This window comes from Marinomonas sp. ef1, from assembly GCF_002806845.1.
GTDB lineage: Bacteria > Pseudomonadota > Gammaproteobacteria > Pseudomonadales > Marinomonadaceae > Marinomonas > Marinomonas polaris.
On record NZ_NHTT01000002.1, the window covers coordinates 344,346 to 459,688 of the forward strand.

Annotated in this window: 106 protein-coding genes and 3 tRNA genes (2 of these 109 cut by a window edge); 73 read left to right on the forward strand and 36 right to left on the reverse strand. The window is 40.9% G+C overall.

Going from position 1 to position 115,343, the window contains the following annotated elements; all coding sequences use genetic code 11:
- The 3 genes from CCS02_RS04045 to CCS02_RS04055 all read left to right on the forward strand — a co-directional run.
- Positions 1-2,216 carry the 3' portion of a TonB-dependent receptor gene (locus tag CCS02_RS04045; RefSeq protein ID WP_100635877.1) on the forward strand. 52 nt of this gene lie to the left of the window's left edge, so only the last 2,216 of its 2,268 coding nucleotides appear in the window; the start codon falls outside the window, past its left edge; it ends in the stop codon at positions 2,214-2,216.
- An 81-nt stretch (positions 2,217-2,297) separates the two neighbouring features.
- Positions 2,298-2,981: a Fe2+-dependent dioxygenase gene (locus CCS02_RS04050; protein ID WP_100635878.1), complete on the forward strand. Its 684-nt coding sequence runs from the start codon at positions 2,298-2,300 to the stop codon at positions 2,979-2,981.
- Positions 2,982-4,076 carry an alpha-hydroxy acid oxidase gene (locus tag CCS02_RS04055; protein WP_100635879.1) on the forward strand — a complete coding sequence of 365 codons (1,095 nt, stop codon included), beginning with the start codon at positions 2,982-2,984 and terminating at the stop codon, positions 4,074-4,076.
- A gap of 94 nt (positions 4,077-4,170) precedes the next feature.
- On the opposite strand, the gene CCS02_RS04060 is transcribed toward CCS02_RS04055, so the two are convergent.
- The 3 genes from CCS02_RS04060 to ydiJ all read right to left on the reverse strand — a co-directional run bounded on the left by CCS02_RS04060 (position 4,171) and on the right by ydiJ (position 9,254).
- Positions 4,171-5,205 (reverse strand): extracellular solute-binding protein, encoded by a 1,035-nt coding sequence (locus CCS02_RS04060; RefSeq protein ID WP_100635880.1) that lies wholly within the window; start codon positions 5,203-5,205, stop codon positions 4,171-4,173.
- A 174-nt stretch (positions 5,206-5,379) separates the two neighbouring features.
- Positions 5,380-6,108 carry a spermidine synthase gene (locus CCS02_RS04065; RefSeq protein WP_100635881.1) on the reverse strand — a complete coding sequence of 243 codons (729 nt, stop codon included), beginning with the start codon at positions 6,106-6,108 and terminating at the stop codon, positions 5,380-5,382.
- Between the two features lie 71 nt (positions 6,109-6,179).
- Entirely contained in the window at positions 6,180-9,254 is a 3,075-nt protein-coding gene (gene ydiJ, locus CCS02_RS04070; protein WP_100635882.1) for a D-2-hydroxyglutarate dehydrogenase YdiJ, read from the reverse strand.
- 151 nt (positions 9,255-9,405) lie between these two features.
- Between ydiJ and CCS02_RS04075 the strand changes: the two genes are divergently transcribed.
- From CCS02_RS04075 to CCS02_RS04120, 10 genes are all read left to right on the forward strand, one after another.
- Entirely contained in the window at positions 9,406-10,344 is a 939-nt protein-coding gene (locus tag CCS02_RS04075) for a 1-aminocyclopropane-1-carboxylate deaminase/D-cysteine desulfhydrase (protein ID WP_100635883.1), read from the forward strand.
- Positions 10,345-10,477: 133 nt separating this feature from the next.
- Entirely contained in the window at positions 10,478-11,359 is an 882-nt protein-coding gene (locus CCS02_RS04080; RefSeq protein ID WP_012069864.1) for an NAD(+) kinase, read from the forward strand.
- A 60-nt stretch (positions 11,360-11,419) separates the two neighbouring features.
- Entirely contained in the window at positions 11,420-12,289 is an 870-nt protein-coding gene (locus CCS02_RS04085; RefSeq protein ID WP_100185796.1) for a rhomboid family intramembrane serine protease, read from the forward strand.
- A gap of 102 nt (positions 12,290-12,391) precedes the next feature.
- Complete coding sequence (locus CCS02_RS04090; protein ID WP_072839098.1) at positions 12,392-12,673, forward strand: YeaC family protein; 282 nt, start codon at positions 12,392-12,394, stop codon at positions 12,671-12,673.
- Positions 12,673-13,497, forward strand: coding sequence for a DUF2797 domain-containing protein (locus CCS02_RS04095; protein WP_100635884.1), 825 nt, complete (start codon positions 12,673-12,675; stop codon positions 13,495-13,497). Before CCS02_RS04090 ends, CCS02_RS04095 begins: the two co-directional genes overlap by 1 nt.
- Positions 13,498-13,507: 10 nt before the next feature.
- Positions 13,508-16,141: an aminopeptidase N gene (gene pepN / locus CCS02_RS04100; RefSeq protein ID WP_100635886.1), complete on the forward strand. Its 2,634-nt coding sequence runs from the start codon at positions 13,508-13,510 to the stop codon at positions 16,139-16,141.
- 180 nt (positions 16,142-16,321) lie between these two features.
- The gene (locus tag CCS02_RS04105) at positions 16,322-17,914 is read left to right on the forward strand and encodes a hypothetical protein (protein ID WP_100635887.1); all 1,593 of its coding nucleotides are present in this window, start codon (positions 16,322-16,324) and stop codon (positions 17,912-17,914) included.
- 161 nt (positions 17,915-18,075) lie between these two features.
- The gene (gene metH, locus CCS02_RS04110) at positions 18,076-21,813 is read left to right on the forward strand and encodes a methionine synthase (RefSeq protein ID WP_100635889.1); all 3,738 of its coding nucleotides are present in this window, start codon (positions 18,076-18,078) and stop codon (positions 21,811-21,813) included.
- Between the two features lie 89 nt (positions 21,814-21,902).
- The gene (cobO, locus tag CCS02_RS04115) at positions 21,903-22,511 is read left to right on the forward strand and encodes a cob(I)yrinic acid a,c-diamide adenosyltransferase (protein ID WP_100635891.1); all 609 of its coding nucleotides are present in this window, start codon (positions 21,903-21,905) and stop codon (positions 22,509-22,511) included.
- 109 nt (positions 22,512-22,620) lie between these two features.
- A complete protein-coding gene (locus tag CCS02_RS04120) occupies positions 22,621-22,974 on the forward strand; it encodes a RidA family protein (RefSeq protein ID WP_072839092.1) in 354 nt (117 codons plus the stop codon).
- A 71-nt stretch (positions 22,975-23,045) separates the two neighbouring features.
- Here CCS02_RS04120 and CCS02_RS04125 read toward each other — a convergent pair whose 3' ends face one another.
- Positions 23,046-23,540 (reverse strand): Crp/Fnr family transcriptional regulator, encoded by a 495-nt coding sequence (locus tag CCS02_RS04125; RefSeq protein ID WP_100635893.1) that lies wholly within the window; start codon positions 23,538-23,540, stop codon positions 23,046-23,048.
- Between the two features lie 300 nt (positions 23,541-23,840).
- Between CCS02_RS04125 and CCS02_RS04130 the strand changes: the two genes are divergently transcribed.
- Positions 23,841-25,427 (forward strand): ABC-F family ATPase, encoded by a 1,587-nt coding sequence (locus tag CCS02_RS04130; RefSeq protein WP_100185801.1) that lies wholly within the window; start codon positions 23,841-23,843, stop codon positions 25,425-25,427.
- Positions 25,428-25,515: 88 nt separating this feature from the next.
- Here CCS02_RS04130 and CCS02_RS04135 read toward each other — a convergent pair whose 3' ends face one another.
- From CCS02_RS04135 to CCS02_RS04150, 4 genes are all read right to left on the reverse strand, one after another.
- A complete protein-coding gene (locus CCS02_RS04135; protein ID WP_100635895.1) occupies positions 25,516-26,358 on the reverse strand; it encodes an MOSC domain-containing protein in 843 nt (280 codons plus the stop codon).
- A 142-nt stretch (positions 26,359-26,500) separates the two neighbouring features.
- Positions 26,501-27,667 (reverse strand): type III PLP-dependent enzyme, encoded by a 1,167-nt coding sequence (locus CCS02_RS04140; RefSeq protein ID WP_072839088.1) that lies wholly within the window; start codon positions 27,665-27,667, stop codon positions 26,501-26,503.
- Between the two features lie 266 nt (positions 27,668-27,933).
- The gene (locus CCS02_RS04145) at positions 27,934-28,353 is read right to left on the reverse strand and encodes a DUF6691 family protein (RefSeq protein ID WP_072839087.1); all 420 of its coding nucleotides are present in this window, start codon (positions 28,351-28,353) and stop codon (positions 27,934-27,936) included.
- 10 nt (positions 28,354-28,363) lie between these two features.
- A complete protein-coding gene (locus CCS02_RS04150; RefSeq protein WP_072839086.1) occupies positions 28,364-28,762 on the reverse strand; it encodes a YeeE/YedE family protein in 399 nt (132 codons plus the stop codon).
- 224 nt (positions 28,763-28,986) lie between these two features.
- Here CCS02_RS04150 and CCS02_RS04155 point away from each other — a divergent pair, with 224 nt between their 5' ends.
- Together CCS02_RS04155 and CCS02_RS04160 are read left to right on the forward strand one after the other, a co-directional pair.
- Positions 28,987-29,457 carry a DUF6942 family protein gene (locus CCS02_RS04155; RefSeq protein WP_100635897.1) on the forward strand — a complete coding sequence of 157 codons (471 nt, stop codon included), beginning with the start codon at positions 28,987-28,989 and terminating at the stop codon, positions 29,455-29,457.
- Positions 29,451-29,894: a tellurite resistance TerB family protein gene (locus CCS02_RS04160; RefSeq protein WP_100635898.1), complete on the forward strand. Its 444-nt coding sequence runs from the start codon at positions 29,451-29,453 to the stop codon at positions 29,892-29,894. Before CCS02_RS04155 ends, CCS02_RS04160 begins: the two co-directional genes overlap by 7 nt.
- 78 nt (positions 29,895-29,972) lie before the next feature.
- Here CCS02_RS04160 and CCS02_RS04165 read toward each other — a convergent pair whose 3' ends face one another.
- Positions 29,973-30,557 (reverse strand): Fe-Mn family superoxide dismutase, encoded by a 585-nt coding sequence (locus CCS02_RS04165; RefSeq protein ID WP_100635899.1) that lies wholly within the window; start codon positions 30,555-30,557, stop codon positions 29,973-29,975.
- A 158-nt stretch (positions 30,558-30,715) separates the two neighbouring features.
- On the opposite strand from CCS02_RS04165, the gene CCS02_RS04170 reads away from it, so the two are divergent.
- From CCS02_RS04170 to cysN, 3 genes are all read left to right on the forward strand, one after another.
- Positions 30,716-31,639 carry a hypothetical protein gene (locus tag CCS02_RS04170; protein WP_072839082.1) on the forward strand — a complete coding sequence of 308 codons (924 nt, stop codon included), beginning with the start codon at positions 30,716-30,718 and terminating at the stop codon, positions 31,637-31,639.
- Positions 31,640-31,863: 224 nt separating this feature from the next.
- Positions 31,864-32,769: a sulfate adenylyltransferase subunit CysD gene (gene cysD / locus CCS02_RS04175; protein ID WP_072839081.1), complete on the forward strand. Its 906-nt coding sequence runs from the start codon at positions 31,864-31,866 to the stop codon at positions 32,767-32,769.
- Between the two features lie 18 nt (positions 32,770-32,787).
- The gene (gene cysN, locus CCS02_RS04180; protein WP_100185805.1) at positions 32,788-34,401 is read left to right on the forward strand and encodes a sulfate adenylyltransferase subunit CysN; all 1,614 of its coding nucleotides are present in this window, start codon (positions 32,788-32,790) and stop codon (positions 34,399-34,401) included.
- Positions 34,402-34,464: 63 nt separating this feature from the next.
- On the opposite strand, the gene CCS02_RS04185 is transcribed toward cysN, so the two are convergent.
- On the reverse strand, positions 34,465-35,205 hold the full coding sequence (locus CCS02_RS04185) for a siderophore-interacting protein (RefSeq protein WP_100185806.1): 741 nt from the start codon (positions 35,203-35,205) through the stop codon (positions 34,465-34,467).
- A 10-nt stretch (positions 35,206-35,215) separates the two neighbouring features.
- Positions 35,216-35,662: a MarR family winged helix-turn-helix transcriptional regulator gene (locus CCS02_RS04190; protein ID WP_100185807.1), complete on the reverse strand. Its 447-nt coding sequence runs from the start codon at positions 35,660-35,662 to the stop codon at positions 35,216-35,218.
- Positions 35,663-35,872: 210 nt separating this feature from the next.
- Here CCS02_RS04190 and CCS02_RS04195 point away from each other — a divergent pair, with 210 nt between their 5' ends.
- The 14 genes from CCS02_RS04195 to nadA all read left to right on the forward strand — a co-directional run bounded on the left by CCS02_RS04195 (position 35,873) and on the right by nadA (position 46,703).
- Complete coding sequence (locus CCS02_RS04195) at positions 35,873-36,364, forward strand: transcription elongation factor GreAB (protein ID WP_100635900.1); 492 nt, start codon at positions 35,873-35,875, stop codon at positions 36,362-36,364.
- A gap of 189 nt (positions 36,365-36,553) precedes the next feature.
- Positions 36,554-38,326 carry an aspartate--tRNA ligase gene (gene aspS / locus CCS02_RS04200; protein ID WP_100185809.1) on the forward strand — a complete coding sequence of 591 codons (1,773 nt, stop codon included), beginning with the start codon at positions 36,554-36,556 and terminating at the stop codon, positions 38,324-38,326.
- A 160-nt stretch (positions 38,327-38,486) separates the two neighbouring features.
- Positions 38,487-39,044: a crossover junction endodeoxyribonuclease RuvC gene (ruvC, locus tag CCS02_RS04205; protein ID WP_072839075.1), complete on the forward strand. Its 558-nt coding sequence runs from the start codon at positions 38,487-38,489 to the stop codon at positions 39,042-39,044.
- Positions 39,041-39,643 (forward strand): Holliday junction branch migration protein RuvA, encoded by a 603-nt coding sequence (gene ruvA, locus CCS02_RS04210; RefSeq protein WP_072839074.1) that lies wholly within the window; start codon positions 39,041-39,043, stop codon positions 39,641-39,643. Before ruvC ends, ruvA begins: the two co-directional genes overlap by 4 nt.
- Positions 39,644-39,646: 3 nt before the next feature.
- Positions 39,647-40,660: a Holliday junction branch migration DNA helicase RuvB gene (gene ruvB, locus CCS02_RS04215; protein WP_072839073.1), complete on the forward strand. Its 1,014-nt coding sequence runs from the start codon at positions 39,647-39,649 to the stop codon at positions 40,658-40,660.
- Positions 40,661-40,669: 9 nt separating this feature from the next.
- Complete coding sequence (gene tolQ, locus CCS02_RS04220) at positions 40,670-41,350, forward strand: protein TolQ (RefSeq protein WP_012069892.1); 681 nt, start codon at positions 40,670-40,672, stop codon at positions 41,348-41,350.
- Positions 41,350-41,778 (forward strand): protein TolR, encoded by a 429-nt coding sequence (gene tolR, locus CCS02_RS04225; protein ID WP_100635901.1) that lies wholly within the window; start codon positions 41,350-41,352, stop codon positions 41,776-41,778. Before tolQ ends, tolR begins: the two co-directional genes overlap by 1 nt.
- The gene (gene tolA / locus CCS02_RS04230; RefSeq protein ID WP_100185810.1) at positions 41,778-42,719 is read left to right on the forward strand and encodes a cell envelope integrity protein TolA; all 942 of its coding nucleotides are present in this window, start codon (positions 41,778-41,780) and stop codon (positions 42,717-42,719) included. Before tolR ends, tolA begins: the two co-directional genes overlap by 1 nt.
- Entirely contained in the window at positions 42,719-44,017 is a 1,299-nt protein-coding gene (tolB, locus tag CCS02_RS04235) for a Tol-Pal system beta propeller repeat protein TolB (RefSeq protein ID WP_012069895.1), read from the forward strand. Before tolA ends, tolB begins: the two co-directional genes overlap by 1 nt.
- Positions 44,018-44,036: 19 nt before the next feature.
- Positions 44,037-44,606 (forward strand): peptidoglycan-associated lipoprotein Pal, encoded by a 570-nt coding sequence (pal, locus tag CCS02_RS04240; RefSeq protein WP_100185811.1) that lies wholly within the window; start codon positions 44,037-44,039, stop codon positions 44,604-44,606.
- Complete coding sequence (ybgF, locus tag CCS02_RS04245; RefSeq protein WP_072839069.1) at positions 44,606-45,394, forward strand: tol-pal system protein YbgF; 789 nt, start codon at positions 44,606-44,608, stop codon at positions 45,392-45,394. Before pal ends, ybgF begins: the two co-directional genes overlap by 1 nt.
- Positions 45,395-45,435: 41 nt before the next feature.
- Positions 45,436-45,511, forward strand: a tRNA-Lys gene (locus CCS02_RS04250).
- A 28-nt stretch (positions 45,512-45,539) separates the two neighbouring features.
- Positions 45,540-45,615 (forward strand) — tRNA-Lys (locus tag CCS02_RS04255).
- Positions 45,616-45,656: 41 nt separating this feature from the next.
- Positions 45,657-46,703, forward strand: coding sequence for a quinolinate synthase NadA (gene nadA / locus CCS02_RS04260; RefSeq protein WP_100185813.1), 1,047 nt, complete (start codon positions 45,657-45,659; stop codon positions 46,701-46,703).
- 24 nt (positions 46,704-46,727) lie between these two features.
- Here nadA and CCS02_RS04265 read toward each other — a convergent pair whose 3' ends face one another.
- Entirely contained in the window at positions 46,728-48,242 is a 1,515-nt protein-coding gene (locus CCS02_RS04265) for a hypothetical protein (RefSeq protein ID WP_100185814.1), read from the reverse strand.
- Between the two features lie 110 nt (positions 48,243-48,352).
- Between CCS02_RS04265 and CCS02_RS04270 the strand changes: the two genes are divergently transcribed.
- Both CCS02_RS04270 and CCS02_RS04275 read left to right on the forward strand, forming a co-directional pair.
- Positions 48,353-48,919 (forward strand): nitroreductase family protein, encoded by a 567-nt coding sequence (locus tag CCS02_RS04270; protein ID WP_100185815.1) that lies wholly within the window; start codon positions 48,353-48,355, stop codon positions 48,917-48,919.
- Between the two features lie 93 nt (positions 48,920-49,012).
- A tRNA-Ser gene (locus tag CCS02_RS04275) sits at positions 49,013-49,100 on the forward strand.
- A 75-nt stretch (positions 49,101-49,175) separates the two neighbouring features.
- Here the strand turns inward: CCS02_RS04275 and CCS02_RS04280 are convergent.
- Positions 49,176-50,225: a hypothetical protein gene (locus tag CCS02_RS04280; RefSeq protein ID WP_100635902.1), complete on the reverse strand. Its 1,050-nt coding sequence runs from the start codon at positions 50,223-50,225 to the stop codon at positions 49,176-49,178.
- Between the two features lie 262 nt (positions 50,226-50,487).
- Between CCS02_RS04280 and CCS02_RS04285 the strand changes: the two genes are divergently transcribed.
- Complete coding sequence (locus CCS02_RS04285; RefSeq protein WP_157807968.1) at positions 50,488-51,102, forward strand: inovirus Gp2 family protein; 615 nt, start codon at positions 50,488-50,490, stop codon at positions 51,100-51,102.
- A gap of 74 nt (positions 51,103-51,176) precedes the next feature.
- Here the strand turns inward: CCS02_RS04285 and radC are convergent, their stop codons facing one another.
- Positions 51,177-51,638 carry a RadC family protein gene (radC, locus tag CCS02_RS04290; protein WP_100635904.1) on the reverse strand — a complete coding sequence of 154 codons (462 nt, stop codon included), beginning with the start codon at positions 51,636-51,638 and terminating at the stop codon, positions 51,177-51,179.
- A gap of 128 nt (positions 51,639-51,766) precedes the next feature.
- Here radC and CCS02_RS04295 point away from each other — a divergent pair, with 128 nt between their 5' ends.
- The 10 genes from CCS02_RS04295 (at position 51,767) to CCS02_RS22225 (ending at position 65,600) form a co-directional block, all read left to right on the forward strand.
- Complete coding sequence (locus tag CCS02_RS04295) at positions 51,767-51,949, forward strand: AlpA family transcriptional regulator (protein ID WP_100635905.1); 183 nt, start codon at positions 51,767-51,769, stop codon at positions 51,947-51,949.
- Positions 51,950-52,051: 102 nt separating this feature from the next.
- Positions 52,052-52,348 carry a hypothetical protein gene (locus tag CCS02_RS04300; protein WP_100635906.1) on the forward strand — a complete coding sequence of 99 codons (297 nt, stop codon included), beginning with the start codon at positions 52,052-52,054 and terminating at the stop codon, positions 52,346-52,348.
- 91 nt (positions 52,349-52,439) lie between these two features.
- Positions 52,440-53,213 carry a hypothetical protein gene (locus CCS02_RS04305; protein WP_100635907.1) on the forward strand — a complete coding sequence of 258 codons (774 nt, stop codon included), beginning with the start codon at positions 52,440-52,442 and terminating at the stop codon, positions 53,211-53,213.
- A complete protein-coding gene (locus CCS02_RS04310; RefSeq protein ID WP_100635908.1) occupies positions 53,210-53,755 on the forward strand; it encodes a BREX protein BrxB domain-containing protein in 546 nt (181 codons plus the stop codon). The genes CCS02_RS04305 and CCS02_RS04310 overlap by 4 nt, the downstream gene beginning before the upstream one ends.
- Before the next feature lie 9 nt (positions 53,756-53,764).
- On the forward strand, positions 53,765-57,238 hold the full coding sequence (gene brxC, locus CCS02_RS04315) for a BREX system P-loop protein BrxC (RefSeq protein ID WP_100635909.1): 3,474 nt from the start codon (positions 53,765-53,767) through the stop codon (positions 57,236-57,238).
- Between the two features lie 54 nt (positions 57,239-57,292).
- Positions 57,293-60,790: an Eco57I restriction-modification methylase domain-containing protein gene (locus CCS02_RS04320; protein WP_100635910.1), complete on the forward strand. Its 3,498-nt coding sequence runs from the start codon at positions 57,293-57,295 to the stop codon at positions 60,788-60,790.
- A complete protein-coding gene (locus CCS02_RS04325; protein ID WP_100635911.1) occupies positions 60,787-62,610 on the forward strand; it encodes a DUF262 domain-containing protein in 1,824 nt (607 codons plus the stop codon). Before CCS02_RS04320 ends, CCS02_RS04325 begins: the two co-directional genes overlap by 4 nt.
- A gap of 54 nt (positions 62,611-62,664) precedes the next feature.
- Entirely contained in the window at positions 62,665-64,710 is a 2,046-nt protein-coding gene (gene pglZ / locus CCS02_RS04330) for a BREX-1 system phosphatase PglZ type B (protein ID WP_100635912.1), read from the forward strand.
- A gap of 5 nt (positions 64,711-64,715) precedes the next feature.
- Positions 64,716-65,426 (forward strand): zeta toxin family protein, encoded by a 711-nt coding sequence (locus CCS02_RS04335; protein ID WP_100635966.1) that lies wholly within the window; start codon positions 64,716-64,718, stop codon positions 65,424-65,426.
- A 9-nt stretch (positions 65,427-65,435) separates the two neighbouring features.
- Complete coding sequence (locus CCS02_RS22225; protein ID WP_198515327.1) at positions 65,436-65,600, forward strand: hypothetical protein; 165 nt, start codon at positions 65,436-65,438, stop codon at positions 65,598-65,600.
- Between the two features lie 46 nt (positions 65,601-65,646).
- Here CCS02_RS22225 and CCS02_RS04340 read toward each other — a convergent pair whose 3' ends face one another.
- The 9 genes from CCS02_RS04340 to CCS02_RS04380 all read right to left on the reverse strand — a co-directional run bounded on the left by CCS02_RS04340 (position 65,647) and on the right by CCS02_RS04380 (position 77,652).
- A complete protein-coding gene (locus tag CCS02_RS04340; RefSeq protein WP_100635913.1) occupies positions 65,647-67,509 on the reverse strand; it encodes a DEAD/DEAH box helicase family protein in 1,863 nt (620 codons plus the stop codon).
- A gap of 61 nt (positions 67,510-67,570) precedes the next feature.
- Positions 67,571-69,565, reverse strand: coding sequence for a DEAD/DEAH box helicase family protein (locus tag CCS02_RS04345; protein WP_100635914.1), 1,995 nt, complete (start codon positions 69,563-69,565; stop codon positions 67,571-67,573).
- A 47-nt stretch (positions 69,566-69,612) separates the two neighbouring features.
- Positions 69,613-70,518 carry a GIY-YIG nuclease family protein gene (locus CCS02_RS04350; protein WP_100635915.1) on the reverse strand — a complete coding sequence of 302 codons (906 nt, stop codon included), beginning with the start codon at positions 70,516-70,518 and terminating at the stop codon, positions 69,613-69,615.
- A gap of 103 nt (positions 70,519-70,621) precedes the next feature.
- Positions 70,622-72,205, reverse strand: coding sequence for a DUF726 domain-containing protein (locus CCS02_RS04355; protein ID WP_157807969.1), 1,584 nt, complete (start codon positions 72,203-72,205; stop codon positions 70,622-70,624).
- A 73-nt stretch (positions 72,206-72,278) separates the two neighbouring features.
- Entirely contained in the window at positions 72,279-73,508 is a 1,230-nt protein-coding gene (locus CCS02_RS04360) for a tyrosine-type recombinase/integrase (protein ID WP_100635916.1), read from the reverse strand.
- A gap of 230 nt (positions 73,509-73,738) precedes the next feature.
- Positions 73,739-75,637 carry an alkaline phosphatase D family protein gene (locus CCS02_RS04365; protein WP_100635917.1) on the reverse strand — a complete coding sequence of 633 codons (1,899 nt, stop codon included), beginning with the start codon at positions 75,635-75,637 and terminating at the stop codon, positions 73,739-73,741.
- Between the two features lie 57 nt (positions 75,638-75,694).
- Positions 75,695-76,093 (reverse strand): acyl-CoA thioesterase, encoded by a 399-nt coding sequence (locus tag CCS02_RS04370; protein ID WP_072839064.1) that lies wholly within the window; start codon positions 76,091-76,093, stop codon positions 75,695-75,697.
- A 24-nt stretch (positions 76,094-76,117) separates the two neighbouring features.
- On the reverse strand, positions 76,118-77,128 hold the full coding sequence (locus tag CCS02_RS04375; protein WP_232728815.1) for a GGDEF domain-containing protein: 1,011 nt from the start codon (positions 77,126-77,128) through the stop codon (positions 76,118-76,120).
- Between the two features lie 179 nt (positions 77,129-77,307).
- Positions 77,308-77,652 (reverse strand): translation initiation factor, encoded by a 345-nt coding sequence (locus tag CCS02_RS04380; protein ID WP_072839062.1) that lies wholly within the window; start codon positions 77,650-77,652, stop codon positions 77,308-77,310.
- A gap of 147 nt (positions 77,653-77,799) precedes the next feature.
- Between CCS02_RS04380 and CCS02_RS04385 the strand changes: the two genes are divergently transcribed.
- Positions 77,800-78,342 (forward strand): GNAT family N-acetyltransferase, encoded by a 543-nt coding sequence (locus CCS02_RS04385; RefSeq protein WP_157807970.1) that lies wholly within the window; start codon positions 77,800-77,802, stop codon positions 78,340-78,342.
- On the opposite strand, the gene CCS02_RS04390 is transcribed toward CCS02_RS04385, so the two are convergent.
- The 3 genes from CCS02_RS04390 to CCS02_RS04400 are packed head-to-tail and all read right to left on the reverse strand — an operon-like array spanning position 78,311 to position 80,623.
- Complete coding sequence (locus tag CCS02_RS04390) at positions 78,311-79,039, reverse strand: pseudouridine synthase (protein ID WP_100185819.1); 729 nt, start codon at positions 79,037-79,039, stop codon at positions 78,311-78,313. The genes CCS02_RS04385 and CCS02_RS04390 overlap by 32 nt on opposite strands.
- Positions 79,036-79,974 (reverse strand): D-2-hydroxyacid dehydrogenase, encoded by a 939-nt coding sequence (locus tag CCS02_RS04395; protein ID WP_100185820.1) that lies wholly within the window; start codon positions 79,972-79,974, stop codon positions 79,036-79,038. The genes CCS02_RS04390 and CCS02_RS04395 overlap by 4 nt, the downstream gene beginning before the upstream one ends.
- A gap of 10 nt (positions 79,975-79,984) precedes the next feature.
- On the reverse strand, positions 79,985-80,623 hold the full coding sequence (locus tag CCS02_RS04400; protein ID WP_100635920.1) for an arylesterase: 639 nt from the start codon (positions 80,621-80,623) through the stop codon (positions 79,985-79,987).
- 26 nt (positions 80,624-80,649) lie between these two features.
- Between CCS02_RS04400 and CCS02_RS04405 the strand changes: the two genes are divergently transcribed.
- Genes CCS02_RS04405 through CCS02_RS04415 form a run of 3 tightly spaced genes read left to right on the forward strand, consistent with a single transcriptional unit; the run spans position 80,650 to position 86,178 of the window.
- Positions 80,650-81,333 carry an ABC transporter ATP-binding protein gene (locus tag CCS02_RS04405; protein WP_100635921.1) on the forward strand — a complete coding sequence of 228 codons (684 nt, stop codon included), beginning with the start codon at positions 80,650-80,652 and terminating at the stop codon, positions 81,331-81,333.
- Positions 81,330-83,789 carry an ABC transporter permease gene (locus tag CCS02_RS04410; protein WP_100635922.1) on the forward strand — a complete coding sequence of 820 codons (2,460 nt, stop codon included), beginning with the start codon at positions 81,330-81,332 and terminating at the stop codon, positions 83,787-83,789. Before CCS02_RS04405 ends, CCS02_RS04410 begins: the two co-directional genes overlap by 4 nt.
- Before the next feature lie 40 nt (positions 83,790-83,829).
- Positions 83,830-86,178 carry a DNA polymerase II gene (locus tag CCS02_RS04415; protein ID WP_100635923.1) on the forward strand — a complete coding sequence of 783 codons (2,349 nt, stop codon included), beginning with the start codon at positions 83,830-83,832 and terminating at the stop codon, positions 86,176-86,178.
- Positions 86,179-86,192: 14 nt separating this feature from the next.
- Here CCS02_RS04415 and CCS02_RS04420 read toward each other — a convergent pair whose 3' ends face one another.
- Complete coding sequence (locus CCS02_RS04420) at positions 86,193-86,969, reverse strand: TatD family hydrolase (RefSeq protein WP_100635924.1); 777 nt, start codon at positions 86,967-86,969, stop codon at positions 86,193-86,195.
- Positions 86,966-88,150: an EAL and HDOD domain-containing protein gene (locus CCS02_RS04425; protein ID WP_100185825.1), complete on the reverse strand. Its 1,185-nt coding sequence runs from the start codon at positions 88,148-88,150 to the stop codon at positions 86,966-86,968. The genes CCS02_RS04420 and CCS02_RS04425 overlap by 4 nt, the downstream gene beginning before the upstream one ends.
- Positions 88,151-88,263: 113 nt before the next feature.
- Here CCS02_RS04425 and CCS02_RS04430 point away from each other — a divergent pair, with 113 nt between their 5' ends.
- The 6 genes from CCS02_RS04430 to CCS02_RS04455 all read left to right on the forward strand — a co-directional run bounded on the left by CCS02_RS04430 (position 88,264) and on the right by CCS02_RS04455 (position 92,911).
- Entirely contained in the window at positions 88,264-89,199 is a 936-nt protein-coding gene (locus CCS02_RS04430) for a chemotaxis protein CheV (RefSeq protein ID WP_100185826.1), read from the forward strand.
- A 123-nt stretch (positions 89,200-89,322) separates the two neighbouring features.
- Positions 89,323-90,111, forward strand: coding sequence for a sulfite exporter TauE/SafE family protein (locus tag CCS02_RS04435; RefSeq protein ID WP_232728821.1), 789 nt, complete (start codon positions 89,323-89,325; stop codon positions 90,109-90,111).
- 181 nt (positions 90,112-90,292) lie between these two features.
- Positions 90,293-91,285, forward strand: a complete 993-nt coding sequence (gene hemH, locus CCS02_RS04440; protein ID WP_100185828.1) for a ferrochelatase — start codon at positions 90,293-90,295, stop codon at positions 91,283-91,285.
- Between the two features lies 1 nt (position 91,286).
- Positions 91,287-92,024 (forward strand): HAD family hydrolase, encoded by a 738-nt coding sequence (locus CCS02_RS04445; RefSeq protein ID WP_100635926.1) that lies wholly within the window; start codon positions 91,287-91,289, stop codon positions 92,022-92,024.
- The gene (locus CCS02_RS04450; RefSeq protein WP_100185830.1) at positions 92,021-92,392 is read left to right on the forward strand and encodes a hypothetical protein; all 372 of its coding nucleotides are present in this window, start codon (positions 92,021-92,023) and stop codon (positions 92,390-92,392) included. The genes CCS02_RS04445 and CCS02_RS04450 overlap by 4 nt, the downstream gene beginning before the upstream one ends.
- Before the next feature lie 3 nt (positions 92,393-92,395).
- Entirely contained in the window at positions 92,396-92,911 is a 516-nt protein-coding gene (locus CCS02_RS04455) for a DNA topoisomerase family protein (protein ID WP_100635927.1), read from the forward strand.
- A gap of 22 nt (positions 92,912-92,933) precedes the next feature.
- On the opposite strand, the gene CCS02_RS04460 is transcribed toward CCS02_RS04455, so the two are convergent.
- Positions 92,934-93,815 (reverse strand): TIGR01777 family oxidoreductase, encoded by an 882-nt coding sequence (locus CCS02_RS04460; protein WP_100635928.1) that lies wholly within the window; start codon positions 93,813-93,815, stop codon positions 92,934-92,936.
- Positions 93,816-93,982: 167 nt separating this feature from the next.
- Between CCS02_RS04460 and CCS02_RS04465 the strand changes: the two genes are divergently transcribed.
- Genes CCS02_RS04465 through CCS02_RS04495 form a run of 7 tightly spaced genes read left to right on the forward strand, consistent with a single transcriptional unit; the run spans position 93,983 to position 101,701 of the window.
- Entirely contained in the window at positions 93,983-94,390 is a 408-nt protein-coding gene (locus tag CCS02_RS04465) for a sirohydrochlorin chelatase (protein WP_084122259.1), read from the forward strand.
- 39 nt (positions 94,391-94,429) lie between these two features.
- Positions 94,430-95,821 carry a Wadjet anti-phage system protein JetA family protein gene (locus CCS02_RS04470; protein ID WP_072839045.1) on the forward strand — a complete coding sequence of 464 codons (1,392 nt, stop codon included), beginning with the start codon at positions 94,430-94,432 and terminating at the stop codon, positions 95,819-95,821.
- On the forward strand, positions 95,821-96,468 hold the full coding sequence (locus CCS02_RS04475; protein ID WP_100635929.1) for a DUF4194 domain-containing protein: 648 nt from the start codon (positions 95,821-95,823) through the stop codon (positions 96,466-96,468). The genes CCS02_RS04470 and CCS02_RS04475 overlap by 1 nt, the downstream gene beginning before the upstream one ends.
- Positions 96,469-96,477: 9 nt before the next feature.
- Positions 96,478-99,894 (forward strand): SbcC/MukB-like Walker B domain-containing protein, encoded by a 3,417-nt coding sequence (locus CCS02_RS04480; RefSeq protein ID WP_100635930.1) that lies wholly within the window; start codon positions 96,478-96,480, stop codon positions 99,892-99,894.
- 11 nt (positions 99,895-99,905) lie between these two features.
- Positions 99,906-100,220: a BolA family protein gene (locus tag CCS02_RS04485; RefSeq protein WP_084122285.1), complete on the forward strand. Its 315-nt coding sequence runs from the start codon at positions 99,906-99,908 to the stop codon at positions 100,218-100,220.
- 18 nt (positions 100,221-100,238) lie between these two features.
- A complete protein-coding gene (locus CCS02_RS04490; RefSeq protein ID WP_072839042.1) occupies positions 100,239-100,541 on the forward strand; it encodes an STAS domain-containing protein in 303 nt (100 codons plus the stop codon).
- An 11-nt stretch (positions 100,542-100,552) separates the two neighbouring features.
- Positions 100,553-101,701: a fused response regulator/phosphatase gene (locus CCS02_RS04495; RefSeq protein WP_100635931.1), complete on the forward strand. Its 1,149-nt coding sequence runs from the start codon at positions 100,553-100,555 to the stop codon at positions 101,699-101,701.
- A 28-nt stretch (positions 101,702-101,729) separates the two neighbouring features.
- On the opposite strand, the gene CCS02_RS04500 is transcribed toward CCS02_RS04495, so the two are convergent.
- Positions 101,730-102,374 (reverse strand): YecA/YgfB family protein, encoded by a 645-nt coding sequence (locus tag CCS02_RS04500; protein ID WP_100185836.1) that lies wholly within the window; start codon positions 102,372-102,374, stop codon positions 101,730-101,732.
- Between the two features lie 96 nt (positions 102,375-102,470).
- On the opposite strand from CCS02_RS04500, the gene CCS02_RS04505 reads away from it, so the two are divergent.
- From CCS02_RS04505 to CCS02_RS04520, 4 genes are all read left to right on the forward strand, one after another.
- Entirely contained in the window at positions 102,471-104,237 is a 1,767-nt protein-coding gene (locus CCS02_RS04505) for a RecQ family ATP-dependent DNA helicase (protein WP_100635932.1), read from the forward strand.
- Between the two features lie 35 nt (positions 104,238-104,272).
- Positions 104,273-104,752 carry a SprT family zinc-dependent metalloprotease gene (locus tag CCS02_RS04510; protein WP_232728816.1) on the forward strand — a complete coding sequence of 160 codons (480 nt, stop codon included), beginning with the start codon at positions 104,273-104,275 and terminating at the stop codon, positions 104,750-104,752.
- A gap of 119 nt (positions 104,753-104,871) precedes the next feature.
- Positions 104,872-105,711, forward strand: a complete 840-nt coding sequence (gene ttcA, locus CCS02_RS04515; RefSeq protein ID WP_100185839.1) for a tRNA 2-thiocytidine(32) synthetase TtcA — start codon at positions 104,872-104,874, stop codon at positions 105,709-105,711.
- 10 nt (positions 105,712-105,721) lie between these two features.
- Positions 105,722-106,285 carry a YfaZ family outer membrane protein gene (locus tag CCS02_RS04520; protein WP_072839036.1) on the forward strand — a complete coding sequence of 188 codons (564 nt, stop codon included), beginning with the start codon at positions 105,722-105,724 and terminating at the stop codon, positions 106,283-106,285.
- A gap of 70 nt (positions 106,286-106,355) precedes the next feature.
- On the opposite strand, the gene CCS02_RS04525 is transcribed toward CCS02_RS04520, so the two are convergent.
- The 3 genes from CCS02_RS04525 to hemN are packed head-to-tail and all read right to left on the reverse strand — an operon-like array spanning position 106,356 to position 109,076.
- Positions 106,356-106,898 (reverse strand): adenine phosphoribosyltransferase, encoded by a 543-nt coding sequence (locus CCS02_RS04525; RefSeq protein ID WP_100635933.1) that lies wholly within the window; start codon positions 106,896-106,898, stop codon positions 106,356-106,358.
- A gap of 24 nt (positions 106,899-106,922) precedes the next feature.
- Entirely contained in the window at positions 106,923-107,684 is a 762-nt protein-coding gene (gene fnr, locus CCS02_RS04530) for a fumarate/nitrate reduction transcriptional regulator Fnr (RefSeq protein WP_072839034.1), read from the reverse strand.
- Between the two features lie 21 nt (positions 107,685-107,705).
- Positions 107,706-109,076: an oxygen-independent coproporphyrinogen III oxidase gene (hemN, locus tag CCS02_RS04535; protein ID WP_072839033.1), complete on the reverse strand. Its 1,371-nt coding sequence runs from the start codon at positions 109,074-109,076 to the stop codon at positions 107,706-107,708.
- A 42-nt stretch (positions 109,077-109,118) separates the two neighbouring features.
- On the opposite strand from hemN, the gene CCS02_RS04540 reads away from it, so the two are divergent.
- Together CCS02_RS04540 and tusA are read left to right on the forward strand one after the other, a co-directional pair.
- Positions 109,119-109,859, forward strand: a complete 741-nt coding sequence (locus tag CCS02_RS04540; RefSeq protein ID WP_232728817.1) for an alpha/beta family hydrolase — start codon at positions 109,119-109,121, stop codon at positions 109,857-109,859.
- Positions 109,860-109,877: 18 nt separating this feature from the next.
- On the forward strand, positions 109,878-110,108 hold the full coding sequence (tusA, locus tag CCS02_RS04545) for a sulfurtransferase TusA (RefSeq protein ID WP_100185842.1): 231 nt from the start codon (positions 109,878-109,880) through the stop codon (positions 110,106-110,108).
- A gap of 88 nt (positions 110,109-110,196) precedes the next feature.
- Here the strand turns inward: tusA and CCS02_RS04550 are convergent, their stop codons facing one another.
- From CCS02_RS04550 to CCS02_RS04560, 3 genes are all read right to left on the reverse strand, one after another.
- A complete protein-coding gene (locus tag CCS02_RS04550) occupies positions 110,197-110,790 on the reverse strand; it encodes a CBS domain-containing protein (RefSeq protein WP_100185843.1) in 594 nt (197 codons plus the stop codon).
- 46 nt (positions 110,791-110,836) lie between these two features.
- Entirely contained in the window at positions 110,837-111,142 is a 306-nt protein-coding gene (locus CCS02_RS04555) for a hypothetical protein (protein ID WP_100185844.1), read from the reverse strand.
- A 266-nt stretch (positions 111,143-111,408) separates the two neighbouring features.
- Complete coding sequence (locus CCS02_RS04560) at positions 111,409-111,825, reverse strand: MaoC family dehydratase (protein ID WP_012069940.1); 417 nt, start codon at positions 111,823-111,825, stop codon at positions 111,409-111,411.
- A gap of 67 nt (positions 111,826-111,892) precedes the next feature.
- Between CCS02_RS04560 and CCS02_RS04565 the strand changes: the two genes are divergently transcribed.
- From CCS02_RS04565 to prmB, 4 genes are all read left to right on the forward strand, one after another.
- A complete protein-coding gene (locus CCS02_RS04565; protein WP_100185845.1) occupies positions 111,893-112,537 on the forward strand; it encodes an HAD-IA family hydrolase in 645 nt (214 codons plus the stop codon).
- 3 nt (positions 112,538-112,540) lie between these two features.
- Complete coding sequence (gene sppA / locus CCS02_RS04570) at positions 112,541-113,560, forward strand: signal peptide peptidase SppA (RefSeq protein WP_100635934.1); 1,020 nt, start codon at positions 112,541-112,543, stop codon at positions 113,558-113,560.
- Positions 113,561-113,757: 197 nt separating this feature from the next.
- Positions 113,758-114,522: a hypothetical protein gene (locus CCS02_RS04575; RefSeq protein ID WP_100635935.1), complete on the forward strand. Its 765-nt coding sequence runs from the start codon at positions 113,758-113,760 to the stop codon at positions 114,520-114,522.
- A gap of 53 nt (positions 114,523-114,575) precedes the next feature.
- Positions 114,576-115,343 carry the 5' portion of a 50S ribosomal protein L3 N(5)-glutamine methyltransferase gene (gene prmB, locus CCS02_RS04580; protein ID WP_100635936.1) on the forward strand. Its footprint extends 147 nt past the window's final position, so the window shows 768 of its 915 coding nt (coding positions 1-768); it begins with the start codon at positions 114,576-114,578; its stop codon lies off the right edge, out of view.

Here is a 115,343-nt window from a genome sequence, read left to right on the forward strand (position 1 = left end):
TGATGCTAACAGGAATTGCCATAGCTGTTTCCGCTGCATTATCTAGCCAAGTAAAGGCGGAGGAAGCGGATTTAAATACTTTAGTGATAGAAGAGTCAGAGCTTGCGAGTGATGCGAATCCATATGGTGAGCAGGGCGCACCATACAAAGCCAAAAAGATGTCTGATTCTAGATACACCCGTGATATCGCTGAGACCCCAAAAACGGTTACCGTTTTGACAAAAGATTCGATTGAAGAGTCTGGTAAAACAGACTTAGAAAGTATTTTGAGCGCACAACCAGGTATTACTTTAGGTACAGGAGAAGGCGGCAACTCCTTTGGTGATCGTTACATTATTCGTGGTTATGAAGCGCGTAGCGATGTTTATACTGATGGATTGCGTGAGCCTGGATTGATTTCTCGTGAAACCTTTGCCCTAGAGCAAGTTGAAATATCTAAAGGCCCAAGCTCGACATTTGGCGGCCGTGGTACAACCGGCGGTGCCGTTAACTCTGTGACGAAGAAGCCATCTTATGATGAAGATTTTTCTATCATTAGCGGCACGCTTGGGGCGGATAGTAAGCAACGTTATACCCTTGACACTAATAAGGCGATTAATGACGAAGTTGCCGTGCGTTTTAATGCGCTTTACTCAGAAGCAGATGTCCCTGATCGCGCACCAGCAGGAATTGAGCATAAAGGGTTCTTGTTATCTGGTGTTTATGAGCCAAATGCTGATGTTGCTATTAATGCGGACTATTACTATTTTCGAGGGAATGATAAAGAAGATGTTGGGCATGCTTTTAACCGTACAACAGAGTCATTTAATAAATATGATTATGTTGGTCAAAAAGGGCTAGATTTCAAAAAAAGTGAAGCGGATATCGCAACGATAAAAGTGAGTGCTTATCTTACCGATGACTTACGAGTAGAAAACAAAACTCGTTATGGTGAGACAACAAATGACTATGTTGTCTCTGCTTATCAAGACGGTTGGACCAGAAGTGTTATTACGAATGTTCGCAATTTTGATGCTTGGCAAGAAAATAAATATCTTGGAAATCAGACAAATTTTATCTGGGATACGGATTTATTTGGTAAGCGTAACACTATAGTTACTGGTGTTGAGTATGCAAATGAACAGACTAAGATTGGTGACCACGACTATAGTTCAACAAATAGTGCCACTCTTAATGATCCGTATAATGCCGATAACAATTTATTTCAAGGAACAGTGACTAGAAATTCAGCCTCTAGCAAACTGACGCTTGAAACTATTTCTGTTTATTTAATGGATACAGTCACCTTATCAGATGATTGGGAAGTTCATGGTGGTGCTCGTTATGACTATTTTGACTACAAATTGAACGACATTGCAAATAGTACAAAATATCAATTTTCAGATGGTGTTTGGAACGGGCATTTAGGCGCCGTTTATTCTCCATGGGAGCATGGTAATGTTTATGCTACTTGGTCGACTTCATCCAACATTAATGGCGGTGAAATTGATGCTGGGACAAGCTGTGGTTATGGTGGTCTGTGTACCGATCAAAATGGAAACTATAAGGCTGCTAAACCAGAAACATCTACGAATTTAGAATTGGGTACAAAATGGAACCTAATGAATCACAAGTTACTACTCACTGCAGCTTTATTTCAAATTACTAAAAGTGATGTTATTGAGTCAGGAGTTGATTCATATAATTCTGGCGGAACTTTTAATACTGGTGAGAACAGAGTGCGCGGAGTTGAGTTAGGTTTATCTGGCAATATTACTGATAAATTAAGTGGTCAGGCTGGTTTAGCGCTTATGGATTCTGAAACACTTAAATCTTACTGGGATGGAACTCATGCAAGTACTGGTCGTGGTGGTGCTGTCTCATACCCTAACCGCGTTGGTGGTGCAAAAGCAAACTTTGCAGAGCAAAGTTTTAATGTACAGCTGAAGTATCAATTCACTCCTGCGTTTGCATTTGGTGCGATTGCAACTCATTCGAGCGAAATGCTTGGCGGCCAGCCAGATGAAGGGTCATTGGATACTAATGTAATTGAGACGCCTGCATATACTGTTTATGACGTTTTTGCGACCTACCAAGTGAATAAAAACTTCGATATTCAAGCCAATGTGCAAAACTTAACCGATAAAGAATACTACACAGCGATTTACCGTGGTGGCAGTATTGCTTATCTTGGTGCTGGTCGCTCTGCTAGCGTGACAGCAAAATATAAGTTCTAATACCTCTATCATAAAAACCTAACCATAGACACAATTAGGCGTAATCCTAATTGTGTCTATCTGTTTCTACTGAGAAGAAGTATGTTAATTACTATTCCAAATGTGTTGTCTGAGCATGAACTCCAGCAGTATCGACAGCATTTGAATTCTGCCGATTGGGAAAATGGTTTAAGTAGCGCTGGAGCTCAATCCGTTCACGTTAAACAAAACCAGCAGTTGAATCCCGAAAGTAAATTAGCGCAACAATTAGGCGATCACATACTACAAGTGTTATCAGAAGCCGCTAAATTTGTCTCAGCGGCATTGCCTTTGAAAATCTCTTCTCCCATGTTTAATTGTTATCAAAATGGCGGTCATTATGGCTGGCATGTTGATAATGCTATTCGCATTATTCCTGGCACACCGGTGAGACTAAGAACGGATTTATCTGCGACAATTTTTTTGAATGACCCGAGCGAGTACGAAGGTGGCGAGCTTTGTATTAAAGATACGTATGGTGAGCATCAGATAAAATTACAGGCAGGTGATATGGTTTTATACCCTTCTACCAGTTTACATCAGGTGTTACCTGTAACAAAAGGTCAGCGACTCGCCAGCTTTCTGTGGATTGAAAGCATGGTACGAGATCATGAGCAACGTGAAATTCTTTTCGATCTTGATCAAAATATTCAAGTATTAGGCACAGAGCATGGTTTAGATAATCCTCAAGTGGTTAGTCTAAGTGCCTTATACCACCGTTTAATTCGACTACATGTAGATACCTAAATGACAGCTTCGATTATTCCAAATGATGCTCTTTGTGTTGCTGACTACCAACGCCTTGCAAAAGAAATGTTACCTCATGCCATTTATGAATATATTTATGGCGGTGGTGGTGATGAGCTTACACTGAAGCATAATCGCTCTGCACTTGATGCGATTCAGCTTTGGCCTAGAGTATTAAATGATGTTACCCAAGGAACGACAGCGACTACTGTGCTTGGTGAATCTTGGCGTTCACCCATCATGTTGGCGCCAGTTGCCTTTCAAACTATGGTGCATCATGCAGGTGAAATTGCCACTGCAAAAGCGGCAAGTGCTTTAGATGTTGGCATGATGGTAAGTACCTTGGCGAGTCATTCTATTGAGGATGTATCCAAAGAACTATCTAGCCAAAAATGGTTTCAGTTGTATTGGCAATTGGATCGAGGCTTCAATTTAGAACTTGTTCGTCGAGCGGAGAAGTCAGGCTATACCGCTCTTGTTGTCACTGTAGATTCGGCCATTCACGGAATCCGTAATCGTGCACAAAGAGCAAATTTCACTTTACCGGAAGGTATTACGGCTATTAATCTTGCTAATCGCCCTCCGTTGCCCTCCAACTCTTTTACACCGGATCAAAGTATCGTTTTTCAAGGTATGATGAGCGAAGCTCCAACTTGGGAAGACATCGCTTGGCTAATAAAGCAAACTGAATTACCGATAGTAGTAAAAGGTATTTTACATCCTTCTGATGCAATTAAAGCTAAGTCTATAGGGGCAAAAGGCGTGGTTGTATCTAATCATGGTGGTCGAACATTGGACTGCGTGCCAAGTGCGATTGAAGTTTTACCCGATATTCGTCAAGCGGTAGGAGAGAGTTTTACGCTTTTAATGGATGGCGGTATACAGCGTGGAACAGATGTTTTTAAGGCTGTTGCACTTGGTGCTAATGCTGTTTTGATTGGGCGGCCACAGATTTATGCATTGGCTGTAGCGGGAGCGGCAGGTGTTGCGCATATGTTGCGTATTCTTCGCGAAGAATTAGAAGTCGCCATGGCGTTAGCTGGAACGGCCACAATTGAAGATATTAATTCTGCCGCTATATATAAACATCGTTAGTTCAGATCGAATTCATATAATAATAAAAATGCCAGCTTCCTTATTAAGGGCGCTGGCATTTTTTTGATCGCTTTTTAGTGGAAAGGGCTGTAACTTACTTCCAGCCACCCTTATTCATTAACTCTACGGCCAATCTGTTATTTTCTCCTAAGGCGCTAAGAGATAGAGAGTCTGCTTTAAACTCTCCAAATGGTTGTAAGCTTTTAGGTGGTGCTATCCCTTCAACGACAGGATATTCGGTATTTGCTTGTGCATACCAGGTTTGGCTTTCCTCATTTGTTAGGAAATCGACTAAGCGACGAGCGTTACGTACATTGGATGCAGATGCGGTTATACCTATCCCACTAACATTAACATGAGCACCACGCTCGTTTTCACCTTGATTAGGCCAGAATAGGGCGACGTTATTATAAATCTCACGTTCTTTTGGGTCATCACTTTGACCAAGTCGACCATAGTAATAAGAATTGGCTAGGGTGACATCACAGACGCCAACTGATACCGCGTTTAGTAAATCTGTATCGCCACCAAAAGGAGGTCGAGATAAATTATTAACAAACCCTTTGATCCATTCAAGGGTTTTTTCTTGACCATTCGCAGAGATCATAGAGGCAACTAATGACTGATTATAAATGTTAGAAGAGGAGCGAGTGCATAGGCGTCCTTTCCACTTTGGACTTGCTAAATCTTCATAAGTTGAAAGTTCTGAATTAGAGACTTTTTTGGGGTTGTAAAAAATAATACGTGCACGCTGCGATAAACCATACCAATAGCCTTCAGGGTCTTTTAAATTATTTGGTATAACTTCATTTAATGTATCGGTCTCAAAGGTTCGTAGTACACCTGCTTCCTTAGCTCGAAAAAGGCGACCAGCATCAACCGTAATGAAAATATCAGCTGGGCTTGCATCACCTTCGGCTTTAAGGCGATTTAATAATATATCAGCGTCGCCAGTAACTAGGTTTACATTCACGCGATATTTTTTAGAATAAGCGTCTAGTGCTGGCGCAATCAAAGCCTCTTTACGGGCTGAATAAATATTTACCTCACCACTGGCAAAAACAATAGATGGGGAGGTGATAAATAACATTGCTAATGAAGAGGTCAATAAGCGCATTTTTGGTTTCATATTAATAGTCGTCAGTAGTCTAAATGTAGAATAGTCATCATAAGTTCATGGGGACTTCATATCCAATTCTATTTCTAAATGAAAATTATTTCTATTGTTAAGTGATATTTGTTTCTAGCCTTGGATATACAAATACTTTATTTGTGCCCCTCAATAGATTCGTTATGTAGGTTTTTAAATTTCCGACAACCTAGATAGCCATTTAGTTAACTGGAAGCCCATTTTATCACTTAGCTTTTGCGCGGCGGCTTTGAGTTCTTTGGCGTTGCTGTGGTTCATTCTTTTGCCTGCAATGATCACCCAGTTACCACTTCCCGTATCCAAGGCTCTGACATCGTTAAAGTGCTGCTTAATCACAGTGGTGAGGTCATGATTATTCTTTTGATCAATCCAGCAATTTAAAGCTAACCAACCATCTTCTTTGATATTTTTCGCACAGTTTTCAATAAAGCTTGCTTGAAGAACCGAGCGATCCATTCCTTCTGTGTTATAAAGATCAGTCATTAGTAAATCGACTTTCTTAGCTAGGCCTGCTGCCATGTAATCAATTCCATTGGCGACTTCCAAGCTGATGCGCTTGCCTCTAGGTAATTTGAAATACATTTCAGCCGCATCCAGCACTTCTTGGCGTAGTTCAACAGCTGTGATATGAATTGCAGGAACCGTGTGGTGAAGCGCGTTAAGTAAAGTGCCGCCGCCCAATCCTAAGATGCATACTCGTTTTGGCTCACAGAATAGTAAAGGTAGCATCATGGCTTGAGTGTATTCGTGCTGCAAAATATGTGGAGTAGAAAGGCGGATACGACTTTGCTCATCACCTTCAGCAAAAGATAGGATGCGGTATTGACCATCATCAAAAATGCGAATTGGGCCAAGTTCATCTGCGCTGTCATGTAATAACATAGTGTTCCTTCAATAAAAATAGATAAGGCTCGAATAACCGAGCCTTATTGATAAGCTTTAAGCGTTTAAAACTACTCGACTCGTGCTTCTCGGAGATGCTTCAAGATTGCCTGCACTGGATGAGGAATGGCAACATCATCAAAACGCTTGGCTTGGCTACGGCAAGAGTAGCCTGTTGCCACTAGCTTTCCGAGTAAGCCAGGGTCGGTTACTTTTTCTTTCCAAGACAAGTCATAAATGGTTTTCGAGGTTTCTTTATTGGCGGTTTCATGACCATAGGTCCCCGCCATGCCACAACAACCGACGTTTTCGACTTTTAGTTCCAGACCTAAAATGCTGTACACTTTTTGCCAATCTTGAATTGATGCTGCAGCATTGGTTTTTTCTGTGCAATGCGTCATTAGGTGGTAAGTTGAGTTATCACACATCAAAGGCTGCTTAATGAGATGTGTACTTTTTTTCATCAACCATTCTTGCATCAACTGGATGTTCGGTATTTGACGACTATCGCTAAAGGCTTTGGTGTATTCCGATCGATAAGTAAGCGTCATCGAAGGGTCAATACCGATAAATGGTAAGCCATAAAATGCCAAGCTTTGCAGCATGTCTAAGTTCTTTCGAGCAGTTCGGTTAAAAGCTTTCATGAAACCATGTACATGTAAGGGTTTGCCATTAGGCATGTAAGGCGCGAGATAAGCTTGGAAGCCTAGACGACTTAGAGTTTCCATAGTGTCTAGTACCAATTCGGTTTCAAAGTAACTGGTGAAAGCATCTTGCACCACAATAACGGCGCGCGTTCTGTCTTTTGGACTTAAGGCTTCAATGGCCAATGGTGTAGCTAAGCGAATGCCACGACGCGACATTTCTTTTTTCAGATTGAGCTTGCTCAGTTTGGGATTGTCGGCCAAACCTATGTACTTGCTACTGAAGTGATTCACCCAACTACGGCTCACCAACCAATTGTATGGCTGCGGAAATATCGCCATGGTTGGCATCATGAATTCTAGCGAGCCGATAAGATAATCTTTGGCGGGTCGCAGGTAACGGCTGTAGTAAAGCTCCAAGAATTTTGCCCTGAATTCTGGGACATCGACTTTAATTGGGCATTGGCCGACACAAGATTTGCACGCCAAGCAGCCCATCATAGATTCGTGAACTTCGTTGGAGAAATCATAGTCTCCGCGACGTTTCGCTAACGTGTTTTTAAGCCTTGGCAAGAAGCTGAAAAGAAAGTTGCTATCTTTGGCGTCTTTGCTTGCTTTAACCGTATCAACGCCTTGCTGGCTCATTCCACGTAGCCATTCACGTATTAATGAGGCACGACCTTTTGGCGAATGACGGCGATCTCGGGTGCCTTTCCAGGAAGGGCACATAGCATCATTTGGATCAAAGTTATAGCAGGCGCCGTTGCCGTTGCAATACATGCCTTCCTGAAACTGATCGCGGTTTTGAAGCGGAATCTGACGATCAAATTGACCACGCAAAGGTACCGCATCGATTTTTAATAAATCAGCACCGAGTTCAAATGGTGTAGCAATTTTTCCAGGATTTAATTGATTTCTTGGATCGAAAGCGCCTTTCACTTGTTGAACACTTGGGTAAAGTTCGCCAAAAAAAGCTGGGGCGTATTCAGAGCGAACACCTTTACCATGCTCGCCCCACAGTAAGCCGTTGTATTTCTGAGTGAGGGCAACCACCTTGTCGGTGATTTCTCTAATCATCGGCTCTTGAGACTCATCCTTAAGATCAAGGGCTGGGCGAACATGTAATACGCCCGCATCTACGTGTCCGAACATGCCATATTGCACGTTGTAGCTGTCTAGAACGGCGCGAAATTCCATAATGAAATCTGCAAGATTTTCTGGCGGAACAGCAGTATCTTCGACGAAGGGAATAGGGCGTTTTTCTCCCTTAGCGTTACCGAGCAGACCAACGGATTTTTTACGCATTGTCCAAAGCTTGTTAACACTGTCGTGTCCCATGGCAATGGTATAACCAAGAGCGCTACTACCGCCTTGTTTGGCTAAGGCATCTAGCTTGTCGGTTAGGACCTTAATTTTATCGGCAACTTCTTGTTCATCATTCCCTGTGTATTCTACTAGATTAATGCCTTGGATATTTTCCCCGGTGTTTTCTGGGAAAAACTCAGATACGGAGTTCCAAATGATGTCGCCTTTAGCAAGACCGAGAACTTTGGAGTCGACGGTTTCGATAGAGGTTGGTTTAGCAGCCAGTAGTTCACGAGCATGACGAAGCGAACCTTCAAAGCTGTCATAACGAATATTCACTAAGGCTGCATAAGTCGGAATAGCTAGAAGGTTTACTTTGGCTTCGACAATAAAACCTAATGTGCCTTCTGAGCCGCAAAGCACCGAGTTCATATTGAATTGGCCATCCTCTGTGCGAATGTGAGCCAAATCATAGCCGGTTAAGCAGCGGTTAAGTTCAGGAAAGGTTTCTTTGATTTGTTGGGCTTTGCTTTTCTGAATGTTATCTACAACACGGTGAGCATGGGCAGAATAATCGCTACCGCTTTGAATGTTAGTAAGTGTCTCGTCATCTATAGGAGAAGATTCTAATAGATGCCCATCTAACAATACGGTTTTGAGTGAAAGAATGTGGTCTCGCGTTTTTCCATACATTACCGAGCCTTGTCCGCTGGCATCGGTATTGATCATGCCGCCAATGGTGGCACGATTGCTGGTTGATAATTCTGGTGCGAAAAACAAACCATGGGGCTTTATGGCTTTATTTAGCTGATCTTTTACCACACCAGCTTCAACACGAGCCCAACCTTCTTCTGGGTTAATTTCCAAAATACGGTTCATATGCTTGGATAGATCAATCACTAATCCATCCGTCAGCGACTGACCGTTGGTACCTGTTCCACCGCCTCTAGGGCTTAACACGATATCGTAAAATTCTTCTTGGTTGGATAACTGCACCAACAACTGAATATCTTGGGTATTCTTAGGGAAGATAACTCCTTGAGGTAATACTTGATAAATTGAGTTATCGGTCGACAGAACAACGCGATTGGCGTAATCAGGATTGGTGTCTCCTGAGAATCCTGAAGCTTTCAGGCGTTCGATGAAAGAAAGGTATTTAGCCTGGATCGGCGAGACTTCAGAAAGCTTTGGAATCATGGTTCATCTCCACAAATGATGAGTGCGCAGATTTTAACAAAGAAACGTCTATGAGAGTGATTTTTCTGAGTTGAAAAAAAGTGTGTGATACCCCTCTAAAAACTCATGTTACTATGCAAAGGATTTCCATTTACCGTAACTGGGTTTATTTGTGTCTTTCATTCAGCCAATCACTTTGTCACCAGTTTGCCAGCAATCGCCTAAGATTCAATATGAATTAGATATTTACCGTGGCGATCTTGAACACCCTAATGCTCCGGGCAATAAATGGCATAAACTGCAACATCACCTTAAAGCAGCCGAAAAACAAAACGCCTCTGTCATCGCGACCTTTGGTGGACCTTTTTCGAATCATCTTCATGCTTTTGGGATGACACTTAGAGCTTTGTCTTTTAAAGCGGTTGCTGTTGTTCGGGGAGAATTACAGCCTCAATTGACTCCTACTTTAAGAGATATGGTCGAAGATGCTGTTGAGTTATGGCCTTCTTTAAGATCCGATTATCGACTTGGAATGGATTCACAAATAGTGAGTGAAATAAACAAACACCACGATAATGTCTACTGGGTTCCTGAGGGTGGTGGTGGGGACCTTGGCGCTATGGGCTGCCATGATTGGGCGAACGACATTAGTGCTATTGCTAATAAATACGATGCTTGGGTTGTCTCGTCTGGAACCGGGACAACCGCTGCAGGGTTATTGTCTAATATTAATACGCCTGATTTACATGTATTCAGTGCATTAAAAGGTGAGCCCGCTCAAAGAAGTTTAATTTTAGACTTAGCAAGTCAGCTAGCAGCTGAGTCAATGTCGAAAGAGAGCTTAGATGCAAAATTGTTTTTTCACTCCGATTGTCATGAAGGTGGTTACGCCAAACACAGTCCTGCCTTAATCATCTTTATGAGAGAGTTTGCACAAGTAAATCCTAACTACCCGCTTGATCCTGTTTATACAAGTAAAAGCATGTTTGCTATTTTTAATGCGATGAAAGAGGGTGCGTGGCCATATCACCGTACATTATTTATCCATACGGGCGGTTTGCAAGGCTGGCGAGGATATTCAAAAGATACTAATCCCTACGCGTGTTCTTAACGAGATGGCGATAGTTGGCGTCTTCATGTTAAAGTTGCCCAACTTATGTAAAACCCATGCGAAAAATAAAAACCGTTATAAATACTTTAGTGGGTTGATTTGTTTACATCGATAGACGGGAAGAGAATGACACATGAGTCTTTTTAGACGTGTTGGTATTATTGCTCGATTAGATAAACCTCAGATTCTTGATACGGTTAAGAAACTGATGGAGTATCTTCAAGAAAAAGACATTGCCCCGGTGCTTGAAGACCAATTGGCGACCATGATGCCGGGCGTGAAAGTCGCATCTTCGGCATTAAAAGAGTTAGGTGATCATTGTGATATGGTCATGGTAGTGGGAGGTGACGGTAGTTTCCTTGGCGCTGCTAGAGCAATATGTAATTACGACATTCCTGTGCTAGGTATCAACCGAGGTACGTTGGGTTTTCTAACAGATATCTCTCCACACAATCTTCAAGAAGAATTAGATCCTATTTTTCGTGGTGAATACCATGAAGAAAAGCGCTTTATGATTGAAGCGAAAATCAAGCGTCAGAATCGTCCTAGTGGCGAAGGTATTGCGCTCAATGATTTGGTTCTTCACCCTGGTAAGTCTGCTCGAATGATTCGTTTTGATCTATTTATAGACGATCAGTTTGTGATGAATCAAAAATCAGACGGTTTAATTGTTGCCACGCCAACAGGCTCAACGGCTTACGCGCTGTCTGCTGGTGGCCCGATTATGCTGCCTAAATTAGATGCCTTAGTCTTGGTGCCGATGCATCCACACACGTTAAGTAATCGACCTATCGTGATTGATGCAAATGCAAGAATCCGCATTGTAGTATGTGAATCTAACCTTACTTACCCAAGCGTCAGTTGCGATGGCCAGCTTAATATTACAGCAGCACCAGGAGATGAGATCCACATCACTAAAAAAGCCGGTGGAATTCGACTAATACACCCTAAAAATCATGACTTTTATAACGTGTGTCGTGACAAGCTAGGTTGGCAATCAAGTTACCGACCTTAAACCGTTGGGTTGTAGTTAAATTTTTAATCATTTTATAAATATATCCTCTTTAGGGGCTCCATGTATTTTGTCTATCAGTTCAAAGAAACAGAAGACCCTAAAGGGTTAACCGAAGCCTTGTGGCACCATAAAGTTGCACACCAAATTATTTTCAAAGATGGTCATAATGAATTGTGGTTGTTGGATCCAAGCCAATTACCCGCAGTTGAACAACTTATGACGATTTGGAAAGACGATCCAGCGTTGTTGCAGCAAGCCAAACCAGCTTCTGTAGTTAGAACAACCTCTAAGGGTGGGGTTATTTCTCAGCTCAAATTGTCGCCAGTAACGACAATCTTATTATTGTTAACTTTGCTGGTGGCGGTGATTACTCAACTTGGCGCAGACATCAAGACAGTTGGCTACTTTTCTATCAGTCCATTCGATATTAAAAATGGGCATATTTACTTTTATGATTTGGCTGAAGTCTTCTCTAAAGGTGAGTATTGGCGTTTTTTTACTCCAGCATTATTGCATTTTAGTGTGCTCCATATTGTCTTTAACACCTTATGGATCTGGGATATTGGCGGTAAATTAGAGCGTATTCTAGGATCGGTCGTTTGGAGTGTTGGTGTTGTCATCATTGCTGTACTAAGTAACGTTTTACAGTATCAGATAAGTGGTTACCCTTTGTTTGGTGGTTTATCTGGTGTGGTGTACGGTTTAATTGGTTTTGCATGGCTTTTGCCTGTTTTAAGTAAGCGCTGGCCAATCATTATCAGCAAACAATTGATGGTGTTCTTTGTGGTTTGGCTGGGTATAGGTTATACGCCTTTTCCTGAAATGTTAGGTCTTGGCAGTATTGCCAATACGGCTCATACCATTGGTTTGCTGTCAGGATTAGTGCTTGGTGTTATTTATTGGCTCGCGACAAAACACCGTCAAAGTTAGTTAGACTAGGCCTATGCCTGTATTTCAACTTATAGATTTCACTTTATATTTTACTTATCAGATTTTAACAACAGCCTGCTTGAACGCGGGGAGATACGAAAAATGAATTTTAAAGAAATGATCGACAATATGTCGCCTGAAGTGTACGTCAGACTGAAACAAGCAGTGGAACTTGGTAAATGGCCCAATGGTGTGAGATTGACGCCTGATCAAACAGAATTATGTCTTCAAGCTGTTATAACTTATGACTACAGCAATAAAGAAGAAAAAGATCGTGTTGGTTACATCGACACCACAGGTCATAAAAACGTCGGTAAAAAAGACCCTGCTAAAGAACAAGACACCATTAAATGGGTTGGCGATGGTCCTGAGGGACAAGTTTGATGTTGCAGGGCAATCTTAAAAAAATGTCGACTGAGGTTCATGATGGCCAAGTTTATTACCATCTGAATTTGGGGAATGATCGTGTGTTGGTTAATGACCTGCTGGGCAAAAAAGTATCTTTGCATCTTGATGGAACGATTCATTGTGTTAATTGCGGCAAGGTAACAAAGAAATCGTTTAGCCAAGGTTTTTGCTTTAATTGCTTTCGGAAATTGGCCGCTTGCGACACTTGCATCATGAGTCCAGAAAAGTGTCACTTTCACTTAGGAACCTGCCGAGAGCCTGAATGGGCTGAGCAGTATTGCATGCAAAGCCATTATGTTTATTTGGCTAATTCATCAGCTTTAAAAGTAGGCATTACTCGAGGCGATCAATTGCCTACGCGATGGATTGATCAAGGGGCAACACAAGCTAGGGCTTTGTTTAGAGTACAAAACCGCAGAATGTCAGGCTTAGTCGAAACCTTATTTAAAACCCAAGTGGCGGATAAAACTAATTGGCGCAATATGCTCAAAGGATCATCCATTGAGATGGATCTTGAGCAAGAGCAAGAACGTTTAATTGATCGACTTTATGAAGGACTGGATTCCTTGCAACATGAATTTGGGTTGCAGTCCATTACCGATTTATCCGATGAAAATGAAACTCATGAATTTACCTACCCAGTTTTAGAATACCCAACCAAAATTACCAGCCTTAACGCAGAAAAAACGCCTCTCATCGAAGGTACTTTGATGGGGATTAAAGGCCAATATTGGATGCTAGACACTGGCGTGATAAACATTCGTAAATACACTGGTTATCAAGCGACACTGAACTTTTAGGAGAGAGCACATGAAAGAGAGTCAACCTTCAGCGATTTATTTGAAAGACTATAAAGTCCCTCCTTTTCTAATTGATAAAACAGAACTCACATTTGATCTAGATGAAGCGACAACGATCGTTACTTCTCGTCTGCATATGCGCCGTAATCCAGCCTTTGGTAAATCGACAGCACCTTTGATTCTAGACGGTGGTGAAGACGTTAAACTGATAGGTGTTGCCATGGATGACTATGCGCTACCTCCAGAGGAGTACCGAATCAGTGAAGACAAACTGATTATTACAGCGACCGCGGATGAATTTGTTCTGACCTGTGAAACCTTGATTGAGCCGCAAAACAACACACGCCTAGAAGGTCTATATCGTTCGTCTTCTATGTTCTGTACACAGTGTGAAGCCGAAGGTTTCCGCCACATTACCTATTACCTCGATCGTCCTGATGTAATGTCAGTGTTTACTACCACTATCATTGCTGACGAAGCCCGTTATCCAGTGATGTTATCTAACGGTAATGAAGTGGAGCGTGGTAAAACTGATGAAGGCAAAACGGTTGTTGTATGGCACGACCCATTCCCTAAGCCTGCTTATCTTTTTGCTTTGGTTGCAGGGGATCTTGCGGTAAAAAATGATGTGTTTACGACACTGAGTAAACGCGATATTAAACTGCAAATTTTTACTGAGTCTCATAACATCGACAAAGTCGATTACGCAATGGAAGCGCTAAAACGCTCTATGAGTTGGGATGAAGAAACCTACGGGCGCGAATACGATCTGGATATTTTTATGATCGTTGCCGTGGATGATTTCAATATGGGTGCGATGGAAAACAAAGGGCTGAATATTTTTAATTCGTCTTGTTTGTTAGCCAGCCCAGAAACCACAACCGACGATACCTACTTACGCGTAGAAGCGATTGTTGCTCACGAATATTTCCATAACTGGTCCGGTAACCGTGTTACTTGCCGTGATTGGTTTCAGTTGAGCTTAAAAGAAGGTTTTACTGTATTCCGTGATCAAACCTTCTCTGCAGACATGCATTCCGAAACAGTGAAACGTGTAGAAGACGTTTCTTTCCTTAAAACAGCGCAATTTGCTGAAGATGCGGGTCCAATGGCTCATCCTGTACGTCCAGCATCCTTCATCGAAATTTCTAACTTTTACACTCTGACTGTCTATGAAAAAGGCGCGGAAATTGTCCGCATGATTCATACATTGTTAGGTGCTGAAAAGTTCCGTGCTGGTTCAGATTTGTATTTTGATCGTCACGATGGACAAGCCGTGACCTGTGACGATTTTGTTGCTGCAATGCAAGATGCATCTGGCTTTGACCTTTCTCAATTCAAACGCTGGTACTCTCAAGCAGGTACGCCGATTGTTACAGTGACAGATAGCTTTGACGAGGCAACAGGAACGTATCGTTTAACGATGAAACAAGATACGCCAGTCACTCCAGGTCAACCAACAAAATTGCCACTGCATATTCCGGTCCGTGTTGGTTTGCTTGATGAGCAGGGCGTAGCTTTGTCTGCTGAAGTAAATGGTGTTGTTGCAGAAGATCATGTGCTGCATTTGAAATCTAGCGAGCAAGAGTTCGAGTTTAGCGGTTTAACCGCGAAGCCTGTGCCATCTTTACTACGCGGCTTTTCAGCGCCAGTGAAATTACGTTATGACTATTCTTCTAAGGATTTATTGCTATTGTTGTCTGCAGATTCTGATGGTTTTAACCGCTGGAGTGCATCGCAACAATTGGCAGTTAACGAAATTACCACGTTAATCAATCAGGCAATTGAAGGAAAAGCACTATCTATCGATTCTCAATTAGTTCATGGCTTTAAGGCCTTATTAAATGATGAAACGCTAGACCCAGCCATGGTTGCATTGATTCTGGCTTTGCCAAGCCAAGCGTATTTATCTGAGCTAGCAAATCCAATTTATCCAGCCGCTATCAAACAAGCTCGCCAATATTTAAAAATTCAGTTGGCGAATGCATTGTCGCCTGACTTTGAACGTGTTTATCGCAAACATAAAATCCAAGGTGAATACAAAGCGACTGCGCAAGATATAGCTCATCGTTCCCTGAAAAATATAGCGTTATCTTATTGGCTTGAAGCTGATAGTGAGCTTGCTCAGCAAGAGGTTGTGACGCAATTCAAGACTGCAAATAACATGACAGATCAATTTGCTGCGCTTTCTATTGCTGTGAATTCTCAACATAATAAGGCAGCGGAGCTACTGGCTGCTTTCTATGAGCAGTGGAAGTCTGAGCCATTGGTTGTGAATAAATGGCTAATGTTAAGTGCAAGCCAAGAGCAACAAACAGCGTTGGCTACCGTCAAAGATTTGATGGCACATCCTGCTTTTGATTTGAAAAACCCAAATAAAGTACGCTCTGTCTTGGGTGGATTTGGCCAAAGTGTTGCTGGCTTTCATAAAGAGGATGGCAGCGGTTACCATTTCTTGGCTGATCAAATCATTGTGTTAAATAAGCGTAATCCGCAAATTGCTTCTAGACTTTGTACACCATTAACTCGCTGGAAAAAAATGCAGCCAGAGCTAAGTGTCATGATGAAAGCTGAACTTGAACGTATTTTAGCGGAAGATTTGTCTAAAGATGTTTATGAGGTGATTTCTAAAAGTCTCGCCTAACAACACTGACTAATACATTAAGTTAATTAAAGCCCTTGTGGATTTCACCCCAAGGGCTTTTTTATGGTTTGTTTGATATTGTTTGGAGAATTGTCTTTACTACTTCTTTGCATTCTATACTTAATTCTGGCATAAGAGTGGTAACCTATTGTCGACCTTGAGTTTATTAAGGAGCGAAAAATGAAAGCACGTACGACGATTTTGATTCCTATTACCTTGGGCCTAATGATGTCTGCCTGTACGACATCCTCACGCCAGCAAACTGACTCTGTTATTGAGCCGACTGCAAGTTCTACCGAATCAGTATCTCAAACCACACCTCAAGCCCCAGTTGTTAGCGCAAAAGAAATGGAATTAGAAAAAGAGGTAGGGGCAAAAAACTCTCTTATTGATTCCCTACAAAAACAACTTGCGAATAACAAAAGGCAGCTTGCTTCCTTAAATAAATCTCTTGATGAAAAAGACATCATCATAGCTAAGCTGCAGAAGTCACCGTCAAGCGCCAATTCTTTAGCGGTATTAGAAGAGCAAAAGAAATTACGAGAATCGCTTGAATCACGCTATGCCGCATTAAAATTAGATAATGATTTACTCATGCGTCGTATCGGTCAGTTGGAAAATGAAAACTCTTCATTAAAACAGCAGGTTTCTAGCTTAGAAAATTTGCCTACATCACAAGATGACTTTAAACAAAGCTATTTTGCTTTGTTAGGCGACAATGCTGAATTACAAGGTAAATATGCTAATTTAGAAGCTGACAATCAAGCCAATCAAAAACGACTTACAGCCCTTAAAAAAGAAAATTTGATGTTAGGTGGTGCTTTATCTGACGCAAGAGCTCAGCATCAAGTTTTATGGGACAAAATTCATTCGTTAGGTGGTGATGACTCTGCTCGCTCCGAAAAAGTGCCGCAATTGAGCACTCCAATTATTCAGCCTGTTGCGAATAATAATTCAGATTACGAGCGTGAAAATTCGCAGATGCGGATTGAGCTGGCTGACTTAAAAAACCAACTGGTAAGGCAAAAATCGCTTATTGAAGAATATAAAAGTGATGTCTTGAAGTTGGAATCAGCACTTGATGAAGGTGCTGATTATGAGGCTCGCTGGAAAGATCTTGATAATAAACTAGCTCAAGCTCAACAAAATAACACAGTGCTAACCGCTCAGCTTAACACTGCTGGAGAAGAACTTGCTGCCAGTCAAGCGGAACTTAGTGCATTGTCTGCTCGCCTAGCCAGTACTCAACAAGCGTTGGAAACAAACGAAAATAGTGGTATCTCAGTAACCGCAGCAATAGAAGCTTTGCAATCGCAAATGAGCTCCGCATTGCAGAACGTACAGTGGCAATTACCTAATGAAATTGCTTTGCATAATAATTTTGAAATTTTGGTTTCTGCAGACGTTCGTCCTTCGCTTTCCGGCCAGGTCTATCAAGCAGAATTAGTCACTGACAGTGATATTCAAATGATCAGTGATCGCATCGCTAGCGCAGTCGTTCAAAATGGTCGTTTGCAATGGCGTTGGCGCGTAGCTGGATTAAATGAAAAGCCGGAAGCACAACTTAATCTATTTGTTAGTCAGCAAATCGCCTTCCAAGATCAAACGATTCAGCGACAAGTATATCGAGGTAATGAAACCTTATCTTTGATCAATACTAACTTGTTTGAAAAATACGGTTATTGGGGTATCGCAATTTTGCTTGGCTTATTAGGTGGTTTTCTTATTGGCCGCATTAACAAATCAAAAAATAATCAAGCACTGAATTCTTAAAACCTCTGCGACATTTAAAAAATGGCGAAGCTAACCTTGATTTGTTGGCTTCGCTTTTTTCTTACCCTCGGATCATTCAACTCCTCATTACTTTTTTTCAACGCGCAAAGCAGCACTTTTCGGTATAGTACGTTTGCATATTCTTTTTTGAGGTGGTGAGAGTGGTAAAGTCCGATTCGTATTCTATTATTGAGAAACGACTAGCTGAAAACGTATTGATTCTAGATGGCGCTATGGGCACCATGATTCAGGGATATAAACTAGAAGAACAAGATTATCGCGGTGAACGTTTTGCTGAATGGAATAGTGACTTAAAAGGCAACAATGACCTGCTTTCTTTGACGCAACCAAAGATAATCAAAGACATTTATTCCAGTTATCTTGCTGCTGGCGCGGACATCATTGAAACCAACACTTTCAACGCAAATTATATTTCCATGCTGGATTATCACATGGAAGATCTCAGTTACGAGCTGAATTTTGAATCGGCTCGCTTAGCTCGTGAAGCTGCTGACGAATTCACCAAACAAAACCCAAATAAACCTCGCTTTGTTGCTGGTGCTGTTGGCCCGACTAGTCGTACTTGTACTATTTCTCCTGATGTTAACGATCCTGGGTTTCGTAACGTACATTTTGATGAGTTAGTCGGCGCTTATACCACTGCCGTCGATGGCTTAATCAAAGGTGGCGTTGATATCATCTTAATTGAAACTATCTTCGATACCTTGAATGCGAAAGCCGCTATTTATGCAGTATTAGACTATTACGAGAAAAACGGTGTTCGTTATCCAATTATGATTTCTGGCACTATCACTGATGCCTCTGGTCGTACTTTATCCGGTCAAACCACGGAAGCTTTCTGGAACTCGATTTCTCACGCTAAACCTATTTCTGTTGGCTTGAACTGTGCGTTAGGTCCAAAAGAATTACGCCAGTATGTGGAAGAGCTATCACGCATTGCCGACACTCACGTATCTGCTCACCCTAATGCTGGTTTGCCTAATGCCTTTGGTGAATACGACGAATCGCCAGAAGAAATGTTAGAAGAGATTCAAGGGTGGGTAGAGTCTGGTTTTCTGAATATCATCGGTGGTTGTTGTGGTACGGCACCTGCGCACATTGAAACTTTTGCAAAAGCGTTTGCAGACGCTAAACCTCGTGTTATTCCAGTAATCGAAAAAGCCTGTCGTTTGTCTGGTCTTGAACCGTTTAATATCGATGGTAATAGCTTGTTTGTAAACGTTGGTGAAAGAACCAACGTGACTGGTTCTGCGATGTTTAAGCGTCTTATCAAAGAAGGTGACTTTGATACTGCTTTGGATGTGGCTCGGCAACAAGTTGAAAACGGTGCGCAGATCATCGACATCAACATGGATGAAGGCATGTTGGACTCGCAAGCGGCGATGGAGCGATTCCTTAAACTCATCGCATCTGAACCTGATATTTCTCGTGTGCCTATCATGCTTGACTCTTCTAAGTGGGAAATCTTAGAAGCCGGATTGAAATGGGTTCAGGGCAAAGGCGTCGTTAACTCTATTAGTATGAAAGAGGGCGAAGAGAAGTTTCGTGAGCAAGCTCGCAAGCTAATGAAATACGGTGCAGCTGTTATCGTCATGGCGTTTGATGAGGCCGGTCAAGCAGATACTCGAGCGCGTAAAATTGAGATTTGTCGCCGTTCTTACCACATCTTAGTCGATGAAGTTGGCTTCCCACCAGAAGACATTATTTTCGACCCCAATATCTTTGCTATCGCGACAGGTATTGAAGAACACAACCGTTACGCCTTGGACTTTATCGAAGCTACGGGTGATATCACTCGTGAATTGCCTTATGCCAAAGTGTCTGGTGGCGTTTCTAACGTATCTTTCTCGTTCCGTGGTAATAACCCTGTTCGTGAAGCGATTCACGCCGTGTTCTTATATCATGCGATCAAACAAGGTATGACAATGGGTATCGTGAATGCAGGGCAACTTGCTTTGTATGAAGATATCCCAACGAAACTTCGCAATGCTGTAGAAGATGCGGTGCTTAACCGTACACCTGATGCAACAGACAACCTGCTCGCTATGGCCGGAGAGTTTGCTGGTACTGGCGAAGTAGCGGAAAAAGAAACCCAAGAATGGCGCGGTCTAACTGTGTCAGAGCGTCTTAGTTACGCTCTAGTTAAAGGTATAACAGAATTCATTGATGAAGATACCGAAGAAGCGCGTCAAGCCTTTGCTCGCCCTTTAGAGGTTATTGAAGGGCCATTAATGGATGGCATGAGCATAGTCGGTGACTTGTTTGGTTCCGGTAAAATGTTCTTACCACAAGTAGTTAAATCAGCACGAGTAATGAAAAAAGCCGTTGCCTACTTGATGCCTTATATCGAAGAAGAAAAACGTCTTAACATGGACACTGCGTCGTCTAGTAATGGCAAGATCGTTATGGCTACCGTGAAGGGCGATGTACACGATATCGGTAAAAATATTGTTGGCGTTGTTCTGCAGTGTAACAATTTCGAAGTTATCGACCTTGGTGTCATGGTTCCTGCTGAAAAAATCTTACGCACCGCAAAAGAGGTTGGTGCTGACATGATTGGCTTGTCTGGCTTGATCACACCATCGCTTGACGAAATGGTGCATGTAGCAAAAGAAATGGAACGCCAAGGCTTTGATTTACCGGTGATGATCGGTGGTGCAACCACGTCAAAAGCTCATACCGCGGTAAAAATTGAACAAAACTACAAACGCAATCAAGTGGTCCATGTTACCAATGCGTCTCGTAGTGTTGGCGTAGCGAGTGCTTTGTTGAGCAAAGACAAAGAGCGTTATCAGAAGTTTGTCGATGAAATCAAAGCCGACTACGAAAAAACTCGAATTCGCTATAAAGACCGTGCTAAAGCCGGTCGTCGAGTCTCTTTGGATAAAGCGCGTCAGAATAAAGGTCCAATTGTGTTTGATGGGAGTAACGTAATTCAGCCTAAAAAGCTTGGTATCACAGTACTAACTGAAAACGATATTAATCTTAATCAGGTTAAAGATTACATAGACTGGACGCCATTCTTCCAGACATGGGAATTGGCTGGCGCTTATCCACGCATTCTTACTGATGAAGTGGTAGGTGTCGAGGCAACGCGTGTCTTCGAAGATGCATTGAAGATGCTAGATGAAGTAATCGCTACTAAGTGTTTACAAGCTCGCGCGGTGGTTGGTTTATTCCCTGCTAACCAAGTGAACCACGATGATATTGAAATTTATGCAGATGAATCTCGTAGCGAAGTCGTCGAACGTTTGTCTTTTCTTCGAATTCAAAACGAGTTAACGGCTCCGGGGAAATATAACCACAGCTTAGCGGATTTTGTGGCGCCAAAAGAAAGTGGTGTGGCGGATTATATTGGTGCTTTTGCCTGCGCTGCAGGTTTTGGTATTGATCCTCTTGTGGCGAAATATGAAGCAGACCATGATGATTACAACTCTATTATGATCAAGGCGGTGGCTGACCGATTAGCTGAAGCAACTGCAGAATATTTACACGAAAAAGTACGAAAAGAATTCTGGGGCTATGCTGAAGCTGAAGAATTAACCAACGAGCAGTTGATCAAAGAAAAATACCAAGGTATTCGTCCGGCACCAGGCTATCCAGCTTGCCCTGATCACACCGAAAAAGCCAAGCTTTGGACTTTACTGGATGTGAAAGGAAAAATTGATATGGAGATCACCGAGAGCTTTGCCATGCTGCCTACAGCGGCGGTAAGTGGTTGGTATTTCGCTCATCCAGATGCAACTTACTTTGGTGTTGGTAAGATCGGACCTGATCAAGTGGATAGTTATGCAGAGCGTAAAGGGATGAGTAAGGATGATGCTGAGCGTTGGTTAGCGCCTAATCTTGGTTATGATCCTGAAGACGATCGTATCTAATTTTCTTTATAGTCTCTTTTTTTGACCAAACCTAATCTGTGTCGCTAGTACGCGCAGATTAGGTTTTTCTATTTTTAAAGGATATTTAAATGTCAAAAACCATTAAAGATCCAGATCAGCACAAAAAACGCATGCAAGCGATTAAGTCACATGTTGATAAACGTATTGCCAAAGCCCAAGAAGATAAAGGGACATTTGTCCTGCTTACGGGAAATGGTAAGGGAAAATCTAGCTCAGCGTTGGGTATGGTCGCCCGCGCCTTAGGTCATGGAATGAAGGTTGGGGTGGTTCAGTTCTTGAAAGGTGAATGGAACACGGGGGAAATTGATTTCTTTAAGCAGCAAAAAAACGTGCAATGGGAAATCATGCCAGCAGGATTTACATGGGAAACACAAAACCGTGACTCCGATATCGCTTCTTCAGTGCAAGCATGGGAAAAAGCCGCCGCTATGTTGACTGATCCAAGTATCGATTTGGTGGTTCTCGATGAATTAACCTACTTATTACATTATGAGTATTTACTTGAAGATGATGTACTTAAAGGGTTGATGAATCGCCCTGAAAATCAGCATCTTGTGGTAACTGGTCGCGGTGCTTCAGATGCTCTGATTGAATTGGCTGACACGGTCAGTGAGATAAAAGAAGTAAAACATGCATTTAAGCGAGGCATTAAAGCTCAAAAAGGGCTGGAGTTTTAATGCTTTGTCGTTTTATATTAGTCGGCTAGTGATTATATCAAGAGTTTTATAGAACACATTCTAATAATAAAGTTATGATTTTTTAACTCTCAATTTAATAGAGGTTTTTATGGCAACCATTGAGCGCATGGAAGTTGGTCAACGTATGAGTCGTATCGTTAAGCACAATGAAACGGTATACCTTTGTGGCCAAGTTGGTGCTGATGCGAATACGGACATTACTGAACAAACACGAACCATGTTAGATAAAGTGGACGTTTTGTTAGAGCAATCAGGGACAGATAAATCCTATATTTTATCTGCTACTATTTATCTTCGTGATATGAAAGATTTTACAGCGATGAACGCAGTTTGGGACGCGTGGATTCCTGAAGGGCATGCTCCAGCTAGAGCTTGTGTAGAAGCACGATTGGCAAGACCAGAGCTATTGGTCGAAATATCTGTTGTTGCTGCTTTAAAATAATACCCTGAGATAGGCTGGAGTCTTGAGCTCCAATCTATCTTTAATTTGATTCTACAAACCTTTCTATCTCCTTAGTTTCTTTTTACCACTACATCGTTCTCAACCAAGGCATTACTTAATACTCGAATGGTTCTTGCCATATCGCGTGATAAGTTCATTAACAAAATTCCAAAATCGAATGGGTATTGGTCGTGAAAGTCACTGAATAGCTGACTGGATATTTCGAGCAATAAGCTGTCTTCTAAAGCACATAGACTACCAACACGTTCATGCAATGCAATCATCGATACAAAGCCAATTGCTTCACCGAAGCAAATTGTTCTAGTCCGTAGCTTTTTCTCGCCATGTTGCTTATAGAAGTCCAACTTGCCATGTAATACGGTATGGAAGCTGCCACCCTTGCTGCCATAAGAAAAAATCTCATCGCCTTTGGATACTTTGTGTAAAACGCCTTCATTCAATAGAAACTGAATAGAAGTTTCCGATAAAGCGCCAAAAATAGAGCCTTCTTTCAAATGCTCTGGCGATATATCGTATTGTGATTCTGTTGCTAGGACGGTTTTCATTTCTCTCTCCGTCTATGTGAGTTCTTATTATATCATCGGCCAAAAAAATCATTTCTGAATAGCCAATAGGCTTATATTAGTTTTAGGCTTATTTGGGCTAAAACAGTAGTATCGTTTTGTATTCTATTTATAGTTTTTGGACTCTGTCTGTAACAGTAAGTTCGCCTTTTTTTGGTAATAAATGCTTTCGCTCTTAAAGAGTCGAGTCAATCTGTGCGATAATGCGCGGATCAGCTTTGCTCTGACGATTTAGTCTACTAAGAGCACAATTATTTACCTCATGATAAACGGAAGAATACTTTGTTAACGACGGCCAACATCACCATGCAATTTGGTGCAAAACCTCTTTTTGAAAACGTCTCTGTCAAATTTGGAGAAGGAAAGCGTTACGGTCTTATCGGCGCGAATGGATGTGGTAAATCCACTTTCATGAAAATTCTAGGTGGCGATTTGGAGCCAAGCTCAGGCAACGTTTCAAAAGATCCAAATGAGCGTCTTGGTAAATTGAAACAGGATCAATTTGCTTACGAAGATTATTCTGTTATTGATACCGTTATCATGGGTCATACAGAGCTTTGGGCGATCAAGTCTGAAAAAGATGCTATCTATGCTAATCCTGAAATGACAGAAGCGGACGGCTTACGTGCAGGTGATCTAGAAGCAGAATTTGCTGAAATGGACGGTTACACTGCTGATGCTCGTGCAGGAGAGTTATTGCTAGGTGTTGGTATTCCTACCGAGCAGCATTATGGTTTGATGAGTGAAGTGGCTCCAGGTTTAAAGCTGCGAGTCTTGTTGGCTCAAGCCCTGTTTTCTGATCCAGAGATTTTGTTGCTGGACGAGCCAACAAACAACTTGGATATCAACACTATCCGTTGGTTGGAAGGTGTCTTAGTAGAGCGTAACTGCACCATGATCATTATTTCCCATGACCGTCATTTCTTGAATTCTGTTTGTACTAACATGGCTGATTTGGATTACGGTGAATTGCGTTTGTTTTCTGGTAACTATGATGAATATATGACAGCGGCGACTCAAGCTCGCGAGCGTCTATTGTCAGACAACGCGAAGAAAAAAGCCCAAATCAACGAACTAAAATCGTTTGTAAGCCGATTCTCTGCCAACGCATCTAAATCTAAACAAGCAACATCTCGCGCTAAGCAAATTGATAAGATTCAGCTTGAAGACGTAAAACCTTCTAGCCGTCAGAATCCATTTATTCGCTTCGAGCAAGAGAAGAAACTACACCGTATGGCAGTGCAAATTGAAAACGTTGCTAAATCATATGATGAAGAATTATTCAGCGGCTTAAATATGATGGTTGAAGTGGGTGAGCGTATTGCGGTTATCGGGCCAAACGGTATCGGTAAAACAACCTTGCTAAAATGTTTGGTTGGAGATACCGAATTAACCAAAGGTAATGTGAAGTGGTCAGAAAATGCCAACATTGGTTACTATGCGCAGGATCATCATCACGAATTTGAAAAAGACGTTGATTTGATCGAGTGGATGGGGCAGTGGGCGCAAGAAGGTGACGATGAGCAAATCATTCGCGGTACTTTAGGTCGTCTTTTATTCTCTCAAAACGACATTAAGAAATCCGTTAAAGTACTTTCTGGTGGTGAACAAGGTCGTATGTTGTTTGGTAAGTTGATGCTACAAAAACCTAACGTTCTCGTTATGGATGAGCCAACAAACCACATGGACATGGAGTCGATTGAATCATTGAACCTAGCTCTTGATAATTATCCAGGTACTTTGATTTTTGTCAGTCATGACCGTGAATTTGTATCGTCTTTGGCGACTCGCATTGTTGAAGTAACCAGCGATGGTATTGTCGACTTCCACGGTACTTACGACGAATACTTGGCTAAAATAGAAGCCTAAGCCAAGAAATTGTGTTCTCGTTACAAAAAAGAAGGCCAAGAGCCTTCTTTTTTTATGTGTCTTTGATTACTAGAGTGGCTTAAAGTATTTAAGCCTTACGTCTGTCTATGTACACTTCTGGTTCTTTGTATTCAAGAACTTCAACCTCATCGCCAACGTAAACAGTTCCAGTGTTCAGCGCGATCATATTCATACCAAAAGTAATGCTTTCCTTATCAAGCAGACGAAATTTGGCTAACGTTTTAAGAGGCTCGCCTTTTTTACTTCGTTGCGCCGTGATTGGATTCAATGTTGTGAAAATACAGCGGTCACAAGGCTTAACGTTCTCAAACTCCACCTCACCAATACGAATTCGCTTCCAACTATCTTCTTCAAACGACTTATTGCCTTTAATAACCAAATTTGGGCGAAATTGCGCCATTTGAATATCTTCAGGGCAAGTTCTATTGAGCTCAGCCAGAGAAGCTTCAGTTGTTAATAGGAAAGGGTAACCGTCAGCAAAACCTACAGGGACTTCAGGCCTTCTTTTGGTAAAGCGTTCAGATTTTTCACCAAAATACACTAATTTTACTGTTTCACCAGCTATCTCGCTAAACCACGCATTAGCGTTTTCTTGAGCAAGCTGTGCGTTGACTGAATTGTCCCAAACTGTAACTTCTGCATAATCACTGGAAAAAGCAGATAAATCGAGAGATAGGCCATGAATGAGTTCCGGGTGTGAAAGCTGCCACGCACCGTTTTGACTAGCCTTAGCCGTTACTAATGTTAGGTTAGGGTGCTTTCGACCAGTAATGAATTCGCCATCAGGTTTTACTAGCATGTAACGTCGATCTCCATAAAGTCCGGCACTCTCAACTTGACTTGATGATAAAGAGATACCTTGGATGGATTTTATTGGATATATAGCTAGTTCACTTAGGGTGTACGGCATGGATACTCCATTTTGTGCTTTTTTGTGAATGGTTTTTATTATTGCCCAATAGGAAAATCATTCCAATAAAAAAAGCCCCAGAAAATGAATTTCTGAGGCTTTCGCTTTCTAGCTATTTAAGCGAATAGCTTACAAAAAGTACTTACAAGTAGTATGAAGCCAATGGCGGGAAGCCGTTAAATTCTACTGCGCTGTAGGTTGTTGTATAGGCACCAGTTGATAGCCAGTACATACGATCACCAATAGCCAGGTTCAGTGGTAGGCCATATTTGTAGTTTTCATACATAATATCGGCGCTGTCACAGGTTGGGCCAGCGATAATAACTTCTTCTAACTCGCCACCTTTTTCAACATGAATCGGATACTTGATAGATTCATCTAGCGTTTCAATAAGGCCTGAGAATTTGCCGACGTCAGTGAATATCCAACGATTTAGTGCTGTATGTGATTTACGAGAAATCAAAACTACTTCGCTGACTAGAACGCCTGCGTTAGATATCAAAGAACGGCCTGGCTCTAGAATAATTCGAGGTAAATCAGTTCCAAAATCTTCTTCCAAGAAGCGCGTAATTTCTTCTGCATAGGTTGCAAGATCATTAGTACGAGCAATATAGTTTGCAGGGAAGCCGCCGCCCATATTGATCATTTCTAAAATGATGCCATCTTCTTCTTTAAGGCGTTCAAAAATCACTTTAACGCTAGCGATCGCAGCATCCCATGCGCCGATATCGCGTTGTTGAGATCCGACGTGGAAAGAGATACCGTAAGGAATCAAACCAAGTTCTTTTGCAAGTACCAATAAGTCCATCGCCATATCTGGACGGCAGCCAAATTTACGAGATAGTGGCCAATCAGCTGTTACTGTGCCTTCAGTCAAGATACGAACATAAACGCGAGAGCCTGGAGCTGCTTTTGCGATGTTACGCAAATCAGCTTCAGAGTCTGTTGCAAACATACGCACACCTTTTTCATAAAAGTAACGTACGTCTTTTGCTTTCTTGATAGTGTTGCCGTAGCTCACTTGATCAGGTGAAATGCCTCCGATTGCAAATAGCTTGTCCAACTCATACCGTGACGCTACATCAAAGTTTGACCCGCGGTCGCGAAGTAGAGTTAGAATTTCTGGAGCTGGATTTGCTTTGATAGCGTAAAAAATATCAGCAACAGGAAAGCCTTTGGTTAGCTCTGTATAGGCTTCATCGATAATATCAGTATCGATAACAACGAAAGGGGTATCTTTGGTTTCAGCAAACGCTTTAAAGCGGGCAAAACGCTCAGGTGTGTAGAAAGAATTGACGTCGATAGTCATGGGCTAAAGGCTCCTTAATTATGCAAAACATAAACCGATTAAATAAGTAAACGCCTTTACCTTCTCCCGTCCTACTTATGGCTGTTACTTATCCGGCGGTAAGGCCTTAAGCGACTAGCGCAGCAGTTGAAGCGGTGCGGATTATGTTCAGCAATGACGCGGGCGAAATTTAAGACGCAAGGCGTCTCGGGTCAAGTATTTTTTCATATTTTAGACTAAAAAAAAGAGACTATAAAAGTCTCCTTTTTATTTAGGGATTTCTAACGCTACTTTTGGGTGATGCGTGTCTGGAAGTAATGTAACCCACTGCCAGCAATTAAAGCAGCTACGAAGTAAAAACCTTCGCTTGGATTATTCACTAATGCCGTTAATCCAGGGCCAGGGCAATAGCCACTAATCCCCCAGCCAATACCAAAAAGTGACGAGCCGATAATTAGTTTAGCGTCGATATTACGAAGCGTTGGGACTTGCCATTTACTGGCTAACAAAGGTGTTAAGCGTTTTCCTTTAATAACATAGCCAATCATGCCAACAGCGATTGCGCTTGCCATTACGATGATTAGAGAAGGATTCCAATCACCAAAAATATCTAAAAAACCAATAACGACAGCTGGATTGGTCATTTCTGAATACGCCAAACCTAAGCCAAATAATAAACCAGCAGCGAGAGTAATAATTGCGTACATAGATATGCTCCTAATTAAGCGCGGCGACAGTAATAATAGCTGCAGCCATGAAGACCAAAGTGGCTACTATTGAGCGAGGGGAAAGTCGCGATATACCACAAACGCCGTGACCACTAGTGCATCCACCACCGAGTCGTGTTCCATAACCGACCAGTAGCCCGGATACGATCAAAAGAAGAGGGCTTCTTGCTTCCGGAAAAGCAACGGTTTGCTCTGTTAGAATACCGTAAGCGCTACCACCGATGATTAATCCTGCAATGAATAGAAATGGCAAAAATCGTTCTTTGCTAAAAAGTAGCTGAGATAGTATCCCGCTAATACCAATCACTTTTCCGACACTGAGAAGGTATATTGTGGTTGTGAGGCCAATTAATAGGCCGCCTACGAGTGGGTTAAAAATAGTATCCATAATTGGAGTCCTTTAGCTTATATAAGACTATTCTAATTTATGTTAATAAGAAAAGTCTAATATAATATTGGCAAAATAGAGTTTTATTCTTGGTTTTATTGATCTAGATAAAAAGTAAGTTATTAAGATTGCCGAGTTAGCAGCCAGTTGCACAGTCTTTACCTATTGACTAGCAGATATTAAAAAGCACTCACTGTATTCTTATGAACATTAAGGAGTCTCAGATGAACGAGTTGTGGCTAGGTGCTTGTGTAGACGAAGCCAATTATGTATTTCTTTTGCCAAACAGACCTATTTTGCCGGATCCAGTTGATATTGGTTTTTTAAAGAAGCCTGATGTTTCTATCTTAATTGATCTAAATGGTAATCACTGGCGTAAAATATTTACGATCATGGCAAAGTTAGCTGCGCCCTCTTATGATTCATGGAAAGTCTTTCGCGATAAAGAGCTACTAACTAAAGTAGGCATTGCGTTTTCTTTAGATCAGCTTCGTGACTATAGAGGCGTTGTTTTTATTGTTGGAAATACATTTAGAGAAGGGCTGCCTGTAGTTAGTTCTGCGCAAGAAATCGGAGAAGTGCACACTTCTTTTGTTTACCTACCGTATGTTTGGTGTCCATACCTAGATTATAGGCAATTTCCTAATATTCTAATTGAAGCTCTACGTGAGTATATTTTGGAGAAAAAATGTTAAAAGCTTTAAAAAGTCTTTTCAGTCTTCCTGTAGGGCAGGGTGAGCAAATATCTTATCAGAAAGCTGTGGCGGCTCTACTTATGGAAGTTATGCTAGCTGATAATGAAATAAATGAACAAGAAGAAGGCCAGGTGAAGCGCTTCCTTCGTGAAGTAAGTGAATTGGGGGATGATATAGACATTCTCTATGAGGAGGCTCGTTCTGGTGTAGATCAAGCAAACGACCTTTATCAATTCACCAAGGTTATTAACGAAACTGCGACTCTAGAGCAAAAAATGTTGCTCTTAAAAGCCCTGTGGCGTGTTGCGCTTGCTGACGGAGATCTTGACTCATATGAAGATCATCGCATTCGTACAATCAGTGAGTTGTTATTCATGCCTCATTCCGAATTTATTCAGGCAAAACTATTTGTGCTGAATGAAATGAAAGCAGTTTAATTTTAAGCAAAAAAAACGCGGCTCTCGCCGCGCTTTTTGACTGGTCTTACTATAATTCTATTTTAATAAAAAATAGAATTATGCTGCGAAGTTCGCTGCTGCGAATTCCCAGTTAGCTAGCGCCCAAAAACCTTTTAGGTAGTCAGGACGAACATTGCGGTAATCAATGTAGTAAGCGTGTTCCCAAAGATCCACTGTAATGATAGCTGTTTGACCGTTTGTCATAGGCGTTGCTGCATTACTAGTGTTTACGATTTCTAGAGAGCTGTCAGCGTTTTTAACTAACCAAGTCCAGCTAGAGCCGAAGTTATTGACCGCTTTGTCATCAAATGCAGCTTGGAATTCCGCGAAAGAGCCCCATTTTGCATTGATTGCATCCGCTAGAGCACCAGTTGGCTCGCCGCCGCCATTAGGGCTTAAGCTATTCCAAAAGAAAGTGTGGTTCCAGATTTGAGCTGCATTGTTGAAAACAGGGCCCGCTGGAGCAGATACGATGATCTCTTCAAGCGTTTTATTTTCGTATTCAGAACCAGGAACTAAGCCGTTTAATTTAACAACATAAGTGTTGTGATGCTTGCCATGATGGTATTCAAGCGTCTCAACAGACATATGAGGCTCTAGTGCGTCTTTAGCATAAGGAAGAGCGGGTAATTCAAAAGCCATTTCAATTCTCCTTGCTTTTAATTAACGAAAAATGCTTGTTATCAAGCAGTTAATGGTGCTTATATAGTAGCACTGAACAACTGAAGATAATATTCTTTAGGTCTGTTCACTAACGAATTTCCATAATTTCTATTAATAGTGACTATATAAGATTTTCCATGCGTAGAGACGATGATGTTGAGATCCCAAGCCTGACTCTGGATCAAGATGAAGTCAGCGATAGAAGGCCGTCCGGTGCAACAGCGCAAAAAGGCCATACCACTCCCACTCCTGCAAAACCAGCCCATGCACCTACTATTGTTCATAAAAAGCCTAGCTTAGCGGGTATATATATTTTATTGATACTTATACTAATTGCTTCGGCCGGAGCTGGATATTGGTTATGGCAGCAAAATATGCAGCTGCGTAATGAGCTGTATGGTGCGAAAAGTGAGATACAAAATTTAGATCATCAGCTTCTAGCAGCTGATGTTTCGGCTAATAAGCAAGGTGAAACCCTAGAAGAGACGTTGAAGAATCACGAGAGTGAGATTCGTAAGCTTTGGGGTGTTGCTTACGATACTAATAGGAAGTCGATAGCTACTAATGATGCAGCGATTGATGAACTTCAGAAAAAGCTTTCATCATTACGAGATACTGTTTCGACTCAATCCAAGCGCATTGCGGTACAAGCCGAAGCCTTTAATGAGGTTGAGGCTGGTTACAACAAGCTTGTTCCCTCTGTCGCTTCTATAGATGAAACAGTGAAAGCAATTGCAACGAAACAAGATGACCAAGCAAAACGATTGCAGTCATCTGAGAAGCAAGTTCTTGCCCAAGCAGGACAGAACGAAGCTCAAGCCTTGAGTTTGGATCAGATTTCACAGGATTTAGTTACTTTGCAGAAAAAAGTAGCTGCTATAGAAAAACGCACAGCAGATACTAGTTCTACAGATGTGGCGAAAATTCAAGACACATTAGCTAAGCATCAAGATGCGATTAACTCGAGCGACGCTTTCAGAACTCAAGTTAATGGCGAAATCATCCGTCTACGTAAGCAGATTAATCAGCTGATGCTAGAGCAGCAACTCAGCTCTCAGTAAATTACTTCTAATAGATTTAAAAAGGCCGATTTATCGGCCTTTTCTATTTTTAGAGCTGCTACTCATTTTTTAGTTTTTTCCCTTCTTGGCCACTATAAAGGTTTTACTTATAAAGCTTTTTTAATATACATATTCTACTAAAGTCTAGATGAGGTGCTTTTTATAACCTAAAGGCATGTTATAGTTCAAAAAATGCTGAAGCCTGACAACAGAGATGGGAAATTATGACAGAGGCAAGACTTACTCACTTAAAACAGCTAGAAGCCGAAAGTATTCATATTATACGTGAGGTAGCTGCTGAATTTGATAACCCAGTAATGCTTTATTCAATTGGTAAAGATTCTGCAGTAATGCTGCATCTTGCCATGAAAGCGTTCTATCCTGGCAAACCACCGTTTCCACTAATGCATGTGGATACTGGTTGGAAGTTTAAAGAAATGATCACTTTCCGTGATGAAATGGTGGCTAAGCTTGGCTTGGAACTTATTGTTCATCAAAACCAAGAAGGTGTTGAGCAAGGCATTGGGCCTTTTACGCACGGTAGCTCAAAGCATACTGATGTGATGAAAACACAAGGTCTTAAACAAGCTCTAGACAAATATGGCTTTGATGCTGCTTTTGGTGGTGCGCGCCGTGATGAAGAGAAATCTCGCGCTAAGGAGCGTGTTTATTCCTTCCGCGATAAACAGCATCGTTGGGACCCAAAAAATCAGCGTCCAGAGTTGTGGAATATTTACAACGGTAAAGTAAACAAAGGCGAAAGCATTCGTGTTTTTCCACTGTCTAACTGGACTGAGCTTGATATTTGGCAATATATATATTTAGAAAGCATTCCAATTGTTCCTCTTTATTTTTCTGAAAAACGCCCAGTAGTTGAGCGTGACGGTACCTTGATCATGGTTGACGATGATCGCATGCCTTTAAACGGTGAGGTGCCTGAGATGAAGTCTGTTCGTTTTCGTACGCTCGGCTGCTATCCATTAACGGGAGCAGTTGAATCAGAAGCGGCATCTTTACCTGAAATTATTCAGGAAATGTTGCTAACAAGAAGTTCAGAGCGTCAAGGGCGAATGATTGACCATGATTCATCTGGGTCAATGGAAGAGAAGAAGAAACAAGGCTATTTCTAAGTTTGGAGTAAAGAAAGAATGTCTCACCAATCAGAATTGATCAGCCAAGACATACTTGGTTATCTGAAACAACATGAAGAAAAAGACTTATTACGTCTTCTTACCTGTGGCAACGTCGATGATGGAAAAAGTACATTAATCGGTCGCTTGCTTCATGACTCTAAGTTAATTTATGAAGATCATCTAGATGCCGTTAAGCGCGACAGCAAGAAGTCTGGGACACAAGGTGAAGAGGTTGATTTAGCTTTGTTAGTGGATGGCTTGCAAGCTGAGCGCGAGCAGGGCATCACAATCGATGTGGCTTACCGCTATTTTTCGACTGAAAAACGTAAGTTTATCATTGCTGACACACCTGGGCATGAACAATACACTCGTAATATGGCGACAGGCGCCTCTACTTGTGATCTTGCTATTATTTTGATTGATGCTCGTTACGGAGTACAAACTCAAACCCGTCGCCATAGCTATATTGCCTCTCTATTGGGTATTAAGCATGTTGTGGTTGCGATTAATAAAATGGATTTGGTTGAATTTTCTGAAGAAAAATTCAACCAGATTAAAAATGATTACCTTAAATTTGTTGATCAGCTTGGCGATCGCAAACCTGAAGATATTCATTTTGTCCCAATGTCAGCATTACGTGGCGATAACGTAGTAAATGCTTCTGAGAGCACGCCTTGGTATCAAGGTGGTCCATTGATGTCGATTTTGGAAACGGTACAAATTAACCGTGATGTGAAACGTGATTCTTTCCGTTTCCCGGTTCAGTATGTTAACCGTCCTAACTTAGACTTCCGAGGTTTCTCAGGAACCATCGCAGCTGGTGCCGTTAAACCTGGCGATAAAGTGGTTGCTTTGCCTTCAGGGAAAACATCTACCGTTGAAAGGATTGTGACATTTGATGGCGACCTAGATACGGCAAAAGCAGGGCAAGCTGTCACTATTACACTTGAAGACGAGATTGATATCAGCCGCGGTGATATGCTTTCGCATATTGGCCAAGAGCCTCTTATTGCAACAACGCTTCGTTCTTCAATTGTTTGGATGGCTGATCACCCATTAGTGCCGGGTAAGTTGTATGACTTTAAACTTGGAACACAAACGGTTCCTGGTAAGGTTCATCACTTCAATCATCGTGTTGACGTCAATACCCTTGAAGTCAGTAAGATAGATGCATTGGAATTGAACGGGATCGGCGACGCCGTTATACAGTTCGATGCTCCTGTTGCATTTGATGAATACACCGATAGTCGTTTCACTGGTGCATTGATTATTATTGATCGCTTAACCAACGTTACTGTTGGTGCTGGTATGGTTGAAGAAGCTGTTGCTGAGCTTGATCAAGATACTGTTGTTAGTGCGGAAGATCGTGCGGCACGACTTGGGCAAAAACCAGCTGTTATTGCATTAGCAAATAGCGTATTGGCACAAAGTGACGCGCTTGAGCGTTTATTATTACGCCAAGGTGTTGTGGCATTGGTTAAGGCTGATGCTACGGAGCAAGAAGCGGCACTGATTCGTCAAACAGGTGTGGCTTTCTTAGTGGCTGATGCTGCGATAGCTGATTCTCAAATTGCTGAATCCTCATTGGATGAAACGGTAGATTTGATTGTAGAAAGCGTTCAGTTATAACTCAATAAAATACAAAAAAACCAGCTCTGTGAGCTGGTTTTTTGTATTTAGCTCAAACTTGTTTCACGCAGTTGCTTCTGTATCTATTCGCTTGACTTCTTTATGCTGATCTTCATTGCTGCCTAATTTCCAGTAGCTAGAAATATAGAAATTTTCTTTTTCAATCTTAAGTTCATTTTTAAAAAATGAACGCAATGTTTTCATGCTGCTAAATTCACAAGCTACCCAAACAGATATGTTACCCTCAAGCCCTGATAGTGACTGGATTTGACCTAGTAACAAATTGGGGTTTTCTCCTGGGTGAGGATTAATTACCCATTTTAGTTCAATGCCAGAAGGGTGCTTTAAAGGCTGAATGTCTTCTTCTGAAATTACTTCAAGTATTGCATAGCCTTTGGCATCTTGAGGTAGTTTTGCTAGATTTACGCTAATTGCAGGCAAAGCGGTCATATCTCCCACTAGAATTTGCCAATCAGTAGACTCTTCAATAAGTTTTTTTGGGCCTGGTCCTCCAACTAAAATGATATCATTAGGTTGAGTCTGCTTTGCCCATGTTGACGCTGGGCCACCATCTTCATGCAGTACGAAGTCAATGTCTATTTCATCGGCACGTTGGTTTCTAATAGTATAAGTTCTTACTAATGGTTTTTGATCACCTCTTGGGAAAATAAGCTTCACATAGCCACTTTCTTGGTCCTCGGGGATGGTCTGTATATTATCGCCGCCTAGTGTTACTCGTAGCATGTTTGTTGTTACATGCGACTTTCTAATAACCGTTAGTTCACGCGGTTGTGGTCTGCTCATTTTTAGCTCCTTAACTTTGATTGTCGCAAGGCGGAGATTGATCAAGATTGCTTACCATTATTTCCGAAATGCGTGTGAAGTCTTCTATCTGTTGTTCTGTTAAGTTTTGTGTCATGTTCTCGGTTGCGGTTCGTTCTAACATCGTAATTTTGGTAAGTAGCTCTGCGCCATCCATAGTGAGACTTAATAATTGACTGCGATGATTGTCGGGGCTGCGAATTTTTTCAACGTAGCCTGATTGAACTAATTCCTTCAATACTCGAGTGATTTGTGATTTATCGAGTGAAAGTCTATCTGCGATATCCTTAGCACTGCATTTTTCAATCTTATTAATGCACTTAAGAGATCGTATGTGACTAACGGGGATTGAAATACCTGACTTTAGAGCTGCTTCGCGAAGTTGGTGTCGATAGTGGTGCATCAACTTATGAAGAGACTCGCCAATATTTTCTTTCATCTAATCTTCTTATTCTTGATGTTTTTATATGAGAACGATTATCAATATAGATCTTTTGGTTGATACTGTCAACTAAGAATTTTTAGTGAGACGGAAAAATCGTAATCCATGTCATTTCGTAGAATGAGTTGCCAGACCACAGTTAATAGTTTTTCTTATTGAGGCGAATGATTACAATGCGATGATTAGAATTAAATAGATCGATACATAATGAATAAGCACGATGTACATAAAGTTGTTACCGCAGCGTTATTAAGTCGCTATGAGACCGCCAAATGGGCTGCCAAGCAGGCTCATGAGGCCGCTACAAATGAAGAAAGCGTAGCAGAAAATAAATATGATACCTTTGGGTTGGAGGCTTCATATTTGGCTCATGGGCAATCGCAGCGAGTGTTGGAGTGCGAACAAGACTGGTTGATTTTTGATAAGAAACAGCCAGTTTTATTCAAGGAAGAGGGTGCAATTGATTTGTGGTGTCTAGTCACATTGACAGAGCTTGAATCTCCATACGGTACTAATAAATATTTTTTTATTTCTCCTTGTGCGGGCGGACTCACTGTCGAAATAAGTGAAAATAAGGTTTATCTTGTAACGCCATCTAGTCAAGTTGGAAAGAAGCTGCTTGGTAAATTAGTAGGTGATGCAGTTGAATTACTTCAGAATGGTAAGCAAACAGCTTATGAAATAACCACTATTGAATAAAGCTAGCATTGTGAAGGACAAATTTGGCTCAAGCTCTAGAGAGTCAGACTCTGTTCGCATATAATGCCTTGCCTTAAAATATTCTGTTCTTCTATTCGATATATAAAACTCAGTTTACATTACTGTCCGAATAGAAAACGTTCTAAGAAAAAATCACTCTCTTACTGAGAAAGTAATAGGAAAGAAATTATGCGCAGCCATTATTGCGGCGAGTTAAATGCTTCTAACATTTCACAAGAAATTACCCTATGCGGTTGGGTTCATCGTCGTCGTGACCACGGCGGAGTTATTTTCTTAGACGTTCGTGATCGCGAAGGGATTACTCAAGTAGTTTTCGATCCAGATCGTGCCGAAAGTTTTGCCCTTGCTGACAGCGTTCGTAATGAATTCGTTGTTAAGCTTAAAGGTTTAGTACGTGCCCGTCCTGAAGGCACAGTAAACCCGAATATGAATACTGGTGAAATCGAAGTATTGGGAACTGAACTTGAAATACTAAATGCTGCAAAAACACCACCGTTCCAGCTAGATGAGCACCAATCAGTAGGCGAAGACGTACGCTTGAAAAATCGTTTCATCGATTTGCGCCGCCCTGAAATTCAGCAAAAAATGCGTTTCCGTTCGAAAGTAACATCTGTATTACGTCGCTACTTAGATAGCAATGGCTTCCTAGATATTGAAACACCTATTCTAACTCGTGCAACGCCAGAAGGTGCGCGTGATTATTTGGTGCCTAGCCGTACACAACAAGGTAGCTTCTTTGCATTGCCTCAGTCTCCACAGCTGTTCAAGCAATTGTTAATGGTGTCTGGTTTTGACCGTTATTACCAAATTGCTAAATGTTTCCGTGATGAAGATTTGCGTGCCGACCGTCAGCCAGAATTCACTCAAGTGGACATCGAAACATCGTTCATGAGTGAAAAAGACATCATGGCAATGACAGAGGATATGATTGTCAGTTTGTTCAAAGAGCTAATGGATACAGATTTAGGCACTTTCCCACGTATGCCTTACTCTGAAGCGATGGAAACATACGGTAGCGATAAGCCAGATCTTCGTATTCCATTGACCATAGTGTCAGTATCTGACTTGATGGCGAGTGTAGACTTTAAAGTATTCTCCGGTCCTGCTAACGATCCAAAAGGTCGTGTTGCAGCACTTAAAGTGCCAGGCGGTAATGAGCTAACTCGTAAACAAATTGACGACTACACTAAATTTGTTTCTATCTATGGCGCGAAAGGTTTGGCTTACATCAAGGTAAACGATAAGTCTAATCTTGAAGAAGGTTTGCAATCTCCAATCGTTAAGTTCTTACCTGTTGAAGTGCGCGCTACTTTGCTTGAGCGTCTTGAGGCAGAAGATGGTGATTTGATCTTCTTCGGCGCGGATTCTGCTAAAGTGGTTAATGAAGCTCTTGGCGCGTTACGTTGCAAGCTAGGTGAAGATTTGAATCTTTATACTTGCAAATGGGCGCCATTGTGGGTTGTAGACTTCCCAATGTTTGAAGAGACAAGTGATGGTGGAATCACTGCTATTCATCACCCGTTCACTGCTCCTTCTTGTTCACCTGAGGATTTGAAAGCCAGTCCGTTGACTGCGTTATCACAGGCTTACGATATGGTACTAAATGGCACCGAGCTTGGTGGTGGTTCTATCCGTATTCACCAGTCTTCTATGCAAGAAACTGTATTTGGATTACTGAATATCAGCAAAGAAGAGCAGGAAGAAAAATTTGGTTTCTTGTTAGATGCATTGAAATTCGGTGCGCCACCACACGGCGGTTTGGCCTTTGGTCTAGATCGACTTGTGATGCTAATGACAGGTTCTAGCTCTATTCGTGATGTTATTGCTTTCCCTAAAACGCAAAGTGCAACTTGTCTATTGACGCAAGCGCCAGGTGAAGTAAGCGAGAAACAATTAAAAGAATTGAACATTCGTATTAGAAAACCTGCTGTTGAATCATAGAAATAACTCTTAAACTTATTCTAAAACAGTAAGTTATGTTAAGAGATTGAAAGAAAAACGTAAAAGGCCGCTTATTAGCGGCCTTTTTTATGTTTTGCCATTGCATACTTTGTAAAGGGCTGTTGAAATATACAGTAATTATAAAAGGCACAGAAAAAGCATGGCCACGACCAGAATTTTAGCAATTGACCCCGGCTCTCGAATAACAGGCTTTGGGATTGTTGACGTTACAAATGGTAAATCTATTTACGTAAATAGTGGTTGTATTCGATTACCGGATGAGGCGTTATCAGTTAGGCTTAAATATATATTTCAAAATGTTTCAGCATTATTGGAAGAATACAAACCAAATGAATTTGCTATCGAGGAAGTATTTTTGGCCAAGAATGCTAATTCGGCGTTAAAGCTTGGCCAGGCTAGAGGTGCTGCTATTGTTGCTGCATCTCTTCAAGAACTTGAGGTGCATGAATATGCCGCTCGAAGAGTTAAGCAATCTGTTGTCGGTAATGGTAATGCTGATAAAACACAAGTACAAATGATGGTTCAGCTTCTATTAAATTTGACCTCCAAGCCTCAAGCTGATGCGGCTGATGCTTTAGCAATTGCTTTGTGTCATGCTAATACACGAACTTCTGGCGGGCTTGAATACGGTGTCGGAAAGCGAGCGGGGCGTGCTTCTAAGCGTTGGACAGAACAAGATGTAAGGAAAACTTTGTGATCGGACGAATTGTCGGCACTTTGATAGAGAAAACACCGCCAGAACTAATGGTTGATGTTAATGGTATTGGCTATGAAGTTAGTGCTTCTATGACCACTATTTATGATTTACCTCAGATCGGAGGGCAGGTGACATTATTTACTCACCTGTTAGTTAAAGAAGATTCGCATACACTTTATGGCTTTATCGATAAAAATGAGCGCGCTTTATTTCGAGTTTTAATTAAAGTAAATGGTATTGGTCCAAAAATGGCATTGGCGATTTTGTCGAGCATGTCATCTGAAGAACTGATTGCCAATGTTCAAGAATCTGATGTAACTGCATTAACGCGTATTCCTGGAGTAGGTAAGAAGACGGCTGAGCGACTCATTATTGAGTTAAGAGATAAGCTTGGTCAGGCAGCAAAAACTGATTTATTTTCAGCTCCTGCTGTTTTGCGTCAGGTACAAGCTGACCCTAGGCAGGAGGCAGAAGCGGCGCTCATATCTCTTGGTTATAAACCACAAGAAGCGGCGAAAGCCATTGCGGGTGTTCCAATGGATGCCGCTAATAGTGAAGATGTTATTAAAGCAGCTTTAAAAGGGATGCTAAGGAAATAAAACATGATTGAGCAAGATCGTATTATTTCTGCTGAACTTAAAGGTAACGATCGTCAAGTAGATCGGGCAATACGTCCGCAAGCGCTTGCTGAATATATTGGTCAGCCCGTTGTTCGAGAGCAGATGGAGATTTTTATCCAAGCTGCAAGGCAGCGTAGTGAGCCATTAGATCATACGTTAATATTTGGGCCTCCAGGATTGGGAAAAACAACGCTTGCTCACATCATTGGTAATGAGATGGGGGCTGAGGTAAGAACAACTTCTGGCCCCGTTCTTGAAAGAGCTGGAGATTTAGCGGCACTGCTAACAAATTTAAATGAAGGCGACATTCTATTTATTGATGAAATACATAGATTAAGTCCAGCAATTGAAGAAGTTCTTTATCCAGCAATGGAGGATTATCAGCTGGATATAATGATTGGCGAAGGTCCAGCTGCTAGGTCAATTAAAATTGAACTACCACCATTTACACTTGTCGGAGCAACTACACGAGCAGGCTTACTGACATCTCCATTGCGAGATCGCTTTGGAATTGTGCAGCGCTTAGAGTTTTATGATGTTGAATCATTGACAACCATTGTGGCTCGGTCTGCTGGAAAAATGGGTATGGAGCTTGATCAGCCTGGTTGCTTTGAGGTAGCTAGAAGGTCAAGGGGGACTCCGAGGATAGCAAACCGCTTGTTACGCCGTGTTAGAGATGTGGCTCAGGTGAGTGGAGAAGTGCTTGTAGGGCAAAAAGTTGCTCAAAGGGCGCTAGATATGTTAAGTGTAGATAGTCAGGGCTTCGATCACTTAGACAGACGTATGTTATTGACTATGATAGAAAAGTTTGACGGGAGACCGGTTGGTCTAGATAGCGTCTCTGCCGCCTTAGGTGAAGACAAAGATACTATTGAAGACGTCATTGAGCCGTTTTTAATTCAGCAAGGCTTTATAATCAGGACACCAAGAGGCCGTCAGGTTACAAAGCGTGCATATGAACATTTTAATTACCAACTACCTTCAGATTTTAAATAGAGGTTAATAATGTCAATTTGGGGACTTATCGCCAGTGCTAGTTTTGTTGTTCAGCTTGTAATGTTGATACTGCTAGCTGCTTCCATTTTTTCATGGATTGTAATATTTCAAAGAATTCGTGTTTTAAAAGAAGCAAAAAAGGTGCGTACCGCATTTGAGGAAAGTTTTTGGTCGGGTATCGATCTTAGTCAGCTTTATCGCAAGCTCACACAAGAAGGTCGCAAAGTTGAAGGTATGGAAAATATCTTCACTTCTGGTATTAAAGAATTCACTCGACTAAGACAGAGTCATAATGTTGATCCAGAAGCCATTATGGATGGTGTTCAAAGAGCAATGCGAGTGGCGCTTTACAGGGAAGAAGAAAAGCTGGATCAACATCTACCTTTTTTGGCAACTGTTGGCTCAACAAGTCCTTACATTGGTTTGTTTGGTACTGTTTGGGGGATTATGCATTCTTTTATCGGTCTTGCAGAAGTTCAGCAAGCAACGTTAGCAACAGTTGCACCAGGTATCGCAGAGGCACTTATAGCAACAGCGATAGGTTTAGCTGCTGCTATTCCTGCAGTAATTGCCTATAACCGCTTCTCTTCTACGGCAGAATCCCTTGGTTCTAGTTATGAGAATTTCGCAGATGAATTTACTAGTATCCTACATCGTAAGGTACATGTGAGAGAGGGAGGCGCTGTATAGTGGCTCGCGCAAGAAGGAGAAACAAACGCCGTCCAATGGCTGAGATCAACGTCGTACCGTATATCGATGTCATGTTGGTTTTGCTTGTTATTTTTATGATTACAGCGCCAATGCTTACGCAAGGTGTTGATGTTGAACTGCCGAATGCAAATGCAGCGCCAATTCAAGATACAGAAAATGATGTCATGATTGCCTCTGTTGACTCTAAAGGTAAGTACTATTTAGATGTTGGCGGTAAGCAAGAATCAATCGCTTTATCTCAAATACAAGATAGAGTGAGAAAAGTATTAAGTCAAAACCCAAAGATGTCTGTATTAGTAAGAGGGGATAAAAATGTCCCTTATGGTGATGTCATTGGTCTTATGGTTACACTTCAACGTGCAGGTGTTCCAAATGTAGGTTTAGTGACTGAGCCGGATAAAAATTAATGAAGTGGTTACGTAGTGACAATTATAGTATCCCAACCGTGCTAGCTATAGGTTTACACGTTGGTATTGTTGTGGCAGGTTTTGTTGCTATTGATTTTAGCGACAATGAAATTCCAAAACCTAAGCGGCCGCCTATTGTTAATGCTACTGTTGTTGATATCTCTCAAACCATAATAGGTAAAAGAGAGTCTGATGAAAAAGCAGCAAAACAACAGGCAGCTGCATTAGCAGAAAAAAAGAAAAGCGAAGCTGAGCAGGCTCGAAAAAAAGAAGCACAGCGTAAGGCGTTAGAGGAAAAGCAAAAGCAGCTTGCTCAAGCTAAACAGGCAAAAGATAAAGCAGAAGCTGAAAAACAAGAAACTGAAAGAAAGCAAAAAGCAGCTGAACAAAAGCGTACAGCGCAAGAGGCAGAAAGTAAGCGTTTGGCTCAGGAGCAGGCTGATAAAAAACGTTTAGCTGAAAAAGAAGCCAGCGAAAAGAAAAAACAAGAGCTTGCTCGTAAGGCTGAAGCTGATCGAGTAGCCGAAGAAGAGCGGAAGCGTCAAGAGGAAGCCGCTAAATTGGCGGAGAAGAAGAAAGCTGAAGAGGCGGCAGCCAAGGCGGCAGCAGAAGAGGCGATGCAGCGAGCTGCTGATGAAGCTCAAATGGTTCAGTCTATCAGTGGGCTAATAAATGATAGGGTTACTGCAGCTTGGATTCGTCCTCCAAGCGCTCGAAACAATATGAAAGCTCAATTGCGCATTTATTTTCTACCTAATGGTGAAGTTATGAATGCTCAAATTACGAAAAGTAGTGGAGATGCTTTATTTGATCAAAGAGCAGTTGATGCTGTTTATAAAGTAAGAAAAATTGAAGAGTTATCGAAAGTAGACTCGTATGTTTTTGAACGAAATTTTCGTCAGGTAGATTTAATTTTTAACCCGCAAGATTTGAGAAACTAATGATGTTTAAAAAATGCTTGAGTGTTTTATTCACTTGCTTAATATTTATAAGCTCAGCTAGAGCCCAATTAGTTATTGAAATAACAAGTGGTGCAGATCAGTTATTACCTATTGCTGTTGTGCCTTTTGGATATGAGGGTGTGGATGCGCTGCCTGAGGATATTGCTCAAATAGTCGAGGCTGACTTAGCGCGTAGTGGTCTATTTCAGCCTATCCCTAGATCTAATATGTTAAGTATGCCATCAAAAGAAGCGGATGTTTTTTATAGAGATTGGCGGCTTTTGAAAAGTGATTATGTTGTTATTGGTGCAATAAAAAAGCTACCTAATAATCAATATCGTATTGGTTTCGAATTATTAAATGTTTTAAGTCAAAAGCCGGTGCAAAAGCATAGCTCTATTGATGTCAGTGCAAGAAACTTCCGCGATGCGGCTCACTATATTAGTGATAAAGTTTACGAATTATTGACAGGTACAAGAGGCGCATTTAGTACTAGAATATTATATGTTACTGCAGAAGGTGATAAAAAAGCTCCATTGTTTAAATTGCAGGTTGCAGATGCTGACGGACATCGCCCTCAAGTTGTTGTCGAATCTAAAGAGCCGATATTATCTCCGTCATGGAGTATGGATGGCAGAAAAATTGCTTATGTAATGTTTAGAAATCGACGCCCGAATATTTTCATTCAAGAATTAGCAACTGGGAAGCGTCAGCAAATCGCACAATTTAGAGGATTAAACGGTGCGCCAGCTTGGTCACCTGATGGAAAAAAATTAGCATTGGTTCTTTCTAAAGATAATAACCCTGAAATTTATACTTTAGACATCGCGACACAGAAACTTGAGCGTATGACAAACCATTATGCTATAGATACCGAGCCAAGCTGGGAGCCAGATGGTAAGGGAATTGTATTCACATCTGATCGAGGCGGTAATCCGCAGATATATCGATTAGATGTAAATAGTAAGCGTGTAGAGAGGGTTACTTTTGAAGGTGATCTAAATACCAGAGCGAGAATGACGCCAGATGGTCGCTATCTTGTTACGGTTCAAAAGAATGATGGTAATTATCATATTGCACTTCAAGATATGAAAACTGGCCGAGTTCAAATTCTCACAGAGACTTACTTAGACGAATCGCCAAGCATTGCGCCAAATGGTAGCATGGTGATGTATGCCACAACCTATCAAGGAAAGGGTATCTTAGCCGTAGTATCCGTTGATGGCCTTGTAAAATATAGGTTACCATCAGCAGACGGAGATGTACGAGAACCATCTTGGTCCCCGTATTTCAAATAAAGACATTGAGGAGTGAATAATGAGTGTAACAAAACTAGGTAAGTTTGCTGTAATTGGTTTGTCTGCAGCTTGGATTGCAGGTTGTAGCACAACAGCAACAGATACTGATTCTTCAACTGTTGCTGAAGATGCCAATTCAACTGAGCAAGCAAATGAAAATACTGACCAAACATTTGGTGCTGGTCAAGATGGCGCTATGACTAGTGTTATTGTTGATGAAAGTGCGGCTACTAATGACAATGGCATGGATTCTTTAGCTGGGGTTCAAACTGTATTCTACTTTGATTTTGATAAATCGATTGTGCGTCCAGAATCTCGTGAAGCTCTAGCAAAACATGCTGAATATTTAGTATCACACCCAGATGCACGTATCGTTTTAGAAGGTCATGCTGATGAGCGTGGTACTCGCGAATACAACATGGCTCTAGGTGAGCGTCGCGCTAAAGCAATTAGTCGTTATTTGACAATCCAAGGTGTCGCTGCTTCTCAAATTGAAACAGTAAGCTTTGGTGAAGAAGTTCCTGTTGCCTTCGGTCATGACAGTAACGCTTGGCAGTTAAACCGTCGAGTTGAAGTTCGTTACGAATAATGATTTCTAAAGTCGTAAGAATTCGCTCTTTCGCAATGGCGCTGTGTCTCACAGCGCCATTTGCGCTAGCTGAATCTCAAATGGCAAGTGGTGGACTTTCCCCTAATGCCGCTGCAGATCTACTTTTTCAATTGGAAACACTGCAACAGGAGGTTCAAAGCCTTCGTGGACAATTGGAAGATCAAGGTCATGAATTAAAGCTAATGAAAGAGAGTCAAAGAGATCGTTATATTGATCTCGATAAACGTATATCCTTACTTATGTCTGCATCTGCGAGCGAACCGAAGTATTCTTCTGCTCCAGAGCCAAGAGTAGAGCAACCAGCTACTCAAGCATCGGTACAAAAAATAAATAATTCAACTAATTCACTAGCGGCTTCGCCTCTAGCACCTATTAGTTTGCAACCACCCACTGCACAAGCTCAACAAGCTTATAATGATGCTTATAATTTAATTCGTCAGAGAAATTTTGATGAAGCGGAAACCGCATTTTCAGAGTTTGTAAAAGACTATCCGAACAATTCTTTAACAGGGAATGGTTATTATTGGTTGGGAGAAGTTAAATTAGTTCAAGGTAAGTCTAGAGAGGCTATAGAAGCATTTTCTACTGTGATTCAAAACTTTCCAGGACACAACAAAGAACAAGACTCATTATATAAGTTAGGCACTGTTAGTGATCAGCTTGGTGATACAACAAAAGCTAAGTCCTATTTACAGGATGTAATTCGACGCTTTCCCGATAGTAAAGCTGCTAAACTAGCTGCAGGGTATTTGAGTAAAATTAAATAACTTGCATTTCTCAACGGGCTCTGTAATATACGCAACCCGTTGGGTCGTTAGCTCAGTTGGTAGAGCAGTTGACTTTTAATCAATTGGTCACTGGTTCGAATCCAGTACGACCCACCAACATCTTTTTATTCCTTTTGTGATTTTTGGGTCGTTAGCTCAGTTGGTAGAGCAGTTGACTTTTAATCAATTGGTCACTGGTTCGAATCCAGTACGACCCACCAAAAACACTCATTCCGCTCCCAGTTTCTTAAGGGGTAATGATATGTCCGAACTTTTTGATAAAGCAGCACTTCGCAATACAGTTCAAAAGTATTTGTCTGAAGCAGAAAAAAGTCTTGAAATAAAATCTGTCGATGATGATCAGATTCGTGATGAGATCAAGTCTTTACTTAAGCAAAAAAATGCCGTTCTAGTTGCTCATTACTATACTGAAGATGCTATTCAAGAGCTCGCAGAAGAGACTGGTGGAATAATTGCTGACTCTTTAGAGATGGCGCGCTTTGGTGCAAATCATGACGCTAAGACTCTTGTTGTTGCCGGTGTTAAATTCATGGGTGAAACCGCAAAAATACTTAGCCCAGAAAAAACTATTTTAATGCCGACCCTTGAAGCAACATGCTCACTGGATATTGGCTGTCCGATTGAAGAGTTTTCAGCTTTTTGCGATCAGCATCCAGATAGAAAAGTGGTTGTCTATGCAAACACTTCAGCTGCAGTTAAAGCGAGAGCAGATTGGGTCGTAACCTCTAGCATTGCTTTAGATGTTGTAAATCATCTCGTAGAGCAGGGCGAAAAAATTATTTGGGCACCTGACCAGCATTTGGGGGGATATATCCAGCGTGAAACTGGTGCCGATATGATTCTTTGGGATGGTGCCTGTATCGTTCACGAAGAGTTCAAGGCAAAAGGTATTTTGGATTTAAAAGCGATATATCCAGATGCTGCCGTACTTGTTCATCCAGAATCCCCAGAAGCGGTTGTTGAGGTGGCAGATGTTGTGGGTTCAACATCCCAGTTGCTAAATGCATCAAAGAATATGTCAAATGATACCTTTATTGTCGCCACCGATAGGGGTATTTTCTATAAAATGAAGCAAGCATCACCAAATAAGCGTTTCATAGAGGCACCTACGGCTGGCTCCGGCGCAAATTGTCGTAGTTGTGCGCATTGTCCTTGGATGGCATTAAATAGCTTGGAGATGCTTCGTAACTCGCTCAGAGATAGCTCTGGTGAAATTCATGTGTCTGAAGAAACTAGAATTAAAGCATTGATTCCACTACAGCGAATGCTTGATTTTCAAGTGAAATAATTTTTATCTTCAGTTTAGGGATAGTTAACTATTTAGCGTCCCTAAATATTTCATTTCTAAATCTGAAAATGCCAGCTGTAGGCGATCACATTCAAGACTCTTTTTATTATATGTGACTCTCAGGGTTTGATAATCTTTGCTTGATATCATCTCAGATAATTTCTTTTTTAGCTCAGTGGTTGATTGAGCTAACTGTCTATTTATTTCCCTTTGCTTTATGAGTGGCTTTGACTGACTTCTAGAGCCATGAGCACCACTTAATCCAAGAGTCTCTATCTTTTGCTTTAATTCATTATTAGTGTTTTCTGCAGACTCTAACTCTTGCGCCAATAGAGTAACGCAGGTTTCTGATTCTTGCAGTAAGCGCTCTAGCATTTTTGCATCTTTATCTTGTTCTATAAGGCTAACGGATGACATGTTTTCAAGTGCGGTATTTAAGCCATCACGCAATGAGCCAAGGGTTTCTTTTTTATTTGCACTTAAAACTTGTAAATTGCCAATCGCCGTTTCATTACTTTTACTTAGCTGCTTTTCTAATTCAGCAAGTTTTGCATCTTTCACACTAATATCTTGCCTTAGTGAAGTGATGGATAAATTTGACGTCTCGAGTTCTGCTTCTAATTGCAGTATTAGCACTTGTGACTCTTTAGACATACGCTCCATTTTGGTTATAGCAACTTTTTGAGCCTCAATAGCTGCATATGTATTATTGTTTTTATATGCCTTGTCTATCTCACTCTTAAGTTGCTCGATTACCATTTTTTGCCGATCAGAAAGGCTGCTTAAGCTAGAAATTTGTTTAAAGGAAGCGTTGCGTATCGCTTTTTCTTGCTTTTGAGCAGTTGGAATCTGCAAATTGAATTCGGAGCTACTTCCTGTATGATCAGATTGTTTTTGCTCTAATTTTTTAATTTTTTCCTGTAAGTCATCAATTTCAATCTTTAACCTCTGCTGTTCTGCTTTTTTTAATTCTAATTGCTTGAGGCGCTTTGTAGCTCGATCAATATTTTTTCGTAAATCTTCATTTAGCAAAGTTTGGTTTTTTGATAGTGACTCTTTAGTAATAAGTATTTCGGTTGCCTGAAAAAACTCGTCTTCCATCTCCTTTAGATTTTGATGTAATTCTTCAGGGTTGGTTGTTTGTAATTTAGGTGCTGACAATGCGTACAATAAACTTGATAAGAAGCGGTTTAATATAGGCTTCGGTTTTTCACTAACTTGATTTAACAGAATAGCTCTTTCTGCTTTAAGTACTGTCCCCCAAATTTTCAATCTGTTTATTTCATGCGGATCTAGCTTACCCGGTACAATGGAATGTGCAGCAAAATTAATCTGCAAATCTAAGAAGTGGGCTAATCCCTTGTAAGAGTTTGAGTCATCTATTCCATCAGTAGGGTCCAAAGTCTCTTTAGGGGAAACGCTAGTGTGTTTTTCTAACTTCTTTTTGGCAAGTGAATGAGACAGCCATAAAAAAACACCATTGGCCAACAGTAGGAATGTACTTAACTCAAGCAGTGCCCAAATCAACCACTTTGACATAAAAACTCCTAGACCCTAAAGTAATAAATATGATATCCATTATCATTAAACTATAGCAAATCATTATTTTAGCTTGCTGTTTTTCTTATGTTAGCGGAATTAAATATTTTATGAGTAAAGAATTTATAACATTCATGCGTAATCGTGTATCACAGGCAGCACTTAACTCACCAGCGCCATCCGAAAGCGAATGGGAGTCCATTCTTAGCGCTGCAAGTCGCGCTGCGGACCATGGAAATCTTAAGCCGTGGCGTTTCTGTATTTATGAGGGGGAGGGGCGAGCAAAACTTGGTCAAATTTATTGGCATCATGCTTTATCTGAAGTAGAACTAATGCCTGAGAGCAAGGAGGACGCTTTTGTTAAAAAGGCATATCGAGCACCAGCTGTTTTGTTAATCTATGCGCGAATTCAGGATCACCCAAAAGTCCCTCCAATAGAGCAGATTATGGCAGCTTCTGCGGCCGCTCAACAAGTTTTATTGGGATTAAATGCGCTTGGTTATGGTGGTATGTGGCGCAGTGGCCCAGCGTGTTTCACTCAAAAAACAAAAGACCTTTTATCACTAGAAAAAAATGATCAAATAATTGGGCTAATTTATGCTGGAACGCCAAAAGAAAAATCAGCATTTACTCCAGAAGTAGAGCTTGGTACTCACTTAAAATGGGTAAGAGATTAATTTTTAAGACTAATTTGATAAAAACTAGTTGCAATCCTTTTCCCTCATCACTAGAATATGCGCACAAATTACGCACTGCGTATATAAGGTTTAGGTGAGCTGTCCGAGTGGCCGAAGGAGCACGCCTGGAAAGCGTGTATGTCGAAAGGCATCAAGAGTTCGAATCTCTTGCTCACCGCCATTACTCCAGTAAAATCAAAGGTTACAGAGTGATTTTTGATTTTGTGCTGCATAAAGTAATACATAAAAAATCAGCTTAAGATTGTCTCTTAAGCGGATTTTTTATTACTCCATTGGCGAAAAGGCGGTTGTATTCGTCAATTAGCGTATCTCCAATTGCTTTTTTAAGCACCTTCTCCGGCTCTATACCTATCGCGTTAGATATCTCTAAAACTATTTTATAGTCATCTTTGGTTAATATCTCTCCCCTTATTTTTGCTTTTGCTTTATTTGGCCTACTTCTAGTGTTGTGTACGCTCCAAGCTTTTCGGATTTTTTTATCTAAGTTATTGAATTCAATTTCTTCTAGCACCATTGCCAGAAATAGTATGCTAGCCGCAGTTGTATCCTTAGTGTATAGGGTTTTGCCGAATAGTTTTTGGTTGCGTCGGTCAATATATTCTTGTTTCGACATATACATCTGCAGCCATCTTATATTCCTGCTCTTTGTGGTGAACGTTTCTATAAGCCAGCTTGAGAGAGTTTTGCCTCGCAAGAGTTTCCTATGAAAATGTTCAATGGTGTTAGTCGTAAAGCCTCTGGGTGAAAATATTAGTGCGCACTCAAGGTTAAGCCATAATTCCAAAGTCGTTAAGCTTGCTAGCTCTTCGGTAGTAGCGTGTATTGAGACGAATGTATTTTTATATCCTCTCCTTTCAATAGCGCTTTGCTCTAGCGAATACTCGTAAGTATGCATTTCATTTTTTTTGTAAATATGATAATCGAACAATGGTACGTTCGGGATGCTCTGAATAACTAAAATATTGAGAGCTATTAGTTCGGTTTGACTAATCATACCCAGGCGTTGTAGCAATTCTGAATGTTTATCTTGGTGGTGATAATTGCCAGATCTGATAGCAGTCTGTTTTGTTTCACTTTTAATTGGGGTATATGTTAACTCGGTTATATCGCTATATTTTGGGTCAAAAACTCGCAGCTTAATCATTAAGTTGAATTGCTGCTCAGGCATTCTTAGCAGGTTGATGGGGTCAATTTTACGCTGTTGCTTCCAACTAAGTTGGCTTAGTGCTTCAAGTGCTGTAATTTGAATTTTCTCAAATCTTGAAATTGATGAATTAATATTCATGTAGTAATTGCCGTAGAAAATAAGTAGTAATAGTGTAGTAGTAAATAAGCGCCTGATCATTGATTTTAGAGGGCTGTGGCGCTAATTAATATCAGAGTAGCTAGTTCCTTGTATGCTAGATCATTCGAGGTGATAAGGTAAAGCTTTTGTGTGGTGAATTGGCGTTTGGTGATGTCGGTTTAATAATATATATAGGTATCAGGTAAGATAAAATTACAGGCTATCTCTTATGTGGAACAAACCACAACAAGAGATAAGAGACATGACAAACACGTTTAACAATCTACCAATCCATTCACCGCTAGCAACATCAAATAAAGACTACCTAATCAAGCTAGTTGAGCTGATTAACACTAGTATCAGTTTGTCTAGCAGGGTTACTGCTTTTCGCTTTGATCTAAGGTTTCCAGAAAGTCACAAAGAATTTAATGATGGGACTATCACTAAATTCTTTGAGTCGTTGAAGGCTCAGCTAACAGCTAAAGATAAAAAAACGTTTAGGGAAGGGAGGAGGGTTCATCCAAACAATCTTCGTTACGCTTGGGTAAGAGAGCGTGACTCGTCCATTTCAGACCACTACCATTGCGTTATATTGGTTAACAAGGACGCTTATTCTATTTTGGGCAATTATGATAAATGGGGAGGGAATATGGCTTCTAGGATCAAACTGGCTTGGGTCAGTGCGTTGGGAGGGGCAAACACACCAATCGAGGGTTTAGTTCACTTTCCGAAAAATGGTACATATTACCTAGATTTGAATAAGGAGGATTATTGGAAGAACTATTCAGATTTATTTTATCGACTCAGTTATTTCGCGAAAAATGCCACTAAGTGCTATGGAGATGGGCGCAGAAGCTTTGGTTGTAGTCGGCTTTAGCGGTTTTTCGAAGATAATATATATCTCAGCATTTTTTAAATCAGGAGGCATTTCTGCCTCATAACTGTTTTTAGTCATAGATATCCATTCCCTGCAAGAGAGTATGAATCCTCGCCCACAATAATGTGGTCGAGGGTTCTAACATCGACCAGTGCTAATGCTTTCTTTATTTGCTCTGTTATCTGTATGTCTGCCTGAGATGGAAGCGTTATTCCAGATGGATGATTGTGCGATAAAATAACCGCTGCGGCATTGTAGGATAAGGCTACTTTAACAATTTCTCTTGGATAGACGGATGCGGAATCAATGGTGCCAAAGAAAAGCTCTTTGTAAGCGATCAGGCGATGCTGTGAGTCCAGTAGCAAAAGGGCAAATACTTCTTGGTCGCGACAGGATAGCTTTGCCATAAGGTATCTCTGAGCCTCTGTAGCACTTGTGTATGCGCCACCTTCACGGTGGAAGTGTTCTTTGATGATGTTTGCAGCTGCATCAAGCACATCTTGCTTTGTTTTGTAGGTAAAAGGATGACTGGTCATAGATTACTCCTTGATTTGCTTTGTATGATCAAAGAGATGATGTAGGTCTGATTTTTTTTGAAATGTGATGGATCTTCAAACAAAAATTACAGCCACGCAATTTGATGAACTAATACGAGGGCATCAAAATGCGAGTCATGAAATTAAATGAAGTCATCAACACTACAGGGCTATCTAGATCATCCATCTACGCTTACATGTCAAAAGGCAGTTTTCCAAAACCAATTCAACTTGGACCAAGAGCAGTAGCCTGGGTTGAAGAAGAGGTTCAAGGATGGTTAATGGAAAGAGTGAGTCAGAGTCGTTTGTGAGTGCTCTAGTTTATTCAGATGATTAGACTTAGCAGTAGTAATAGCTCCATAATTCAAGGCTACTAATTATTATCAATCAAAGGTTAAGAGGCGTTAGCTTTTATGGACGATAAAAAACTAAGTCGTTACCTTCAATCTGTAGGCCAAGCTTGTTTTGTAAGGTATTTTGAAGAGTTTTCTTCGGATACGTTGTCACGGGATGCCTTAATAGCCAAGTTGCTTGACCAAACGACTTATACCGAAAAATCTTGTGCTTCAAGAGTTAGTAAGGCGCGTAGCATTTTAAAAGCTGGGCTAGCAGATAAAGCTTTATCTCTGATTGCTTTTTCTAGTTCAGGTCGTGTTAGTGAAGAAGTTAAGGAGAAAGCTAGAGGTTACCTTGTTGAAATGCATTCGTAATTTTTAGTCCGATATGAAATTTTTAGCTGTGTAGATCACTTTTAGGGTAAGTTGTTGTAGAATTTGACTTTTATCTCTAAAAGAGTAAGTGATGACGTTACGGACCGAACAGCAATTAACCAAGCTTGGCTTTAAATTTGGGAAAAATGGTGCTCATTCTGCCCGTAGTATGATGATTGTTGAGTTAAAATATCTATTGGATACTTTTGATGAAGATACGACGCCTGATATCTATAAACGGGCAGTGGTGGATTTGAATGTATTGCACAAGCCAACAGAGAAGTCTCGCACGTTAACTTCTCGCCATTTGATAGATCTTTACGGTCTTGACCTTCAACTTCCTTTGTTTAATGTTCTTCGGCAATGGTGGGAGCGTGATGAAGCCTCTCAGCCAATTCTTGCATTACAACTAGCTATCGCTCGTGATCCATTGTTACGCGCTTCTTGTAAGATTGTTGTGCCTATGCAGGTAGGTGAGCACCTATCACGTGAAGAGGTGGAGGCGTTCCTTGCTAAAGATGATCCAGATCGTTTCAGCGCGGCCTCACTAAAATCCTTTGCACAAAATTTAAATGGTACTTGGACACAAGCTGGTTATTTATCTGGTCGAAACAAAAAGTTTCGTGAAGAACCGATCATTAGTTATGTGCACGTAGCGTTTGCATTGTTCTTAGCGCATTGTCACGGCATTAGTGGGCAGCGACTTTTTGATAGTCAGTGGTGCCAGTTTCTTGATCAATCCAAAGACCGACTTTACGAATTAGCGTATATTGCTTCTTTACGAGGACTGCTTAATTTCAAACAAGCCAGCGACATAGTTGAGGTAACATTTCCAACCATTACGCTACCCAAGGAAACACAATGACAGACCGCCTATCAAAATTGCTAACAAGCTTCGAAAAACACATTAGTATTCCCTGGCCTGCAGCGGTTTCTGCTCACGAACGTACGATTTTCTTGGTCTACAACAAACAAGATGAACTTAAACTCCGAGCTCGTGTGGGTGAGTTCGAGCTTGCTTCTACCCAAAGTAATCATCCTTGGACTTTGCTCGACTTAACACACGGTTTTGAGCTATGGATGTCAGATCAAGATTACAAAGAAACCTATTTTGAAGACCCAGAGTATCTGGAAGGTTTGTATGATGACTTTGCCGATGAGCTGGTAAATAAACTAATTGAGCAAGTTAATGTCAACCAATCTAAAGACAGTGTTATTGCTTTATTAGGGTGTGGGACGTTATTTGGCTTTGCATCCGTATCGGGAGTAGTTGAGGCTTTAGCCAATAAAGTCACCGGGAGGTTAGTTGTCTTTTTTCCTGGTGAAGTAGAAAACAACAATTATCAACTTTTGGACGCCAAAGATGGTTGGGGCTACCATGCCACGGCTATCACCGCGACAGTATAAGGAATTAAAATGCTAAACCGTGATATTTTTGTTAATGATCCTATCGATAGCCGCCTTGCCAACAATGGTGTGGCACAAGTCAAAGATGACCAATCTGAAGGTGCTTTAGCCACTTTAGAATATGAGCTTCGTACCTTCGTTTGTGATGGCGCATATCAAGAAGGTTTAAATAACATACTTAATAATTTTCTAAGTGCTGTGAAGAGTGGTGGAGAGTTACCAGGAGTTTGGATCAGTGGCTTCTTTGGATCGGGTAAATCCCATTTAGCAAAAATGTTACGGACATTATGGACAAATCAAACAATTAATGGCGTTTCAGCACGTGATATCGCCGATTTACCAGAAGTAATTACCAAACAATTGAAAGAACTAACTGCATTGGGCTTAGCTAATGGCGGCCTACATGCGGCTTCCGGTACGTTATCTGCTGGAGCAAGTGATCGAGTGCGTCTTGCATTGCTCGACATTATTTTTAAATCAGCCGGTTTACCAGAGCAATATCATCAAGCGCGTTTTGTTATGTGGCTCAAAGCACAAGGTGTTTTAAAGCAAGTTCAGGAACACGTTGAGGCCAATGCTAAGCGTAAAGAGGGCATAGATCTTTGGTTAAACGAAGTAAAAAATCTTCATGTTTCTCCCATCTTACATAACGCTGTACTTGATGCTATTCCTGGTTTTGCATCCGATATTAAAGAAGTGCGCGAAATGATGCGTGCTCAATATCCTATTGTAAAAGACGTCACCAATGACGAAATGGTTGATGCAATCACTGATGCGTTAAGTCATAACGGTGAACTACCATTGACCTTAGTAGTGTTGGATGAAGTACAACAATATATTGGTGATAATATCCAGCGTGCACTTGATGTTCAAGAAACCGTTGAAACTTGTTGTGGTGCGGGAGCACTGAAATCGAAGTTACTTTTTGTAGCGACAGGTCAAAGCGCGTTAACGGGAATGGCCAATCTACAGCGTCTAATGGGGCGATTCCAATTACCGGTACAACTTGAAGACACCGATGTAGATAAGGTAATCCGTAAGGTCATTTTACAGAAAAAAGCGTCTGCTACAGGTGCAGTGCAGACTGTATTGAATGACAACCTTGGAGAAATCTCTCGCCACTTACGTGGCAGCACTATCGAGCATAATAAAGACGATGAGAAATGGATGGTTCCCGATTATCCATTGCTGCCCGTGCGCCGCCGTTTTTGGGAAAAGGTCTTACCAGCGATTGACCGAACAGGGACTGGCTCTCAGCTGCGCAACCAATTACGCGTGGTTCACGAAGCACTTAAAGTAACGGCCAACAAAGAATTGGGCTATGTCGTACCAGCAGATTACCTATATGACCAAATATCCACCAGCTTACTGCAAACCGGTGTTATCTCAAAAGATATCTACGAAGACATCAGTCGTAAAAAAGGCGGTTCGGAAGAGCAGCGTTTACAAGGTCGTATCTTGGCGTTGATTTTATTGATTGGTAAATTGCCTGAAGAAAAAGAGTTGGGTATTTATTCAACTGAAGAAACGCTTGCAGATCTATTATTAGAGGACTTAGAGAAAGACAAGCATACCTTGCGTCCGTTAGTGCCTAAAATGTTAGCTCAGCTTGAATCCGAACACCTTGTCATGTCTTTAGACACCGTTCAAGGTCGGGTTTATCACTTACAAACGGTAGAGAGTCAGGCTTGGTATGATGAACTGCGTCGGCAAGAAAACGATCTTCTTGGAAACCTGCAAAATATCGAATCTTATCGCACAAAAGAGATTCAGAACTACGTGCGTAAACAAGTTAATCTAGCCATGGTTAATCAAGGTGAAACGCAAGTTCCGCGAGCAATTCAACTTTATTTTGATTTAGAGTTACCTAAAAATGCACAAAATCAATTGTGCGCCTGGGCTCCAGAACAAACCGAAAAACAATTTTTAGATGCGGCTCTAGGTGCTGACCAAGAAGACGCTACCATTTTTATCTATGTACCTGAATCACACCGTTCAGAACTTCGTAAAGCCATTGTTACCATTAAAGCGGCAGAAAATACGGTAGATGTTCGTGGTGGTCGCCCAAGTACCGAAGCGGGTAAAGATGCCATGAAGGCCATCAATACTCGTCAACAAGAAGCAGAAAATACCAAGAATGCGCTGTTAAAAGACATCTACAGTCATATTCAGGTACGCCTTGCAGGTGGACAAGAAGTTGAAGGGCTCACTCTAACTGAGCAAGTACAAGCTGCGGGTAAACTCGCTTGTGATCGCCTATACAGCAAATTCAAAATTGCTGACAGTAAGGGTTGGGATAAGGTCTATGATTCGGCGACTGAGCATCTAGATCCTAACGCTTTAGGGAAACTTGGCTATAACGGTGAACCAGACAAACATCCTGTTTGTGCTGAAATCCTCCGTTTTGTTGGCACCATGAAGCTAGGTAAAGAGGTCCAAGAGTACTTTGAGCAACCGCCTTTCGGATGGAGTAAAGATACCATTCAGGGGGCAATGTGCGCACTAGCTGCATCAGGTGTCCTTAAGGTGGCCGATAACCAAGAAAATGCTGTGTCTGTCAAAGATATGCGCAGCAATAAATGGCGTGAAGTCAAATTCCGCCCTGAAAAGGTCAGTCTTTCTAAAGCGCAAATTATTAAGGTGCGAGGAATTGTCTCTGCATTATTAGATAAGCCTTGTAACAACGGTGAGGAAGCAGCGAAACTACCTGAAGCGTTAGCTCATGCTAAACGAATGGCAGATCAAGCGGGTGGTGATGCGCCATTGCCATCACCACCAAACACCTCGTTAATTGCTGAACTGCAAATGTATTCGGGCAATGAACAACTTCAAAAAGCTTATGAAAACCAGCAACAGTTAGTGGATGATTTTAAGTACTGGAACGATCTACAAATCAAAATCGATCAGCGTCTAAAAGATTGGGCAAAGCTTAAGCAGGCAATTAAATACTGCAAAGATCTTCAAATCCATGAAAAGCTTGAAGTGGAAGCACAAGCCATTACGCATCAACGAAGCTTATTAATAGAACCAAACCCGGTAAGTCCCTTATTAAAAGACGCTACCACAGCGCTGCGTGATGCATTAACGGCCCATCGTAGTCGTTACGAAGAAGACTACAATACCTGTTTACAAGATCTTAAAGAAGACGAGCACTGGCAGAAACTCGATGAAACTAAACGCCATGGTTTTTTATTCCAGCGCCGTTTAGACAGCGTACCAGACATTCAGATCAGCACTTTGGAAGATGCGTTTGATTCTCTCGACAGCATTAGCTTTGAGCAATGGAATGACAAAGCCGCCGCCTTGCCAGGTTTGTTTGATGCCTTACTCAAAGATGCCATAAACGAGCTACTGCCAAAAACCAAGTATCATAAGCTCAATAAACGAGTGATTAACAATGAGGATGAGCTAAAAGCCTGGCTTGACTACGTAGAACAAGAGCTGCGTGCGCAATTGATTAATGGTCCTGTGATGCCGAGTTAACGCGCTATTTTTTAATGATAAACGAATACGCAAACACATTTTTTAGGATACAACATGCGACAGTCATTAGATAAAGCGTTACGTAAGCAATTAGAAACGACCGTAATCAAAGCCCGTGATGTAGTTGAGCAAGCGGTTACGGAAGCACTCACCCGTCTAGGGGTTGCCGAGGCACAAGCGCCAACCTATTTGAGTAACGCTGAGCGCGCTCTGCGAAACTCTTTGCGAGCTCATGGTCGTCAGTTGGGTGATAAGCTCACCGATGGCAAACAAACTACCGATGCTTTAATTAATGAAATGGCTTACGAGCATTGGCATCGAATGCTTTTCGCCCGCTTTCTAGAGCAAAATAACCTACTTATGTATGATGAGTACACATCGGTAACATTAGACGAATGTGCAGAGCTTGCCGAAGAAGAAGCAGATTGCAAAGATGGTCTTGAGCTTGCCGGTCGCCTTGCAGCAAAAATGCTGCCGCAGATCTTTCGTACTGAGTCCCCCGTGTTTCAATTAACGCTGTCGATCAACCACACCAATACCTTAGAATCATTAATCTCCAAATTAGACCCTGCTGTTTATCAGGCCCAAGACAGTTTGGGTTGGTGTTACCAGTTCTGGCAAACCAAAAAGAAACAACAGGTTAACGAGTCTGGCGTAAAAATTGGTGCTCAAGAACTCAGTCCAGTAACACAATTGTTCACAGAACCCTATATGGTAAGTTTCTTACTTGATAACGCCTTAGGCGCTTGGTGGGCCAACAAACGTCTTACTCAAGATGACCTGTGTCGTGCCAACAACGAGCAAGAGCTGCGTGAAAAAGCTGCGATTCCTGGCGTGCCTCTAAATTACTTACGCTTTGTTAAGCAACAAGAATCACAAGAACAGGAACAAGGCGAACCACAATGGCAACTTGCGTCAGGTGGTTTTGAGCAATGGCCAACAAACTTGAGTGAACTAAAAACTCTCGATCCTTGTTGTGGATCTGGTCACTTTTTGGTTGCGGTATTCCTCATGCTAGTCCCCATGCGTATGCATCAAGAAGGACTCAGCGCTCGTGACGCGGTAGATCAGGTTATTCGTGAAAACCTACATGGTTTAGAGCTAGATCAACGCTGCGTTGAGTTGGCGGCCTTTGCTATCGCATTGGAAGCCTGGCGTTTTCCAGAGGCGGGTGGTTATCGTGCATTACCTGAACTGCATTTAGCCTGTTCCGGTTTATCGATTCATGCGGCCAAAGACGAATGGAAAACCATCAGTGCAGCCGCTGGTAAGCAAAATCTAACTATAGCGCTAGACAGCCTGTATCAAACTTTTAAAGATGCACCAGTACTCGGCAGCTTAATCAATCCGCGCCGTAGTACTGCCGCGAACATTGCTGAATGGACGGAACTACACCTTGCCCTAAACACGGCTTTACAAGCCGATCAAAGCCACGCTGACGACAACCAAACCACCACTGTAAGTCAACGTATCGAAGCTGGCATTGTCGCTCAAGGCATCACTAAAGCCACCGAGCTATTAACCGATCAATACACTTGGGTCATTACCAATGTGCCGTATCTTAAGCGTGCTAAACACTCAAATACACTAAGCAGTTTTATAAATAAGCTATATGCGGATTCGAAAGCTGATTTGGCGACAGTTTTTTTAGAACGATGCTTGGAATTCTGTTCAATAAACGGAACTATTAGTGTGGTATTACCACAAAATTGGTTGTTTTTAACTAGTTATAAAAAATTACGTTTAAAGTTACTAACAAATGAGAAAATCAACTCGATTATTAGGCTTGGTGCAGGTGCTTTTGAAACGATATCTGGTGAAGTAGTTAAAGCTATTTTGTTGAGTGTAAGTCCAAATAGAACACCTTCGATTAGTAACGATGACTATCACGAAATTATGGGGTTAGATGTTTCAAATATTAAAGGAGCACTAGATAAAGCGTCTTTATTAATACACTCTAGTTTTGTAAAAGTTAATCAATATGCTCAAATAAAAAATGCTGATTATTTCATTAGTTTTGAGGGTGATAATAATGCTTCAAAACTTTCTGAATTTTCGAAGGGGCTAGCTGGAATTCTTAATGGTGATTCACCAAGATTTCTAAAGGTATTTTGGGAAATAATAAATAGAGGAGAACTTTGGAGTTTTCAACAGACTACCCAAAATGTCTCCGACCACTATGGCGGATATCAAAACTTAGTTCTTTATGATGAACTCAATGGTCATTTACGAGAAGAAAAATGGATTAGGAGGGAAAGGCTTCACGACTCTGATCAGAGAGGTCAAGCTGTTTTAGGCAGACATGGTATTGGTGTGTCCTCGATGGGAGACCTGCCTGTTTCCATATTTAGAGGGAATAGATACGACTCAAATGTAGCTGCAATAGTTCCGTCGGATCATTCTATAATAACGGCACTTTGGTGCTATTGCTCATCTAAAGAATACTTCTCGGATGTCCGCCAAATCGATCAAGCTCTTAAAGTCACTAATGCAACTTTAGTAAAGGTTCCTTTTGATCTTGAGTACTGGTCTAAAGTCGCAGAAGACCAGTATCCTAATGGCTTACCAGAACCTTATACAAATGATGCAACACAATGGATTTTTCATGGTCACCCCTGTGGCTCTGTGGTGTGGGATGAAGAAACTAAATGGACTGCAGAAGGTGAGTTGCGTACCGACGATAACGTCGCACAAGTGGCTGTTGCTCGTTTATTAGGCTATCAATGGCCCGCAGAATTAGATCCTGAAATGGAGCTAAGTGCTGAGCAACGAGCGTGGGTTGAGCGCTGCGCTGAGTTGACCGAGTTTGTGGACGACGATGGTATTGTTTGTTTGCCAGCCTTGCGTGGCGAAGGCCGAGCGGCAAAACGCTTAGTTGATCTGTTAATGAAAGCCTATGGGCCAGCTTGGAGCACGACAGTAGAAGAGAAACTGCTGAAATCCTTAAAAGCGAAAGACTGGGAAAGCTGGCTACGCGAGAAATTCTTCGAACAGCACTGTAAACTCTTTCAAAACCGCCCGTTTATCTGGCAGATTTGGGATGGAGAAAAAGACGGTTTCTCTGCGCTAGTTAATTATCATAAGCTAGATTACAAAGGCTTAGAGCGGTTAATCTATACTTACTTAGACAGCTGGATCAGTCATCAGAAGCAAGATGTTGCAGCGGGTGTTGATGGTGCCGATATTCGTCTCATCGCCGCGGAAAACCTCAAGAAACAACTCGTTGCTATTCTTGAAGGAGAGCAGGGGTTAGACATCTTTGTTCGATGGAAGCCACTATCCGAACAACCAATTGGCTGGAATCCAGACCTAAATGATGGTGTTCGTCTTAACATCCGCCCCTTTATGCTCGCTAAAGATGTCGGCAAAAAAGGCGCAGGTGTCTTGCGTGCTAAACCCAACGTGCACTGGAAAAAAGATCGCGGCACCGACGTACCTTCTGCATCCTGGTATCACCTAGGGCTAGAATACGGCGGCAAAGAAGGCGACCGCATCAACGAACACCACTTAACACTACAAGAGAAGAAAATAGCCAGGGAGCAGGTGAAGTGATTGATTCTGTAAAGAACTACGCAGTATCCGCTTTATTAAGTGTTGATGAAAAAATCATCTATACCATTCCACGTTACCAACGAGAATACACTTGGGGTAAATGGCAATGGGACACACTTTTTGAAGATTTGGTTGAAAACGATAAGAACTATTTTTTAGGTTCAATTATTTGTATCAACCAGACTAAAGATTCTCTGGAGGTTCGTTCATTAGAGCTTGTGGATGGGCAGCAACGAATGACAACTTTGTCTATTTTTATGGCTGCTGTTTATGCTCATTATTGTAACCCTGATTTTAAAACAACGGATGACCTTATTGGCGCACGTCTTAACCTTAAGAATAAATTGATCTTAAAAGGTGTCACGAATCAATCGCGATTAGTGCCGCAGGTACAGAATAACAACCAGCAAGATTATCGCTATGTGTTAAAAGAAGCTGGATTATTTAGTGATGCTGATTACATTGCTCATATGGGTAATCGCCGAATCATGCGTGCTTACCGTCATTTTCATTTACGTGTAGAAGAGTTTTTGAATGAAGTAGATAGTATCGATGCTAGGTTAGTTGCGTTAGATGGGCTGATCGAAAAAATTAATACAGCTACTCTAGTGAAAATCGAAGTGTCTAGTCATTCGGACGCTTACACCTTGTTTGAGTCTTTAAACAACCGTGGTGTACCACTAACGGCCATTGACTTAATTAAAAACAAACTGCTTTCTAAACTAGAAGTGTCTGAAAAAGGTTCGATTGACCAAGACTACGATGATTGGAAAAAAGTGCTTGAAGCATTAGGAGACGACTATGCTGTTCAAGAGCGCTTCTTTCGCCACTACTACAATGCTTTTAAGCCTACACTAAAAGAAATTGTTAACGTGTCCGTGGCAACTAAGTCTAACTTGATGCAGGTTTACGAAAAACTTATTGCTCATGATGCAAAGATATTTTTAACCAAAATGATTCGACATTCTGAGTGGTACTCTCAGATTATTAGCAATAAAGACGTGCCTGAGCAACCAAAGCTAAGCTATCTTCTTCAAGATCTGGCTCGTGTCCAAGGCGTGCCTTCGTACTTGCTAATGATGTTGCTATTCGCAAAGCGTGAAGAGTTGAAACTTGATTACTCGCATTTAGAGTTAGTAACTAAATCATTAATCGCATTCTTCGTTCGTCGTAATGCTACTGACAAACCAGCTACACGAGATCTGACACGAATCTTTATGGGAATAGCGGAAAAACTACTTTCAAATAATGTATCAGATCAACTTTCTTATAGCAGTGAACAAGTCGTTGCACTTATCGTAGAAGCTTTACAAGATGTAAGTACCGACGAAGATACGTTGAGAAAAGCGCTATCTGGCAACCTTTATGAAGAGAATACAGCACTTTGCCGTTTCTTGCTTTGCGCCATTGAGCAGCGCTATATGACCCGTGAAACCTCAAAAGATTTGTGGCAGTTGCGTGGCAAAAAATACCTCTGGAGTATAGAGCACATATTTCCTCAGGGTGAAAATGTACCAGATTGCTGGGTCGATATGATTGCTGAGGGGGATAAAATTCTAGCCAAAGGGTACCTTGAAACGCATGTTCATCGTATCGGAAATTTAACTCTAACAGCCTACAATGGAGAGTTGAGTAACTTTTCTTTTGATAAGAAACAAAATTTAAAAGATAAAGTGTCAGATGCAGCTGTGGGATATAAAAACGGTTTGTATTTAAACAAGGACCTTGTCGATCCTGATAGTTGGACAATTGCACAGATCGAAGCCAGAACAGTGAAGTTAGCGAATGTGATATTAGATATGTATCCGATTACTGGCTAAAAGAGCGTTTGATTGTACAATGTTCCCTGCTCTTAAAAGGCCAATATTCTCCCTATGATGATTATCGAAATACTAAAACAGCAACTACGACAAAGCGCCCACCATAATGTTAGTGTGCAAGCTGCCCCAGCCGCTATTCTTTGGACAGATGGCGAGCGTCAGTGGCAAACTGCTATGCCATTTATTAAGCAACAATTACCAGAAGTCATTGAACTAGGTGAATATGAGCCAGAAGAACGTATAGGCCCAGCAATTTGGCTAAAATGTGTGATTGCAGGGCTGTTAGAAGAATGCCAATTGCCAGGTGATTTGACGCCAATTATTTATCTACCAGGTGTTAGTCGTAAAGATTTACGCGCTATCGAAAGTTGCCCTGAATTTATTAAACCTTTAGCAGAACTGCAGTATCGCGGTTGCTGGTGGACTTACCCTAATCTTAATCGCGATTGGACTGTAGGAGCATTTCTAACTAATTCACATATAGGGTTGGAGCTGGATATTGCTAAAGACAAGCAGACTCAAGAATCTCTATTAACTGTTCTTCCTGATTTATTGGAAACACCTGTTTCTCATCTACAAGGTAAGAAACTGGAAGCTTCAGACTTTATTTCTATTGTGTTGAATGACCCTATTAAAGATATTCTGGGTTGGCTTAATCAGCCAGAAGAAAAGGCTGTTAGTTGGAAGGGCAGTAAGTGGGATGTATTTGTTCAATCTTGCCGAACTCATTATGGCTTTGATGCTTTGCAAGATGATATGTCAGATATATTACAGCTACTGTGTTTGGCTGAGGGAGAGTGGCAGGACGTATGGCAGCGGTTTGAAGAAACAGCAACGAATTTACCAAACATAATCGAGCGCTTGAAATCAGTGCAACCTAATGGTTTGGCAATGGTTCATCCAGAGCATTATTTAACCGAAAACATGCGTGATGAGGGGCAAATTGAATCTGTTATTCTTCAAGTTGATGGACAGTCAAGCGACACTATCAAACTGGCTCTAATCCGTGTCTGGCAACAACAGCAATCTCGTAAAGGATGGCTTTGGTTTGGTTTAGGCTTATCGCCATGGTTAGAAATTCTAGAAGAGCTAGTGGCGGTGGTTGAGCATACTCAAGTGGCTTTTACTGGTGCAGACCCACAGGGTATGGCTGATATGTACGCTGAACGTTTTTGGAAAGCGGACAGTGCGGTTATTAAAGCCATGTCAAAAGCACGTCATATTCAACATGAAGAAGCATTGGCTACGCTGCTTGGTGTGATTTACACGCCTTGGCTTGAAGAAACGACACTAAATTTTCAAAAGTTAGTAGAGCAGCAGGGCTACCCTGGTGATAACCAAGTACGATCGGGTGTTGGACAATATCATCTTGGTGGACAAGTTGTTTTCTTTGTCGATGGCTTGCGTTTGGATACCGCCCACTGGCTACAAGATAAGTTAACCAAGCATGAAAACAGACAAGTGGTACTCAGCACTAAGTGGTCGGCGTTACCTTCGTTAACGGCCACGGCGAAAGCTGCGGTGACACCTGTAGCGGATCTCCTTACTGGTATGCTGGACAACGACGATTTTAAACCTGCTGTAGCAAGCACTATGGCAGAGTTTAGTAGTCATCAGTTAAAGCGAATGCTAGGTAATGTTGGCTGGCAATATTTGGATGGTTTAGAAACTGGAGATGTTAGTGGTTATGCCTGGGTCCAAACAGGTGATTTAGATCACTTAGGCCATGACCACCAGCGTAAAATGCCTCAACACATTGATTCCGTATTGAATGATGTGGTTGCTCGTATTGAAGGGCTGCTTGAAGCAGGTTGGCGACAAATCAAAATAGTCACTGACCACGGCTGGCTATGGGTACCCAATGGTTTACCTAAAGGGAATCTTCATAAAGCACTAGGAAAAAACCGCCAACGCCGCTGTGCAATTCTTAAAGATAACGTTACTCATGATGGTTTAGTGATGCCTTGGTATTGGAATCCTTCGGTTAACATTGCCATGGCTCCTGGTATATCCGCTTACGTCACCGGTGACTATTACAATCATGGTGGGCTGTCACTTCAGGAATGTTTAACACCAGTGTTGGACATTAAAAAAAGGTGAGTGATTTGAATGATGAAGCAATAATAGCTAAAGCGATTTTAGAAGCAAAAGCTAGTAAGAAAGAAATTGCTTCAAGTCAAATTGATCATCTACCTAGAGAGGAAGAGGCGGTATCCGTTTTCATGGCAGGTTCACCTGGCGCAGGAAAAACTGAAACAGCGAGAAGTATGATAAGGGACTTTAGCTCGGAATCTGGTCAGAAACTTGTTCACATTGAAAACGATGAGCTACGCAAAGAGTTTGAAGATTATAATGGTCAGAACTCCCCATTATTCCAAAGAGCAGCAACCCTTTTGGTCGAGGCGATTCATGATCGGGCGCTAAAACAAGGAGTGAGCTTTATACTTGACTCTACTTTGTCTAGCTTTGATAAAGCTAAGTCAAATATTGAACGCTCTTTGAAGCGAAACAGATATGTGCTCATAATTTTTGTTTATCAATCACCAGAACAAGCCTGGAAATTTGTAAAAGCAAGGGAGGGTACCGAGGGGAGACGCGTTCCAGAAGAAGTATTTGTGAAGCAGTTTTTAGATTCACAAATTGTGGTTAGTGAATTAAAAAAATATTTTGGTGATCGAGTAAATTTAACCTTTATAGAAAAAAATATAGATGGAAAAAATGATCGCCCTCACTTCAACGTAACGAACATTGACGCGCTGTTTCGCAAAAAGTACAATGAAAAAATGTTAGAAGATCTTATCCAGAAGGATAAATGAGAGGTAAATATGTCTACTTCTGAAAGAATAACCGTGAAATCAACAGCTTTTTCTGATTTTATCCGCCACGGATCGTCTCGTGAAAAGCGAAAGTTTTTTGATAGAGTAGTCCGAGAAACGATAAAAGAGCAAAAAGAAGTTATTGCGCTGGCTGAACGAGCTAAGCGGATATAACAATATTTATGACGCAGATTGGAAGCAGGCTAAACAGCCTGCTTTTTTAGTTTTGGTATACGCTCTTATGACGTATGTGACCAGGCTGTTGGATTTCTAGCTTATCATCTGAGAGTGATTGTGAGTAGTTCCCGCGCTTGTAAAGAAGAATCAAGGTGTTGTCATACTCTAAGTTAAATAGACCACAGATTTCTTCCATATCGGCTTGGTCCATTGCACGTTTAAAAGCGTCTTTTTGTCGTGATAGATTGTAAGTACTAAAGATACTTGCCATAACACGCTTGTTCTCAGTAATTTCACCGCCACCTGGTTTAACGATGGTATTAAATTCGACTTGCTCTCCTTGACTTAGTTGTTGGGTAAAGTAAACCGATCGGGATTTGGCGCAGCTTGGGGTGCCATCATCATAGGTCGCGCCATTTACCCACTGGGCTTTTATCCAATTTTGGTATTCACCTCTTAGTGCACGACCCTGTTTTCGGTAGGGCTCCCCATCAGCTAACAATTCTTCTCGAATTAGTCTTATACCTTCTAGTAGATCTGGGTCTTGTGTGTATCGAGTGTAGTCATATTGTTCTTGATCCAATTTCCCTGGAACGACCACATAACTCTGGGTTAGATATATTCTCTTATCAACAAGCTTACGTTTGGATGAGACTTCAATTAAAGCAGCCGGTGTTACGGAAGTACCACGATCAAAGCCTCGAATTTCATAACGTTCGCAAATATCTTCAAATTTTTCTCTAATACCTTGGAATTCTTGACGCTCATCTTGATCTTCAAGGAAGTCTAATAATTCTCCATAGGCACGAACTGAATCAAGGTTCGTGTAATGTGTGGCTGTAGTATTGTTATGATAGCCGCATGCACGCCCTACATTTGCTTGCACAACGGCAGCGATATTAGAAATAGAACTGTCCCAACTGTTGATCAAGTTTTCTTTCATCTCTTGGCCAAAGTTTACGCCAGCACGGAATCCAGCCACAGTAATAGCGATAAGTTTATCGTCGAATAATTTGGCGGTTTCGTATTCACGCTTGAAGTCCTCTAAGGAACAAAGCTCATGATCTTCTAATCCAACCAGCTTTTGCCCAATAATATGTATTTGCTCTGATTCGATACCGCTTTCTAACAAAATATCTCGTGCTTGCTTAGCTTGGCTAGTGGGTACTCTAATAAGTGACCAGCCTGACCTCTCGCGCTCTTGGAATTGACGAATAAAGCGTTTCCTTAAAAATAAGGCATCGCAGAAATCTCTGTTATTTTCGTCTAATTTGACAATTTGTTGATGGCGGTGCATTTCTCGAATTCCGTGATATTCATTGCTTGTTTTGTGGAAGACAAGGGCTGTATGAAAGTTGTGCCTCAGAATCGAGTCGTCACTTGCAGCATAGAGAGCACTGAAGGGTGTTGCTGAGACAAAGGCTATACGGCATTCAAGGTTAATGTTTTCTAGGTAATCAAATACTTTAGCGTAACGCACACTGTCAGTAGCTGAACCATAATGACACTCGTCAATAATAATAAGTTTAGGCGCTTGGAACTTAAACTCACCCTTGAGGCATGACTCAAAATGAGTAAAGTTACTAACGACTACGTTATGGCATGTAGCTAGGTCATTTTTAGCCTGCTCTTGTAATGCAACATCAGCCATTGTCACTAAGTAAAGCGTGTCTTTTAAGTATTTTCGTTGACAGAGTATTTCATCAGAAAGTGACAGCCGTTGCATTGAAGCAAGCGCTAAAGCAATACCAGATTTGCCAGATTGCATTTCTGCTGCAATAACAACAGCACGAGCACCATTCTGGAATTTTGAAAATGTTCTTTCTGCCGCTTGTCTTTGATGTTCGTAAGTATGCTTACTTAGTGTTTTACGAACAATACTTCGATGTTTGTCTGTCTTGCTCATTGCTTTATTACCTTAAGAAAAGAGGGCGTTTGGAGCCCTCTTTTCTTTATCAACATAACAGTTAGATTTGCTCAACCACATCAGAAAAATGTGATTCATCACTTAACTCGCTTTTTTTGTCAGGAAGTTGATTGTGCTCTTTTTTCTGTAATGATCTCTCCAAATCATATTCGCCACGTTTGTATATCACCATCATAGTGTCATCGTGATCAATACCAAAATAGTCACACATTTCAGTAATATCTTCACGGTTCATTGTGGTTTTATTAACTTTACGACGAGAAATGTTGTACGTACTAAATACAGCTGCGACAACTTTCTTGTCTTCAGAGCGTTCACCAGAACCTGCAGCAACGACACGATTGAATTCAAGGTATTCTCTTTCATCAAGCATCTTTGTGTAGAGCATTGTCTTTTCTTTTTGGGTCCCATCAGCTCTTGCTTTCTCTGGGTTATCATAGCTATCACCATTAACCCAATGTGCTTTGATCCAATTTTTTGCTTTACCTCGCATGGCGCGACTGCCTTTTACGGAGGGGGCACCTTTAGCTGTGTATTCGCGTCGTATTGTTTCAATGGCAGAAAGTAATATAGGGTCAGATGTGTAGTTGTCATAATTTACATTTTCTTCTAACAACTTGCCTGGGACAGCTACATAACTATCAACCTTATAAGTTTCAACATCACCGATGGGGCGACGTTTCTTAAACTTAATAGTAAGGCCAACATCTAACCCATTTACTTGGTATTCCTGACAAACATCTTCAAAAAACTCTTTTAATCCATCGAAATCAGAAGCGGCATGCTCGGAACACGTATTTTCTAAGTGATCCAGAATAGCCGCATAAGCTTCAGTTGCATTCAAGTTGGTATAGTGTGTTGATGTATTGTTACCATGATAACCACATGCACGTCCTACATTAGCCTGTACAACAGCGGCGACACTTGCAACTGTACTATCCCATGTCGAAATCAGATTATTTTTCATCATAGAGCCGAAGTTGATGCCAGCCCGAGCCCCGGCAACAGTTATAGCGATAAGTTTATCTTCAAAGTCTACAGCCTCGTCAAATTCTTTTTTAAAACGTTCTATAGTGCAATGTTCGTCTTCGGGTACGCCACTTAGCGAATTCCCTAATATATATATGGATTCTGCAGGAATGCCTTTTTCGATTAAAAGGTGTTTGGCTTCCATGGCCGCTCCGGGTGGTACCCGTACCAGCGACCATCCCATTCCTTCGTGGTTTAAGAATTGCTGGATTAATTCGTCGCGCTCAAATGTCTGCATCATGAAATTGCGGGTTTCAGATTCAAGACCTTTCACCATGCCATTTTTCAGCATTTCCCGCACACCATAATACTCGTCACTGGTTTTGTGGAAAACTAAGCGAGTGTTGAAGTCTCGCCGGAGGATGGCGTCTTTTAGTATGCTTTCAGCTGCTTCTTGTGCTTCTTTCAATAACTCATTATTTTCTGCATCTTGAGCTTCTTGTTTCAGCTCCATGAGTTCTTCGTATTCTGTTTCCGCTCCGTACAGAGCACCAAAGGGCGTCGCAGAAATGAATACGACCTTGCACTCATCGTTTTCTTGCTCTAAGTAATCAAATATCTTGCCATAGCGTACAGCCGCCACATTTGACCCGTAGTGGCACTCGTCGATTATGATAAGCTTTGGTGGGTTGCCTTTAAACTCGTTTTCTAGGGCTTTTTCGAAGTTGATAAAGTTACTAACGACGACATTTCTCGCTTGTTTCAAATCCTCCTCAGCTTGATCACGAAGAGCAGTGTCTGGCATCGTAACCAGGTACAGCGTGTCTTTTAGCTGATTGCGGTAACAGATATCTTCATTAGACAGGCTTAAACGCTGCAAGCAACAAAGAGCTAGTGCTATTCCAGATTTTCCTGCTTGCATCTCTGCTGCGGTTACCACGGCTCGTACATTACCTTCAAATGCTTTAAAGGTCTTTAGTGCGGCATTAACCTGGTGAGAATGAAGGCTTGATCCTTCTAATATATCGGTAACTCGTTGGCGTAATTTCGTAGATTTGTCTGACATAACAGTTCCTTGTGTTAGTTTTATTCAGTGTAGATTAACTAAGGTAGTTAGATTTTTAAGTGGTTATTGTGATTTGCGCTCAATATTTCAGTTGTTTCTACAGATTTCAGATCATGGCCAAGCACATTTTTCCACTCTACTAAGCCGTTAGCACTTCTGCCCATAATGACAGTTGCTGCAGTGGATGGACTACTAAAAAGATAATCCGTGTTAAAAATCATTTCTTCGTTTCCTTGTGTTATCACACAGCTATCAATAAGTTCATTACGCAGGTTTTGAGCGCTTTTTGGAAAGGAAGGTACAGTGTTATTGGTTACTGTAGTACCAGCAAAAACTACGAACCCATCACTTGTTCGTTTTCCTTTACCTGATGCTCCTCTGGCGCCTTTCAAATTGAAAATATCATCAGTCTGATAGCTATCTAGAGCAGTATTAACCAGTGGTTCAAAAATCTTATAGCCCATTGTATTAACTAGAATTTTTATATATTCAATAAACTCTTCCATTTCGGCTTGGTCAGCTTCTGAAATATTGCTTCTGGTAGGTGTGTTGGCGTTTTGTAGCTCATACCTATTGGTATGCAACGCAATTTCATAAAGGCGGGATTCTAAGTACTTGATATGAGCTTTGTTTAAATTCTCATCTTTACTGATGAAAACAACAGACTCGTTCCAAAACTCTTTTTCTGATACGTGTTGTGCTAAGCGAGTATAAGCATTTTCAGCTTCTCCAATGTAGGCTTTTGGTTTAGCAGATGATGATTCTGCTCGCCCGAATAATAGATAAACTGAGGTGCTTTTCAGATCCTGACGGTCGGAGCAATCTTTTACCGTTCCACGAGGGATACGATATGCTTTGCCGTTCCAGTTTGATAATTCACAGATCATTCTCCCGTTTGGATCAGCATCCATCAAAAAAAGCTTGATTGTTTTACCGTACTTCTTTGAATACATTCTGTTGCCCTAGTAACCTGATAGTTCTAAAAATATTAACCATGAAGAACTCAGGATTTGTCTATTCGTAAAATGATCCCACATAAATTGTTAAATATGTTTTTTAAAAACCTGTTTGAATGATAGACGTTAAGGCTTTTTTATATTTTGTATGTCCATCAACAGTTGACGAAACATTGAAATTTAAAATGGATGGATTTTTTATTTCGTTTCTACCTATAGGACTTTTGAAGTCAAGTTTCACGCCTTCACCAACACTATAAAAGTATTTTAATACATCATCATTTAAACTGTAGTAGTTATAAATATTACCTGACACACTATTTTCAATACTATACCAGTTAGGTTTACCTATATCGCTTTTATCTTGTGAGCAAAGACTAGATACAGCTCCTCCAAGTAAATGCACGTCTTGAATATATTGCTGATCTTTTGTATTAAGTGCACTTAAGCATGAGTAGATTACACGAGCTCCGAGTGAGTGACCAATCAAAATATACTTTTCATCTGTTCGTGCAATAATATCAGCTAAAAGAGCTCCTGTTTCATATGCTTTTACACTAGCTACGGACCAAGGATTGGTTGCAAGACCAAAAGCCTGAAGAGCATACCCAGCTGGAGCCAGTTTTTTTGCAGCTGCTTTTGAAGCGGATAGTGCTGCTGCGGTCAAAAAGCTCTTGCCAGTACTGTCCCGACCAACAGCAAAAAAAGATGATGCAATGTCTTTCAGCCTTTTTGATTCCCATTTGACGTAATATATTGGGTTTTCAGGATATAGAGAGCTAATTGGCGACACCCAGCTTTCAGGAGCGTCTTTTACTTTCTCAGTCAAAAAACCATCTATACAAATAATGGGGGTGCCGGTACCTTGCTTGGTTTTAATTATTTCAAAACCATCAATATCACCATAATAACTATTAGAAATAACGGCACCATACCGACCACCTAGAGCTGAACCTGTAGCCGTAACTACTGCAACTCCTCCAGCCATACCTAGTCCTCCGGCAGCTAACGATCCGCCTCCTAACATAGCTAGACCGCCACTTGTTGCTGATGCTCCGCTTAGCCCTAAAATTGACGTCCCAATAGCACCGCCGATTGCGGGCGCTGCCGCTAATGCTAGGGGTGCAATTACTGCAGCACCACCAATGGTATAAGCTGCAGTAGTCCCGATTTTTTTAAAGTTGGTTTCCTTTCTTTCTACAATATACCTATATTCTCCAATAGTTTTTAATTTCCAATTCAATGTTTCAAACTTTGCAATCTCGCCTGCGTGAACCGCACAGAAATTGTTTGACCAAAATCCTTGCTTTTCTAATGCTTTATTATCAGATTCTTTAGAATATTTAGCTTTACTTTCGCATGCCCTACATTTAACAACATGATTCCCACAGCCGTCACAAATATAAATATTTCTTGTCAAACCGCCTTTTTCCGTAAGTCTACAGGTGTGTTTTTCAAAACACCAAGAGCAATATGTTTCTTTTGTGTCTAGTTGGGAGTCATAGTTATCACCGAACCTATCAACCATACTGCCTACGTTATCCGATAGTTTTTCAGCCTGATGCTTAACTTCATCTGGTATAAGTTCAGAAATATCTTTTTTTAAGTTCGCTGCTTTATTAGAAATAGTGTCAAACGATTCAGTAGATATAGATTTTGCTTGATCTAATAGTTTTTTAAACATGGAATATGTCCTTATATGAATTAAAACTTATTTGACGCATTTAGCAGACTGTTTTATACATTCTGATTATGTGTTATATATTACTTATAAAACCCACATTGCACCATTCCTCCATCAATAATCTTCTTTTCTGAAGTAAATCCCCACGTTGATAAGCTGCTTCGGCTTGGTCCTTAAGTTTATGTGCAAGGGCGTGCTCAATAACTTCTCTGGAAAAGCTGGTGGTTTCTCCTGCCCAATCTCTAAAAGTAGAACGGAAACCGTGTTGGGTTAAGTTTTTGCGATCCATACGTTTAAGAACTGCTGTAAGGGTCATATCTGACATCTGCTTCCCTTGTTGACCTGGGAAAACTAAATTGCCACCAGCAACTCTAGGGAGCTCATCAAGTATCTTAAGTGCACCACTTGAAAGCGGTACTCGATGTTCTTTACGTGCTTTCATACGCTCTGCTGGGACAATCCATATTTTATTTTCCAAATCGATTTCATTCCATGTGGCACCACGAACTTCACCAGAACGAGCAACCGTTAAAATTGAGAATTCAAGCGCTCTGGCTGAAAGGCCAGGGCGCTTGGATAGTTCTTTCATGAAATCAGCAATTTCAGCATAAGGGAGGGCAGCGTGATGCTTACGCTTCTGAATCTTGCTAGGTTCTGGAAGCAGCGGTTTGAGCATACCTTTCCAACCGGCTGGATTATCACCTTCTCTAAATTCTTTTGCTTTCGCATAGTCCAAGATCGTTTCAATGCGTCCACGCAGACGGCTAGCAGTTTCATTCTTTTCAAGCCAAATTGGTTGCAGAACTTCGAGGATGTGTGTCTTGTTAATTTGATTGACAAATAGGTGGCCAATAATAGGGAAGGCATATTGCTCTAAGCTGGAGCGCCATTGAGCAATGTGTTTAGCATTTTTTAGCTCTCGCTCCTTGATAGACAGAACTGACTGAGCGCACTCAATAAAAGTTATTTTCATTCCTTGTTGACGTATTTGATCGGCTTTTTTCTCTCGCTTTGACTCTAATGGATCAATGCCATTTTTAATTTGTTTACGTAGCTCTCTGGACTTCTCTCTTGCATCAGATAAAGATACCTCAGGAAAGGAGCCAAGACCCATATTAAGCCTACGAGGAACTTCTTTGCCTTGTTTGTTGATTCTAGTTCCCATGGCCACACAAAGTACCCAGCTTCGAGAGTTGCCAGTGACTTTAAGATAAAGTCCATCTACGCCACCGACAGCATGACGGCCTTCTGATTTTAGCTTTGTTACGGTAAGAGCAGATAGCTCTTTTGCTTTTTTTGGCATATCAAACTCCTGTGCTACATTGTGTACTGCATAAAAACCTAGATTTTAGTATATCTGGTTGGACGCTACTGGAAAAGATATCCTTATAACTTAATGATAAATATGAAAAAATTATATTAAATAAGATGTTATTGGAAACTATTATGGCGGACTTGCTCACCGCCATTATTTAAAAAAAGACATCATATGATGTCTTTTTTTTCGTCTTTAATTTATTGAATTCGCTGTGTTTATTCCCAGGTAGCATCTCGTTCAGATAATTTAAAGTGTATGTCACGACCATCAGAGCTCATTTGCACAACTGCTGATGGCGAGCCATCGTCATTTAATGTTACTAAGCTTATTCCTGCCCCATTCAGAAGGCGCTCACCATGAGCAGCGGTTTCTGGTTTATGCGGAATGACTTTCATGCTACGACGTCGAGTAAACCAGTTTAGTGGTGATCGAGGTGAATAAAGCCAGCGATTTAGGCGATCAAATATATCTAGTAGCTTTCCAGGGAATTCATTTTTAATTCCGCTACTGGTTATTTGCCACAAGTCTGATCCTTGTTTATTCCCACGCAGCTGAATATCGTAAACAAAAGAGTAGTGAACATCTCCTGAAAGTATGACAAAGTTCTTCGGTGTTTGGTTATGCCTGAACATATTCATTAGGGCATAAGCTGAGCCTGGGTGAGCCATCCAGTTTTCTGCATCAACCATCAGGGGTTTACCAAGCCAAGTAAATACCCGTTGGATACTTTCGATTAGTTTAACTCCAAAAATAGGAGCTGGTGATACAAGCACAACCGCATCGAGTCCCTTTAATTGCTGCTGTAGGTCAGTTAGTGCCTCCCAATCCATTAGGCCTGAAGGGTTTTCCAGTGATTTCTCTGATCGCCAGCGCTGAGTACGAGTATCCAAAACAACAAGCGGAGGTGTTGTCTGCCAGGTATAATTCCATTTAGAAAAACGAAAGAGCTCCTGTATTAACTCATCATGTTCTACTCTACCAGGTTGATTTAGCACTTTTTGAATTTTGTTTATAAGCTCATTCGAAAAGTATTCAGGTGCATTTCCCCAGCCTTGGCATATTAAATAGCCAAGCAGGGCGTTACCGATAATGCGAGCTGAGAATGGGTGGTTATAGGCTGTTTGCTCCCATGCTGCAGTAAGGTTCCAATCATCCGTAATGTCGTGATCATCAAAAATCATTGCGACTGGTAAATGCGCTAGAGCACGACGAACCTTGGATAAACCCTTAACAAAGTCTTGCAATATAAGCTTTTGTTTCGAAAAATCTTTCTTTTGCTCATCAGATAAACCGGTTGGCTCCGACCAACCATTATCACCTAATAATAAATCCCAACCCTTAGGTGACCAAACTAGAGCGTACATAGAAAGTATTTCAGCCAAAGAGATTAAATGATTTTGAGCTGTATCGGTCGTGAAAACAGGCTTTCGTACACCGCCAAAAATCTGCTCAATCATACTACGGTTTACTTTGTTCTCAGGTAAAAGTGTTTCTCTTGCGTAGTAATAAGAGGATTTTCTATGTAACTGATGTGCGCTTTCAACTTCAATGCAAGGTAGCTTTTCATCATGCATGCCAAGATGAGGTATCAACTGATGAATTGCCCATAACATTGGAGCCGCTACATCATCCGCATAAATTTGATCTCCGCTCATCATTAAAATACTAGGCCAATCCTTTGGATCTGTATTTTGTAACAACTCATCAACCCTTAATAACCCATCTTTACTAGAATGATGAGGCTTGCGACAAGATCCGTGTAGCATTTTATTTATGCTTGGCTGTAAGATAAAAAATGGCAGTGATTGCTCGGGATAAACAAGATCCTCTGACCATTGAGTCCAGTCAAGGCCATTAAGCCGTAGATCATAATGAATAGGGTTGTTAATTGGTAAAGGAGTTTCTAGCTTAATATCGAGTAGCTGTATGAATAGGTTTTCACCAGCCTTCAGTTGGGTATGACTTTCAGTTATCTGAGCGTCTTTTAGTTCAAATAAAGCTGTTTTGTTTTGAGTTAATATTAAGTCAACCGTAACAGGCTCTGTCGTCATCAACCAGAACGTAAGTCGATCCGTTGTCATTCTTCGTAATAACGGGCCAGCTAATACCTGCATAATTTCCTCATATAAACTTGTTGAATACTGCATATCAGTATTCAACAAGTTATTGATTTAGGATGCAACCAAATGGTCAACAATAGGTAGGCCTTTCTTAGTGGTAGATGTGACGGTCATCTTTGCACTTAGTATTAATTGGTCATTGTCAGATTGATGTACTTGCTGGAGAAAATTAAGCTTGAGCTTCGATACTCGCTCTATTGTTGTGTGGATATAAAAAGTATCACCACTTCGCAAAGATCGCATGTAGTCTAATTCTGCCTTGATCAAAACAAGATATATGCCTTGTTTGGTGATCTCGGCAAAATCTAACCCTCTTGATTTTATAAATTGATGCCTAGCGTGCTCTAAATAATTTTGATACACCGAATTGTTAACGATTCCCTGCATATCACACTCGTAATCGCGAACCTCAAAATAAATGCGATCTTTGTGATCTAATTTGTCCTTCATAGTGTGGCCTTAAAAAATTGGGATTTATTCGTGGTGGGCAATTCGATTTTTGCCAGACCGTTTTGCGTATAACAAATAATGTTGTGATCGCTCAACTAGCTCACTAGGGCTTTCGTCACCGAATAAAGTAGCTACACCTATGGACACAGTCACTTGGCGTAGCAGCACTTTGGTGTTTTTGTAGCGTATTTTTTGAATTGAAACTTCATTGCGAATAGATTCAGCTAGCTGAGATGCAACACTCAACTCTGTTTCACTCAGTAGCATAGCAAATCGACCACCTTTAAGGCGCGCAATAAAACCATTTTCAGGCAATAACTCAACTAAAAGTTTTGCTACGTATCGAATGAGTGAAGTGCCAGCTTTATTGCCATATTCTTGATTAATTTCAGCAAGGTTATCAATATCTATTAACAATAGGGTTAAATCATCCTCAGCATAAGGTACTAAGGAGAATAATGACCGTTCAAAACCTTTCTCATTAGCTAGTAAAGTCATTGCATCAAGTTCAGTATTCTTTTTTACATCTAATAGTTCGGAGCGAAGACTAGCTAATTCTTCTTGGGCAGAAAGTAGAGCGCTGCTAAATTTTTCAATTGCTTGATTAGCTTTGAAAGCACCTCGCTCCAATAAAAGAGCAACCTGTTCTACTTGAGCGGGTTCACTGGTATTTTTTAGTGCGGCTTTTGCAGTACGTAACGTTCCATTAAATCGCTCAAGCTCACTAGAAATGCTGCTGGTGTCTGTCTCTAAATTAGTGGTAAGACTTTTTAGTACTGAACCTTGGCGGTGAGCATGCTGGAACTCTTCAGGAAGTAAGAACTCATTGAATAGCTCTTGTGAAACGAAGGCAGGTAAACTACCAAATCGACGTAAAGCACGATCAACAACTTGGTTGAATTTTGGATTTTTATTTGACGCATATTCATACCATATACCATAATTATAAGGTGTCGGCGGAATATCTAACTTCACCATAAGTGGTATTGCTGATCGCATTAGTTGATTAGCTTGCTTAATATTATGCTGGAACATCGGAACCCCTGCTGCCATTACTTACTACCAAGACGTCCCATTTCATCGGTGGCAATTCATGTTTTATAAAAGAGCGCGAAAGCTCGGTAACATTACGGCTTCGATTTTATAACGATTTAGTTATGTTTTCTCATTCTTGAAAACATGAATATAGTAAGACTAATAATTTATAATAGCCATTAGCCACCCGTAAATTTACTAGAAAAACCTTCTTTTTCAAGCAACTCTTTTATTTTTTGTCGATTATCTCCTTGCACTTCAATCTGGCCATCTTTTACAGCGCCACCGACACCACATTGCGTCTTTAGTTTTTTGCCCAGTATCTTTAATGCATCTTCAGTAAGAGGAAGGCCAGTAATAACAGTTACACCTTTACCTTTTCGGCCCTTTGTTTCTAAGGCTATTAGAACTTTTCCATTACCAATAACGTTATCATTTTTGCATTGACACTCAGAAATAGGGTGTTCGCAGCTTGAGCAAAGCCGACCTTGGTCTGTTGAATACACTAAATTTCGATTCTTCATGGATTTTGGCAACCTCTACCATCCCCGTTGACACACAGTATTTTATCATTTCGATAAAAGCGAATCAGATAAAAATTGCATTATTCGACATTTAGTTAAAATCTGCACTAAGATGATGATAATACCAGTTAAAAAATGCGTGTTGATATGAAAAGATTACTGAGAATTCGTCAAGCCACTGAGGCTGATCTTAGATGTATTTTGCTTTTTGAGTTTCGCAACCGAGGCTGGTTTTCCCAATTTTTACCGAGTCAAGTACTAAGACAACAAACAGAAATTTATTTTAAGCGATTACTTAGAAGTAATTTGAAGCATTTGCAATATCTGGTGTACTTACCAAACGGTGTTCTGATTGGTCGTTTTAATGGACAAATATTAGGCAAAAAGTCAGTTGAAGTTTCCTATCGAATCGCTAAAAATTTCACTAATCTAGGGATTGCAAAGCATGCGTTAAAACACATACTTGTTCTTTGGGCAAGTAAAGGTATAACTGAAGTGTATGCACAAGTAGCAGATCATAACAAAGCCTCAATTAAAGTCCTTCTCTCATGTGGCTTTGAAATTAATGAAATCCAAAAAAATGCGATAAATTTAGATCCAGAGATCCATGACTGCTTAGTGTTTCGCTGGTCATTTGCAGAAGATTTACCCCATAGAGTCAATCAGTTCGATAATATTCCAGTTTGTTAAGTATGTTAATTATCTTGTCACTTAAATCTGCTTTTAACGTAATAGGCTGATTTGTAATAGGATGATTGAATTCAAGACTTGAAGCGTGAAGCATCAATCTAAAGTCGTCAGACCAAATTTCTTTAGCGACTTTATTAATATGGCGACAGCCATAACAAGAATCACCCACTAGCGGATTCAAATAGTGTTTAAAATGTCGACGAATTTGATGTTTTCGACCTTGCTTGGGGGTAACTTCTAGCCAGCTTAAACGCATGCTGTCATATCGACTCACAGGAACAGGAAGTAGATACTGACTTAGTCGAGTAAAGCTAGTTTCAGCCTCTCTTTCGGTACCTTCAATTTTAAAACGAGATCTACCTTTCTGTTCATTAAGCTTAGCAAGAGGGTAATTAATCACACCATAATCATCGCAATAACCACGTACTAAGCAGTGATAAGTTTTCTTAGTTTTAGATTCAGCGAACTGAGCTGAAAGGCGCCTTGCTACTTCTGGGCTAAATGCCATCACTAATACCCCGGATGTTCCTCGGTCAAGGCGATGAACAGGAAACACCCATTTCCCTGTTTGATCTCTCAACCTTTGAACAACAGCGTCTTCTTCGTCTTTAGCTAAATTGGTTCGATGAACAAGCAAGCCTGCTGGCTTGTTGACGGCAACCAAGTGTTCATCTTGAAATAAAATAACTAGCGTCATTCTGGCTTATCTATGAAAGAGGTTATTTTATCCATAGCCATGTCAACTAAGGTTTGCATCGCTTCATCACTTGCCCAAGCAATATGGGGAGTCAGTAAGAAATTTGGCTGTTTGGTAAGAGCTTGGAGTGGATGATCTAGCTGCATAGGTTCTTGTGTCGAAACATCAAAAGCCGCACCTGTGATGGTATTGTTTTCGAAAGCTCGTAACAGCGCATCCTCATCAACAATACCGCCACGGCTGATATTTAGTAATAGGCAGCTCTTTTTCATTAACGAAAACTCGGCATCACTGATTAGATTTTTTGTTTCTGGTGTTAATGGGCAATTGATACTGATGATATCGGCGAACTTTAAGGCTTCTTCGAAGTTGATGTAACCAGGTCTAGTATTTGTAGTTCCTTTGCGATCGGCAAAGATCACCTTCATACCGAAAGCAAGCGCGATAGCAGCCACTTTTTTACCTAAGGTTCCGCCGCCTATGATAACCATAGTTGAACCTGACAAATCTTTAATCGGGTAATCAAGAAAACAAAAATATTCAGAAGTGGCCCATCTACCAGATTTTACCGCATCTAAATACGATGCAAGATTTCTTCTTAGAGCCAGCAGCATAGCAAAAGTATGTTCAGGCACGCTGATTGTGGAGTAATCCGCTACATTTTGAACGGCGATGTTTTTATCCTTACAGGCTTTTAGGTCTACGTTATTGGTGCCAGTTGCCATAACTTGTATGAGTTTTAGATCTGACGCGCTGTTAATCGCAGCAGCATTAACAACGACTTTATTGGTAAGTACAATACTTGCACTTTTGATACGTTCTGCTACTTCCTCAAGAGCCGTATTGTCGTATTCAACAACTTCATTAATTTGTGTAGGCAACTGGATTTTGATGTACTCAGGAAATGATCCTCTATCTAGAAAAACCGCTTTCATCTCACCTTCCTTATTTTTTTGACTGAATTTTATCTAATAGTGGTTGTAAATATGGCAGTATATTTTGCAGTACAATCGGTTGACCTTCTTTATTAGGGTGTAAGCCGTCGCTTTGCATGAGATCTTTGTTTAAAGCTACATTTTCAAGCATAAAGGGTAGATACGCGATATTGTGTTTACTGGCAATATCCTTGTACAAGTTAAAGAACATTTGTGTGTAGCGTTTTCCGTAATTTTGCGGAATTTGGTTACCGATTAGTAAAACAACGGCACCGCTATCTTGAGCTTGCTCAACCATTTTTTCCAAATTCATTGTGGTCTGATTTAGAGGGTAACCACGTAATGCATCATTAGCACCAAGCTCTAACACTACCAAATCTGGTTTATGAATGGCTAAAAGATCGCCAAAACGAGACAAACCACCTTGTGTTGTTTCACCACTAACACTGGCATTAATAACTTGTATTTCAGGGCGAGATTGAGAAAGTTGATTTTCAAGTAAACTAACCCAGCCATCTTGTTGTCGTAAGTTATATGCCGCACTAAGACTGTCACCCATAACAAGTAAAGTAGAAGCTGAAGCAAATGAACTAATGAATAGCAGCGTGATTATTGTACCTAGTTGCCTTAATTGCTTTTTTAAAAACATATCAAACCTTTTTAGAGTGAATCACCATGGCTAGAAACACCGCGATTAAAGTGTCTAATTTAACTCATACAGTGACATCGAATACAGGGGATTTAACCATATTGAAAGGAATCAATATGGAAATCAAGGAAAGCGAGTCCGTGGCTATTGTCGGTTCATCAGGTTCAGGCAAGTCAACTTTACTAGGTTTGCTAGCCGGATTAGATGTGAATACATCCGGTGATATTTTTCTTTATGAACAAGAGTTCTCTAGCCAAACAGAAGAGCAAAGAGCACTCGCTCGAGGCCAATACGTTGGTTTTGTCTTTCAATCGTTTCATCTTTTGCCTAGCCTGCAAGCCATTGAAAATGTCATGTTACCCGCTGAACTAAAAGGCGATAAAGACGCACGCAAGAAGGCAGAAGTATTACTTGAGAAAGTCGGCTTGTCGCACAGGTTAACCCATTACCCGAATCAGCTGTCAGGTGGTGAACAGCAGCGCGTCGCAATTGCTCGTGCATTTGCTTCTAACCCTAAAATTTTGTTCGCAGACGAGCCTACAGGCAACCTTGATGAAGAAAATGGAAAGCTTATTATTAAATTGCTATTCGATCTTAATCAATCTCAAGGGACGACATTGGTGATGGTAACTCATGATAATGAACTTGCTAAAATGTGCGACCGTCAATTGGTCATGTCTGCAGGTCAGCTAACGGAAAAATCTTTATGAGTTTTACCTTTCGTTTAATGTTCAGAGATATTCGTAGTGGTGATTTGCTCACACTTCTATTGGCTTTGGTTATCTCAGTAAGCACAGTCACATCGATAGGTTTGTTCATTGATCGCTTACAATTATCCTTCGAACAAGAGTCTGCAAACCTTCTAGCGGCCGACCGTCTAATCCGCTCAGATGACATTATTCCAGCAGAATGGGAAACAGAGGCCAAAGAACTGTCTTTGCAAACCGCGCAAAGAACGTCTTTCACTACCATGATGTTCGCTGGTGATTCACTTCAGCTTTCTCAATTAAGTGCAGTTAGCGATGGTTATCCATTAAAAGGCGCTTATCTTGTCGACGACGTTTTATTTGGCACAGGTAAAAGTTCGACCGAAACGCCTAAGCAGGGAGAAGTTTGGGTGTCTTCACGTTTAGCTAGCTTGCTTAAAATTACCCTTGGTGATCAAGTTGAAGTGGGAGACGCCTCGCTTAAAGTCACAAAATATCTAGTGCGAGACCCCGGTTCCAGCACTTCTGCGTTTGCTATTTCTCCACGTGCCGTGATGAACATGGCGGATCTTGCGGCAACCAATGTAATTATCCCCGGTAGCCGAGTACGTTATTCTCTCTTACTTGCTGGAAATAAAGCTTCGCTTGAAGAATATGAAACTTGGATAACGCCACAATTGAATGAAGGCCAACGCTGGCAAACTCCCACTCAACGTGGTGAACGTATTGGTGATACTATCGGACGGGCAGAGTCCTTTTTGTTATTAGCGGGTACTTTAGCTGTAGTTATGTCTGGCGTCGCTATGGCGCTAGCTTCGGCTCGATTTGTAAAACGTCACTTGATGCAAGTCGCTATTTTAAAAACACTAGGCGCAACGCCAAAATTATTAGGACGATTATTCTTCCTACAGCTTTTTACTTTATTTCTTGTCGGTGCCGCGATTGGTTTGAGTATCGGCTGGGGCATGCAGGAAATAATAGCCTCTTTGCTGTCTGGATTAATGTCGACAACATTACCAGAACCCTCTATTAGTCGTTTATGGCTGGGTGCAGCGACTGGACTAATATCCATGGTGGCTTTTTGCCTACCGCTGATGTCTCACCTTATCAAGATTTCGCCATTATCTGTGTTGCAGCCTAATGCAAAAATTGAACTTAATACCTTTACCATTTACGTAATCGGATTCATCGGTATGTTTGGATTAATGTGCATGTACACCAATGGCTTCTTATTGCCAAGCATTATGACTGCTGCCATTTTGGGGATTGCACTGTTTGTTGCAGCCATTGGTTGGTTGGCTTTTAAACTTGGCCGTTCGTTGACGTCAGGAGCCACCAGCGGTTGGCAAATAGGTCTTGCTTCCTTATATAGAAGGTTGATACCAAACCTATTTCAACTTTTGGTATTCACGTTAATCATCATGCTTTCTTTGATTCTGATTGGCGTTAAATCCAGCTTGATTGCTGACTGGCAACAACAACTCCCAGAAGATGCTCCAAATCATTATTTATTCAATGTACAAGCGGACCAAATTGATCCGATTAATGACCAAACGACTCAATTGGGTCTCAAAAAATCTGATTGGTATCCTATGGTGCGTGGTCGTGTCACGGCAGTGAATGATCAAACCGTTCAATCCCTTTACCCTGACGAAAAGGGCGAGCCTGAGCTTTATGAACGAGAACTAAACTTAACTTGGTCAGACACGCTTGGAAAGGGCAACGAACTTGTCGAAGGCGATTTTTCTGCTGAAGGGCTTTCAGTCGAGCAAAAGGCCGCTAAAGAAGCAAACCTAAAAATAGGAGATAAGCTGACTATAAATATTGGTAGCAATATTGTCACCTTGCCTATTACTTCCGTTCGTACTGTTGACTGGGGATCAATGCAACCCAATTTCTATCTAATTTTGCCTAAGAGTGCGTTAGAAGATTATCCAGCCAATTTTGTAAGTAGTTTGTTTGTAAATGATATAGAAGCGCAGTATTTTTATCGATTGATGGCGAAATTCCCTACGGTTTCTATTTTGAATCTGGGCGATATTTTAAAGCAAATACAGACGATAATAGGGCAGTTGTCTCAGGCTATTCAGTTGGTGTTGTTTTGTATTCTTAGTGCTGGCGCTTTGGTGTTATTGGCTAGCGTTCGCTCGACACTAGAAGAACGCCTAGAGGAAGGTGCCTTGTTGCGAGTGCTAGGTGCTAGAGGTGCATTAGTCAGACAGGCGCTGTTGGTGGAATTTGGCGCTCTTGGATTCTTTGCCGGACTCATTGCCGCCATAGGCGCAGAAACCTGCTTATTTGGTTTGCAGGTTTTTGTGTTCAACGCCGAAGCGAGTTTTCACCCATTATTATGGCTGTTGGGACCCGCTATTGGTGTGGTAGTCATATCAACGATTGGTATATTTGCTAGTAGGACTGTGTTAAAAGTGCCGCCCATGCTTTTACTACGTGGGTTATAATTTAATAAAATAAGCACTTTTAAAATACTAGGCTGTTTAGATGTTTGTAGAAAAAACTGGCTATATTGTGAGCCGCCATACACGTGATGTTAGCGGTCACATTGAAATGAGCCTTTTTATAAAAACACCGGAAGGGACGGTAAAAGTCCTTCCGGATAGGCAGCTTAGCGTTTTTTTCACCGATGCACCGCTCGATAGTCTCCCAACTGATATAACGGGCGTGCAATGTTCTGAATCTGCATTGAAGTCATTCAATAACGAGCCAGTTGTGTTAGTTCAAAGCACTAGCCTAATGCTCCACCAGCAAATGATTAATTTGGTAAAGCGTAATGGCTTCTCTGTTTTTGAAGAAGATATTAAGGCTCACAATCGTTATTTGATGGAACGCAATATTAGAGGTGCAGTGCGTTTTATTGGTGTCCCCGACTCAAGTAATCAAACTTTTCGCCAAGCCAGGGTCATTGCTGGTGATTGGCAACCAGATTGGAACGTTTGGTCACTGGATATCGAAACCTCTGTTTCAACAAACACCTTGCTTTCCATAGGCATTACGTCACGAGATCAACGAGTCGCTTTCGTGGTAACCAACCAAGAGACCAGTTCTCCAATCATTCGTCGCTTCAGTGATGAGAAAAGCTTATTGCTGGCGTTTATTCGTTATGTGAAAAAGTATTCTCCAGACATTTTCATCGGTTGGAATTTAATCGGCTTTGATTTGCAATTTATTGATCAGCGCTGCCAGATTTTGGGGATTCGTCCGGCATTTGGTGTTAATGGTGAAAATTGGAACATTCGTTCATCCGATAACCAGGGCAAATACTTTGCCAGCATTCCCGGACGCGTTGCTTTAGACGGCATCACTTTATTGAAAGTGGGTGGTTATCATTTTGAATCCTACAGTCTAAACAACGTCAGTAACGAAATTCTTGATGATGGCAAGCTGTTGCATGGCAGTGAGCGCTGGCAAGAAATAGAAAGATTGCATCGGGAGGATTTAGACGCGTTTGTCGCTTACAACCTTCAAGACTGCGATCTTGTCATGCGCATCTTTGAAAAACTAAAGCTCATAGAATTACAACAAACTCGAGTAGATTTAACCGGTATTCCTTTTGAACAAACTGGTGGATCAGTCGCGGCTTTTGAAAACCTGTATTTACCTCGATTGCATTCGGCTGGTTGGGTTGCACCTGCTTGGAGTGACGATGACTTTGTCGCCAGTCCCGGCGGTTTTGTTATGTCATCGATACCTGGGCTTTATAAAAATGTATTGGTTTTTGATTTTAAAAGCTTGTATCCAAGTATTATTCGCACCTTTCACGTTGATCCTTTAGCCCGTATAGCCGCCCAACACTCAGCTAGCTTAGTTCAGGATAAATTATCAGTTACACAGCTTGTTCCCGGTTTTTTGGGAGCAAGTTTTGATCGCCAACAAGCTATTTTGCCCTCATTAGTTGGTGAGCTCGCTCAAGCAAGGGAAGAAGCCAAAAAAGTAGGTAATGGCATTTTAAGTTACGCCATTAAAATTATCATGAATTCCTTTTACGGCGTACTGGGTTCAAATGTCTGCCGCTTTTATCACGCCGAATTAGCAAGCTCTATCACCATGCGTGGCCATGAATTATTAGGTAGAACTCAAGTCTGGATGGAAGAGCGTGGCGCTCGAGTGATATATGGCGATACAGACTCTCTCTTTGTCACATTAAACAGCGAGCAAGAAGACCCTCAAAAACAAGGTGAGCGATTGCGCGATGACATTAATGCCTGTTTATCAAACTGGTGTAAGGAATACGCTCAGCTTGACTCCCATTTAGAGCTTGAATTTGAGCGAGTTTACGAACGATTTTTCATGCCTACAATACGCGGGCAAGAAGAAGGCAGCAAAAAGCGCTATGCAGGAAAATCAAACGGAGAACTTGTCTTTAAAGGATTGGAGGCCGCTCGAACCGATTGGACGCCTTTGGCAAGGCAGTTTCAGCGAACCTTGTTTGAAAAAGTATTTAGTGATGAAAACCCAATTTGTTACATTCAAGAGACTATCGCAAAACTTAGAGCGGGTGACTATGATGATCAGTTGGTTTACAGCAAGCAGTTGAGTCGATCGTTGTCTTCTTACACTAAAAATAAGCCACCGCATGTCAGAGCGGCCGCCATGATTGATCAAAAAAGAGCAGAGCAGGGACTCCCCCTAGAATACAACAAAGGTAGGAAGCGTGTTTATTACCTTTATCAGCGCTCTGGCGTGGTGCCTTATGAAAGTCCTGAGAATTTGATTGATTTGGATTACGAGCATTACATCGAAAAACAGATAGAACCTATTGCCGATAGCATATTGCCATTTTTCAAAACCAATATGGCAAGTTTGCTCTCGCAACAAATCTCTTTGCTTTAGTTTTTATTAAGCGATTAGATACGGATTCCGAACGCTGTTTCTGTGTTGTCTGTTGCTATTTTTGCCAGCTCTTCCAAAGAAATTCCTTTTAGTCTAGCAACCTCTTGCGCAACCCAAGGTAAATATTTAGGGTGATTTTTCTTTGGGCGTGGACGAATGTTGCGAGGCAATAAATAAGGCGCGTCGGTTTCAATAAGTAGTTTATTCAAAGGAATATGAGGCACAGAAGCTTGTAAGTCTGCTCCTCGGCGCTCATCACATACCCAACCTGTGATACCAATAAACAATCCTAGCTCTAAATACTTATCCAACTCGACTCGACTCCCTGTAAAGCAATGAATCACAGATTTTCTAGCTAAACTTGGGTACTTTTTAAGTATCTCTACCATCTCTTTGTGTGCATCTCTTTCATGTAGATACAAGGGAAGGCCGTGTTCAATTGCCAACGCTATTTGCTCATTAAATGCGTAAAGTTGTTCATTTGGTGTTGAATAGTTTCGGTTAAAATCAAGGCCTGTCTCACCAATAGCGACAGGTCTAGCGTCTTTAATAAGGGCAGAAAACTGAGTTTTACTTTCTGTATTCCACGTTTTTGCCTGATGGGGGTGGCAGCCTAACGTATTCCATATCGTAGGATGTTTCTGGCTTAACACCTGGATCTGCTTACTTTCCTCTAAATCAGAAGCAATGCATATCATGCCTTTAACACCAGCTTCTTGCATGTCGATCAGGGTTTGATCTAAATCATCTAGAAAATGGCTGTGATTGATATTTACTCCGATATCTATCATACCCCCCCCATCTCACGAGCTTCTTTTAAGCTTTTTATATACAGATCTTTGAGTGATTGCTTTGACATATCTTTGCTTGCAAGCATGCCAAAGGGGATTTTCTCCCATCGACCAGCTTCATACGCGACGACTATTTTTAAAATACCACCCAAATTACCTTTGTACTCCAGTAATGCGGATTTTATGTTTTCGTCAAGTGGTAAATCTTTTAGAAGTGTTGGCAGCTCTTCGTCTAGGAAGCTTGGTAGGTAAGAAAAAAGCCCTACTAAAAAAGCACCGTCTAACTTTGGGAACAACGCAGTAGAAAGGTTTTGGCAAAAACAAGCACGCGAAACCGCCATAGAAAATAAACAATCAGGCTTTCCCGACACACTGCCTAGCATAACAAGCCCAACCCATTTAATCAGATCTCTGACACCAATAATCTCGATTGCTCGCTGAGCATTAGAGACATTAAATTGACTGCGATAAATCACAGAATGTGTGAGTTTTATGATTCGATAGGTTAACGTTGGGTCTCGTTCAATGCATTCAGCTAATACTCTTGGAGATGATTCACGGTTGTTCAGCGCCACTAATAAATCAATCAAAATAGCTTTATACGCTAAGATGCGTTTGCCTTTAACTGATGTCATCTTATTGATGAAATTTCCACTAAATTGGCCTTCAGGAACATTTTCTAAAAGCTGCGCAAATTGTTCCGACTTTTCAATTTTATTTACCCAAAGATTTTTTGACGATAAGGCTGGATGTTTAACTCTAGTAATAACATCATCGACAGATAGATGATCCAAGGTAAGCATTACATAAGAGAAGATACTCAGTAAGGCAACAGTAAGCGCCTCAGGCTTAGGGTTTATAATGCCCAGCTGGTAGCCTTGAAGACGAAACTCAGATAACGTTTCAACGTGTTTTTCAGTTAATTCATTGGCACTCAAGAAAATAACCATATGAATGTTTGTTTGTAATGGTAGGGCCGAGAGTTCGGTTAAGCTAGTCTGAAAAAATATAGTTTTTTGCTGTGTTATTTCGGTAAGATTGGCATCTACAAACAAGGAGCTTAAAAAAGAAGCATCTTGCCCTTGAGTTACATTGCTTGGATGTAGTATGTAATAAGCGGTTGTTTCTGATAGTCGATTTACAACAGCTTTACGGCAAAAAAGTATATCGGCATCCTTCATTAAGAATCCTTGCAACAAGAGTTAACACAAAAAAATACTGTAAGATTTAGTCTTATAGAATATCATGGTTATAATGGATTAATGCCTTAATTTAAAAATGTTTGGAGTAATATATGGCAAGCATGTTAGACGCTGTAGACCAAAGAACCAAGTTAGTGGGTGAAAACCGCTTGGAACTTTTAATGTTCCGCCTTGGTGGAATGCAAATGTTTGCAATAAACGTTTTTAAAGTTCAAGAGGTGGTCATGCTGCCTAAGTTGAACTTGATGCCACATAGACATCCATCCGTGGCTGGCGTCACACATTTTCGAGGCAGAACGGTTCCTGTTATCGATCTCTCCGAATCTATTGGCATGAGACCGATTGACCGTACTCAGCCATGTAACTTAATTGTGACTGAATACAATAATACTGTTCAAGGATTTATGGTTGGTGAAGTTGATCGAATCATCAATATGAATTGGAATGAAATCTTACCACCACCAGATGGTACTGGGCGTCAACATTACTTAACAGCGATAACTCGAGTTAATGACCGCATTGTTGAAATTATCGATGTTGAGAAGGTTTTGGCTGAAATCTCACCTTATGACACCACTGTCAGTGATAACATTATAGATAAAGATCTGTTGACATTAGCCAAAGGCTTAGAAGTACTGGTTGTGGACGATTCATCTGTTGGTTTAGCGCAATGTCGCTCAACATTAGATTTTATGGGTATAACTGTTCATGAGGCTACAGATGGTAAACGTGGTCTTGAAAAGCTAAAGAAATGGGCTGATGAGGGTGAAATTGTTCCAGAAAAATTATTAATGATGATCACAGATGCAGAAATGCCGGAGATGGATGGTTATCGCTTAACTCGTGAAGTGCGTGAAGATCCAAGGCTTAAAGATCTATATATCGTTTTACATACGTCTCTTAGCGGTAGTTTTAACAAAGCCATGGTGCAAAAAGTTGGCTGTGATGATTTCTTGTCGAAATTTCAACCAGACAAGCTAGCATCTTTGATTCAAGAAAGAATTCGTAGCGTTGTTAATCAAGACTGATATAGAAAGACTACTGATTAATAATGATTTAATAAAGCATACAAAAAAGCAGACCTATGTCTGCTTTTTTGTTGTCTTTCTCCATGGCTAGGAGGGGTGTTTTATCTTATGCCAAGTATTGAAATGTTTTTTTTATTGTTCTTTATTGGTGCAGCAACAGGTTCAATAGCTTCCGTTATTAAAATAGCGCCTGCACTTATTGCCATTCCCGCCTTATACTTTTTTTTGCCTGTGTTTAATTTGTCTTTTGAACTTCTCATGCTTCCAGCAATTGCTACTTGCATCACAGCGTTTATCCCAGCTCATCTTTATGCTTGGATAATTTCTATGAAAAAGGGAGAGGTTGATTCACAGCAGCTGATCAACTTCGCTCCAGGTATTGCTATGGGCGGTGTAATAGGCGCACAAATACTGTCTCTTAGTAGCTTGTTTGTCTTCAAAATTGCTTTCTCGTTAATAGCCCTCATCGCTGTTACAAACGTTTTCTTTCTAGCTAGGCCAGAAAAAATATATGTAGCGCAAGTAGGGAAAACATGGAATTTACCCATTGGCCTAATTATTGGTGTATTGTCTCTTATGGCTGGCAATTGTGGCCATGCACTAGGCTGTTTGCTATGTAGTTTTAAGAAAGTCGAGGCAAAACTGCAGCAAGGCACATCGAATGGTTTTGTTGTTTTTGCCTCTATTGCAGCAATGATCGGCTTCATTTACCCCGCTCAAACGTTTGACCATATTGGATTATCTGGTTTTGCTGGTGCAGTACATTTACCTTCAATGATTATTTTGTCGTGTAGTCATTTGTTTTTTTATTGGCTGTGCCATAATCGAGGTAATGAGCTGGATAAAAGCGTCTTATCGATCAGCTTCGTTGTATTTATTGCTTTTTCTGTCCTTCGCCTATGGATCTCATGACGTATTTTTCCGTGTGGGATGTTAATTTGTGGTACCTAGTTCAAAAAATAAAACTGACACAAAACGTCTATTCAGATACGAAACTAAACAATATCAAGCTTTAATTAGCTTGGTTTTTTCATTATTGGCCCCAATTTATTGGCTTATAATAGAGTAAGAATTCCAACTCAAAAGGTATAGCATGAAAAACACGAGCGACTATGGCGTATTGATGATGAACTTGGGGACACCAGATGCTCCACAGACACCTGAAGTCCGCCGTTTCCTTAGAGAGTTTCTTTCTGATTCTCGTGTTGTAGATTTAAGCCCATTAATTTGGAAGCCGATTCTTAATCTTATTATTCTCACCATACGCCCACCAAAAGTAGCTAAGATTTATCAACAAGTTTGGATGGATGAAGGTTCACCTCTTCTAGTGTTAAGCGAAAGATTAAAAGAAAAGGTAAAAGAAGCTTTATCGGAAAAAACAGGTCAAACAGTTCCTGTTGAACTGGCAATGACTTATGGCAATCCAAGTGTTGAGTCGGCAGCAAATAAATTAAGAGAGCAGGGTGTCAAAAATATAATTGTTGTTCCTATGTACCCTCAATTTTCGGCTACGACCACTGCAGCGGCTTATGATAGATTAATGAATTCGCTAAAGAGTTGCCCTCATTGGCCATCACTACAACTGCTTCACGATTATGCTGATCATCCCATGTACATCAAGGCGCTATCTAATTCGGTTCGTGCGCAATGGGACAAGCAGGGGGAAAGACGTCATCTTGTTTTGTCTTACCACGGCATTCCAAAACGTTACGTTACAAATGGCGACCCTTATGCGCGTCGATGCGAAACAACCAGTCGACTGGTTGCGGAGGAGTTGGAATTGGGGGATCACGAGTGGACACATGTTTATCAGTCTAGATTCGGTCGCGAAGAATGGTTGAAGCCTTACGCTGATGCCACACTGAAAGCTTTACCTTCGATGGGGGTGAAAAAAATTAACATTATCAGTCCCGCTTTTTCAATCGACTGCATTGAGACTCTAGAAGAAGTCACTCTAGAGCTGGGTGATGAGTTTAAGAACAATGGTGGTTTAGCGTTTGACTACATTCCTGCGTTAAACGATACACCAGATCAAGTAGCTTTATATGTTAATTTGATTGAGCAAAATACTAAGCAGTGGACGTAAAATGACGTTAAACAGTTCACAGATTCAAGCAATTGCTTTTGATGCAGACGATACACTCTGGAGAAATGAGGATATTTTTATTCATGCTCAGGATGAGTTTATTAATTTACTATTGCCATATCATGATGAAAGCTACGTTCGTTCCCATCTAGGTGAAGTGCAGATTAATAATTTAGAACATTTTGGTTATGGTATAAAAGGCTTCACTTTATCTATGATCGAAACCGCTATTGAGCTAACTGAAGGTCGCATCACTGGCAACGAAATACATGAAATTATACAGCTTGCTAAATGTATGCTGGCTTCACCAGTGGAGCTGTTACCGAATGTAGAGAGCGTTCTTTCTCAACTAAAAGGACGGTTTCGTTTATTGGTTATTACTAAAGGCGACCTACTTGATCAAGAAAGCAAACTGGCAAGATCAGGTGTTGCCGATTATTTCGATGCCATTGAAATAGTAAGTGATAAAACTTCCGCAGCTTACCAACAAATACTTCAACGCCATAAGATTTCTGCAGAACATTTCCTAATGGTTGGTAACTCATTAAAATCCGACATCTTGCCCGTTTTAGATCTCGGTGCCCAAGCGCTTCATGTTCCTTATCACACCACTTGGGACCATGAGAAAGTTGCAGACGAGACACTATTGCATTACCCGCAACTGGGAACTCTCAGTGATTTAGCTCAAGTTACTGATTGGTTAAATCTTTCGACTACTATGGACAAAAAGGCAGTATGATGAAATATATAAAGGCAATTGTTTGCTCACTCATTCTTGTTTCTACATTAGCTCAAGCAGAAGAAAGTACACTTGATAAGGCAAAAGAAGGGGCTCAAAAGTTATGGGAGAAAACCAAAACAACAACGTCTGAAATAGCCGATACCACCGCAGAAAAAGCATCTGAATTTGGTGAGAAGGCATCAGAGCTTAGCAGTAAAGCATCTAAAAATGCTAAAGAAACCGGCACAGTAGTTTGGGATAAAATGAAAGAGGCAGGAACAGCAACAGCTGAGGGTGCAAGAAAAGGTGCCTCAAAAATCCGCAGCCTAGCAGGCCAAGAAGATTGTGAAAAATACAGTACGTCTTGCAGTAAAAATAAAGAGTAACCTGTGCAGGAAAAAGACAACAACTCTCCAGCAACATCCTCTAGCAACTGGGAACAAGAGTTCCTAGATCAGAGCGATGATGCTCATATTAAATCTGCTAAAATTCGCTATCGTTGTCCAAAATGCGAGAGTTTATTGGTTTTAAAAGAAGGCGCCAATGGCGCATTCTGGGGCTGTGAATCTTATCCTGTCTGTAACTACACAGCGAATAATGAAAACGGTAAGCCAGTCAGAGCAAAGCGCTACCTTTGTCCAGCTTGCCAGTCTCCACTAAGAAGAAAGACTTTTAAGGATAATGCCTTTTGGGGCTGCTCAAATTATCCAGAATGCAAAGTTACCGTAGAAGATGATAATGGCGTTCCTTCAAGTACCAAAAAATACCCTTGCCGCGCTTGCGGACACTATCTTGTCAGAAAAAAAAGTAAAAATGGGTACTTTTGGGGCTGTATTACTTATCCTGTGTGCACCAATACTCTAAATGATGATAAAGGCTTACCGATATTGAAAAAGAAACGCTGACAGTTTTAAGTACATTATCCACTCAATGTTGCTTACCAATATCAGTTAACGCATTATCGATATTATCAAATTGAAATTCAAAGCCTTGTTTTTCTAACTTTTGAGGAACAACCTTCGCACCTTCGGTTAATAACGAGGCCATTTCTCCAAAAACAAGATCAAGCGGCCACCTAGGTGTCGGTAAAATAGCAGGGCGCTTTAATGACGCCGCGTATGATTTCGCAAAATGTTTTTGCTCAATCAGTTGTGGAGCTACTAAGTTATAAATCCCTGTGTAGGACACATCGAACATAGCATTTGTAATGGCTTTAATCACATCAGCTATGTGCACCCACGAAAACCATTGTTTGCCGCCAGCGATAGGACCTCCTAATCCACACAAAAATGGTAGGCGCATTTTCTCTAGCGCTCCACCAATCCCTAGCACAACTCCTAATCGAAATATCACCACCCTTGTATCATCATTCGAGAAAGCTTTTGCTGAATTTTCCCAAGCTGCGCAGAGATCATGGGAGAATCCCGATTTTGGTGGTGTGTTTTCATAAAAAACTTCATTTCTTGCTACACCATAATAACCAACTGCTGACATTGAAATGACCGTCTTAGGTGGATATTTCAAAGCTTCCTTGACTTTATTTGTCAGATTTATTCGACTTTCAAATAGAACTTCTTTGCGCTTTTTAGTCCATGGCTTACTGGCAATGTTTTCACCGGCAAGATTGATAAAAACATCTATTTTTTCTTCTAATTCCGCTAACGATGCCAATGTTAATTGTCTAACTCTAGCATCTAGCCGGTTATCCACTTTTCTCACAAAGGCATAGATTTTATGATTGTCTTTTAATAGTGCGGCGAGCAAAGATTGACCAATAAACCCTGTCGCTCCAGATAATAGAATATTCATTTCATCGTGCTCCATGTGTTGCGATAATGATTGTATTACGCATAAAAAATGAAATAGGATCAATAACTTCCTAAATCTAACTCATAATCTACTTTTTGCCCGATTTGATCAGAAGATTTTAAGGTTTTTTGCTCTGCACCTTCTTTTTCTGACATAGGATGGCTAAAATGGGGAATCGAGAAACATTAGGTATCAAAATGCTACGCAAAGAATACGATCACATCATTCTTCTTGCACATGGAAGCCCTGATCCCCTTTGGAAACTGCCCTTCGAATCGCTCTATCATCAAGTGGCACAAACATATGGTGAAGGCAATGTAAGTTTGGCTTATATGGAACTTACGTCTCCATCTTTAGAAGACGTTGTAGGCATGCTAGGCGCAGAGACTCGTAACGTTGCTGTGTTGCCACTGTTTTTAGCAGTCGGACGTCATTTAAGACATGATGTACCTGCGCAAATAGCTACATTGCAAAAAGACGATTTACACATAGAGTTGCTACCTCCAATTGGAGATGATGCGCTAGTAAAACAGGCCATGCAAACTGTTGTTGCTAATCATTTAGGTAAGGTTTAAACATGCCATTAGTTTTCGTTAATTCATGGAGCCCGATGAATGCTATTTAGACACTTACCTGATGAAATATTTCAGGCATTAAGCGGCTCTAATAGAGCATTGATTGAAGCGGTATTGAATGATCTTGCTGATGTTTTTTATGATCACGCAGAAGATCCAATAAAAGACAAATCTACCATCATAGAATCGATAGAAGACACACTGCATAAGTTAGATACGCTTGCTTGGCATGATGACCAAAAAGAACCCTTTGATTCGCCGAAAACCATTCACGATTATGCCTTAAGAATCTACCATCGCTTAGTGAATACTGGTTGGCTAGTAGAGGAGCAGGAGCTGTATCGGGTCAGCGTATTGATGACTCCACAAATTTCCATGTTACTTCGTTCTCTAGTCGAAATCAGCCGACACGGTAAACGCAACTACGGTGCAACCGTATTAAGTATTCTTAGTAACTTAGAGTCTGTTGCCAAACATCCCGTAGAACGTGGCGTAACATTACGCCAATCAGCGGAAGCTTCTAGAGATTTCTCGGCACATTTAAACCAGATATTGCTTGGCATACGCAGTCTACAGCGGGAGTTGTTTGCAAGCCGAGATCCTAAAGCTATTGTAGCAGGCTTCTTTGATTTATTTGTCGAAGGTATATTGATTGCCGACTATAAAACTATCAAAACAAGTAACAACCCATTTCGCTTTAGACGCCAGATTCTTGAATTAACGCAAGAATTTTTGAGTAATCCAGAAACCATGGGGCAGGTTGCTCAGTGCTATGTTGATCAGCAGCTGATTACTATGGCTGAAGCACAAGCCATGGTAGAAAAAGATTGCCGTGACATCATTCAAACCTTTAGCAACATCGAACAACGCTTAGAGCGTATTGATGAATATCGCTATCGTTTAGAAAAACGTGCGGCCGACACGGCTCGCTACATGGACAGTTCTAGACCGGGTATGGCGAACAAAGTGGCTGGCATCATTACTGATGTGGCGAAATATGACAAGTTGCCAATTTTAAAAGAAGTTATTGGTTCACGTTTTATTGGCATGGCTTCAGCGGCACAACCAACAAAACGTCGTGAGCCACCACCACCTCGTGTCATGACGCCTTCAGAAGTGTCTGCTGACGCAATCAGAATGCGCGATCAGCAGCGCCGCTTCCATGAAGCTCGACAAGTTACTATTCCAAAAATGCAGAGTTATTTAGATAAGCAGATCGCTTCTGGAGATAGTAAGCATATTTTGGATTTCACCATCGAATCGGTAGAGGACTTTGTGTGCTTTGACCATTTACGTTATGTCGGCTCTCTCGGCGTGAGCGCTAAAAAAATAGAAGATTTATTTGAAGTACAGTTTACTAATCAGTATTTGGATGTGCATAACTTCGTTGAATGTCGCGAATTTACTGTCGTACGTAGGAGCAAAGCGTAATGCTTAGAGAATTAAAAAAAGTCGTTGAAGAGTCCGGCAAAGACGCTCAAGAATTCCAACAGACAGCAAACTTTGTAATTGCAAATCAATTTGCTAGCGCCTACAAACATGGTCAGCGGAAACATTATTTGCTTTTAGAGTCTTATCAGGACTACTTCGATAACTTATTCGACGCGTTAGGTATGAAGCTTTACATCAACGAGAATGAACGTCTTGCCGGTGTTTTACCCATCCAGAAAGAAGCATTTGTCCGTTTGAAAACTGATGAAACGCTATTTTTATTGGTTCTTCGCCAAATTTATGAAGAAAAAATAGAAAATTTTGAAGTTGATAATGGCTTTGTCGCAACCAATACTCACACCATTTTAGACAGATTTGTTCAGCTGGTTAAACGTGAAATTCCAAATGAAACACGCTTCAAAGACATCTTAGCTTTGTTCAGCCGTCATGGGATTGTCATTCGCGGCAAATCTTATGAGGAAGACAGCAAGAATCAAATGATCAACATTACTCCGGTAGTAAGATTGATCGTAACCGAGGCGTATCTAAGACAGTTAGAATCTTTCAATGGCACCGATCCAGGTGAAGATGAAATTGCTGATTCAGATGCTGAAACAGAAACAACGCAAGAAACCAATCAAGACTAGGGCCAAAATATGAAAAAGTTAAATCGAATCGTATTAGTAAATTGGTACCTACTTGGTGCAGAAGAAATTAATATTCGAGGTAATACTGCGATTATCGGACCTACAGGTTCTGGTAAATCGTCTTTACTTGATGCTATTCAAACCGTATTGACAGGTGCCAGCAAACGTCACCTTAACTACAACGCCAGTGCAAACGATGGTAAAGCCAGTGGCCGTAGCATTCGTTCTTACATATTGGGGATGATAGACTCAGGTCAAGCCAACTCAAAAGCCTTTGGAACACAACCAAGACAGGATGCAACAAGTTATCTCGCATTGGTTTTCGAAGACAGCATTACAGGTAAAGAATCAACTGTAGGTTTAGCATTAAGTGCATCCTTAGCGTCTCCTGAAGAAGATGTGCTTGGGCGTTTTGTACTTTCAAACTTTGGCGCCAGAAAATCAGATTTTATTGACGCGATGGAAGGCAAGAGCTACAAGGCTAAACCTTGGATTGAAGTACGCGAAACGATGAAAAAAGTCTGCCTAGACCCTTACATTAAATCAGGCAGCGCATCAGCAACTCAATATATCAACCGCTATCTTGAAGAGCTAAGCCCAAGCCCAGATCACTTGATCACACTGGACAGTTTCCTTAAAAACTTCAAAAACGCTTTAAAATTTGTACCGATTGCCTCTCCAACACGCTTTGTGCAAGATTTCGTCTTGGCAGAAGCGCCACTGCAAGTTGGTGCTTACCAAAAGTCTCTGCATGAGTATCGTCACTTAGAAGCTAAAACTCTTGAAGTCTCTAAGCGTATTGATGATTTAAAACTTATTCAGCAAGACTGTGAGAAAAAGCATCAGCAAGAACAAAGCGCAATCAATTATCAATGGATAGCAACCGAAGCACGTTTCGATGAGCTGGGTAGCAAACAAGATGATATTCAAGACCAATACGAGCTGCAAAAAGAGCGCGAAGAAGAGATTGAAGAGGAGCTAGCAACTCAAGGTAGCCTATTAAAGCAACTGCAAGGGCAGCTACTTCGTTTCGAGCAACAGTATGAGCACTCTGATGTTGGTTTGAAGCTTCAGCAATTAGAGCAAAATAAGAAATTGCTCACTCTGCAAGGTCAACAAGATCAAAAAGCCATACTGCAAGTTCGTCAATTAACCTTATTATTATCGGCGCTTAACTCTTTTGAAGATTTGCTCTCAAAAGAAACCAACGCCTTAGTGAAAGAATTTGCTGCATTCAATGGCTTGATCACGGAAGAAGGACGAGTAGAAGGCAACCTGAAACCATTAACTCAGAAGCTTATTGCTCTTAATGAGATTTTAGACAGAGAGAAATCTCAGGTTTTTGGCCAGCGTTCAGAGCTAAACCGTACGATCCTGAATTTAAAAGATGAGTGCAAACAACTAGAATCGGATGTCTCTTCTTTGAAAGGCGGCGTTAGCCCACTCTCCCAAAATACAAAACGTCTAATTGCTTTATTAAAAGACGCTAATATTACTGCTACACCATTGAGTCATTTATCCGAAGTGACCGACAGAAAATGGCAAGATGCTATTGAAGGTTATCTTGGGGCTCAGCGTGAAGCATTAATTGTTGAACCTGAAGACGCAGAAGAGTCCATTCGTATATTCCGTGCTCATCGACGTCAATTAATGGGATGTCGAGTTATCGATACGACGCAAACACGACTTTGGTTAAACCGTGGCGACAACAATTCTGCATTGCGTTTCATTCGCTGTAATAATGATCATGCTCAAGCTTATCTAAATCGTCGTTTGGGTGGCATCAAGCCTGTAGATACAGAACGAGAATTGCTGCGCGAAGACAGTGCCATGACAGCAGATGGCATGTTAAAACTTGCTGGAACCATTTCGACTATTCGCTTTGTGCCGCACATGATGGTCGGTATCAATACCGAAGGCATGCGTGAGTCTCGCGAAAAACAACTTGCAAGCCTAAGTGGCGAGCTGATGAATTTCCTTAAGGTGGATCAACGTCTTGAGCAGGCTGATTCCTTGTTAGGTCGCGTTATGGCCAACAATCAATTTGATGCAGAAAGTATTGGTAATGCCAGCCATACCGTTACGCGTTTAACTCAAGAATTAGAATCGGTTGATGCTGAAATCTCACAATTGCAAAAGCATGACGATACAGAACTACAAGAACGCATCGAAGAGCTTAAATTGCGCATTGCAAATGTCGAACTGGATCAGAAAAAATTAGATCGTGAGCGTCAACAAATTGCTGAGCAGTTTGGCGCATTGAATACGCAAAAGAGTCAGCTAAGCTCTGCATTGTCGGCTCTTGATGAAGAGCGCAATCGCCTGACATCTAATCCAAAATACGATGCCGAATTTGCAAGCGAACGTTACGCTTTATTAGAAGGCAGTATGGTAAATGGCGCGGCTATTTATAAAGAGGCTATTAGTCGAGCAGACAAAGCCAGCGAAAAAGCTCGCAGCTTTGATCAAAAGGTTCGTAAAGAAGTTGCGGATCATTATGGCAAATATCATCATGCGAATTTAGACAACGATGTACAATTGGATTACTTGGAATCTAAGTTTGAAGAGTTCGAGCACTATGTTTCTTATCAAATCGATATTTTGAGTGAAACAGAGTTGGCGAAATACGCCAAGCGTGCAGAATTGGCTCGTAAAGAAGCAGAAGAAACATTCCGTTCAGACTATGTGTCTAAATTGAAAGACTCCCTTGATCAAGTTGCGCACATTATTCGTGAGCTTAACCACAGCTTGAAGCGTCGCCCATTTAACCAGGAAATCTATCAATTCCGCTATTATCCAAATGGCGATATGAAAGACATTCTAGATCTTGTTGAGCGCTTTAGTGCGCAAGATCAAGCCAATGTAGGCGGATTATTCGATCCACATTTAAGTAATGATCCTGATCATATTCGTGCTATTGCGTCTATTCAGGAACTTATATCTGATGATGAAAAACAACAAGATCTTGCTGACTACCGTAAATTCTATAACTTCGAAGTAGATATTTTAGACGCGGAAGGAAATAAGAAAACTACGCTGAGCCAGCGCATTCAAACGGGTTCAGGTGGTGAGCACCAAATCCCGTTCTATTTGGCGATTGCTGCTGCCTTATCTACTACCTATCGCTTACATGAAACCATGGAAGGCGAGATCGTTGGTGGTTTCTCATTGGCTATGTTCGATGAAGCTTTCAATAAAATAGATATGGTGAAGACATCTACGTGTATGGGGTTCATGAAAGACATCGGCTTACAGGTTATCGCAGCAGCGCCAGACGATAAACGCGCTGTAATGGCTGCCAATATGGATACGATTATTAGCGTATGGCGTGAAGGCGGAGCGGTATCTATTGACGTAGCTTACCCGAAAGAAAAGGGCCAAGTTTTACTAAATGGGCAATCGGACAACTTAGCAACTCTGGCATGATAGAGAATGACATGATCATACAAAATCAGATAGACCAACGTATCAATGAAAAATTGGATGTACATCATATGACGCTCGAAAACGAGAGTTATATGCATAATGTACCAGCAGGAAGCGAGTCACATTTTAAGTTGGTTCTAGTGAGTGATGCTTTCGAAGGTAAGAGACTAGTTCAGCGTCATCAGCTTGTTTATGGAGTACTGCAAGACGAGATGACAAAGATTCACGCTCTTGCTATGCATCTATACTCAATTAAAGAGTGGAGTGAGCGCAACGCGCTTGCTCCTTCATCGCCAAAATGCCACGGAGGCGAGCAGGGCGAATAACCCTAACTCGGTCAGCTAATGAGTATTTCAATCACTGTTAATGATGTCAAAGATATAGCTACAATCACTATTGTTGGAAGTTTTGATTTCTCTTTATTTAATGAGTTTAGGGCAGGCTACTCTGATCTTAATAAACCTTATAAAACCTACGTGGTTGATATGAGCATGGTCGAGTATTTAGATAGCGCTGCTCTTGGTATGCTGTTAAGTATGCGCAATGCCATTGAGGCAGACTGTAACATTCAATTAACCGGTGCTAATGCCTTTATTAAAAACATCCTCATGATCTCTCGTTTTGATAAACGCTTTGATATTCAGTAAAGGCTAGAAAGATGAAATTATTATGCGTAGACAGTGAACCAGTTTATCGCGAAATTATTTCTTTATGCGCAGAGAAAGAAGGCGTGAAAGTCAAAAGTGTAGCCAGTTACGAAGAGGCTATTCTTGCATTTGAAAACTACGCTCCCGATATAGTTACTCTTGATGTGATTGTAAAAGGTGGTAGTGGCTATAATTTAGTCCAAAAACTTAAAGCCTTGTCAGGCAGCCGTTTTGTTCCGATGATTTTTCTTGCTTCTCATACAGCTGATTCAGTAATGGATAAGTGTTTTAAAGCAGGCGCGGATGACTTCATTCCCAAGCCATTTAATGAGGTGCTTTTCAATATTCGACTTAAAACGCACATGCGTCATGTCGAGCTAATGAAAGAAATGTATCGAAAAAACAAAGCGCTGACTTACTATCAAACGATGATAGAGCGAGAGCATGAAATGGCTCATCATGTACTTGATCATATTCAAACTCGAAGTGAAAAAAACTCTGAACAAGTCGCCATTACTAGGTTATCTGCCGCCAGCTTTAATGGGGACTTAGCCTTAGTCAAAACTCGCGCAGATGCTGCCCGTCTTGTTTTTGTAGGAGATTTTACGGGACATGGCTTGCCAGCTTCGATTGGCGCTTTACCCGTCATGCAAACATTCTTTGATGCTGTTGATGATTTGGTCTGTGTAAATGAGTTAGCAGTTCGGATTAATCGAATACTGTTCAGTATATTGCCCGATTATATGTTTTGTGCAGGCTATCTCATTCTTATGACACAAGAAGGTGAAATCACTTATTGGGGTGGAGGAATGCCTAATGCTTTTATTAGGCGCTCCAATAGCTCAGTGGACTATTTACAGTCCAATCATATGCCGCTTGGCATTCTTTCTGCCACTGAGTTCGAAGCAGACTTACAAAGCAATAAGTTAAACGCGGGAGACACGTTGATTATTGTATCTGATGGAGTTTTAGAACTTAAAAATTGTCACGAAGAAATGCTTGGAGATAATAAGGTCAAGACCCTTATATCGAACGCTTATGCTGAAAAAAGCCTAATTACTGCGCAACAAATCATAGAGCAGCAACTTGCTGAGTATTTAGGTGAATCAGAGCAACTAGATGATATTACTCTCGTTGCTCTTAGGAGTCCTTGTTTGTAATGGCAAAGTTACAAACAAGTCGCTTCAATTAAGACCTTTTACTACCTTTCTTCTTGTTGTTATTGCCTTTCGCTTTAGGTTGAACCTTTGGAAATGGTCGCTTTTCAGGTTCCGTACGCAGTACTAAAAACAAATCTGTAACCACTTCTGGAATCTGAGCAATACATGAATTGGTTAACTTTTCGCTTTCGCGAATTTGAACAACTTCTTCATCATCAAACAAATCAGACGCAACCATGATTGGTAATAACAACTCGGCAACGACTTCTTCTTTCTCCGGTTCAAACCAATGACTCTCTGTCATGAACACACCTTCCATAAAACCGGTAGCCCATTCCTGCAATTCACTTAGTTCTTCTGGTGACGAGGCCATTTCAAGTTCGCAAGGCACCATAAATCCATCTTCCGACTCTAACTCTTTTTGAATGTCGATAAAAAGGCGTGAGAGGTACTGAAGTATTTGCTTCTCTTGTTTTTCATTTTCAAATTGCGGAGTGTCTTCAAAAATAACAGGCAGCCACTTATCTTCGGCTGTCAGAACAGGACAAATAGACAGTGCCGTTAAGAAGCCATGAGCCATAACAAAGTTCTGACATTCCTCATGAACTTGATCCGACTCCAAAAAATTTTCTAACGTCTCTAACTCAAGATCATCAAGAGGTTGGTGTGCCATGCAAATGTTTCCCTAATACAAATTAAGTGACTGATTCTAGCGAAAAGAAGGCGAAAAATCGATGCAGAAAGTATCGTGTTAAGGGATAATTCGCAAATGAATCTAAAGAAGCACACACTTTCACGTCTAGGCTACTCAGAATATCGTCCTTTGCAAGAACAGGCGATCGATGCTTTATGCGCAGGACGTGACGTTTTACTAGCTGCACCAACTGGTGGCGGGAAATCTTTGGCATACCAAGCTGCTGGACTTATGCGAAATGGTGTTGCTGTCATTGTTAGTCCTTTGCTATCGCTTATGTCACAGCAAGTAGAAGAATTAAACAAAAAAGGCATACGAGCCAAGTTTCTTAACTCTACTTTGAATCCTGGCGAACAAGATGATCTCATTTGGGCATTGCGGCATCAGCATATTGACTTGCTTTACTTATCACCAGAAAAGCTTGTTCAACCTTCGGTCATAGGCTTTTTACACAGCTTTGAAATTTCGTTATTTGCCATTGACGAAGCTCATTGTATTTCTCAGTGGGGAAATTTTTTTAGGCCAGAATACAGTCAACTTGGCCAGCTAAAATCTTCATTCCCCGACGTTCCTATTATTGCTCTTACTGGCACCGTCGATCAAAAAACCATGCTGACGATTCAAGAGTCGTTGCAACTTCAAAATTGCCTGCTGCTACGCAATAGTTTTGATCGTACCAATATCAAGATTCAGATAGCGCAAAAAAGAAAAGCCAAACAGCAGATTTTGTACTTTCTGCATCATGAAGTTCCAGGCGAAACAGGCATTATTTATTGCCGCTCTCGGAAAAAAACTGAAGAGCTAGCAGGGTGGTTGAGCAAACTTGGCTTACCTAGTTTAAGTTATCACGCAGCTATGTTGGAGGAAGACAAACAAAAGAATCACAAGATCTTTGCTGAGCAGCAGGGCACCATAATGGTGGCAACCACTGCTTATGGTATGGGTATTGATATTGCTCATGTACGATTTGTTGTTCATTTAGACTTGCCAAGCAGTCCTGAGTCTTATTTTCAAGAAGTCGGGCGAGCAGGACGTGATGGAAAACCGGCGAAGTCTTTGTTGCTATATGGTTTGCAGGATATGCTTCAAGCACAACAACTGGCAGCACTGCAGCCTTTGGCGGCAGAAAGAGAAATACAACATTTAGGCAGTTTGTTTCGTATTTTAGAAGGACGTGGCTGTAGACGACAAAATTTGCTATCACATTTTGATGAGAGCATCCCTGCTTGCCAACATTGTGATCGCTGTCTTTCAAACAAATCTGAACAGAATATGACGACTGCTAGTCAGAAGCTTTTATCGCTGATTTATCACACAAAAGGACTTCAGCCTTTTTCGCTACTTATCCAAATTTTACTTGGGAAGAAAACCAAAGTAGTTTCGGCCGTTGGGGCAGAGTCGTTACCATTATTTGGCAAAGGCAAAGAGTTAAGTGAAGTGCAATGGAAATCAGTTATAAGGCATTTAATTGCCTACGATTATATTACGCTTGGAGTACATAGTGTTTTTGCCGTACATATCAACGAGAAATCACGGAGTGTACTTCAAGGAAAAACACAAATAATCATTCCTAGTGAGCATTATTACCCGGTCCTTCAAGAAGAGCATCTTGCAATAGACGGCATAAATTGGCATAAAATATTGGCTTGGAAGTATAGCTACGGCAAACTGGACTTAAGTGATACCCAACTTAGGTTAATTTGCTTGCATAAGCCAAACTCTATTGCTTCATTGAGTCGCTTAACTGGTTTATCAAAAGAAAAAGTGGCTGATTTTGCTGAGTCGCTCATTAAAATCATTCATGAGGTAGATTTAAAAGAGAAAGCTACATTATGCCCTTAACCTCTCGACAGACGAGCTTAAACTACGACGAAGATGTGTTGAGCATCATTATTGAAAAAGCCGATCATTGCTTTGATAAAGCTGATGCGTTTTTTGGTAATAAATTTAAACGCTCGTCATGTAATTTAAAGCAAAGAGGCAGGGCTGCAGGTACCGCACATCTGCAAAAAAATGAACTGAGGTTTAACCATTTCATGTATCAACAAAGCCCGGCTGAATTCTTAAACACCGTTGTTCCACATGAAGTTGCTCATATCATTGTATTTCAAATCTACGGTAACACGGTGAAACCTCATGGCAAAGAGTGGCAAGCTGTTATGCTTAAGGTATATGGCATCCGACCAAATCGAACACATACCTTTGATGTTCCTCCACAAAAGCAAGCCTTTGAATACCACTGCTCCTGCCAAAAACATCAATTTACTAAACAGCGTCACACCAGAGCTCAGCGCGGTGTTGAATACATCTGCAAAGGTTGTCGCTCAACATTACAATTTATAAGCAAAGATAACTGATAACCTATATAAACAGTGAGAAAGTGATTTTTTATACACTTTTGCCTTATATTATCCATTTTTGATGCGGTAGCTTCATGCTTATAGTAATATAGTCGCGTTTTGTTTACAGCGTATATATGATGGATTTATCTACTCGACCTAAAGAAAAGTTAGAGCTGAACAAGCTCCAAAAACGCCTTCGCAGATTAACCGGCCAAGCTATTGCTGACTTCAATATGATTGAAGAAGGTGACAAAGTGATGGTGTGTTTATCTGGAGGCAAAGACTCTTACACTATGCTTGAAATTTTGCGGAACCTTCAGGCTAGCGCACCTATAAATTTTAGTATTGTTGCTGTGAATCTAGATCAGAAGCAACCTGGCTTTCCTGAGCATATCTTACCTGCTTATCTGGAAGAGCTAGGTGTGGATTTTCATATTTTAGAACGCGATACTTACAGCATCGTAAAAGAAATTGTGCCTGAGGGGAAAACCACTTGTGGCTTATGCTCTCGTTTGCGCCGTGGTTCCTTATACGGTTTTGCTGAGGAAATTGGAGCGACTAAAATCGCACTTGGCCATCACAGAGATGATATTCTTGAAACATTATTCTTGAATATGTTTTTTGGTGGTAAGTTAAAGTCTATGCCACCAAAATTGCTAAGCGATGATGGTAAACATATCGTTATCCGTCCTCTTGCTTACTGCAAAGAAGAAGATATTGAAGCCTTCTCTGTGATGAAGGAATATCCTATTATCCCTTGTAACCTTTGTGGCTCTCAAGAGAATTTACAAAGACAAGTCGTAAAAGACATGTTACAAAAGTGGGAAAAAGAATTTCCTGGTAGAACGGAAACCATGTTTTCTGCTATTCAAAATGTCGTTCCATCGCATTTGGCAGACACAAAACTATTCGACTTTAAAGGGTTAAAACAGTCGCCCGCGGCCTTTGACCGATTAAATATTATTTCATTATAGGATAATAGAAATGAACCTAACGCATAAAGCTCTATTGTTAACCGTCGGTATTTTAGGGTCTTCTATCGTCAATGCATCATCCGCTGGAGTTAGTCTAACGAATGATACAGTAAAAGGTGATATTAACTTGAATATGGGAGCGTTCGGCGTTAATGGCGGCGTTACTCATAATGATGACAAAAATACCTCTACTGCACATATAGGTGTCACTGTTGAAGACTCAGATACTAGTGGACCGCTTCAAGCAGGTATTGGTATTAGACTATATGCTATCGATGCAGATTTAGACAAGAAGGACGACTTATCTGTTGCGCTTGCTTTAGGTGGTTGGTACCGATACACCTTACCAGAAGCGAATCGAGTTAGTATCTATGGCTCTGTGTATTACTCACCACAAGTATTATCCATCTCCAATTTAGATCATATGTACACTTATGAATTTCGTGCTGAATACATGACTATGCGCAATGCACGTGCGTTTATTCGATATGGCAAAACAGTAACTGTATATGAAGATGATTCTCGTAAAGAAATTGACAAAGGTCTTTCTATTGGTGCAACAGTAGACTTTTAATAACAGTAAATATTTTTTTGAAAATAAAAAGGTGGCTTATGCCACCTTTTTATTTGTTAACATTCGAGCATTATTCACCATCATAAGCGCAAAGGCTAAAAACAGGTACTTCACTGTCTCTTAGTTTTTGACTTCCGCCTAGATCGGGCAAATCTATAATAGCTGCCACTTCTTTTATATTCGCACCTTGGCTGGTCAATAGTTTAATTGCGGCAAATAGGGTACCGCCAGTCGCTATCAAATCATCAAATAACAATACTTCATCGCCTGCTTTCACTGCGCCTTCTTGGATCTCCAATTCCGCTTCACCGTATTCCAAAGCGTATTTTTGTGAAATGGTTTTTCCTGGAAGCTTGCCCTTTTTACGCACTAAGATAAGCGGCTTTTGCAGTTCATAGGCTAAAACAGCAGCAATTAAAAAGCCTCGAGCATCAATGCAGGCAATATGAGTGATATCTGTTGCAATGTAGCGATGCACATAAGCATCAACAACCATTCTCATGCCTTTAGGGTCACTAAAAATGGGAGTAATGTCTCGAAAGCTTATACCTTGTTTTGGCCAGTCTTCTATTGTTTGTATTAGGGATTTAACGTAAAAATCGTCGTAAAGCATGCCTGTTGGGCCTCATCATATCAATCAAATGCGGGCGATTTTACCACAATCACTAGCAACCCCAACGAGTTTTTGCATTTCAGGGAAGTCGATTATTTCTATTTCCTTGCCATCAACATGTATTAACTCATTTTTTTGAAAACGAGTGATGACACGACTAACAGTTTCAACGGCCAATCCAAGGTAGTTACCAATTTCACCACGCGACATAGATAAACGAAAAGAGCTCGCTGAATAACCACGCTTTTTGAATCGATTAGATAGATTCAAAAGGAAAGAAGCAACTTTCTCATCAGCATTCTTTTTCCCTAACAATACCATCATCTGTTGGTCGTCGGATATTTTACGGCTCATCACCTTAAATATCTGATGCTTCAAAGAAGGGATATGAGAAGACAGCTCTTCAAGATGACTAAATGGAATCTCGCACACTGTTGTTGTTTCCAGTGCCTTTGCAGAAACAGGGTAGACGTTTGAATCAATCCCGCTTAAACCGACTAATTCACTGGGGCAATAAAAGCCTGTAATTTGCTCTTCGCCGACGGACGTAATATTGAATGTTTTTAAAGTGCCAGAGCGTACAGCATAAACTGAATCAAACGCTTCACCTTGGCGAAACAAAAACTCGCCCTTTTTTAGTGGTTTCTTACGCTCTATTATTTGATCTAATTTATTAATATCTTCATCAGCTAATGCTATTGGAAGGCAAAGGGCGCTTAAGCTACAGTTCTGGCATTGCGAAGTAAGCGTACTGTTGAATCGTGACTGTGTGTGTGTCAATGACATGTGAATCTCCCTGATCTCGATCTATATAACTTTAGAGTATTTTATGGCGCCGTTGAGATATTTATCAAAAACCATACAAATACAGCGAATTAATAATCTACCGCGCTCTGTAACTTTAATAGTGGTCTGCATTCCACTACGATCAATATCTAACATACCATCTTTAGTCATGGGAGTTAGATTTTCCATCTCTTCAAAAAAGTACTCGAAGAAGCGAATATTATATTTTTGCTCAATAATGGCAGTGTTCAACTCAAATTGAGAAATTAGCGTCATTATAACTTGATGTCGAATTCTGTCATCTAGATCACTAATATACCCTTTAGCTATAGCTAATTGACCTTTCTCAATACTACTCCTATAAATTGATAAGTCAGTATGGTTCTGGATATAAACACCATTTAAATCACTAATAGCAGAAACGCCAAATGCGACCAAATCTGTGCCAGCATGTGTTGTATAGCCCTGAAAGTTACGCTGTAGCTTGCCTTGTTTTTGAGCTATCGCCAAGCTATCAGTTGATTTTGCAAAATGGTCCATGCCGATATATTCATAACCAGCAGCTATCAAATACTCAATACTCATTTTCAACAAATCAAGTTTCATACTTGATACGGGCAAACTATCATCTGAAATCCGCCTTTGAGCACGGAATCGATCAGGTAAATGAGCGTAATTGAACAGCGAAATTCGCTCTGGTGATAATTCAATCACTTGCGCCAAAGTCTCTCTAAAGCCTTCTATAGATTGATATGGCAAGCCATAAATAAGATCAAAATTAATTGACTTAATGTCTAATTCGCGAGCATCTTTTACAAGATCTGCAACCATTTTAACGGGTTGAACACGATGGATGGCCTCTTGTACCTTGATGTCAAAGTCTTGCACACCAATACTAATTCGGTTAATTCCCTTTTCAGTTAATAACTTCAGCTTAGATCGACTTATTTCTCTAGGATCTATTTCAATGCTGTAATCTTGCGTTCCGTCATTAATTAAATTGAAGTGTTGCTGAATATTATCAAATAGCACCTCAATTAATTCTTCGGTCAAAAAAGTAGGGGTGCCACCACCAAAATGTAACTGCGTAACTTCTCTTGAGTGATCAAGCATAAGGCTGCGTAATCTCATTTCTTCGCCGAGTAGTTCAACGTATTCGGCGCCTTTATCGTACTGCTTAGTCACAATCTTATTACAGGCGCAGTAGTAACAAAGGTGAGCGCAAAACGGAATATGAAAATACAAACTAAGAGGCGCTTCGGAAGGCGTTAACATCTTATCAATAAGCGCAATTTTACTAATACTTGAGTCAAATTGCGGTGCCGTTGGGTAAGATGTATAACGAGGCCCAGATAGATCGTACTTAGCGATAAGTGAAGAATCCCAAATCATGATGTGTTCCTATTAAAATTTCTAATAGGAGTTTACACTTTAGTGAAAAGCTATTTGCTGACCCAGATCAAGGATTTTCATACTGCAACTAAAACCTTTCTCTATGTTGTTGGTAATAATGCATCTAGCAAGGTTCTAACCATCGATCTAATCTGGTCTAATAGCGTTTTTTTGAAAATTATGAACATGAATTCTCTCCCTTTATACCTCGCCCACGGTGCTGGTGCTGGTCACAATCACACCTTTTTAAAGCAACTTTGTGACGCAATATCCGAGCAAAGACAGCAAGCTACGATACCAGTAACTTTTTCATATATGCAAGAGCAAGAGCGTTTAGGAAAGAAAAGGCCACCACCTAGATTTAACACCCTTGTTCCTGAATTTGCTGAGCATATTGTGGATGAGAATAGCTGTATTGTTGCTGGAAAATCCATGGGAGGTCGAGTAGCTACACAACTAACACATCTACCCATGGTGAAAGCTGTAGTATGTTTCGGTTTTCCTTTCTACCCAGCCGGAAAGCCCGAAAAAAATAGATTATCGTTTCTTGCTGAACTCAAAGCACCATGTTTGATTATTCAAGGCACAAGAGATCAATTAGGTTCGTACGATTGGGTTAGTAAGCAAATATTACCTGACAATGTGAATATTCTTTGGATAGAAGGTGCGGACCATGACTTTAAAACGCTAAAAAAATACAATAAAAGTATAGAAGACACTGTTTTAGAAATAGCTATTCACACGAAAAACTGGCTAGAGAAGAATATCGAAACCGAAGCTTAACCTATTGAGAGAAATATTATGGAACACCAAGCTCAGCTTGATGCAACAGATTTACTTTGCCCTGAACCCGTAATGATGCTTCATGTAGAGATGCGAAAACTGGCTGCGAAGGAGGTGCTAAAAGTCATTGCGACTGATCCATCAACGACAAGAGATATTCCAAAGTTCTGCCAATTTCTTGGCCACAAGCTTATTCGACAAGATCAAGAAGGGGAGATTTATTACTATTGGATCGAAAAGAAAGGCTAATAAGAAACAAGAGCAAACAAAAAGAAGCCCAGATTATCTAATAATCTGGGCTTCTTTTAAGTAACTAGCGCTAAAAGTTGATCGTGAATTAAGCTACCTTTAGCTTTTTTGTAGGCTCTTTTTGACCAAGAATAGCGCTTTGGTAAGTATGCGCAAAACTAGAGAAAGCAACATCAATATCCAATCGAAGCTGACGAGCAACATCGTTAGATGAAATCAAACCACGAATAGCCTTGGTATCTTCATCAATAACAAGCAAATGCTGCAGCTTATTGTTACGCTGACTAAACAAAAGTGATTCAATATCTGAATGCTTAAGAGATGTATACGATAGAGCAAGTAACACTTCTTTAGCTCTCATCAAATCTGCAACCATCAATTCTGAACGTTGAAAACCATTTGCTACCTGTTTAATGAAGACATCTTCAGACAAGTCTTCAAGACTAATAACGCCAACAAAGCGATTATCTGCATCGACTACGATTTTCATGCGTACATGTTCTTTTCTCATCAACTGAACAAGCTCATCTGCACGAGTATTTGATTCAATTACGCGTGGGCCGGCCGTTTGAAAATCAGTAAAGACTGATAAAGCAGAAGAATAAAGGTTTATATTTTCTGTAGTTGCAGGCCAAGTTAGTTGGTTAACGTCTTTTGTAGATACATAAGTTAGTGTTTTCATGATTAATCCCCAGTGTAAAAAATAAAATAGCTAAAGCGTGGGTGAGTTATATCAGTGAAAACGGTGGGGCTCTTGGATTGATGCTACTACTAATTTTAGCAATAACAGGTAAGCGATAATTTAGAAAAGGCGTTGGAGTTAAAGCGGAGGGATGAGTCCGAAATGGAATAAATACAATAAAGCCACTATCTGCTCCATTATCTTGATCTGGGACAACGACTTCATCGCATCTTTGCTCTACAGTAGGTTCTAGCCAGCGAAATTGATTTACTTCTTGAGCATTGGCGCGCTGAGATATCGTCAATAAAGACGATATAATCACGGTAATGATCATTAGTAATTGAATTTTCATGGCAACACCTAATCCTTGTTTTGTCTAATAAATATAGGCTTGCTCCTGCCTAAATCCCAGCCTTTTTTACAAAATGCCGCATTTTTTCACGATCAGACACTTTGTCTAACAATTGTGATGCAAATAAGGGAACCATAATTAAAGATACATAAAAAAATATTTGGCCATGGCATTGATAAAATTGGCACATATTCTCGTCGCCATAACAAATACGAAAAAGCATTACCAGCTATGGGCTAATGCTTTTTATTATCATTGCTCACTTTTTATGCCGGCAGCATAATGGTTGCTTCACCTGTTACAACCACTTTACCGTCACACTCGCACACTGTTTTTAGTGTTGCACGGCGACGACGTTCATTGATATCAGTAACCGTTACAGTCGTAACCACTTCTTGACCAACAAAAACCGGAGAGCGGAACTTTAGCGTTTGCTCTAAATAAATACAGCCAGGTCCTGGCAATTGAGTACCTATCGCTGCTGAGATAAAGCCAGCTGTCAGCATGCCATGGGCAATTGGCTGACCGAAAGAAGTCGTTGCTGCATATTCAGCATCTAAATGAACAGGGTTTGTATCACCTGTTACATCAGCAAAAGCTTGTACATCTGCTTGTGTAACCACTTTGCGATATTCAACACTTTGATCAATTGAAAGTTGCTCTAATGTATAGCCTGTAGTCATTACCAATCCTTATTTAGTCATTTTCGGTTATGGTACACTCTCGCCGGACTATTCTTAAGAGGTATCTATGGTTAAGTTGGTAATTTTTGATTGGGACGGTACCTTATTCGACTCCATCGACAATATATGTCATAGCATGTTGCAGGCTGGCCACTTGGCAAGAGCACCAACAAGAGCAAAAGATGATATAAAAAATATCATTGGTTTATCTCTCGATAAAGCCGTAGATACGGTTTGGCCAGAGTTATCTTTAAATAAACAAAATACAATTATCGAGCACTACAAGACTATTTATGTAGCATTAGATCAAACGCCGCCATTAGCTTATCCCGGAGTTATAGGCGTATTAAACAAACTGCAATCTGCAGGTATAAAAATGGCGGTAGCCACGGGTAAAAGTCGTCGAGGGCTTGAAAGAGTAATGTCTCTAACTAATACAAGAGATTACTTTGTCGCATCCCGCTGTGCCGATGAGGCCATATCGAAACCACACCCGTTAATGCTGGAGCAAATACTAGCTGAGCTAAATCTTTTGCCTGAACATGCCATCATGATTGGCGATACAGAATATGATTTAAACATGGCAACAAGTGCTGGAATGAAAAGCATTGGAGTAACTTATGGTGCACATCAAGAAGAACGATTAAGAGCTTGCCAACCGCATGCGCTAATAAACGATTTCAATCAATTATCAAATATTTTAGGGCTATAACAAATGAGCTGGACAGAAGACGAAGATCGCAAGCAGTCACTTAGTGAAACCTCAAGCGAACATACACGCACAGGGAAGAAGATCGAAAAAGATAGTACTGACCCAAATAAAGAGATTTGGTCATTACTAGAGAAAACACTCAGTGAGAATCTTATCGAGAAGCGTCGCACTAGACGCTGGAGAATCTTCTTTCGCTTTACCACGCTCGCGATTTTCTTAGCGGTAGTTGGTGGTTGGTTTGCAAAATCTAACTTTCAAGATGTCAGTTTAGAAGGTGATATAGTTGCCATGATTCCAATGCGTGGCGTTATTGGTGCTGATAACGAGATAGAATCCTCTGAGTTTGTTGGCTTGCTTGATGCCGCTTACCAAAACTCTCGCCTAAAAGGTGTGGTCATTGAAATGAACAGCCCAGGCGGAAGTCCAGTTCATTCTGGTATTATTTACGATGCCATTCGCGCGAAAGAACAAAACTATCCAGACATTCCGGTTCTAGTAGTTGTTGAAGACATGGCCGCTTCCGGTGGTTACTACATAGCTTCAGCTGCGAATGAAATCTATGCAGATAAAGCTAGCTTGGTTGGATCCATTGGCGTTATTTCATCTGGTTTTGATGCTAGCAACTTATTAGAAAAAATTGGTGTAGAACGTCGCACTTTCACAGCAGGGCGTAACAAAGCCTTTCTTGACCCATTCGCCCCAATGACCGAAGAAGCAAAGGTTAAATGGCAAGCAGTATTAGATGAAACTCATCAACAGTTCATCAATGCCGTAAAAGAAGGTCGTGGCGATAGACTTGTTATTACAGATGATGTGTTCTCAGGGATGGTGTTTACTGGTTCACAAGCCATCAAAATTGGTTTGATTGATGGCTTAGCGAGCGTAAATGAAATATTAGATGCTCGCTTCCCTGATGCAGAGCCTGTTGTCTATGAGCCGAAACAAGATTCATGGAGAGAGTTAGCCAAAGAATTTGGTGTTGAAATGGCGACAAGAGTTATAAACACTACCAGCATCCAATAAATATCAGCTTGATAACATTAAAGATCAGCCAGTACCACTAAGCTCCTGCGGGAGCTTTTTTATTGTCTAAAATATACCAAAGCAAAAAATGAAAGTGACAAGCTGATTCGTCGTGTTGTTTAATAGTTAAGATATATTTGATAATATAAATTCCTTATTTATCTTTTAGGTCTTAAATGATCGGTAGGACATGAACTATGGCTCGCAAAGCAAACATAGCAAGAGAAGAAATTCATCAAGCCTGCTGGGAGTTGATCGAAAAAAACAGTTTTCCAAACATTCCTCGTTTAACCGAATATTTTCTACAAAAGGACGGTCGGCGCTGCTCAAACACCACTTTTCTAAATGCGATTACCGACTGGGAAGAAGCTTACAAAGAACAGCAACAACACGAGTTAAGTGAACTCAACGATGTGTTGCTTCCCGTCTTTAAACGCTTCTCAAGAGAAGTAACTCAAAACCTCGGAAAATTACTTGATGAAAAATCGTCCGAAATTGAGCAACACCAAAAACTCAAGCAAGAAGCAACACGAAGTGGTTATATGTCTTTATCTTCAGCATTAATCGAATTACAAACAGCATATGATTCATTAATGTCAGAGCACAAAAAAGTAGGTGATGAAGCAGAAACCTTTAAACAAAAATTTGCATTTAGTGAGCAAAGATACCAAGAAGTGATTGCTCAAAACTCTGTATTAACCAGCCAGATCAAACAAGAAGAAAAAGATAACGCCGAACTCAGAATTAACCTTGCTCAAAAAGAAGTAGATCTTGCCAAACAAGACAATCAAATTGCTAAGCTCACTGAAGAAAACGCGAAACTTGCAGCATTCCTAGAACAAAACCAACAAAATAAAATAAAAAATGATGCGAAAAAGTGGCAAGAAATGACGAAAAAACTCGATGCCTTAACCAGCTCAGTAAAAACCATGCAACGCAAAGATAGAGGCACGAAACAATAACCGTTATAATAAGTTACTCGCCATATCCGCGCATTCATAATTAAGAAGAGAAGATGAGCTACAAGCAATCAGCCGTTCGTGATTTATCCACCATCAAAGACTTCATTCGTTGGACATTCAGTCGCTTTAAACAGGCAGACTTGTTTTACGGTCATGGTACAGACAATCCATGGGATGAAGCTGTTCATCTTGTTATGGGGGCATTAAAACTTCCACTCGACTTTGATCGTGATATGTTGGATTGCGCACTGACCTACAATGAAAAGAAACACATTCTTAAGCTAGTTCAAACTCGCATCACTAAACGCGAGCCATTGCCTTACCTTCTAGGGGAAGCTTGGTTTATGGGACTACCGTTTAAAGTTACCAAAGACACATTGATTCCTCGCTCTCCAATCATATCTTTGTTGGAAAGTGAATTTGCACCTTGGCTTAAAAACTATCCGTTGAATATTTTAGACATGTGCACTGGCTCTGGTTGTTTGGGTATTGCGGCAGCTTTAGTCTTTGACGATGCAGAAGTCGATATTTCCGATATCAGTGAACCCGCATTATTAGTTGCCAATGAAAATATTGTCCGTCATCAAGTCGAAGAGCGAGTTCATGCCATTCATTCAGATATGTTTAAAGGCTTGGCAGGCAAACAATACGACCTGATCATTTGTAATCCACCCTATGTGGATGCAGACGACTTTGAAAATGCACCTGCAGAATTTCATAATGAGCCTGAATTAGCCTTAACATCCGGTGAAGATGGCCTCAATTTCACCCATGAATTTTTATCCCAAGTCGCGCATTATCTGCAAGATGACGGTATATTA

Excerpts from the sequence above, each read along its gene's own strand:
- CCS02_RS04050 (WP_100635878.1), top strand. The coding sequence starts at position 2,298 with ATGTTAATTACTATTCCAAATGTGTTGTCTGAGCATGAACTCCAGCAG.
- CCS02_RS04055 (WP_100635879.1), top strand. The coding sequence starts at position 2,982 with ATGACAGCTTCGATTATTCCAAATGATGCTCTTTGTGTTGCTGACTAC.
- CCS02_RS04060 (WP_100635880.1), bottom strand. The coding sequence starts at position 5,205 with ATGAAACCAAAAATGCGCTTATTGACCTCTTCATTAGCAATGTTATTT.
- CCS02_RS04065 (WP_100635881.1), bottom strand. The coding sequence starts at position 6,108 with ATGTTATTACATGACAGCGCAGATGAACTTGGCCCAATTCGCATTTTT.
- ydiJ (WP_100635882.1), bottom strand. The coding sequence starts at position 9,254 with ATGATTCCAAAGCTTTCTGAAGTCTCGCCGATCCAGGCTAAATACCTT.
- CCS02_RS04080 (WP_012069864.1), top strand. The coding sequence starts at position 10,478 with ATGAGTCTTTTTAGACGTGTTGGTATTATTGCTCGATTAGATAAACCT.
- CCS02_RS04085 (WP_100185796.1), top strand. The coding sequence starts at position 11,420 with ATGTATTTTGTCTATCAGTTCAAAGAAACAGAAGACCCTAAAGGGTTA.
- CCS02_RS04090 (WP_072839098.1), top strand. The coding sequence starts at position 12,392 with ATGAATTTTAAAGAAATGATCGACAATATGTCGCCTGAAGTGTACGTC.
- CCS02_RS04095 (WP_100635884.1), top strand. The coding sequence starts at position 12,673 with ATGTTGCAGGGCAATCTTAAAAAAATGTCGACTGAGGTTCATGATGGC.
- pepN (WP_100635886.1), top strand. The coding sequence starts at position 13,508 with ATGAAAGAGAGTCAACCTTCAGCGATTTATTTGAAAGACTATAAAGTC.
- CCS02_RS04105 (WP_100635887.1), top strand. The coding sequence starts at position 16,322 with ATGAAAGCACGTACGACGATTTTGATTCCTATTACCTTGGGCCTAATG.
- cobO (WP_100635891.1), top strand. The coding sequence starts at position 21,903 with ATGTCAAAAACCATTAAAGATCCAGATCAGCACAAAAAACGCATGCAA.
- CCS02_RS04120 (WP_072839092.1), top strand. The coding sequence starts at position 22,621 with ATGGCAACCATTGAGCGCATGGAAGTTGGTCAACGTATGAGTCGTATC.
- CCS02_RS04125 (WP_100635893.1), bottom strand. The coding sequence starts at position 23,540 with ATGAAAACCGTCCTAGCAACAGAATCACAATACGATATATCGCCAGAG.
- CCS02_RS04135 (WP_100635895.1), bottom strand. The coding sequence starts at position 26,358 with ATGCCGTACACCCTAAGTGAACTAGCTATATATCCAATAAAATCCATC.
- CCS02_RS04140 (WP_072839088.1), bottom strand. The coding sequence starts at position 27,667 with ATGACTATCGACGTCAATTCTTTCTACACACCTGAGCGTTTTGCCCGC.
- CCS02_RS04145 (WP_072839087.1), bottom strand. The coding sequence starts at position 28,353 with ATGTACGCAATTATTACTCTCGCTGCTGGTTTATTATTTGGCTTAGGT.
- CCS02_RS04150 (WP_072839086.1), bottom strand. The coding sequence starts at position 28,762 with ATGGATACTATTTTTAACCCACTCGTAGGCGGCCTATTAATTGGCCTC.
- CCS02_RS04155 (WP_100635897.1), top strand. The coding sequence starts at position 28,987 with ATGAACGAGTTGTGGCTAGGTGCTTGTGTAGACGAAGCCAATTATGTA.
- CCS02_RS04160 (WP_100635898.1), top strand. The coding sequence starts at position 29,451 with ATGTTAAAAGCTTTAAAAAGTCTTTTCAGTCTTCCTGTAGGGCAGGGT.
- CCS02_RS04165 (WP_100635899.1), bottom strand. The coding sequence starts at position 30,557 with ATGGCTTTTGAATTACCCGCTCTTCCTTATGCTAAAGACGCACTAGAG.
- CCS02_RS04170 (WP_072839082.1), top strand. The coding sequence starts at position 30,716 with ATGCGTAGAGACGATGATGTTGAGATCCCAAGCCTGACTCTGGATCAA.
- cysD (WP_072839081.1), top strand. The coding sequence starts at position 31,864 with ATGACAGAGGCAAGACTTACTCACTTAAAACAGCTAGAAGCCGAAAGT.
- cysN (WP_100185805.1), top strand. The coding sequence starts at position 32,788 with ATGTCTCACCAATCAGAATTGATCAGCCAAGACATACTTGGTTATCTG.
- CCS02_RS04185 (WP_100185806.1), bottom strand. The coding sequence starts at position 35,205 with ATGAGCAGACCACAACCGCGTGAACTAACGGTTATTAGAAAGTCGCAT.
- CCS02_RS04190 (WP_100185807.1), bottom strand. The coding sequence starts at position 35,662 with ATGAAAGAAAATATTGGCGAGTCTCTTCATAAGTTGATGCACCACTAT.
- CCS02_RS04195 (WP_100635900.1), top strand. The coding sequence starts at position 35,873 with ATGAATAAGCACGATGTACATAAAGTTGTTACCGCAGCGTTATTAAGT.
- aspS (WP_100185809.1), top strand. The coding sequence starts at position 36,554 with ATGCGCAGCCATTATTGCGGCGAGTTAAATGCTTCTAACATTTCACAA.
- ruvC (WP_072839075.1), top strand. The coding sequence starts at position 38,487 with ATGGCCACGACCAGAATTTTAGCAATTGACCCCGGCTCTCGAATAACA.
- ruvB (WP_072839073.1), top strand. The coding sequence starts at position 39,647 with ATGATTGAGCAAGATCGTATTATTTCTGCTGAACTTAAAGGTAACGAT.
- tolQ (WP_012069892.1), top strand. The coding sequence starts at position 40,670 with ATGTCAATTTGGGGACTTATCGCCAGTGCTAGTTTTGTTGTTCAGCTT.
- tolA (WP_100185810.1), top strand. The coding sequence starts at position 41,778 with ATGAAGTGGTTACGTAGTGACAATTATAGTATCCCAACCGTGCTAGCT.
- tolB (WP_012069895.1), top strand. The coding sequence starts at position 42,719 with ATGATGTTTAAAAAATGCTTGAGTGTTTTATTCACTTGCTTAATATTT.
- pal (WP_100185811.1), top strand. The coding sequence starts at position 44,037 with ATGAGTGTAACAAAACTAGGTAAGTTTGCTGTAATTGGTTTGTCTGCA.
- ybgF (WP_072839069.1), top strand. The coding sequence starts at position 44,606 with ATGATTTCTAAAGTCGTAAGAATTCGCTCTTTCGCAATGGCGCTGTGT.
- nadA (WP_100185813.1), top strand. The coding sequence starts at position 45,657 with ATGTCCGAACTTTTTGATAAAGCAGCACTTCGCAATACAGTTCAAAAG.
- CCS02_RS04265 (WP_100185814.1), bottom strand. The coding sequence starts at position 48,242 with ATGTCAAAGTGGTTGATTTGGGCACTGCTTGAGTTAAGTACATTCCTA.
- CCS02_RS04270 (WP_100185815.1), top strand. The coding sequence starts at position 48,353 with ATGAGTAAAGAATTTATAACATTCATGCGTAATCGTGTATCACAGGCA.
- CCS02_RS04280 (WP_100635902.1), bottom strand. The coding sequence starts at position 50,225 with ATGAATATTAATTCATCAATTTCAAGATTTGAGAAAATTCAAATTACA.
- CCS02_RS04285 (WP_157807968.1), top strand. The coding sequence starts at position 50,488 with ATGACAAACACGTTTAACAATCTACCAATCCATTCACCGCTAGCAACA.
- radC (WP_100635904.1), bottom strand. The coding sequence starts at position 51,638 with ATGACCAGTCATCCTTTTACCTACAAAACAAAGCAAGATGTGCTTGAT.
- CCS02_RS04295 (WP_100635905.1), top strand. The coding sequence starts at position 51,767 with ATGCGAGTCATGAAATTAAATGAAGTCATCAACACTACAGGGCTATCT.
- CCS02_RS04300 (WP_100635906.1), top strand. The coding sequence starts at position 52,052 with ATGGACGATAAAAAACTAAGTCGTTACCTTCAATCTGTAGGCCAAGCT.
- CCS02_RS04305 (WP_100635907.1), top strand. The coding sequence starts at position 52,440 with ATGACGTTACGGACCGAACAGCAATTAACCAAGCTTGGCTTTAAATTT.
- CCS02_RS04310 (WP_100635908.1), top strand. The coding sequence starts at position 53,210 with ATGACAGACCGCCTATCAAAATTGCTAACAAGCTTCGAAAAACACATT.
- brxC (WP_100635909.1), top strand. The coding sequence starts at position 53,765 with ATGCTAAACCGTGATATTTTTGTTAATGATCCTATCGATAGCCGCCTT.
- CCS02_RS04320 (WP_100635910.1), top strand. The coding sequence starts at position 57,293 with ATGCGACAGTCATTAGATAAAGCGTTACGTAAGCAATTAGAAACGACC.
- pglZ (WP_100635912.1), top strand. The coding sequence starts at position 62,665 with ATGATGATTATCGAAATACTAAAACAGCAACTACGACAAAGCGCCCAC.
- CCS02_RS22225 (WP_198515327.1), top strand. The coding sequence starts at position 65,436 with ATGTCTACTTCTGAAAGAATAACCGTGAAATCAACAGCTTTTTCTGAT.
- CCS02_RS04340 (WP_100635913.1), bottom strand. The coding sequence starts at position 67,509 with ATGAGCAAGACAGACAAACATCGAAGTATTGTTCGTAAAACACTAAGT.
- CCS02_RS04345 (WP_100635914.1), bottom strand. The coding sequence starts at position 69,565 with ATGTCAGACAAATCTACGAAATTACGCCAACGAGTTACCGATATATTA.
- CCS02_RS04350 (WP_100635915.1), bottom strand. The coding sequence starts at position 70,518 with ATGTATTCAAAGAAGTACGGTAAAACAATCAAGCTTTTTTTGATGGAT.
- CCS02_RS04355 (WP_157807969.1), bottom strand. The coding sequence starts at position 72,205 with ATGTTTAAAAAACTATTAGATCAAGCAAAATCTATATCTACTGAATCG.
- CCS02_RS04360 (WP_100635916.1), bottom strand. The coding sequence starts at position 73,508 with ATGCCAAAAAAAGCAAAAGAGCTATCTGCTCTTACCGTAACAAAGCTA.
- CCS02_RS04365 (WP_100635917.1), bottom strand. The coding sequence starts at position 75,637 with ATGCAGGTATTAGCTGGCCCGTTATTACGAAGAATGACAACGGATCGA.
- CCS02_RS04370 (WP_072839064.1), bottom strand. The coding sequence starts at position 76,093 with ATGAAGGACAAATTAGATCACAAAGATCGCATTTATTTTGAGGTTCGC.
- CCS02_RS04375 (WP_232728815.1), bottom strand. The coding sequence starts at position 77,128 with ATGTTCCAGCATAATATTAAGCAAGCTAATCAACTAATGCGATCAGCA.
- CCS02_RS04380 (WP_072839062.1), bottom strand. The coding sequence starts at position 77,652 with ATGAAGAATCGAAATTTAGTGTATTCAACAGACCAAGGTCGGCTTTGC.
- CCS02_RS04385 (WP_157807970.1), top strand. The coding sequence starts at position 77,800 with ATGAAAAGATTACTGAGAATTCGTCAAGCCACTGAGGCTGATCTTAGA.
- CCS02_RS04390 (WP_100185819.1), bottom strand. The coding sequence starts at position 79,039 with ATGACGCTAGTTATTTTATTTCAAGATGAACACTTGGTTGCCGTCAAC.
- CCS02_RS04395 (WP_100185820.1), bottom strand. The coding sequence starts at position 79,974 with ATGAAAGCGGTTTTTCTAGATAGAGGATCATTTCCTGAGTACATCAAA.
- CCS02_RS04400 (WP_100635920.1), bottom strand. The coding sequence starts at position 80,623 with ATGTTTTTAAAAAAGCAATTAAGGCAACTAGGTACAATAATCACGCTG.
- CCS02_RS04405 (WP_100635921.1), top strand. The coding sequence starts at position 80,650 with ATGGCTAGAAACACCGCGATTAAAGTGTCTAATTTAACTCATACAGTG.
- CCS02_RS04410 (WP_100635922.1), top strand. The coding sequence starts at position 81,330 with ATGAGTTTTACCTTTCGTTTAATGTTCAGAGATATTCGTAGTGGTGAT.
- CCS02_RS04415 (WP_100635923.1), top strand. The coding sequence starts at position 83,830 with ATGTTTGTAGAAAAAACTGGCTATATTGTGAGCCGCCATACACGTGAT.
- CCS02_RS04420 (WP_100635924.1), bottom strand. The coding sequence starts at position 86,969 with ATGATAGATATCGGAGTAAATATCAATCACAGCCATTTTCTAGATGAT.
- CCS02_RS04425 (WP_100185825.1), bottom strand. The coding sequence starts at position 88,150 with ATGAAGGATGCCGATATACTTTTTTGCCGTAAAGCTGTTGTAAATCGA.
- CCS02_RS04430 (WP_100185826.1), top strand. The coding sequence starts at position 88,264 with ATGGCAAGCATGTTAGACGCTGTAGACCAAAGAACCAAGTTAGTGGGT.
- CCS02_RS04435 (WP_232728821.1), top strand. The coding sequence starts at position 89,323 with ATGTTTTTTTTATTGTTCTTTATTGGTGCAGCAACAGGTTCAATAGCT.
- hemH (WP_100185828.1), top strand. The coding sequence starts at position 90,293 with ATGAAAAACACGAGCGACTATGGCGTATTGATGATGAACTTGGGGACA.
- CCS02_RS04445 (WP_100635926.1), top strand. The coding sequence starts at position 91,287 with ATGACGTTAAACAGTTCACAGATTCAAGCAATTGCTTTTGATGCAGAC.
- CCS02_RS04450 (WP_100185830.1), top strand. The coding sequence starts at position 92,021 with ATGATGAAATATATAAAGGCAATTGTTTGCTCACTCATTCTTGTTTCT.
- CCS02_RS04460 (WP_100635928.1), bottom strand. The coding sequence starts at position 93,815 with ATGAATATTCTATTATCTGGAGCGACAGGGTTTATTGGTCAATCTTTG.
- CCS02_RS04465 (WP_084122259.1), top strand. The coding sequence starts at position 93,983 with ATGGGGAATCGAGAAACATTAGGTATCAAAATGCTACGCAAAGAATAC.
- CCS02_RS04470 (WP_072839045.1), top strand. The coding sequence starts at position 94,430 with ATGCTATTTAGACACTTACCTGATGAAATATTTCAGGCATTAAGCGGC.
- CCS02_RS04475 (WP_100635929.1), top strand. The coding sequence starts at position 95,821 with ATGCTTAGAGAATTAAAAAAAGTCGTTGAAGAGTCCGGCAAAGACGCT.
- CCS02_RS04480 (WP_100635930.1), top strand. The coding sequence starts at position 96,478 with ATGAAAAAGTTAAATCGAATCGTATTAGTAAATTGGTACCTACTTGGT.
- CCS02_RS04485 (WP_084122285.1), top strand. The coding sequence starts at position 99,906 with ATGATCATACAAAATCAGATAGACCAACGTATCAATGAAAAATTGGAT.
- CCS02_RS04490 (WP_072839042.1), top strand. The coding sequence starts at position 100,239 with ATGAGTATTTCAATCACTGTTAATGATGTCAAAGATATAGCTACAATC.
- CCS02_RS04495 (WP_100635931.1), top strand. The coding sequence starts at position 100,553 with ATGAAATTATTATGCGTAGACAGTGAACCAGTTTATCGCGAAATTATT.
- CCS02_RS04500 (WP_100185836.1), bottom strand. The coding sequence starts at position 102,374 with ATGGCACACCAACCTCTTGATGATCTTGAGTTAGAGACGTTAGAAAAT.
- CCS02_RS04505 (WP_100635932.1), top strand. The coding sequence starts at position 102,471 with ATGAATCTAAAGAAGCACACACTTTCACGTCTAGGCTACTCAGAATAT.
- ttcA (WP_100185839.1), top strand. The coding sequence starts at position 104,872 with ATGATGGATTTATCTACTCGACCTAAAGAAAAGTTAGAGCTGAACAAG.
- CCS02_RS04520 (WP_072839036.1), top strand. The coding sequence starts at position 105,722 with ATGAACCTAACGCATAAAGCTCTATTGTTAACCGTCGGTATTTTAGGG.
- CCS02_RS04525 (WP_100635933.1), bottom strand. The coding sequence starts at position 106,898 with ATGCTTTACGACGATTTTTACGTTAAATCCCTAATACAAACAATAGAA.
- fnr (WP_072839034.1), bottom strand. The coding sequence starts at position 107,684 with ATGTCATTGACACACACACAGTCACGATTCAACAGTACGCTTACTTCG.
- hemN (WP_072839033.1), bottom strand. The coding sequence starts at position 109,076 with ATGATTTGGGATTCTTCACTTATCGCTAAGTACGATCTATCTGGGCCT.
- tusA (WP_100185842.1), top strand. The coding sequence starts at position 109,878 with ATGGAACACCAAGCTCAGCTTGATGCAACAGATTTACTTTGCCCTGAA.
- CCS02_RS04550 (WP_100185843.1), bottom strand. The coding sequence starts at position 110,790 with ATGAAAACACTAACTTATGTATCTACAAAAGACGTTAACCAACTAACT.
- CCS02_RS04555 (WP_100185844.1), bottom strand. The coding sequence starts at position 111,142 with ATGAAAATTCAATTACTAATGATCATTACCGTGATTATATCGTCTTTA.
- CCS02_RS04560 (WP_012069940.1), bottom strand. The coding sequence starts at position 111,825 with ATGACTACAGGCTATACATTAGAGCAACTTTCAATTGATCAAAGTGTT.
- CCS02_RS04565 (WP_100185845.1), top strand. The coding sequence starts at position 111,893 with ATGGTTAAGTTGGTAATTTTTGATTGGGACGGTACCTTATTCGACTCC.
- sppA (WP_100635934.1), top strand. The coding sequence starts at position 112,541 with ATGAGCTGGACAGAAGACGAAGATCGCAAGCAGTCACTTAGTGAAACC.
- CCS02_RS04575 (WP_100635935.1), top strand. The coding sequence starts at position 113,758 with ATGGCTCGCAAAGCAAACATAGCAAGAGAAGAAATTCATCAAGCCTGC.